Annotated in this window: 119 protein-coding genes and 2 tRNA genes (2 of these 121 running past the window's edge); 62 read left to right on the top strand and 59 right to left on the bottom strand. The window is 59.7% G+C overall.

Annotation, left to right across the window (positions count from 1 at the left end; genetic code table 11):
* The 4 genes in view from ACO079_RS12175 to ACO079_RS12190 are tightly spaced (at most 18 nt apart) and all read left to right on the top strand, a layout consistent with a single transcriptional unit that may run on beyond the window.
* Nucleotides 1-102, top strand: the end of a protein-coding gene (locus ACO079_RS12175; RefSeq protein ID WP_421792959.1) for a DJ-1/PfpI family protein. It extends 567 nt beyond the left edge of the window; only the last 102 of its 669 coding nucleotides appear in the window; its start codon lies beyond the left edge, outside the window; its stop codon occupies nt 100-102.
* Complete coding sequence (locus ACO079_RS12180) at nt 99-551, top strand: hypothetical protein (RefSeq protein WP_421790421.1); 453 nt, start codon at nt 99-101, stop codon at nt 549-551. The genes ACO079_RS12175 and ACO079_RS12180 overlap by 4 nt, the downstream gene beginning before the upstream one ends.
* 18 nt (nt 552-569) lie before the next feature.
* Entirely contained in the window at nt 570-2,444 is a 1,875-nt protein-coding gene (thiC, locus tag ACO079_RS12185; protein WP_421790423.1) for a phosphomethylpyrimidine synthase ThiC, read from the top strand.
* Nucleotides 2,444-2,869: a hypothetical protein gene (locus ACO079_RS12190; protein WP_421790425.1), complete on the top strand. Its 426-nt coding sequence runs from the start codon at nt 2,444-2,446 to the stop codon at nt 2,867-2,869. The genes thiC and ACO079_RS12190 overlap by 1 nt, the downstream gene beginning before the upstream one ends.
* An 868-nt stretch (nt 2,870-3,737) precedes the next feature.
* Here ACO079_RS12190 and ACO079_RS12195 read toward each other — a convergent pair.
* Nucleotides 3,738-4,520: a cupin domain-containing protein gene (locus ACO079_RS12195; RefSeq protein WP_421790426.1), complete on the bottom strand. Its 783-nt coding sequence runs from the start codon at nt 4,518-4,520 to the stop codon at nt 3,738-3,740.
* A gap of 160 nt (nt 4,521-4,680) precedes the next feature.
* Nucleotides 4,681-5,313: a TetR/AcrR family transcriptional regulator gene (locus ACO079_RS12200; protein ID WP_421790428.1), complete on the bottom strand. Its 633-nt coding sequence runs from the start codon at nt 5,311-5,313 to the stop codon at nt 4,681-4,683.
* Between the two features lie 156 nt (nt 5,314-5,469).
* Here ACO079_RS12200 and rpoH point away from each other — a divergent pair, with 156 nt between their 5' ends.
* Together rpoH and ACO079_RS12210 are read left to right on the top strand one after the other, a co-directional pair.
* Nucleotides 5,470-6,366 (top strand): RNA polymerase sigma factor RpoH, encoded by an 897-nt coding sequence (rpoH, locus tag ACO079_RS12205; RefSeq protein WP_421790430.1) that lies wholly within the window; start codon nt 5,470-5,472, stop codon nt 6,364-6,366.
* 61 nt (nt 6,367-6,427) lie between these two features.
* Nucleotides 6,428-7,432, top strand: coding sequence for a DUF481 domain-containing protein (locus tag ACO079_RS12210; protein ID WP_421790432.1), 1,005 nt, complete (start codon nt 6,428-6,430; stop codon nt 7,430-7,432).
* A gap of 6 nt (nt 7,433-7,438) precedes the next feature.
* On the opposite strand, the gene ACO079_RS12215 is transcribed toward ACO079_RS12210, so the two are convergent.
* Both ACO079_RS12215 and ACO079_RS12220 read right to left on the bottom strand, forming a co-directional pair.
* The gene (locus tag ACO079_RS12215; protein ID WP_421790434.1) at nt 7,439-8,086 is read right to left on the bottom strand and encodes a lysoplasmalogenase; all 648 of its coding nucleotides are present in this window, start codon (nt 8,084-8,086) and stop codon (nt 7,439-7,441) included.
* Between the two features lie 3 nt (nt 8,087-8,089).
* Nucleotides 8,090-9,442, bottom strand: a complete 1,353-nt coding sequence (locus ACO079_RS12220) for a trypsin-like serine peptidase (RefSeq protein WP_421790436.1) — start codon at nt 9,440-9,442, stop codon at nt 8,090-8,092.
* 189 nt (nt 9,443-9,631) lie between these two features.
* Here ACO079_RS12220 and ACO079_RS12225 point away from each other — a divergent pair, with 189 nt between their 5' ends.
* On the top strand, nt 9,632-10,090 hold the full coding sequence (locus tag ACO079_RS12225) for a hypothetical protein (protein WP_421790437.1): 459 nt from the start codon (nt 9,632-9,634) through the stop codon (nt 10,088-10,090).
* On the opposite strand, the gene ACO079_RS12230 is transcribed toward ACO079_RS12225, so the two are convergent.
* The 6 genes from ACO079_RS12230 to ACO079_RS12255 form a co-directional block, all read right to left on the bottom strand.
* The gene (locus ACO079_RS12230; RefSeq protein ID WP_421790439.1) at nt 10,087-10,899 is read right to left on the bottom strand and encodes a PhzF family phenazine biosynthesis protein; all 813 of its coding nucleotides are present in this window, start codon (nt 10,897-10,899) and stop codon (nt 10,087-10,089) included. The genes ACO079_RS12225 and ACO079_RS12230 overlap by 4 nt on opposite strands.
* Nucleotides 10,900-10,907: 8 nt before the next feature.
* A complete protein-coding gene (locus ACO079_RS12235) occupies nt 10,908-11,255 on the bottom strand; it encodes a gamma-glutamylcyclotransferase family protein (RefSeq protein WP_421790441.1) in 348 nt (115 codons plus the stop codon).
* 2 nt (nt 11,256-11,257) lie between these two features.
* A complete protein-coding gene (locus ACO079_RS12240) occupies nt 11,258-11,743 on the bottom strand; it encodes a DUF1254 domain-containing protein (protein ID WP_421790443.1) in 486 nt (161 codons plus the stop codon).
* A complete protein-coding gene (locus ACO079_RS12245; protein ID WP_421790445.1) occupies nt 11,740-12,342 on the bottom strand; it encodes a DUF1214 domain-containing protein in 603 nt (200 codons plus the stop codon). Before ACO079_RS12245 ends, ACO079_RS12240 begins: the two co-directional genes overlap by 4 nt.
* The gene (locus ACO079_RS12250) at nt 12,339-13,217 is read right to left on the bottom strand and encodes a thioredoxin family protein (RefSeq protein WP_421790447.1); all 879 of its coding nucleotides are present in this window, start codon (nt 13,215-13,217) and stop codon (nt 12,339-12,341) included. The genes ACO079_RS12245 and ACO079_RS12250 overlap by 4 nt, the downstream gene beginning before the upstream one ends.
* Before the next feature lie 73 nt (nt 13,218-13,290).
* The gene (locus tag ACO079_RS12255; protein ID WP_421790449.1) at nt 13,291-14,538 is read right to left on the bottom strand and encodes an MFS transporter; all 1,248 of its coding nucleotides are present in this window, start codon (nt 14,536-14,538) and stop codon (nt 13,291-13,293) included.
* A gap of 101 nt (nt 14,539-14,639) precedes the next feature.
* On the opposite strand from ACO079_RS12255, the gene ACO079_RS12260 reads away from it, so the two are divergent.
* Nucleotides 14,640-15,455, top strand: coding sequence for a class I SAM-dependent methyltransferase (locus ACO079_RS12260; RefSeq protein ID WP_421790451.1), 816 nt, complete (start codon nt 14,640-14,642; stop codon nt 15,453-15,455).
* Nucleotides 15,456-15,493: 38 nt separating this feature from the next.
* On the opposite strand, the gene ACO079_RS12265 is transcribed toward ACO079_RS12260, so the two are convergent.
* Complete coding sequence (locus tag ACO079_RS12265) at nt 15,494-16,486, bottom strand: RluA family pseudouridine synthase (protein WP_421790453.1); 993 nt, start codon at nt 16,484-16,486, stop codon at nt 15,494-15,496.
* Between the two features lie 303 nt (nt 16,487-16,789).
* Here ACO079_RS12265 and ACO079_RS12270 point away from each other — a divergent pair, with 303 nt between their 5' ends.
* Nucleotides 16,790-17,254, top strand: coding sequence for a GNAT family N-acetyltransferase (locus ACO079_RS12270; protein ID WP_421790455.1), 465 nt, complete (start codon nt 16,790-16,792; stop codon nt 17,252-17,254).
* Between the two features lie 66 nt (nt 17,255-17,320).
* Here ACO079_RS12270 and folE read toward each other — a convergent pair whose 3' ends face one another.
* Nucleotides 17,321-17,941, bottom strand: a complete 621-nt coding sequence (folE, locus tag ACO079_RS12275) for a GTP cyclohydrolase I FolE (protein ID WP_421790457.1) — start codon at nt 17,939-17,941, stop codon at nt 17,321-17,323.
* A gap of 222 nt (nt 17,942-18,163) precedes the next feature.
* Between folE and cysS the strand changes: the two genes are divergently transcribed.
* The 6 genes from cysS (at nt 18,164) to ACO079_RS12305 (ending at nt 24,493) form a co-directional block, all read left to right on the top strand.
* Nucleotides 18,164-19,537, top strand: a complete 1,374-nt coding sequence (gene cysS / locus ACO079_RS12280) for a cysteine--tRNA ligase (RefSeq protein ID WP_421790459.1) — start codon at nt 18,164-18,166, stop codon at nt 19,535-19,537.
* Nucleotides 19,538-19,581: 44 nt separating this feature from the next.
* Nucleotides 19,582-20,031 carry an iron-sulfur cluster assembly scaffold protein gene (locus tag ACO079_RS12285; RefSeq protein ID WP_421790461.1) on the top strand — a complete coding sequence of 150 codons (450 nt, stop codon included), beginning with the start codon at nt 19,582-19,584 and terminating at the stop codon, nt 20,029-20,031.
* A gap of 116 nt (nt 20,032-20,147) precedes the next feature.
* Nucleotides 20,148-20,498: a membrane protein insertion efficiency factor YidD gene (gene yidD / locus ACO079_RS12290; protein WP_421790463.1), complete on the top strand. Its 351-nt coding sequence runs from the start codon at nt 20,148-20,150 to the stop codon at nt 20,496-20,498.
* Nucleotides 20,495-22,426, top strand: coding sequence for a threonine--tRNA ligase (thrS, locus tag ACO079_RS12295; protein WP_421790465.1), 1,932 nt, complete (start codon nt 20,495-20,497; stop codon nt 22,424-22,426). The genes yidD and thrS overlap by 4 nt, the downstream gene beginning before the upstream one ends.
* 7 nt (nt 22,427-22,433) lie before the next feature.
* A complete protein-coding gene (locus ACO079_RS12300) occupies nt 22,434-23,657 on the top strand; it encodes an O-antigen ligase family protein (protein ID WP_421790467.1) in 1,224 nt (407 codons plus the stop codon).
* Nucleotides 23,654-24,493: a glycosyltransferase gene (locus tag ACO079_RS12305; protein WP_421790469.1), complete on the top strand. Its 840-nt coding sequence runs from the start codon at nt 23,654-23,656 to the stop codon at nt 24,491-24,493. Before ACO079_RS12300 ends, ACO079_RS12305 begins: the two co-directional genes overlap by 4 nt.
* Here ACO079_RS12305 and ACO079_RS12310 read toward each other — a convergent pair.
* Nucleotides 24,490-25,389: a hydroxymethylglutaryl-CoA lyase gene (locus ACO079_RS12310; protein WP_421790471.1), complete on the bottom strand. Its 900-nt coding sequence runs from the start codon at nt 25,387-25,389 to the stop codon at nt 24,490-24,492. The two genes, ACO079_RS12305 and ACO079_RS12310, sit on opposite strands and share 4 nt — an antisense overlap.
* A 3-nt stretch (nt 25,390-25,392) precedes the next feature.
* Nucleotides 25,393-27,045, bottom strand: coding sequence for an ArnT family glycosyltransferase (locus ACO079_RS12315; protein WP_421790472.1), 1,653 nt, complete (start codon nt 27,043-27,045; stop codon nt 25,393-25,395).
* A 111-nt stretch (nt 27,046-27,156) separates the two neighbouring features.
* On the opposite strand from ACO079_RS12315, the gene ACO079_RS12320 reads away from it, so the two are divergent.
* Both ACO079_RS12320 and ACO079_RS12325 read left to right on the top strand, forming a co-directional pair.
* A complete protein-coding gene (locus ACO079_RS12320; RefSeq protein WP_421790474.1) occupies nt 27,157-27,891 on the top strand; it encodes a glycosyltransferase family 2 protein in 735 nt (244 codons plus the stop codon).
* Between the two features lie 13 nt (nt 27,892-27,904).
* Complete coding sequence (locus ACO079_RS12325) at nt 27,905-28,408, top strand: hypothetical protein (RefSeq protein ID WP_421790476.1); 504 nt, start codon at nt 27,905-27,907, stop codon at nt 28,406-28,408.
* A 125-nt stretch (nt 28,409-28,533) separates the two neighbouring features.
* On the opposite strand, the gene ACO079_RS12330 is transcribed toward ACO079_RS12325, so the two are convergent.
* Together ACO079_RS12330 and phaR are read right to left on the bottom strand one after the other, a co-directional pair.
* Nucleotides 28,534-28,845, bottom strand: a complete 312-nt coding sequence (locus ACO079_RS12330; protein ID WP_421790478.1) for a hypothetical protein — start codon at nt 28,843-28,845, stop codon at nt 28,534-28,536.
* Between the two features lie 126 nt (nt 28,846-28,971).
* Nucleotides 28,972-29,565, bottom strand: coding sequence for a polyhydroxyalkanoate synthesis repressor PhaR (gene phaR / locus ACO079_RS12335; protein ID WP_421790480.1), 594 nt, complete (start codon nt 29,563-29,565; stop codon nt 28,972-28,974).
* 165 nt (nt 29,566-29,730) lie between these two features.
* Here phaR and phbB point away from each other — a divergent pair, with 165 nt between their 5' ends.
* Nucleotides 29,731-30,459, top strand: a complete 729-nt coding sequence (phbB, locus tag ACO079_RS12340) for an acetoacetyl-CoA reductase (RefSeq protein ID WP_421790481.1) — start codon at nt 29,731-29,733, stop codon at nt 30,457-30,459.
* A gap of 46 nt (nt 30,460-30,505) precedes the next feature.
* Nucleotides 30,506-31,246, top strand: coding sequence for a DUF4908 domain-containing protein (locus ACO079_RS12345; RefSeq protein ID WP_421790483.1), 741 nt, complete (start codon nt 30,506-30,508; stop codon nt 31,244-31,246).
* On the opposite strand, the gene ACO079_RS12350 is transcribed toward ACO079_RS12345, so the two are convergent.
* Both ACO079_RS12350 and gloB read right to left on the bottom strand, forming a co-directional pair.
* On the bottom strand, nt 31,232-31,657 hold the full coding sequence (locus ACO079_RS12350) for a cupin domain-containing protein (RefSeq protein WP_421790485.1): 426 nt from the start codon (nt 31,655-31,657) through the stop codon (nt 31,232-31,234). The genes ACO079_RS12345 and ACO079_RS12350 overlap by 15 nt on opposite strands.
* Nucleotides 31,654-32,424, bottom strand: coding sequence for a hydroxyacylglutathione hydrolase (gene gloB, locus ACO079_RS12355; protein ID WP_421790486.1), 771 nt, complete (start codon nt 32,422-32,424; stop codon nt 31,654-31,656). Before gloB ends, ACO079_RS12350 begins: the two co-directional genes overlap by 4 nt.
* Before the next feature lie 81 nt (nt 32,425-32,505).
* Here gloB and ACO079_RS12360 point away from each other — a divergent pair, with 81 nt between their 5' ends.
* Together ACO079_RS12360 and hisC are read left to right on the top strand one after the other, a co-directional pair.
* Nucleotides 32,506-33,264: a class I SAM-dependent methyltransferase gene (locus ACO079_RS12360; RefSeq protein ID WP_421790487.1), complete on the top strand. Its 759-nt coding sequence runs from the start codon at nt 32,506-32,508 to the stop codon at nt 33,262-33,264.
* A 1-nt stretch (nt 33,265) separates the two neighbouring features.
* Nucleotides 33,266-34,354 carry a histidinol-phosphate transaminase gene (hisC, locus tag ACO079_RS12365; RefSeq protein WP_421790489.1) on the top strand — a complete coding sequence of 363 codons (1,089 nt, stop codon included), beginning with the start codon at nt 33,266-33,268 and terminating at the stop codon, nt 34,352-34,354.
* Here the strand turns inward: hisC and ACO079_RS12370 are convergent.
* From ACO079_RS12370 to ftsE, 5 genes are read right to left on the bottom strand one after another with little or no spacing between them, the layout of a single operon-like run.
* The gene (locus ACO079_RS12370; RefSeq protein ID WP_421790491.1) at nt 34,351-35,352 is read right to left on the bottom strand and encodes a DUF2125 domain-containing protein; all 1,002 of its coding nucleotides are present in this window, start codon (nt 35,350-35,352) and stop codon (nt 34,351-34,353) included. The two genes, hisC and ACO079_RS12370, sit on opposite strands and share 4 nt — an antisense overlap.
* A 21-nt stretch (nt 35,353-35,373) precedes the next feature.
* Nucleotides 35,374-36,108: a lysophospholipid acyltransferase family protein gene (locus tag ACO079_RS12375; RefSeq protein ID WP_421790493.1), complete on the bottom strand. Its 735-nt coding sequence runs from the start codon at nt 36,106-36,108 to the stop codon at nt 35,374-35,376.
* A complete protein-coding gene (locus tag ACO079_RS12380; RefSeq protein WP_421790495.1) occupies nt 36,105-36,716 on the bottom strand; it encodes a YdcF family protein in 612 nt (203 codons plus the stop codon). Before ACO079_RS12380 ends, ACO079_RS12375 begins: the two co-directional genes overlap by 4 nt.
* 4 nt (nt 36,717-36,720) lie before the next feature.
* The gene (locus ACO079_RS12385) at nt 36,721-37,644 is read right to left on the bottom strand and encodes a cell division protein FtsX (RefSeq protein WP_421790497.1); all 924 of its coding nucleotides are present in this window, start codon (nt 37,642-37,644) and stop codon (nt 36,721-36,723) included.
* A complete protein-coding gene (ftsE, locus tag ACO079_RS12390) occupies nt 37,641-38,285 on the bottom strand; it encodes a cell division ATP-binding protein FtsE (RefSeq protein ID WP_421792961.1) in 645 nt (214 codons plus the stop codon). Before ftsE ends, ACO079_RS12385 begins: the two co-directional genes overlap by 4 nt.
* Nucleotides 38,286-38,404: 119 nt before the next feature.
* Between ftsE and ACO079_RS12395 the strand changes: the two genes are divergently transcribed.
* On the top strand, nt 38,405-39,142 hold the full coding sequence (locus ACO079_RS12395) for an MJ0042-type zinc finger domain-containing protein (protein ID WP_421790499.1): 738 nt from the start codon (nt 38,405-38,407) through the stop codon (nt 39,140-39,142).
* Nucleotides 39,143-39,145: 3 nt separating this feature from the next.
* On the opposite strand, the gene ACO079_RS12400 is transcribed toward ACO079_RS12395, so the two are convergent.
* From ACO079_RS12400 to argH, 3 genes are all read right to left on the bottom strand, one after another.
* Nucleotides 39,146-41,719 (bottom strand): DUF4175 domain-containing protein, encoded by a 2,574-nt coding sequence (locus ACO079_RS12400; RefSeq protein ID WP_421790501.1) that lies wholly within the window; start codon nt 41,717-41,719, stop codon nt 39,146-39,148.
* 62 nt (nt 41,720-41,781) lie between these two features.
* Nucleotides 41,782-41,910, bottom strand: a complete 129-nt coding sequence (gene lptM / locus ACO079_RS12405; RefSeq protein ID WP_421790503.1) for an LPS translocon maturation chaperone LptM — start codon at nt 41,908-41,910, stop codon at nt 41,782-41,784.
* Nucleotides 41,907-43,319, bottom strand: coding sequence for an argininosuccinate lyase (argH, locus tag ACO079_RS12410; RefSeq protein WP_421790505.1), 1,413 nt, complete (start codon nt 43,317-43,319; stop codon nt 41,907-41,909). The genes lptM and argH overlap by 4 nt, the downstream gene beginning before the upstream one ends.
* A gap of 30 nt (nt 43,320-43,349) precedes the next feature.
* Here argH and ACO079_RS12415 point away from each other — a divergent pair, with 30 nt between their 5' ends.
* Both ACO079_RS12415 and ACO079_RS12420 read left to right on the top strand, forming a co-directional pair.
* Nucleotides 43,350-43,943: a TlpA family protein disulfide reductase gene (locus tag ACO079_RS12415; RefSeq protein WP_421790507.1), complete on the top strand. Its 594-nt coding sequence runs from the start codon at nt 43,350-43,352 to the stop codon at nt 43,941-43,943.
* A gap of 66 nt (nt 43,944-44,009) precedes the next feature.
* The gene (locus tag ACO079_RS12420) at nt 44,010-44,582 is read left to right on the top strand and encodes a hypothetical protein (RefSeq protein ID WP_421790509.1); all 573 of its coding nucleotides are present in this window, start codon (nt 44,010-44,012) and stop codon (nt 44,580-44,582) included.
* Between the two features lie 51 nt (nt 44,583-44,633).
* Here ACO079_RS12420 and ACO079_RS12425 read toward each other — a convergent pair whose 3' ends face one another.
* The 4 genes from ACO079_RS12425 to ACO079_RS12440 all read right to left on the bottom strand — a co-directional run bounded on the left by ACO079_RS12425 (nt 44,634) and on the right by ACO079_RS12440 (nt 47,786).
* Nucleotides 44,634-45,575: an electron transfer flavoprotein subunit alpha/FixB family protein gene (locus ACO079_RS12425; RefSeq protein ID WP_421790511.1), complete on the bottom strand. Its 942-nt coding sequence runs from the start codon at nt 45,573-45,575 to the stop codon at nt 44,634-44,636.
* The gene (locus tag ACO079_RS12430) at nt 45,575-46,324 is read right to left on the bottom strand and encodes an electron transfer flavoprotein subunit beta/FixA family protein (RefSeq protein WP_421790513.1); all 750 of its coding nucleotides are present in this window, start codon (nt 46,322-46,324) and stop codon (nt 45,575-45,577) included. The genes ACO079_RS12425 and ACO079_RS12430 overlap by 1 nt, the downstream gene beginning before the upstream one ends.
* 180 nt (nt 46,325-46,504) lie before the next feature.
* Nucleotides 46,505-47,086, bottom strand: a complete 582-nt coding sequence (locus tag ACO079_RS12435) for a YceI family protein (protein WP_421790515.1) — start codon at nt 47,084-47,086, stop codon at nt 46,505-46,507.
* A gap of 127 nt (nt 47,087-47,213) precedes the next feature.
* Nucleotides 47,214-47,786 carry a cob(I)yrinic acid a,c-diamide adenosyltransferase gene (locus ACO079_RS12440; protein ID WP_421790517.1) on the bottom strand — a complete coding sequence of 191 codons (573 nt, stop codon included), beginning with the start codon at nt 47,784-47,786 and terminating at the stop codon, nt 47,214-47,216.
* Between the two features lie 82 nt (nt 47,787-47,868).
* On the opposite strand from ACO079_RS12440, the gene ACO079_RS12445 reads away from it, so the two are divergent.
* A complete protein-coding gene (locus ACO079_RS12445; protein WP_421790519.1) occupies nt 47,869-48,936 on the top strand; it encodes a serine hydrolase domain-containing protein in 1,068 nt (355 codons plus the stop codon).
* Here the strand turns inward: ACO079_RS12445 and ACO079_RS12450 are convergent.
* From ACO079_RS12450 to ACO079_RS12470, 5 genes are read right to left on the bottom strand one after another with little or no spacing between them, the layout of a single operon-like run.
* Nucleotides 48,933-49,139, bottom strand: coding sequence for a twin transmembrane helix small protein (locus ACO079_RS12450; RefSeq protein ID WP_421790520.1), 207 nt, complete (start codon nt 49,137-49,139; stop codon nt 48,933-48,935). The genes ACO079_RS12445 and ACO079_RS12450 overlap by 4 nt on opposite strands.
* Before the next feature lie 53 nt (nt 49,140-49,192).
* A complete protein-coding gene (locus ACO079_RS12455) occupies nt 49,193-50,269 on the bottom strand; it encodes a Rieske 2Fe-2S domain-containing protein (RefSeq protein WP_421790522.1) in 1,077 nt (358 codons plus the stop codon).
* Between the two features lie 10 nt (nt 50,270-50,279).
* Nucleotides 50,280-51,212, bottom strand: a complete 933-nt coding sequence (locus ACO079_RS12460) for a DMT family transporter (RefSeq protein ID WP_421790524.1) — start codon at nt 51,210-51,212, stop codon at nt 50,280-50,282.
* A 47-nt stretch (nt 51,213-51,259) separates the two neighbouring features.
* On the bottom strand, nt 51,260-52,144 hold the full coding sequence (gene gluQRS / locus ACO079_RS12465) for a tRNA glutamyl-Q(34) synthetase GluQRS (RefSeq protein WP_421790526.1): 885 nt from the start codon (nt 52,142-52,144) through the stop codon (nt 51,260-51,262).
* Nucleotides 52,134-52,541, bottom strand: a complete 408-nt coding sequence (locus tag ACO079_RS12470; RefSeq protein ID WP_421790528.1) for a hypothetical protein — start codon at nt 52,539-52,541, stop codon at nt 52,134-52,136. Before ACO079_RS12470 ends, gluQRS begins: the two co-directional genes overlap by 11 nt.
* 104 nt (nt 52,542-52,645) lie before the next feature.
* On the opposite strand from ACO079_RS12470, the gene ACO079_RS12475 reads away from it, so the two are divergent.
* Nucleotides 52,646-53,326, top strand: coding sequence for an alpha/beta hydrolase (locus ACO079_RS12475; RefSeq protein WP_421790530.1), 681 nt, complete (start codon nt 52,646-52,648; stop codon nt 53,324-53,326).
* A 169-nt stretch (nt 53,327-53,495) separates the two neighbouring features.
* Nucleotides 53,496-54,059 (top strand): HNH endonuclease, encoded by a 564-nt coding sequence (locus ACO079_RS12480; protein ID WP_421790532.1) that lies wholly within the window; start codon nt 53,496-53,498, stop codon nt 54,057-54,059.
* 15 nt (nt 54,060-54,074) lie between these two features.
* Here ACO079_RS12480 and ACO079_RS12485 read toward each other — a convergent pair whose 3' ends face one another.
* From ACO079_RS12485 to ACO079_RS12495, 3 genes are read right to left on the bottom strand one after another with little or no spacing between them, the layout of a single operon-like run.
* Nucleotides 54,075-54,641, bottom strand: coding sequence for a demethoxyubiquinone hydroxylase family protein (locus tag ACO079_RS12485; protein WP_421790533.1), 567 nt, complete (start codon nt 54,639-54,641; stop codon nt 54,075-54,077).
* On the bottom strand, nt 54,638-55,222 hold the full coding sequence (locus ACO079_RS12490) for a disulfide bond formation protein B (protein ID WP_421790535.1): 585 nt from the start codon (nt 55,220-55,222) through the stop codon (nt 54,638-54,640). The genes ACO079_RS12485 and ACO079_RS12490 overlap by 4 nt, the downstream gene beginning before the upstream one ends.
* Entirely contained in the window at nt 55,222-55,860 is a 639-nt protein-coding gene (locus ACO079_RS12495; RefSeq protein WP_421790537.1) for an exopolysaccharide biosynthesis protein, read from the bottom strand. The genes ACO079_RS12490 and ACO079_RS12495 overlap by 1 nt, the downstream gene beginning before the upstream one ends.
* A 100-nt stretch (nt 55,861-55,960) precedes the next feature.
* On the opposite strand from ACO079_RS12495, the gene ACO079_RS12500 reads away from it, so the two are divergent.
* From ACO079_RS12500 to pgeF, 6 genes are all read left to right on the top strand, one after another.
* Nucleotides 55,961-56,045, top strand: a tRNA-Leu gene (locus tag ACO079_RS12500).
* Nucleotides 56,046-56,325: 280 nt separating this feature from the next.
* Nucleotides 56,326-56,910 carry a DUF924 family protein gene (locus tag ACO079_RS12505; RefSeq protein ID WP_421790539.1) on the top strand — a complete coding sequence of 195 codons (585 nt, stop codon included), beginning with the start codon at nt 56,326-56,328 and terminating at the stop codon, nt 56,908-56,910.
* A gap of 138 nt (nt 56,911-57,048) precedes the next feature.
* Complete coding sequence (locus ACO079_RS12510; RefSeq protein ID WP_421790540.1) at nt 57,049-57,273, top strand: hypothetical protein; 225 nt, start codon at nt 57,049-57,051, stop codon at nt 57,271-57,273.
* A gap of 139 nt (nt 57,274-57,412) precedes the next feature.
* Nucleotides 57,413-58,330: an alpha/beta hydrolase gene (locus tag ACO079_RS12515; RefSeq protein ID WP_421790542.1), complete on the top strand. Its 918-nt coding sequence runs from the start codon at nt 57,413-57,415 to the stop codon at nt 58,328-58,330.
* A complete protein-coding gene (locus tag ACO079_RS12520; protein ID WP_421790544.1) occupies nt 58,327-59,739 on the top strand; it encodes a protein adenylyltransferase SelO family protein in 1,413 nt (470 codons plus the stop codon). The genes ACO079_RS12515 and ACO079_RS12520 overlap by 4 nt, the downstream gene beginning before the upstream one ends.
* A complete protein-coding gene (gene pgeF / locus ACO079_RS12525; RefSeq protein ID WP_421790546.1) occupies nt 59,736-60,500 on the top strand; it encodes a peptidoglycan editing factor PgeF in 765 nt (254 codons plus the stop codon). The genes ACO079_RS12520 and pgeF overlap by 4 nt, the downstream gene beginning before the upstream one ends.
* Here pgeF and ACO079_RS12530 read toward each other — a convergent pair.
* A complete protein-coding gene (locus ACO079_RS12530; RefSeq protein WP_421790548.1) occupies nt 60,497-61,294 on the bottom strand; it encodes an SDR family NAD(P)-dependent oxidoreductase in 798 nt (265 codons plus the stop codon). The genes pgeF and ACO079_RS12530 overlap by 4 nt on opposite strands.
* 156 nt (nt 61,295-61,450) lie before the next feature.
* Here ACO079_RS12530 and ACO079_RS12535 point away from each other — a divergent pair, with 156 nt between their 5' ends.
* The 5 genes from ACO079_RS12535 to ACO079_RS12555 all read left to right on the top strand — a co-directional run bounded on the left by ACO079_RS12535 (nt 61,451) and on the right by ACO079_RS12555 (nt 65,998).
* A complete protein-coding gene (locus ACO079_RS12535; protein ID WP_421790550.1) occupies nt 61,451-63,601 on the top strand; it encodes a reprolysin-like metallopeptidase in 2,151 nt (716 codons plus the stop codon).
* Nucleotides 63,602-63,787: 186 nt separating this feature from the next.
* Nucleotides 63,788-64,807, top strand: coding sequence for an RHS repeat-associated core domain-containing protein (locus ACO079_RS12540; protein WP_421790552.1), 1,020 nt, complete (start codon nt 63,788-63,790; stop codon nt 64,805-64,807).
* Between the two features lies 1 nt (nt 64,808).
* On the top strand, nt 64,809-65,237 hold the full coding sequence (locus ACO079_RS12545; RefSeq protein ID WP_421790554.1) for a hypothetical protein: 429 nt from the start codon (nt 64,809-64,811) through the stop codon (nt 65,235-65,237).
* Nucleotides 65,238-65,327: 90 nt separating this feature from the next.
* The gene (locus tag ACO079_RS12550; RefSeq protein ID WP_421790556.1) at nt 65,328-65,528 is read left to right on the top strand and encodes a hypothetical protein; all 201 of its coding nucleotides are present in this window, start codon (nt 65,328-65,330) and stop codon (nt 65,526-65,528) included.
* Nucleotides 65,529-65,638: 110 nt separating this feature from the next.
* Nucleotides 65,639-65,998, top strand: coding sequence for a hypothetical protein (locus ACO079_RS12555; RefSeq protein WP_421790558.1), 360 nt, complete (start codon nt 65,639-65,641; stop codon nt 65,996-65,998).
* A 40-nt stretch (nt 65,999-66,038) separates the two neighbouring features.
* On the opposite strand, the gene ACO079_RS12560 is transcribed toward ACO079_RS12555, so the two are convergent.
* A tRNA-Arg gene (locus ACO079_RS12560) sits at nt 66,039-66,115 on the bottom strand.
* Between the two features lie 302 nt (nt 66,116-66,417).
* Between ACO079_RS12560 and ACO079_RS12565 the strand changes: the two genes are divergently transcribed.
* Together ACO079_RS12565 and ACO079_RS12570 are read left to right on the top strand one after the other, a co-directional pair.
* Nucleotides 66,418-68,775, top strand: a complete 2,358-nt coding sequence (locus ACO079_RS12565; protein ID WP_421790559.1) for a DUF1800 domain-containing protein — start codon at nt 66,418-66,420, stop codon at nt 68,773-68,775.
* Nucleotides 68,776-68,784: 9 nt separating this feature from the next.
* Nucleotides 68,785-70,140, top strand: coding sequence for a DUF1501 domain-containing protein (locus ACO079_RS12570; RefSeq protein ID WP_421790561.1), 1,356 nt, complete (start codon nt 68,785-68,787; stop codon nt 70,138-70,140).
* Here the strand turns inward: ACO079_RS12570 and ACO079_RS12575 are convergent.
* Nucleotides 70,137-71,357 (bottom strand): FAD-dependent oxidoreductase, encoded by a 1,221-nt coding sequence (locus ACO079_RS12575; protein WP_421790563.1) that lies wholly within the window; start codon nt 71,355-71,357, stop codon nt 70,137-70,139. The genes ACO079_RS12570 and ACO079_RS12575 overlap by 4 nt on opposite strands.
* 89 nt (nt 71,358-71,446) lie before the next feature.
* On the opposite strand from ACO079_RS12575, the gene ACO079_RS12580 reads away from it, so the two are divergent.
* A complete protein-coding gene (locus ACO079_RS12580) occupies nt 71,447-72,196 on the top strand; it encodes a thermonuclease family protein (protein ID WP_421790565.1) in 750 nt (249 codons plus the stop codon).
* On the opposite strand, the gene ACO079_RS12585 is transcribed toward ACO079_RS12580, so the two are convergent.
* From ACO079_RS12585 to ACO079_RS12615, 7 genes are all read right to left on the bottom strand, one after another.
* Nucleotides 72,193-73,086 (bottom strand): RNA polymerase factor sigma-32, encoded by an 894-nt coding sequence (locus ACO079_RS12585; protein WP_421792963.1) that lies wholly within the window; start codon nt 73,084-73,086, stop codon nt 72,193-72,195. The genes ACO079_RS12580 and ACO079_RS12585 overlap by 4 nt on opposite strands.
* Before the next feature lie 108 nt (nt 73,087-73,194).
* A complete protein-coding gene (locus ACO079_RS12590) occupies nt 73,195-73,713 on the bottom strand; it encodes a CarD family transcriptional regulator (RefSeq protein ID WP_421790566.1) in 519 nt (172 codons plus the stop codon).
* 195 nt (nt 73,714-73,908) lie between these two features.
* Nucleotides 73,909-74,250: a ferredoxin FdxA gene (gene fdxA / locus ACO079_RS12595; protein ID WP_421790568.1), complete on the bottom strand. Its 342-nt coding sequence runs from the start codon at nt 74,248-74,250 to the stop codon at nt 73,909-73,911.
* 66 nt (nt 74,251-74,316) lie between these two features.
* On the bottom strand, nt 74,317-74,769 hold the full coding sequence (locus ACO079_RS12600; RefSeq protein WP_421790570.1) for a TerB family tellurite resistance protein: 453 nt from the start codon (nt 74,767-74,769) through the stop codon (nt 74,317-74,319).
* Nucleotides 74,762-75,058 carry an RNA-binding S4 domain-containing protein gene (locus ACO079_RS12605; protein ID WP_421790572.1) on the bottom strand — a complete coding sequence of 99 codons (297 nt, stop codon included), beginning with the start codon at nt 75,056-75,058 and terminating at the stop codon, nt 74,762-74,764. The genes ACO079_RS12600 and ACO079_RS12605 overlap by 8 nt, the downstream gene beginning before the upstream one ends.
* Complete coding sequence (locus tag ACO079_RS12610) at nt 75,055-77,625, bottom strand: helicase-related protein (protein WP_421790574.1); 2,571 nt, start codon at nt 77,623-77,625, stop codon at nt 75,055-75,057. Before ACO079_RS12610 ends, ACO079_RS12605 begins: the two co-directional genes overlap by 4 nt.
* A gap of 15 nt (nt 77,626-77,640) precedes the next feature.
* Nucleotides 77,641-78,450 (bottom strand): DUF3108 domain-containing protein, encoded by an 810-nt coding sequence (locus ACO079_RS12615; RefSeq protein WP_421790576.1) that lies wholly within the window; start codon nt 78,448-78,450, stop codon nt 77,641-77,643.
* A gap of 196 nt (nt 78,451-78,646) precedes the next feature.
* On the opposite strand from ACO079_RS12615, the gene rpmB reads away from it, so the two are divergent.
* From rpmB to ACO079_RS12630, 3 genes are all read left to right on the top strand, one after another.
* Nucleotides 78,647-78,934, top strand: coding sequence for a 50S ribosomal protein L28 (gene rpmB, locus ACO079_RS12620; RefSeq protein ID WP_421790578.1), 288 nt, complete (start codon nt 78,647-78,649; stop codon nt 78,932-78,934).
* Between the two features lie 73 nt (nt 78,935-79,007).
* Nucleotides 79,008-79,568, top strand: coding sequence for a cysteine hydrolase family protein (locus ACO079_RS12625; RefSeq protein ID WP_421790579.1), 561 nt, complete (start codon nt 79,008-79,010; stop codon nt 79,566-79,568).
* 26 nt (nt 79,569-79,594) lie between these two features.
* A complete protein-coding gene (locus ACO079_RS12630; RefSeq protein ID WP_421790581.1) occupies nt 79,595-81,337 on the top strand; it encodes an amidohydrolase in 1,743 nt (580 codons plus the stop codon).
* 128 nt (nt 81,338-81,465) lie between these two features.
* On the opposite strand, the gene ACO079_RS12635 is transcribed toward ACO079_RS12630, so the two are convergent.
* The 4 genes from ACO079_RS12635 to ACO079_RS12650 form a co-directional block, all read right to left on the bottom strand.
* Nucleotides 81,466-82,434, bottom strand: a complete 969-nt coding sequence (locus ACO079_RS12635; protein WP_421790583.1) for an esterase-like activity of phytase family protein — start codon at nt 82,432-82,434, stop codon at nt 81,466-81,468.
* On the bottom strand, nt 82,431-84,338 hold the full coding sequence (cobT, locus tag ACO079_RS12640; RefSeq protein ID WP_421790585.1) for a cobaltochelatase subunit CobT: 1,908 nt from the start codon (nt 84,336-84,338) through the stop codon (nt 82,431-82,433). The genes ACO079_RS12635 and cobT overlap by 4 nt, the downstream gene beginning before the upstream one ends.
* Before the next feature lie 6 nt (nt 84,339-84,344).
* Nucleotides 84,345-85,346: a cobaltochelatase subunit CobS gene (gene cobS / locus ACO079_RS12645; RefSeq protein WP_421790587.1), complete on the bottom strand. Its 1,002-nt coding sequence runs from the start codon at nt 85,344-85,346 to the stop codon at nt 84,345-84,347.
* A 105-nt stretch (nt 85,347-85,451) separates the two neighbouring features.
* Nucleotides 85,452-86,069 (bottom strand): J domain-containing protein, encoded by a 618-nt coding sequence (locus ACO079_RS12650; protein WP_421790589.1) that lies wholly within the window; start codon nt 86,067-86,069, stop codon nt 85,452-85,454.
* 52 nt (nt 86,070-86,121) lie between these two features.
* On the opposite strand from ACO079_RS12650, the gene ACO079_RS12655 reads away from it, so the two are divergent.
* Both ACO079_RS12655 and ACO079_RS12660 read left to right on the top strand, forming a co-directional pair.
* Complete coding sequence (locus ACO079_RS12655) at nt 86,122-86,382, top strand: BolA family protein (RefSeq protein ID WP_421790591.1); 261 nt, start codon at nt 86,122-86,124, stop codon at nt 86,380-86,382.
* Between the two features lie 121 nt (nt 86,383-86,503).
* Nucleotides 86,504-86,950 carry a YaiI/YqxD family protein gene (locus tag ACO079_RS12660; RefSeq protein ID WP_421790593.1) on the top strand — a complete coding sequence of 149 codons (447 nt, stop codon included), beginning with the start codon at nt 86,504-86,506 and terminating at the stop codon, nt 86,948-86,950.
* Here the strand turns inward: ACO079_RS12660 and ACO079_RS12665 are convergent.
* The 3 genes from ACO079_RS12665 to ACO079_RS12675 are packed head-to-tail and all read right to left on the bottom strand — an operon-like array spanning nt 86,947 to nt 89,866.
* Nucleotides 86,947-88,218, bottom strand: coding sequence for an HlyC/CorC family transporter (locus ACO079_RS12665; protein ID WP_421790595.1), 1,272 nt, complete (start codon nt 88,216-88,218; stop codon nt 86,947-86,949). The genes ACO079_RS12660 and ACO079_RS12665 overlap by 4 nt on opposite strands.
* Nucleotides 88,215-89,306 (bottom strand): 3-dehydroquinate synthase, encoded by a 1,092-nt coding sequence (gene aroB / locus ACO079_RS12670; RefSeq protein WP_421790596.1) that lies wholly within the window; start codon nt 89,304-89,306, stop codon nt 88,215-88,217. The genes ACO079_RS12665 and aroB overlap by 4 nt, the downstream gene beginning before the upstream one ends.
* Complete coding sequence (locus ACO079_RS12675) at nt 89,303-89,866, bottom strand: shikimate kinase (protein ID WP_421790597.1); 564 nt, start codon at nt 89,864-89,866, stop codon at nt 89,303-89,305. The genes aroB and ACO079_RS12675 overlap by 4 nt, the downstream gene beginning before the upstream one ends.
* Here ACO079_RS12675 and ACO079_RS12680 point away from each other — a divergent pair.
* The 4 genes from ACO079_RS12680 (at nt 89,865) to ACO079_RS12695 (ending at nt 93,666) form a co-directional block, all read left to right on the top strand.
* On the top strand, nt 89,865-90,089 hold the full coding sequence (locus tag ACO079_RS12680; RefSeq protein ID WP_421790598.1) for a hypothetical protein: 225 nt from the start codon (nt 89,865-89,867) through the stop codon (nt 90,087-90,089). The two genes, ACO079_RS12675 and ACO079_RS12680, sit on opposite strands and share 2 nt — an antisense overlap.
* Nucleotides 90,064-91,668: a hypothetical protein gene (locus tag ACO079_RS12685; protein WP_421790599.1), complete on the top strand. Its 1,605-nt coding sequence runs from the start codon at nt 90,064-90,066 to the stop codon at nt 91,666-91,668. Before ACO079_RS12680 ends, ACO079_RS12685 begins: the two co-directional genes overlap by 26 nt.
* Entirely contained in the window at nt 91,665-92,591 is a 927-nt protein-coding gene (gene xerD / locus ACO079_RS12690; RefSeq protein WP_421790600.1) for a site-specific tyrosine recombinase XerD, read from the top strand. The genes ACO079_RS12685 and xerD overlap by 4 nt, the downstream gene beginning before the upstream one ends.
* Before the next feature lie 91 nt (nt 92,592-92,682).
* Nucleotides 92,683-93,666 (top strand): acetyl-CoA carboxylase carboxyltransferase subunit alpha, encoded by a 984-nt coding sequence (locus tag ACO079_RS12695; protein WP_421790601.1) that lies wholly within the window; start codon nt 92,683-92,685, stop codon nt 93,664-93,666.
* Here the strand turns inward: ACO079_RS12695 and ACO079_RS12700 are convergent.
* Entirely contained in the window at nt 93,663-94,025 is a 363-nt protein-coding gene (locus ACO079_RS12700) for a GNAT family N-acetyltransferase (protein WP_421790602.1), read from the bottom strand. The genes ACO079_RS12695 and ACO079_RS12700 overlap by 4 nt on opposite strands.
* Nucleotides 94,026-94,122: 97 nt before the next feature.
* Nucleotides 94,123-96,876 (bottom strand): preprotein translocase subunit SecA, encoded by a 2,754-nt coding sequence (gene secA / locus ACO079_RS12705; protein WP_421790603.1) that lies wholly within the window; start codon nt 96,874-96,876, stop codon nt 94,123-94,125.
* A gap of 123 nt (nt 96,877-96,999) precedes the next feature.
* Between secA and ACO079_RS12710 the strand changes: the two genes are divergently transcribed.
* Both ACO079_RS12710 and mutT read left to right on the top strand, forming a co-directional pair.
* Nucleotides 97,000-97,947 carry a foldase protein PrsA gene (locus tag ACO079_RS12710; protein WP_421790604.1) on the top strand — a complete coding sequence of 316 codons (948 nt, stop codon included), beginning with the start codon at nt 97,000-97,002 and terminating at the stop codon, nt 97,945-97,947.
* Between the two features lie 39 nt (nt 97,948-97,986).
* On the top strand, nt 97,987-98,397 hold the full coding sequence (mutT, locus tag ACO079_RS12715; RefSeq protein ID WP_421790605.1) for an 8-oxo-dGTP diphosphatase MutT: 411 nt from the start codon (nt 97,987-97,989) through the stop codon (nt 98,395-98,397).
* Nucleotides 98,398-98,539: 142 nt separating this feature from the next.
* On the opposite strand, the gene ACO079_RS12720 is transcribed toward mutT, so the two are convergent.
* Nucleotides 98,540-99,442 (bottom strand): methyltransferase domain-containing protein, encoded by a 903-nt coding sequence (locus ACO079_RS12720; RefSeq protein WP_421790606.1) that lies wholly within the window; start codon nt 99,440-99,442, stop codon nt 98,540-98,542.
* Here ACO079_RS12720 and ACO079_RS12725 point away from each other — a divergent pair.
* The 5 genes from ACO079_RS12725 to ACO079_RS12745 are packed head-to-tail and all read left to right on the top strand — an operon-like array spanning nt 99,433 to nt 102,789.
* Nucleotides 99,433-100,206: a ComF family protein gene (locus ACO079_RS12725; protein ID WP_421790607.1), complete on the top strand. Its 774-nt coding sequence runs from the start codon at nt 99,433-99,435 to the stop codon at nt 100,204-100,206. The genes ACO079_RS12720 and ACO079_RS12725 overlap by 10 nt on opposite strands.
* A gap of 28 nt (nt 100,207-100,234) precedes the next feature.
* Nucleotides 100,235-100,492 (top strand): glutaredoxin 3, encoded by a 258-nt coding sequence (grxC, locus tag ACO079_RS12730; RefSeq protein WP_421790608.1) that lies wholly within the window; start codon nt 100,235-100,237, stop codon nt 100,490-100,492.
* Nucleotides 100,493-100,495: 3 nt separating this feature from the next.
* Entirely contained in the window at nt 100,496-101,314 is an 819-nt protein-coding gene (locus ACO079_RS12735) for a carbon-nitrogen hydrolase family protein (protein WP_421790609.1), read from the top strand.
* A 44-nt stretch (nt 101,315-101,358) separates the two neighbouring features.
* The gene (locus ACO079_RS12740; RefSeq protein WP_421790610.1) at nt 101,359-101,790 is read left to right on the top strand and encodes a DUF1178 family protein; all 432 of its coding nucleotides are present in this window, start codon (nt 101,359-101,361) and stop codon (nt 101,788-101,790) included.
* Nucleotides 101,791-101,832: 42 nt separating this feature from the next.
* The gene (locus ACO079_RS12745; protein WP_421790611.1) at nt 101,833-102,789 is read left to right on the top strand and encodes a CPBP family intramembrane glutamic endopeptidase; all 957 of its coding nucleotides are present in this window, start codon (nt 101,833-101,835) and stop codon (nt 102,787-102,789) included.
* Here ACO079_RS12745 and ubiG read toward each other — a convergent pair.
* On the bottom strand, nt 102,758-103,519 hold the full coding sequence (ubiG, locus tag ACO079_RS12750) for a bifunctional 2-polyprenyl-6-hydroxyphenol methylase/3-demethylubiquinol 3-O-methyltransferase UbiG (RefSeq protein WP_421790612.1): 762 nt from the start codon (nt 103,517-103,519) through the stop codon (nt 102,758-102,760). The genes ACO079_RS12745 and ubiG overlap by 32 nt on opposite strands.
* Before the next feature lie 145 nt (nt 103,520-103,664).
* Here ubiG and ACO079_RS12755 point away from each other — a divergent pair, with 145 nt between their 5' ends.
* The 5 genes from ACO079_RS12755 to ACO079_RS12775 all read left to right on the top strand — a co-directional run.
* Nucleotides 103,665-104,864, top strand: a complete 1,200-nt coding sequence (locus ACO079_RS12755; RefSeq protein WP_421792965.1) for an aspartate kinase — start codon at nt 103,665-103,667, stop codon at nt 104,862-104,864.
* The gene (ptsP, locus tag ACO079_RS12760; protein WP_421790613.1) at nt 104,864-107,179 is read left to right on the top strand and encodes a phosphoenolpyruvate--protein phosphotransferase; all 2,316 of its coding nucleotides are present in this window, start codon (nt 104,864-104,866) and stop codon (nt 107,177-107,179) included. The genes ACO079_RS12755 and ptsP overlap by 1 nt, the downstream gene beginning before the upstream one ends.
* Nucleotides 107,180-107,263: 84 nt before the next feature.
* Nucleotides 107,264-108,115, top strand: a complete 852-nt coding sequence (locus ACO079_RS12765) for a helix-turn-helix domain-containing protein (RefSeq protein WP_421790614.1) — start codon at nt 107,264-107,266, stop codon at nt 108,113-108,115.
* A gap of 69 nt (nt 108,116-108,184) precedes the next feature.
* The gene (gene ispG, locus ACO079_RS12770) at nt 108,185-109,312 is read left to right on the top strand and encodes a flavodoxin-dependent (E)-4-hydroxy-3-methylbut-2-enyl-diphosphate synthase (protein ID WP_421790615.1); all 1,128 of its coding nucleotides are present in this window, start codon (nt 108,185-108,187) and stop codon (nt 109,310-109,312) included.
* An 81-nt stretch (nt 109,313-109,393) separates the two neighbouring features.
* A protein-coding gene (locus tag ACO079_RS12775) for a hypothetical protein (RefSeq protein ID WP_421790616.1) crosses the window boundary here: on the top strand, nt 109,394-109,442 show its 5' end (the start). The gene runs 686 nt beyond the window's last position; only the first 49 of its 735 coding nucleotides appear in the window; its start codon is at nt 109,394-109,396; the stop codon falls past the right edge of the window.

Below are 109,442 nucleotides of genomic sequence, written 5' to 3' on the forward strand. Positions count from 1 at the left end.
GCCGCAAACAGACGTTATGCGCCCGCGCTTGCAGAAACCCGTGCCGCCTTTGAAAACTGGTCAGACCCTCGAAACTCCGGGACGAAGTGGGATCGGAAATGACAGCATCCAAACCTTTCTTTGGCATTGTTTTGGGTGCGGCGCTGGTTGGCCTTGCCGCCTGCACTGCGCCAGACGAAACCAACGCTCCACCACCAGCCGAGCCCGTCTCGCTCGATCCGGACGGTCTCCACGCGGTGCTTATCGAAGAAGCGGACACTATCGTGCCTTCGATCTGGCAGACCGGAGAGCCCGCCCCGGAAACCGCGCTGGCCTTCTGGCATGTGCCGCCCACGCTGGATGACATCATCGCCACATCGGACTGTACCGCGCTGGACGAGGTGAACACCTATGACTGCACGCTGACTTTGCGGGCCCCCAATTATGATGCCGACGAGGATGAGCGCCGCGATGTCGAAGCGCTGTTCCGGTTTAATGTCCGCGACAATGAAGACGGCACCTTCACCCTGCTCGACCCGGCCGTGCGCTGGGCGGTGCGGGATGCGGAATAACTCAAAGAAAGAAAATCAATGAACAAGCCCACCCACCAGAACGCTTTTGAAACACCGGAAGTCACCACCGGGCCGCTGCCGGGATCGCGCCGGGTGTATACAAACCCGCAAGCTGCGCCGCACCTGTCTGTCCCGCATCGCGAGATTGATTTGCACCCCACGGCGATGGAGCCGCCGGTGCGGGTCTACGACACGTCCGGGCCGTACTCCGATCCAGAGGCCAGCATTGACGTGGAACAAGGCCTGCCGCGCTGGCGCACAGCGCTGATCGAAGCGCGCGGCAGGGTGGAGGCTTATGAAAGCCGCGAGCCGACCGCGCTGGATAATGGCGGCGCGACGGGCAAATATCTGGCGCGCGAATTTCCCGTCCGCCATCGCCCGCTGAAAGCCAATGGTTCGGCCCCTGTCACCCAGATTGAATTTGCCCGTGCCGGCATTGTTACCGACGAAATGGTCTACGCTGCCGAGCGCGAGAATGTCGGCCGCCGGCAGGCATCGGAAAACGCTGCGGAAACCATCGCCGAGGCCGAAAGCTTTGGCGCGTCCATCCCGGAATTTGTGACGCCGGAATTTGTGCGTGACGAGATTGCGCGCGGCCGGGCGATCATTCCCGCCAATATCAACCATCCGGAGCTGGAGCCGATGGTGATCGGCCGGAATTTCCTGGTGAAGATCAACGCCAATATCGGTAATTCCGCTGTTGCCTCTTCGGTGGAGGAAGAGGTGGACAAGATGGTCTGGGCCATCCGCTGGGGCGGCGATACGGTGATGGACCTGTCCACGGGTAAGAACATTCACAACACGCGCGAATGGATTTTGCGCAATTCGCCCGTACCCATCGGCACCGTGCCAATCTATCAGGCGCTGGAAAAAGTTGGTGGCATTGCCGAAGACCTCACCTTCGAGATTTTCGCCGACACGCTGATCGAACAGGCCGAACAGGGCGTCGATTATTTCACTATCCATGCCGGCGTGCGCCTGCCTTACGTGCCGCTGACGGCGGATCGTGTGACGGGCATCGTCTCGCGCGGCGGGTCCATCATGGCGAAATGGTGCCTCGCGCATCACAAGGAGAGCTTCCTTTACGAGCGCTTTGACGAGATCTGCGAGATCATGCGCGCCTATGATGTTTCCTTCTCGCTGGGCGATGGCTTGCGCCCCGGCTCTATCGCCGATGCCAATGATCGCGCGCAATTTGCAGAATTGGAAACCCTGGGCGAACTCACCAAGGTGGCCTGGGACAAGGGCTGTCAGGTGATGATTGAAGGCCCCGGCCATGTCGCCATGCACAAGATCAAGGCGAATATGGATAAACAGCTCGAAACCTGTGGCGAAGCGCCCTTCTACACGCTCGGGCCGCTCACCACGGATATCGCGCCGGGCTATGACCACATAACCTCCGGCATTGGCGCGGCCATGATCGGCTGGTTCGGCACGGCCATGCTTTGCTATGTCACGCCTAAGGAACATCTCGGCCTTCCCGATCGGGATGACGTAAAAGTCGGCGTGGTGACGTACAAAATCGCTGCCCATGCCGCTGACCTCGCCAAGGGTCATCCGGCGGCCAAGCTACGCGATGATGCGCTCAGCCGCGCCCGCTTTGAGTTCCGCTGGGAAGATCAGTTCAATCTGGGGCTCGACCCGGAAACCGCCCGCGATTTCCATGACCAGACCCTGCCGAAAGAGGCGCACAAGGTCGCGCATTTCTGCTCCATGTGCGGGCCAAAGTTTTGCTCGATGAAAATCACACAGGAAATCCGGGACGAATTTGGCTCAGCGCGGGCGCCGAACCTGACCGAGGACGCAGAGATCGAGCTGGGCCTGAAAGCCAAGGCGGAAGAGTTTAACGAAAAAGGTGGGCAGATTTATCTGAGTGAAAAGGATCAAAACTGATGGATCATAACGCCGCTTTCGCCGAGCTAAAAAATCTCGTTGGTTCCTGGAAAGGAACCAACGAGGAAGGGGATCCCGTAGAGGTCGCCTTCTCTGTGACCGCCAACGGGAGCGCTGTTGTTGAAGACTGGACATTTCATAATGGGATGACGGCGCTGACCGTTTACAGCCTTGATGAAGATACGCTTCAGGCTCGGCATTATTGCCCTATCGGCAACCAGCCTCTGCTGGAGCTGAAAGGCCGGGACAATCAAGGGGCGCTTGTCTTCGAGTTTGTATCTGCACGAAACCTTCCAGATCCGAAAACCGATCATAACCGGGCATTTGATATCAGGATGACCGGAAAGGACGAAATGATCCGCAACGAGACCTATCGTGAGAATTTTGTTTCTGAGTCCAATGGCACGCGATTTAGCCGCGTTTGAGCCCGATCGAGCAGAACATATGTAACCTTCCCCTTCTTCTTAGCGAAGAGGGTTGGGAAACTCGGATAACTCAAACTTATCCCCACGCTCTAATTCCCACCTACAATGCCTCCACCTCACACCTTCATGGAGCAGCAGGCTGCAGGCCGTCTGGAGACTTGGGTGAGAGGGGGATGCCTCGAGTGGGGGGCGGTGTAACGGAACTTCTTTCTTGTTGCTCCGGGCCATCCGGCCCGTCACTCCTCGCTTAGGCGGGGCAAGCCCGCCACGCTGCGGGCGCCCAAATCTTGTTAGTATTCTGGCGCGCTTTTGGGGAGGCAATCCTGCGGAGCCTCGGGGCAAGATGGCAAAGAAAACAACTGCCCCGAGTGCTTTCAGCAAAAGTGGGCACCGGTTTTGCAGTTCGAAAGCACGATACCTAAAGTCAGATAGATGGATCCCCGGATCCCCCGATCGGCGTCGAGGACAGGCAAGTCCGGGGACCTCCGGAACCGGCCATTATGTGGAGCGCAAGTTCCAGACGGTTCGGCGGGCTGGCGGCAGTCGACTGTGCCATAAGCGGAGCCCGGACAGGCGATAAGACATCCCGCGCGGGAGGCCTCATAAGCCACCCACATACAAAGTTTTCGGCTTGCGAGATCCCTCCCGCGCGCTGCTTCTTCTGTTTCAAACCTCGCGGTGAAAACCGGCGGGGGTAATTGGCCTGGTTCGTAACAAATCTACTCGTCACCCTCCGGCTTGACCGGAGGGTCTCAACGACGAGATCGTCCGGTCAAGCCGGACGATGACGAAAGGGGGAACGGGTTCACCTTTTCAAATTGAATGGACCCTCGGGTCGAGCCCGAGGGACCCAGAAGATCAAAGGACTCTAAGCCCCATCTCCGAACATGAAGAGGAAGCCGTTGACTTCGTGTTCCACATCTTCCGGCAGCCAGAACTGGTGGTCCTGTCCGGCGGGTACGAAATAGGCATTGCCGGCCTCAATCCGGACATCGCGGCCATTGATGCGGCCATAGGCCCATCCTTCGGTCACGATAAAGAGCGACGGAAAAGGATTGGTCTGGGAATCCGGGTTTTCATTCACATGCTGGCCCGGCCGGATGTTGAAAAAGCCGCTGCGAAAGCCCGGTTGATAGTAAAACACGCCGGCATTGGCGCCATGCGTCATCCGGGTGTGATCACGTCCGAAGGGAATGATTTCCGGCTGACCGCGATTCCAGAAATGAAAGGCGGTGCCCAACAGATCATTGAGGAAGGTTTCGGTCGGTTGAAAGCCTTCCATTACATCCATATCCAGCGGTGCCGGATCAGTAGAAAACTCCTTGACCATCGAGGTCAGGCCCGACCATTGCCCGGAGTGAACGGCTTCGACGGCAGCCGCATCGCCGAAGAAATAATAGGTCGGCGTTTCTGGCATACCGTCGCGCAGGGCCGCCTGGCCCGGTTCTGCGGTGACGGTAAACCAACGGTCATCAATGCGGATACCAAAGGACTGCGCCTCGGCGACGTAAGGGTCCATCGCATAATCGGCGACGAAATCCTGAAGCAGGTCACGAACGGGATCACTCTGCGCCAACGCGCTGGTGGATATCAGGCCGGCGAAGACGGCGGCGGCCAGACATGGGCCCGAGAAAAGGTTTGAGGAATTCATGAGATCCTCCTTTTTGGTTTCAAGCGCCCCCAAGCGCTAACTAACCGATTGTTTAATTAAAAACAGGTGGGAATGGCAAGTCTTTATTTTATAACATAAAATTGATGAACGAAATTGCATCCAAAACCGAGTGCACGCGCATCAAACAGGGTTTACCCGATCAATCGGGCTTGAGGCCCCGCGACAGGATTTCACCCATGAATTCAGCAAATTCCTCTGGATCCGGGTTGGAATAAGGCAACCGTCCATCGGCCTGCAATCCATCCCGGAAGGGTTTGGTGATCCGGAAGAACACCAGCGATCCGATCAGGGCCAGATGCACTTGATGCGGGTCGGCCTCGCGAAAAACACCCGCCAGCTGGCCGCGTTCCAGGATCATCCGCGTGGTCTGAAAGGTACGCGACAGGCTGGCCGCCGCTTCCGGCCGCATCTGTTGCTCACCGGACAGATAATCCTGCACCAACAGGCCGGGCAGATAGGGGGCCGCTTCAAATCCGCGTGCCAGCGCCCGGGCAAAGGCCGGCAGGCGGCGCTCAGGCGGGCGCGCTTCGATGGCCTCGACATCCACCCGCGCCAAAAGGCGGGTCACGCCTTCATCGAGGATGGATTGATAAAGCCCGGTCTTGGAGCCGAAATAATAGGAGACCATTGCCTTGTTCAGACCGGTCGCCTCGGCGATCATATCCAGAGAGGTGGCGGCAAAGCCCCTCTCGGCAAACAATCGCGCCCCGGCCTCCATCAAAGCAGATCGGGAGGCGGCAGCATTCCGGGACTGGCGGGCTTTACGCGGCATGGCAAAACCTTGCCGCAAGACCCCTCCCAAAACAATCATCGGAACAAGGGGGATGTGCGCGGCGTATATTCCCCTAGCATCACAACGCCGTGAAACCCTAGTATTTCCCAAACCCGCTCACTAACTAGGGCCAAGGTTAGATTTAAGGGGACGGATATGGCGAACGCCATGACATTGTCGCTTTCTCCCGAAGACGGGCTGAACCGGTATCTCTCGGAGATCCGGAAATTTCCCATGCTTGAAAAGGAAGAGGAGTTCATGCTCGCCCGGCGCTGGCAGGAGCATGACGATACCGGCGCGGCTGAAAAGCTGGTCACCTCGCACCTGCGTCTCGTGGCGAAGATCGCCATGGGCTATCGCGGCTATGGCCTGCCGATCGCGGAAGTGATTTCCGAAGGTAATGTCGGCCTGATGCAGGCGGTCAAGAAATTCGACCCGGACAAGGGCTTCCGCCTGGCGACCTATGCCATGTGGTGGATCCGCGCCTCGATCCAGGAATATGTGTTGCGATCCTGGTCGCTGGTGAAAATGGGCACCACCGCTGCTCAGAAAAAGCTGTTCTTCAACCTTCGCCGCATGAAGTCGAAAATGCAGGCGCTGGATGATGGCGATCTGACCCCGGATCAGGTGGAAGACATCGCAACCAAGCTGGGCGTAACGGATGATGATGTCATCTCGATGAACCGCCGCCTGTCCGGCCCGGATGCGTCGCTGAACGCGCCTCTGAAGGCGGCTGAAGGTGATGCCGAATGGCAGGATTGGCTGGAAGATGATGACGCCGTCAATCAGGAAGCCGAGCTGGCGGAAACCGATGAGTTCGATCAGCGCATGACGCTGCTGCAGGATGCGATGTCTGATCTCAATGATCGCGAGCGTCACATCATTCAGGAGCGCAAGCTTACCGATGAGCCCAAAACGCTCGAAGAACTGGCGGAGGTTTACGGCGTCAGCCGCGAACGTATCCGTCAGATCGAAGTGCGCGCCTTTGAAAAGCTGCAGATCGCCATGAAAAAGGCGGCCGCCGAGCAAGGCCTGATGGCCGAAGAGGCGTAAGCCTCCCTCGACAACTCAAGACGTTCAAACTAGGTCTCGCCCCAGATATGGAGCGGGACCTATGTTTTTGCGCGTAATTCTTGTTGGACTGGCCTTTGCCATCACCAGCCCGGCCTTCGGTCAGGCGTTGTCTGAGGATTATCGCCGCTTGCTCGCGGCTGCGGCGGAAAGCCAGAGCGATGAAGCGTTTGCCGAAACTGTTGATCTGATGGCACGCGTTGCCCCGGGTGGTGCGGCCTCGGTGCTGGACGCTCTGGCAGAAATCAACCCACAGCGACTGGTACTGGCAGAAAATCGTTTCATCGCGGCGGATATCGGCGTGCAACAGATGGTCGATCTGGAATTACCGCCTGCGCCGGCCAGCGAGGACGACGTCCCTATTATGCCCGAGGCGGAGGCAGACAATGGCTTTGCCTTCCTGCCACCCATTTCCGGTTGGTCAGGCCGGGTGTCTGCGGGCTTGCGGGTGGACTCCGGCAATTCCGATCAACAGGATTATTCGCTGGGGCTCGATGTTGAGCGCGATCTCGCCGAATGGGGTTTCACCGGCAGCATTGATTATGCCTATTCCGAATCCGGTGGCGCCACCTCCCGCGATCAGCTGGGAATTGATGCGCGCGGCGAACGCTCTCTGGGCGATCGCTGGAGTCTTTTCCTCGGCGGAGAGTTTGATCAGGATCAGCTTTCCAGCTTTGACTATACCGCTTTCCTGAGCGCTGGCGCGGCCTACCGGCCGGCCTTGCCGGAAGACAAGGAATGGGTCCTCCGCGCCGGTCCGGGTATCCGCTATCTGGTGCCGGTGGTGGGTCAATCGGAAAGCCAGTTTGCGCTGGATCTGGGATCAGAATTCGGTTGGCAGATCACCGAAACCAGCCGTTTTACGTCAGATACAACCGTGTTGATTGCGGAATCGGCTCGCGCTGAACAGACCTTCGCCTTCATCACGGCGCTCAGCGAAGCCTGGGCAGTGGAAGCCTCTTGGCGCTACATCCACGAATTTGAACCGCTCCCCGGTTTTGAGGAGGGCGATTCGCGCTTTGATATTTCGATTGTCCGGGAGTTCTAGCTACGCCTATTCCGGCTTTTCGTGGATCAGCCCGAACAAAAGGCAGAACTGTGCGGCGACATAGCTGATCCAGACGGCTGGCCCGCGCCAGGCGGGATCGTAATTCTGGAACAGATTAAGCGCGATCAGCGTATCAGAACCGACAAACAGCAAGGCACCGATCACCGCCAACCAACGCGCTTTTGAGAGCGCAGCCAGCACGGCCATGACGACGATGATGCCGTTATAGGCGGTGGCCGGGATAGCCAGGTCGCCCATGCCGGGCTGCATCCATAACAGGATGACCACCCCGGCAATGGCAATGATTGCGGCAAGGACATAGCCGGTCAGGCCACGAAGGCCCCGCATCCGGATCACCCGCAGGAAAATCCAGCCATAAAGGATGTGCGCCGCCCCAAAGGCGAGAATACCCAGCGTCATTCGGGCAGGTTCTAGTGCGAGCATGGCATCGCCGACCGCTGAGGCTGCCAGCGCCAGCGCCAGCAGAAAGGCTTGCCGACGGGCCGCATAGATGGCCAGAAAGACAATCCCGGAGGCTTTTAGAGCCACCCGCGGATAGCCCTCAACCGGCAATCCGAACTGCGTCAGCAAATAGCCGAGGGCCAACACTGCGGCCCCGCCCAGAAATAGATATCCCCGCCCGTCAGCCTGCATGCATTATTCCGCCTTGGGTCCGGCCGGAGCAAAGGGGTTGGTGCCGCCACCGGCAAGGCCACTGCCTGGATCGCCACCTATACCCGGCTTGACCGGACCGGGTCCACCGGAGGGCCGCCTCGTCTGGCCCAAACGGCCAGACAGGAAGTCCTCATAATAGGGAACCCATTCGTCCGAGCGGGCGGCAATGTATATGTAGGGGCCGTTCGGGTTGCGCCGGAAATTGGAGTCGGTGGCAACGATGAAATACTCATTGCCCTCGCGGATCATAAAGGGCGAACCGCTATCCCCGCGTGTTGTATCGCATTCATGTGCCATCGTATTATCGGGATAGATCGTGATCATACGGCAGCGTTCATTGCCAGACAGATGCTCACCCGTATCGTGGCTATAGCCGGCCTGGTAGATGTCGGCATTCAGCGCAGCACGATTGCCTGCTTCATTGACCAGCGCGCGTATTCCGACAAAGCCCAGCTCGTCTCCTAGCCGGCGATCGATGCGGAGCAGCGCCCAGTCCGTTCCATCAATTTCATCCGTCGAAGCATAGCGTTCCGCATTCCAGCCCGGCGACATGAAATGGTCCGTGATCCGCGCCGTTCGGGGCCCGCCGGGCAAACCATAGCCGGTTTCAAATCGGCCGGAATGGTTCACGCCGTTGCTCCCGGCTATGCAGTGGCCCGCGGTGACCAGCACGTCCGGTCCAATCAGGGTTGCGGTACAGGCTCCACCGCTGTCGAGGTGGATTTGGCCCACCACGACCCAGGGAAAGATCGACGTGTCCATGAAAACGCGATCGTCGAACCCGAAATAATGGTCGAATATCGTCAGCGGGCGTTCGCGGCCCAGGCAATCCGCCCGGTCCGTGCGCCGGGCACAGCTGCCATTGCCACCATGCGCGCGCTCCTGGCAAACACCATCGAAGGCCGTCTCACAGCTATCCGTCTGGAAGCGGAGCGCAACAATATCGCCGCAATCTGTCGAGTCGGTGCCTTGCACACATGCGCCTGTGCCCAGGCCGGGTTCATCGCATTCATTGTCGTTCGCCCAACGGCAGCTATCGTCCTCTGCGCCCGTCAGAATGCGCCAGCAGTCGGAATAATCGGTGTTCTCGCGGCAGGCTCCGGTGCCATAGCGCGGATCATCGCATTCATTGTCATTGGCCCACCGGCAGCTGTCATCGCCCCGGAATTCTGCGGGAACGGGCTGGGTGGTTTGACCGCCCATACCGGGCTTTACCTGAACAATCCGGAGCCAGCGGCTAATTTCATCGGACGACAGGTGTGGGTCCGCCTCATCCGCCAACCCCGTTGCGCTGAACGGAATGAAAAGAAAGGCTATCATCGCAAAGATGCGCATCGAATATCCCCTGATCTTGCCTGTCCCTGCACGGCTTGAGCCTAACGGCCCAATCGACACCGGTCTATGACCCAAAAACGGCGAGCGTATGTCTTTGCAGGTTTCCTGAACCGGCCGTTCAACTTCGATACAGCTTAACTCCGCTAAGCCCCGACCTGCGAATGGGACGTCGCATCTGGAGATTCGAAGATGAACAACATTGCGAAAATTCTGTCCGCTGCGGGGTTCCTGTCGCTCGCTGCTTTTGCTGCACCCGAAGCCAGTGCAGGGACCTGGCATCTGAATGCCGCCTCCTGCCCGGATCTGCGGGAAGACCGGCGCGATTCCCGGTACAATGAAGGCCGGTGGGACCGCCGCGAAGACCGCCGTGACCGCCGCGTCATCGAATGTCCACCGCGTTCCTGGACCTATGTTCCTGACCGTTGGGAACGTCATCGCGGCTTTGAGCGGGGTTCCGGCGCGCGCCGCGGAACACCCGGTATTGTCTACACCAATCGTTATGGCGACTTTTTCCGCGTGAACCGCCGCGGCCGGCAGATCCCGATTGATGTAGTTGTTCACTACGGTCGCGGACATGGCTGGTATGACCGTCCGCATCGGGGACGCGGATACCGCTACGGGTCGCGCCCGCGCCACTACCGCTACTAGAGGCGAATTTCGCCTTGAAGATAAAGGGCAGCCCGTCCGCTTAACTGGACGCGGCTGTCCCTTGATTCAACCGTGAGGGCCCCGGGGCGCGGCCCGATCTGGCGGGCTGTCAGCCGTTTCCGCCCGAACTTATCCGCCCAATACGGCGTAAGTGTACAATGGGCTGAGCCGGTGACAGGGTCTTCCGCAACGCCTGACGCGGGGGCAAAAAACCGCGAGACGAAATCTGCGGTCTCGCCGCGCGCCGTAGCAATCACATTGATATTGGCTCTGGCAATCAGACCGAAATCCGGTGTCATGCCGGCAATGGCGTTTTCGTCTTCAAACACCAGCATCTGATACCCGGCGCCGTGAACGCGCTCGACATTCAGAGCTTCCACGGGCGATCCCGCGCCGAGGGCGTCGACCACCGCAGGATTCGCGATTGCCGGCTCAAAACCGACTTTCGGTAGGTCCATTTTGAATTGGTCACTGCCAGAGTGTGAGACTCGCAATTCGCCGGAGCGAGTTGAAAAACGGGCGGTTTCGCCCTGAACCAATTCTTGCGCGAACACCCAGGCCCCGGAGGCAAAAGTGGCATGCCCGCACAGATCGACTTCCACAGCGGGGGTGAACCAGCGCAGCTGCCAGTGATCGTGGCCATCGGCAACCAAAAACGCTGTCTCCGAGAGATTGTTCGAAGCAGCGACCCCTAGAAGCTGATCATCAGGCAGAAATTTATCGAGCATACAAACGCCTGCCGGATTGCCGGTAAAAGGTGTTTCTCCATCGGAAAAGGCGTGAACTTCAGCGTAGGGAAGGGTAGTCATCGGTCTAATTATTCCGGTTTGATATAAATAATGGCGGTTTGGCCCGAAGCTAATTCGACCTCGCTCCGATCGGGGTCGACTTCATAGGCGTCGGCTGTCTCGAACTCGGCCCGGGTCAAGAAATAAACATGGCCGTCAATCGTATCAGTTGGATCGTCCGACCTAACGGCAATGGTGTGAACCGCCTTGCCGCTGGTGGCGATTACATCCGGATCGGTAATCTGAAAAGGCTCCAGACGATAACCCGCCAATTTGTCGGCATGGCCGTCGAGAAGACGCCCGAAGAGCTCGGTCTGAACGCGTTCCAACTGAAGTGTACCATAGGCAAAGACCGCAATATCGGCCGGATCCGCCACGATCAGACCTCGTCGCAGAGGTCGCGGGACCGGCGAACGGCATCCGCTTCGGCAATCGTGTCCTCATCCGGGGCCAGCCGGCGGATCAGCGCAATCCCCGTGGCACTGCCCAGATCGACATCACCGCCGTCCCCGATGGTGATTTCGATATCACCGTCGATCTCGGTGTCATTGCGGGTGAATACATTATCAGTGTTGCCGCTGAAGACTGCGAGCGACATGTAGCCGCCCCAATCGGCAGCCCGGACGCGCACCGGACCATTGGAAACGTCTAACAGGCAAATGGAATATAATAGGTCTGGCGAAGGCCTTACGACACGCCGGCTGTTTTCATCGGTTGGGGGCACGTGCGCGATCTGGTTGGTCGCAGCCCCGATACTCGCAAGCCGATCCATGGCGGTGTTCATGGCAAGCCGTGGCAGATACCAGACGGTGGCGGCGTGAACCGCTGCGGCAGCAACAAGGAAGGCAAGGAGATACCGGATCATGCGCCGCCCTCCTGGCATCCCAGCCGGACAATATTCGGCGCTACCAGAATATCTTCTGGGGTGTTCAGCACGTCTTCGCTGGCATTGTAGAGACGGAAGAGGAGATCAAACTCACCGGCATAGCGGCTGGAAATCCAGAAAGAACCATCCCCCGGATTCTCCGCCTGAATGGTCGCGCGCCACAGGCCGTCCTCGTCGACGGGCAGGCGGGAGGCATCAGCAGAATGGGCGTCATCGGTGTTCTGGGCGAGAAAATAATCGCTGGCATAAAGCGTCACCGACCACCAGCGAGCCGCCGGGGCTTCGCCTTCGATGACATAGGCGCAGTTTTCACTCAGCTGCGCGCCGTCATCATCAACATTCCGCAGATAATAGGTCGCTTCTTCGCGCCGCAGTCCCAGCAATCCCCGCCGGGCAACATAGGCGCGGGTGTAAGGATCAGCAGCGTCTGAACCGATTGCCGCATCGCTGCGCCAATCGTCAACTTCGATGGCCTGAAAAAGACCGGGTGGGTCCAGCGGCGTCCAGCCGGACAGCCAGAGTGCGGAGGTCAAACCGGTGACCGCACCGAGGAGAAGGGTGACAATCCAGCGGATCAAAACGCCCAGCCTTCTTCTTCCCAGGGCCAGGTCCGGGCACTGTAATCGGGATAATCCAGTTCGATTTCCGGAGCGCTGGCGTCCAGCTGTTCGGCCAGTTCCGGTGTCAGGTTCGAGCCGAGTTCGAACAAGGCATCGCGGACAGTTTCGCGCGCTTGCGTATACAGATTTGACCGGTCCTGGCGCATGCGGTTTCGCTGGGCATCAATAGCGGCCTCGACGGTCTGGAATTCGGTCACAAGACGCGTTGACTCGTCGTCCTGACCGGCGCGGTCATAGTGCTCATCCATTGCTTCGCGCCAATTCTGCATTTCGAGATAGGCGAGAGACAAACGCGCCCCCTCGCGCGCCTCCCACTCATTGATCTGATCGACCAGGCGGGCATAGGTCCTGGAGTTTTCAACCACGCCGCCGGCGGGCCGCGTAAAGGCCATGCGCTGGAAGTAGCGGACAACATCAGCATGATCGCGTGAATAGGCGGTGTGCCATGTGTGCATGGTATCGCGGTTCACCAGGCCAATGTCCGGATCAATGATCAAGACAGTGGGCGTGCCATAAATGGTGTAAGCGCCCATATCCCGCAAAAGCGGCAGATGCCGGTGCCGCCAGCCGACATCAACCCAGACCAGCTCATAGTTCTCTGTGAGGAGGGTCTGCATGTCTTCCTGAGCGAAATGGTTCGCCAGCCCGCGGCTGTCATGACACCAGTTGGCACCGAAAACGATCAAGGTGCGGATGTTGTTCACGGCTGCGCGCGCGAGCGCCGCGTTGACCTCAGCGCGCGCGTCAGCCTCATCGGAGAACGGGCGTGGATGATTGTCATCGGCATGTGCGGAAAAAACGAGCAGGAAGAAAGGAAGAAAAAGACGCAACATGGACATCTCGACTGGTTTTACCTCGCAGTATGAAAGCGCCCCCGTCCGGCTTTGTCGAGTTGGATTGACCGCCTCAAGACTTTTCGATCTGTCGCCGCGATAAAAACAAGACAAGCCCGGTCAGGCTGAACACAGCTGCCATCACAAAAGGCGCACCCGCAAAACGCACGCCCAACTCACCGCTTTCGAACACGGAAAACAGCTGAGTGTAGATGAGCGGGCTGATCACCAGGATCGTGCCGTTCAAGGCCGCCAGCCCGCCCTGCAGCTCGCCCTGCGCGTTAGAGGCCACCCGCTCGGTCATGATTTTCTGCATCGCAGGTCCGAAAATGCTGCTGATAAGGGCCAGGTTGAGAATGAGATAGATCTGCCAGCCCGCCGTTGCGGTGGCAACGACGGTCAGCGTGGTGATCTGGCACGCGATGGACACCCAGATGGCGCGTCGTTCGCCGAGGTGTTTTAGCAGGAAAGGCACCATCACGATCTGACTGACCGCGAAGATGACACCGTAATAGGCGAGGGATATCCCCACCTGGCTTTCGGTCCAGCCAAATTTTGCCATCAGCGCATAGGTCCAGATCGCCGGATACACAAAGCCCGCCAGATTGACGAAGAAGAAGATAACAACCGTGGTGCCCAACCCCTCGATCCGGAACAGGCGCAAGAGGGTTCCAAACGGGTTGGCACGCCGCCAGGAAAAAGCCCGCCGGTTTTCATCGGTCAGGGATTCCCGCATGGCAAAATAGCCGAACACCGCATTGATGCCGGCAAAAGCGGCAGCGGCGAAAAACGGCGCCCGCGGGCTCAGCTCTCCCAGCAAGCCGCCGATGGCCGGGCCAATGACGAAGCCAACCCCCATCGCCGCACCAATCCAGCCAAAGCGCTGGGCGCGGTTCTCGGAGGGGGTGATGTCAGTGACATAAGCGGTCGCCGTGGCGTAAGTCGCCGCAAAAATGCCCGACAGCAGACGCGCGCCGAAAAACACCCAAAGGGCATGGGCCAGCCCCATCAGCAGGAAATCCGCCGCAAGCGCGGCCAGTGACATCAGCAGAACGGGGCGCCGGCCAAACCGGTCTGACAATCCGCCCAGCACGGGTGAGCAGAAGAACTGAGCCATCGCGAAAATAAAGGTCGCCAACCCACCCCAGGCGGCGGCCGGGCCGAGGCCTTGTCCGGTCAGCTCCATCAAAAGGGCGGGCAGCACCGGAATGATCAGGGCGAAGGCCAGAGCATCAATCAGCACCGTGGCGATTATGAAAGCCATGGCGGCGGTGCCGCCCGGCTTCTTGACGGCCCCGGTCGGCCGTTCGGCAATATCCATGCTTTACCCTGCCCCTTCCGCCGGGCGGTGCCGCTTGACACCCGCAGACCGACCCCCTAGCGACAGGCTGACACTACGCGGCGGAGGCATTGAGGCCAAGCATGGATGCGGAACTGACCCCGATTGCGCGCAATTGCCCGAATTGCGGAGCGGATCAGCCGAAAGATCTCGGCCTTGGACGGGATCCCTGGGTGATCGGCGAGTGTGGCCAGTGCGGTTTTGCCTATCTGACGGCAGCGGCGTCCTACGAAGACCTCTCGGAGCTGTATTCCTGGGAAAAAGCCATCGTCGCCGAAGCCAAGCGCCGCAAGCAAAAACAGCCCATCGTGCAATGGCTGGATCAGAAAACGCGATGGCGTCTGCACATGTTTCCGCGTCCGGAGACCAAGACCTTCCTGGAAAAACTCGTTCCAGGGGGCAATATCGTCGATATCGGATGCGGCAATGGCAAGGTCGGGCTGGCGCTGCCGGACCGGTACACGCCCTATGGCGTTGAAATTTCTAAGTCTCTGGCCGCTGAAGCTGACGCGGAATTTAGAAAGCGCGGCGGGTTTTGCGTCCACGCGCCGTCGGCAGAAGGCTTGGGTCAGTTCGAGCCCAACCTGTTCGATGGCGCGATGTTGAACTCCTACCTCGAGCATGAGGCCAAGCCTCTGCCGGTCCTGGAAGCGCTGGCCCGTGTCATGAAGCCATCCGGTGTTGCGATTATCAAAGTGCCCAATTTCGGCTCCTGGAATGCGGCGGTCATGAAGTCTGGCTGGTGCGGCATCCGTCTGCCTGATCATGTGAATTATTTTACACCGCAATCGCTGGCCAACATGGCGGCAAAGGCGGGTTTTGCGTCTGATTTTCCGGGGTCTGCCAACCTGCCAACGAATGATAATTTCTGGGCATTTCTCCGGCGCGAGGCAGCCTAGGTTTTTGGAAAGTGAGGGGACAGAAAACCTCTCACGCGTTAGAGCGTCTCCAGAAACTTCTCCAGACGCTGCATGTCCGTGGGCAAGTCCGAGGTAAAATGCAGGGCCTCGCCGGTGATCGGGTGTTTGAAGCCCAGCTCATAGGCATGAAGCGCCTGACGCCGGAAGTCCTTGAAGGCGCGGCCATCATCCAGCTCTTTGAGCTTCTGCGCCCGCCCGCGCCCATAGGTGGGGTCACCCAGCAGCGGAGCTGCGATATGCGCCATATGCACGCGGATCTGGTGGGTGCGGCCGGTTTCCAGACGGCATTCCACCTTGGAGGCCAGCGACCGGCCGAGCATCGCCCCGCCCTCACGGCCATAGGTCGCCAGCGTCTTGTAATTGGTGATCGCCAGCTTGCCGGCCAGGCTGTGCGGATCGTTCACCACCGCCATTTTCTTGCGGTCCTGATCCGACCGGGCAATGCGGGTCTTGATCCGGCCTTCGCGCGGTTCCGGAGACGAGCGGGTAAAGGCGATATAGGCGCGTTCAACGGAGTGCTCGGCAAACTGTTCGGCGAGGCCATTATGCGTCTGATCATCCTTGGCGGCGACCAGCAGCCCGGACGTATCCTTGTCCAGCCGGTGGACAATACCGGGGCGCTCCACCCCGCCAATACCCGACAGCGAGCCCGCGCAATGATGCAGCAGGGCATGCACCAGTGTGCCGGTCCAGTTGCCGGCGGCCGGGTGCACCGCCATGGCGTGCGGCTTGTTGACGATGATCAGATGATCATCCTCGAACACCACATCCAGAGGAATGTCTTCAGGGGTTGGGTCAGCCGCAACGGGCGCCGGAACGGTCAGTACATATTCTGCACCGAGAATGGTCTTGTGCGCCGGATTGGACATTACCTCACCATTGCAGGTGAGGTTTTCACCCTCGATCAACGCCTTCAGGCGCGAGCGCGAATACTCGTCAATCTCGTCTGCCAGCCAGCGGTCCAGCCGCAGGCCTTTTTGTTCGGCAATGAGGGTGATCGGGGCGGTCATGTCAGCGGGTTAGCTGAACTTGTCCGCCCCGTCACGCTCTCAGGGTAGGAGGACGTCGACTGATACAGCGACTAGGTGCCCGTATTGCGTACATCAAGCATCCAGCTTAATCATCCCATGCCCGCTATTCCGGCGGGTGTGGAGATTTTATGTTCACCATTGCGGGAAACCGCTGACCCCATAGCATGGGTCTTTGAAAAGGTTCGCAGCGATTGAAATTTCGTTCGCTGCGTTTTTTGGCTGCCTGCAGCTTTCGCACTCCGTCAGCCTCTCCGCCCTTCGGGGCCAAAAAGGTATAGAACATTGAATATCAGACCTACCAGCGCTGGAGATATTCCAGCGCTGCAAACCGTACTGGATGAAACGGAATTGTTTCCAGGCGAATTTCTGGCCGGCATGTTGTCCGGATTTCTTTCGGATACGCATGTCCAGGAACATTGGCTAAGCGTGGAACTAGATCATGAGATCGTTGGGTTTTGCTTCGCTGAACCCGAGCCCCATACAGACCGGGTTTGGAATATGCGAGCAATCGCCATTAGCCCGAAATTGCAAGGCCAAGGCATCGGCAGCCATCTAGTGGCTATGCTTGAGAGACATCTCTCCGAATCCGGTCAACGGCTCTTGATCGTGGACACGTCGGGCATGGAAACCTTCGCGCCAACACGCGAATTCTACAAAAAGAACGGCTACAAAGAAGAGGCCCGGATTAGTGACTTTTGGTTAGAAGGCGACGACAAAGTCGTCTTCTGGAAACGATTGTTGATCTAGCCGGAACAAAAAAACGGAGCGGTCCAGTGGACCGCTCCGCATTTTCGTAGATCAAAGATCCGGAGCTTAAGACGCGCGCTCGACCATCTTCATAAAGCGGCCGCGCAGATCATCGTCGGATTTGAACTCACCGGCGAAAGTGGTCGTCACCGTCGAGACGTTCGGGTGATGCACGCCGCGCGTGGTCATGCACTGGTGCTTGGCATCGATCAGCACGGCCACACCGCGCGCATCCATCGCTTCCATCAGCGTGTCAGCGATTTGCGCCGTCATGGTTTCCTGGGTCTGCATCCGCTTGGAGTAGATCTCCACTACGCGGGCAATCTTGGAGATGCCGACCACGGCCTTGCGCGGCAGATAGGCCACATGCGCGACGCCCATGATGGGGGCGAGGTGGTGTTCGCAATGGCTCTCCACATCGATATTGGTGAGCATCACCATATCGTCATAGCCCTGCACGTCTTCAAAGGTGCGGGCGAGTTCCTTGGCCGGATCGGCCTTATAGCCCGAGAACCATTCTTCATAGGCTTTGACCACGCGCTTGGGCGTATCGATCAGGCCTTCGCGATTGGGGTTATCGCCGGCCCAGGCCAGCAGTGTGCGGACAGCGGCTTCGGCTTCCTCGCGGCTGGGGCGGACAGGCGTTTGCGTTTCAGGGCGCAATTCGGCTGGGGTTTTGGCGTCCATGTTATCCATGATCCTTCCGTTTTCGGGTTACGGCTGTATACGCAGCCGGTCTAGTTCCGGTTTCCGGACCGAAGTACTGGACGCATGGGTTTAAGCAGCCGCCCGTTGTTCTTCCGGTTTCGCAATCATTGCGAGACCGCTATGTAGGGCGTGAAATCGCGCCGTCCATAGGGCTGGCTCCAGTTTATACGCTTTTTGATCAAAACGATAGGACGGGCTGTTATGGCCGAATTACATCTTCACGATACGCTGACCGGCACCAAAAGGGTGTTCGAACCGGGCAATCCGGAGCGGGTGACGATGTATGTCTGTGGCCCGACGGTTTATTCCTACGCCCATATCGGCAATGCCCGCCCGGCAGTGGTTTTCGATGTATTGTTCCGCGCACTCCAGCGCCGTTTTGGCGCGGATCGGGTCGTCTATGCGCGCAATATCACCGATGTTGAGGACAAGATCATCGAGACGATGAAGGCGACCGGGGCCTCCATGAAAGAGATCACGGACAAATACGCCGATATCTACCGCGCGGATATGGACGCGCTGGGCGTCTCGCTGCCTTCGATCGAGCCCCATGCCACGGACCATATTGGCGAGATGATCGCCATGATCGCCAGGCTGATCGAGGGCGGCCATGCCTATGTGGCGGAAGGCCATGTTCTCTTCTCGGTGAAAAGCTTTGACGATTATGGCGCGCTCTCCAAACGCGATCTGGACGATATGATGGCCGGGGCGCGCGTTGAAGTCGCGCCATACAAGAAAGACCCGACCGACTTTGTCTTGTGGAAACCCGCCAAGGATGATGAACCCGGCTGGGACAGCCCGTGGGGCCGTGGCCGTCCGGGCTGGCATATCGAATGCTCGGCCATGGCAGAAAAGCATCTGGGCGAAACCATCGACATTCATGGCGGCGGGATCGATCTCACCTTCCCGCATCATGAAAACGAGATCGCGCAATCGGTTTGCTCCCATGGCGGCAGGCCGATGGCGCGCTATTGGCTGCACAATGGCTTTTTATCGATGGACTCCACCAAAATGTCCAAATCGCTGGGCAATGTGAAACTGGTGCATGAGTTGATCGAGCACTGGCCCGGCGAGGTGCTCCGCTATGCGCTACTGACAGGGCATTACCGCGCGCCGCTCGACTGGACGGATGCGTTGCTGGAACGCTCGCAAAAATCGCTTGACCGGCTTTATGGCGTCTTGCGCCGCATCAAAGCTGAGCCCGGCAACGTGCCGGAAACGGTCGAGGCAGCTCTGGATGATGATCTCAACACGCCCAAAGCGCTAGCGGCTTTGTTTGCTCTGGCGGGAGACGCCAACCGCGCTGAAGGTGAGGCGGATCGGGCCAAAGCCGCGGGGGCTCTGCTTGCTGGCGGTCAGGCTCTGGGGCTGTTGAATGAGTCTCCGGATGCGTGGTTTGGAATTGATAGCCTGTCGGAAGCTGAACGCGCCGAAATCGATCAGCTGATTGCCGATCGCGCCGAGGCTCGCAAGGCCAAAGACTTCGCCAAGGCCGATGCCCTGCGCGATGAGCTGGTCGCCCGCAAAATCCAGGTCGAGGATGCGCCGGAAGGGTCTACCTGGCGGTTGGGGTAAGAAGCTAGCACTTCCGCCACAATTGGCTTATATCCTGCCCCGCGATGAAAGACGCGCTCTATTCCAGCGAGATTTTGAGGCTCGCCGCGGAGATTCCGCATATCGGACGGCTCGACCGGCCCGACGGTTCCGCGCGCCGTGTGTCCCGCCTTTGCGGGTCCGCGGTGGAAGTCAGCCTGCGTCTGGAAAACGACCGGATTGCTGAAATCGGCCTCGAGGTCAAAGCCTGCGCCTTGGGGCAGGCTTCCGCGTCCCTGCTGGGCGCGAATGCCATCGGCGCATCCGTCGACGATATTCGCGACGCCCGCGAGGCGCTGGCCGCCATGCTGAAAGGCGCCCCCGCCCCGGAAGGCCGGTTTGCCGGCTTGTCGGCTCTGGAAAGCGCGCGTGATTATCCCGCGCGCCATGCGTCCATCCGGCTGGCCTTTGAGGCCGCCGAAGAGGCGTTTAAACAAGCGCTTGATACCACAACCCTGACCACCGCAACCGGCTAGGGCCGGTGGCGTCTGCCAAGCCAGCAGACACCAGCCCGCCGGTCCGGAAATTCCCAAACCGAACAAAGTTTTATACACAGCCGGTCGAAAACCCGGTGATCAGGATCAACAAACCCATGAGCGAAGCCTCGTTCAGACCCTTCAGCGCGATATTGATCGCGGCGGTGCGTGTTTATCAATGGACGCTCTCGCCGGTATTTTATGCGCTGGGCGTGCGCTGCCGTCATGAGCCGACCTGTTCGGCCTATGGTGCAGATTGCGTGCGCAAGCAGGGGGCCTGGCGGGGTATCTGGTTAACGCTGGGACGCATTGCAAGATGCCGCCCGGGGGGCACGCATGGCTTTGATCCAGCACCGGAAAAACTGAATGACGTGCCCTGGTGGGCACTTAACCGCTTTCGCCTGCCGCGCGAAGCGGCTAGGAAGCCTTCAAACGGCCGGTCCGAACAACAGGACGAAGAAATATGATCAATGTAACGCTGCCCGATGGCGCGGTCCGGGAACTCCCCGAAGGCGCAAGCCCGATGGACCTCGCAGAGGGCATTTCGAAATCGCTCGCCAAAAAGGCGATCATTGCCAAAGTCGATGGCGAGGAATGGGACTTAACACGCCCGCTGGAAGGCGACGCAAAGGTCGAGCTGATCACCCGCGACATGGACGAAGCGCTTGAAGTGATCCGGCATGATGCCGCCCATGTACTGGCGCAAGCCGTGCAGGAGCTCTTCCCCGGCACGCAGGTCACAATCGGCCCGGCCATTGAAGATGGCTTCTATTATGACTTTGCCCGCGAAGAGCCCTTCTCGACGGAGGATTTCGAAGCGATCGAAAAGCGCATGGCCGAGATCGTCGATCGCGATCTGCCCTTCGTGCGCGAAGTCTGGGATCGCGATGACGCGATTGCCCACTTTAAGAGCATTGGCGAGGACTACAAAGCCGAGCTGATCAGCGATCTGCCGGAAGATGAGGTCATCACGATCTATCGCCAGGGCGAGTGGATTGACTTGTGCCGCGGACCGCACCTGCCCTCAACGGGCAAGATCGGCAAAGCCTTTAAGCTGATGAAGGTGGCCGGTGCCTATTGGCGCGGCGATCATCGCAACGCCATGCTGCAACGCATTTACGGGACGGCCTGGGCGGATGACAAACAGCTGAAAGCCCATCTGCATCGCCTGGAAGAGGCTGCCAAGCGCGACCACCGTAATCTTGGTCGCGATATGGACCTGTTCCATATGCAGGAAGAGGGGCCCGGTGCCGTCTTTTGGCATGACAAGGGCTGGCGGCTCTTCCAGTCACTGATCAACTATATGCGGCGTCGTCAGGAAGCCGCTGGCTATACGGAAATCAATACGCCGGACATGCTCGATTACGGCTTGTGGGAAACCTCGGGCCACGCCGCCAAATTCGGCGAGAACATGTATTCGCTGCTGGCGGCTGACGAGCGCAAATATGCGCTTAAACCTATGAATTGCCCGGGCGGCATTCAGGTGTTCGCGCATGGCCAGAAATCCTATCGCGACTTGCCGATGCGGGTGGCCGAGTTTGGCAAGGTGCATCGCTATGAGCCATCAGGGGCTCTGCATGGCCTGATGCGTGTTCGCCACTTCACGCAAGATGATGCGCATATCTACTGCACGCCGGAGCAGCTGCAGGAAGAGTGCATCCGTGTGGTGGATCTTATTCTCGATATTTATCGGGATTTCGGCTTTGATGACGTCGCCATCAAATTCTCGGATCGTCCTGAACAGCGGGTCGGCGATGATGCGGCCTGGGACAAGTCCGAAGCGGCCTTGAAAGCCGCTTTGGAAGCGACGGGCTTGCCGTTTTCCTATAATCCGGGTGAGGGCGCGTTTTATGGTCCGAAGCTGGAATTTGTGCTGCGCGATGCGATTGGCCGCGACTGGCAGTGCGGTACGTTGCAGGTGGATTATAACCTGCCCGCCCGCTTTGATATTGCCTATACAGGTGAAGACGGATCCAAGCATCAGCCGGTCATGTTACACCGGGCCTTGTTTGGCTCGCTGGAGCGTTTCACGGGCATTCTGATCGAGCATTATGCGGGCAAATTCCCGCTCTGGCTGGCCCCGCTTCAGGTCGTGGTCGCGACGATCACATCCGAGGCCGATGAATATGCCGAAGAGGTTGCCGCGGTGTTCAAGAAGGCGGGACTTCGCGTCGAAGCGGATACGCGCAATGAGAAGATCAATTACAAAGTCCGCGAACATTCGGTCGGCAAAGTGCCGGTGATTGCCGTTGTCGGCGCCCGCGAAGCCGAGAACCGCAAGGTGGCCCTCCGCTTCCTGGGCGAGGGTAACAAGCAACAGGAAATCCTCGATCTGGATGTGGCCGCTGCCCAGCTGGCCGATGAGGCCACGCCGCCAGATCTCAAACGGGGCTGATGAGGACATGGTAACTGCCGCATCCGATAAGGGCCAGGCCCGGGCCGGAATTGCGGCGGTTATCTTCCTTTTCCTGTGTGGGCTGGGCGCGGGGTCCGGCGGCCTGCCCATACCGCCGATCGTCGCGCTCGCCGGGATCATCGCCATGCCCTGGCGGCAGATTTTGGCATTGAAGAAAGATCCACCCTGGGAAGTTCTGCTGGGTGTGCTTTTCCTGCTCTGGGCGGCCTTGAGCTGGACCTGGTCGCCTTATGAACGCCCCGATCAGGCGATAAAACTCCTGGTCGGAGTCCCGATCTATGCCGCTTTTGCGTTTGCCCTGTCGAACCTGACAGGGAAGTGGAAGTCGCGCGCCGAAGCGGCCTTCCTGTTTATGACCTTCACTGCGGCGCTCTACCTGTTTTCGGAGTTCGTCAACAATATGGATTCCACAATTGCCTATAAAACCGGCGCGGAAAACAAGGACCCGACCACACCGGAAGTCCAGTTTGAGGCCATGCGCACACTAGGCCATGGCGTCTTGCCACTGGTCTTGTTTGCCGGACCCGCGGCTGCGCTCGCCTGGCGGGAAGGCGGCCCACTAATTGGTCTGCTTTTACTGGCAATCGTTGGAATGACGACCCTTGGTTTCGGCTTTTATGTAAACACGCTGGCCTTTGCATTGGCGGCTGGCATTGCGGCGCTGGCTTATTTCTGGCCGCGCGGCGTTTTGTCAGCCGTCTTTGGCTGCATTGCGGGCGCCTTTGTAGTGACACCCCTTATCCTGCCCTCGCTGGCGCAAATCCTGCCCCAGGGCGTGATGGATGCTCTCCCCTTTTCCTGGGAGGCGCGTTTGAACGTCTGGCAGTTTGCGGGTGACCGGCTTGCAGAGCGGCCCTGGCTGGGTTGGGGGCTGGATGCCTCACGTGTCCTGGACGGGGTCGAAATTATGCGCGGGCTGGAACACCAGCTCTTGCCGTTGCATCCGCATAATGCGCCGATCCATGTCTGGCTTGAGACCGGCGCTTTCGGGTCCATTCTTCTGGCTTTTGCCCTTGTGATGGTGGGCGGGCGGATCGCCGGAGCCCGCTATCTGTCCCGGGTTCAAGCCGCCGCGATCGCCTGGGTCGCTGTTGCCTATTTCAGCTTCGTCTTCTTCAGCTATGGCATCTGGCAGGAATGGCACAATGCCGCGCTCGCCGTGGCGATTGCCGGCACGACCTTCCTTTCCGCCAGACCGGACAAGGCATGACCGCGGCCTCTGTCAGCGCCATCATGGTCAGCTGGCAGACCGGGCCGGTCTTGCTGGACGGTCTCAATTCATTGATCGCCGACCCCGATATCGCCGAAATCATTCTGGTCGATCACGAAAACCCGGAGGGCTTGCGGGCAAAGATAGATCAGCTGGCCGGGACTCATGACAAGCTGACCGTAATCCGGACAAATGAAAATCTCGGTTTCGCCAAAGGCTGTAATCTGGGAGCGGTGCAAGCAAGCAGCGCGCATTTGTTCTTCATCAATCCTGATGCCCGGCCCGAATCCGGTGCCGTCAATGCGTTGTTAGCGGCGCTCAAGGACCAGCCGCAAACGGCCATTGCGGGCGCACGTATTCTCGATGCCAATGGCAAAGAACAAAGCGGTTCGCGCCGCCGCGAGCTGACCCTCTGGCGTGCAATTGCGACCTTCACCGGGTTGGCTGCGCTGGGTCTTGCCAAGCCTTTCGGCCGCGAAAAGGATTCGGTGCCCGCTGCTCCTGTACAGGTCGACGCCATTTCTGGTGCCGGGTTTGCGATCCAGAAAGCCGGTTTCGATGCGCTGGGCGGCTTTGATGAAGCCTATTTCCTTCATGTCGAGGATATTGATCTGTGTCGCCGGGCGGAACGCGTCTGGTTTGTGCCCGAAGCGATTGTGCATCATGTCGGGGCCACCAGCGCAGCTAGCCCCATGGCGGTTGAATGGGCGAAAGCACAAAGCTTCGTGCGCTATTTCTGGAAGTTCGATGAAACCCTGTTGGGCCGGGCGGCAACCATAATCGTCGCGCCATTCCTTACGCTGGCCATTCTCGCCCGAGCGGTTTTGAAAAATTAGCCTGGAAATCCGCCCGCTTTCGACAGCATGCTTTCAACCGGGTGTTTGAGCCCTTCGGTTTCCAGCCATTTTGCGGTTTCGATCAACTTGCCCAGATCCAGCCCGGTCTCGAACCCGCCGCGTTCGAACATGTAGACAATGTCCTCCGTGGCCACATTGCCGGTCGCCGCCGGCGCAAAGGGGCAGCCGCCTATTCCGCCGACGGAGGCATCAATCACGTCCACACCCGACTCGACCGCAGCGTAGGCATTCGCCAGCGCGGTATTGCGCGTATTGTGAAAATGCATGCGCAGGCGGATGTCCGGCACCACCGCGCGAACGGCATCGATACGTTCGCGGACATCCCACGGCGTGGCTACACCAATCGTATCGCCCAGCGCCAATTCCATCGCCCCGGCTTTCGCGGCGCGTTCCGCCAGCATCGCGATGGTGTCCACCGGAACCTCGCCATCGAAGGGATCTCCAAACGCCACCGAGATCGTCACCGAGACCGGCACGCCATCGTCTTGCGCCAGCACAGCGATTTTGTCGAACAGGTCTGCGGTTTCTTCCGGCGTCGCATTTTGATTGCGTTTGCCGAATCCTTCCGAGGCGACCATGACGAAGTTGACCTCGTCGCATCCCGCATCGAGAGCCCGGCGCATGCCACGCTCATTGAGCGCGAGGCCAATATATTTAACTCCGTCCCGGCGCGGTACGCGCTGCATGACCTCGTCGGAATCCGCCATCGCCGGCACCAGTTTCGGGTGCACAAAGCTTGCGGCTTCCATCCGCGTTACGCCCGCCGCGATCAACCGCTCGACAAACTCGATCTTGACCTCCGTGGGCATCAGCACCGGGTCATTCTGGAGCCCGTCACGCGGGCCGACTTCAACGATTTCGATGCGCCGTGGCATGGCTCAACGCGCCTCTTCGCAATTGTGCAGCCGAACGATCAGGACGGTCTCCAGGCCGCGGGAATAATTAAATCCCGGCACTTCTGCTCGCGCACAAACGCCGGTTTCGATCTGCTCTAGCACATCCAGATCGCTACCCGAACGGGCCGTATCCTCGACAGAGGCGAACGGGCCGGACATGGCAGAAATGGCTTCACCCATCTCTTCGAAGGCCACGAGCCGTGTGCCCGTTGCGGTGAGAAACACGAAACTTGGCTCGGTATAGCTGGAAATGACGGGCAGGGCATCGAGGTCGTTCGCCTCGCTCAACTGGTCAACCGCGTTGGCGGCCTGACGAGAGAGGTCGAGATCGCGCGCGGTGGGAATGCTGACCCCCTTGAGTAAAAAATGCCCGCCCAAAGCCGCGATCAGCGCCAGCATGAGAGCCGGTGCGGGACGATTGCGAACAAGCGTCACCGCGACACCAAAAACGAGAACCACGAATATCCCCGCGCCCACATATCCGGGCAGGTCCGAGGCTCCGTATTCCAGCGGCCCGGCGATCAAAAGCACGCAGAAAGCCAGCGCGCCGAACAGGCCGAGAAAAACCGACATCAGGCGCGTCCAGGCGGGGCTGGTCCGCCATATGGACCAACCCGATCCGGCGATCAGCGCAAGGGCGGGATATACCGGCAGCGGGTAATGCGGCAGCTTGGTGGGCATCAATTCGAAGACCAGCCAGCTTGGGAGGATCCAGGCAATGAGGAAGCGCGCGGCCGAGGCAGTCTGATCGTCCTCGGCTTGCGCGTCCTTGACCGTTTTCCATAAGCCCGGCACCAGAAAAAAGATCACTGGAAGGCTTAAAAGAGAAAGCGCCAGTAGATGATAGCCCGGCAATCCGCCATGCGACTCTATCCCGGACGCCAGGCGGGGGGCGAGATCAACCCCGATCGCTTCGCGCAGGAATTCGCCGTCTGTGGCAATCTGCACAGCGATCAACCAAGGCAGCACGATCAGCGCCCCCGACACAGGGCCAGGCCAGAAAAATAGCGGTTTGATCCAGCTCCATTTGCGTTCCCAGATCAAAAGCGCCAGTCCGGTGAGGCCCGCCACCATGGGTGTGACCGGGCCTTTGATCAGGATGCCCAGGCCGAGCATTGCCCAGAAGATCAAGGCCTCGCGGCGCCCGCCGCCGGTCCGCAACGCGACCAGCGCTGCCATCGCCAGCGTCGTCACGCCCGCAAGCATGGCATCGGTTTTGGCGATACTGCCTTCTGATCCCAACAGAACGGAGACGGCAAACAGGCTTGCGCCTGCAAAGGCGGCTTCGCGGGGCATTAATCGCACCCCAGCCCAGAAACACCCCATCGCGGCCAGGATCGCACCGAGTACGGAAGGCAGCCGATAGGCCCAGATCTGGCGAGACTCGGCGTCTGAAACGATGGCGACGCTCAAGGCTTGTAGCCAGTAAATGCCGACCGGCTTTTTGTTGCGGTCATCATCCTGATAGCGGATTTCCACGAAATCACCGGTTTCCAGCATTTGCGTGGTTGCTTGCGCGTAGCGGGACTCATCGCGGTCCAGCGGTTGCACGGTGAAGATGCCCGACAGCGCGGCAATTGCTGCCAGCGCGCCGATAATCCACCAGGCTTTGTGTCCGCCGATCCAGTCCGCCATCATCACGATCTGAGCTTGGGGGTGGAGAAACGCCTCGCACCCTCTGTGTTTTCAGGTATGAAACGCCAAGGACAGGTCCGCAAGTTAGACAGGGCAGGACAGACAGCGGAAATGAATAATTCGGTTCCCGACATCTCGGTGGTGGTTCCCGCCCATAATGAAGCGGGCAATGTGACCAATCTGGCGCGCGAAATCGCCACCGCGCTGGAGGGCCGCAATTACGAGATGATCTTCGTCGATGACTGTTCGACGGACGACACGAAAGCCGAGCTCATCGCGGCAAAGGCCGAGTTTCCAACGCTGCGGGTGCTCTCACATCGCCAAAATGCGGGACAATCGCGATCCTTGCGGACCGGCATAATGGCGGCCCGGGGCCGGATTATCGGCACAATGGATGGTGACGGGCAAAACCCGCCGGCTGATCTGCCAATCCTGATCGACACCTTGATCCGCGAGGATGCACCGGAAACCCTGGCGGTTGTGGGCGGGCGCCGGGCGAAACGGCAGGACTCGGCCTGGAAAAAATTCGCATCGCGTCTGGGCAATGGCGTGCGCAAGGCTCTCTTGCGCGATGACGCTGATGACACCGGATGCGGGTTGAAAGCCTTTTATCACGACGCGTATCTGCGCCTGCCCTATTTCGATCATCAGCACCGATTTCTCTATGCGCTGTTCAAGCGAGAGGGCTTTTCGGCGGAGTTTCAGGATGTGGGACACCGGCCACGCGGCGCGGGAAAATCGAAATATACGAACTTTGGTCGGCTTTTCGCCTCATTGTCAGACATGCTAGGGATAATGTGGCTGAACTCGCGGGCGCGAAATCCCGGCGGTTCGGACGAAGTGTAAAGGGAGTAGAGTCATGGCCAATGGCGGCGATCAGGGGTTTTTCCTCGGAATGATGGCCAGCCGCCGCGCGCGCGAACGCCGTGCGGCTGGTGACGAAGGCCAATCCAGAGGGGGTGGTAACATGTTCAATATTTTTCCGCTGATGATCATTCCGGTCATCATCTATTCGGCTGTGGCGCTCATCGGAGGACCCGAAGCGATCACATCGGTTCTGTTCACGGTGACTATGGTCTCGGGCCAGGAATGGGCGCTCAGCCTGGGCGATCTGCTGTTGGTCTTCAGCCTGATCTTCCTGTTCATTGAAACTGTGAAGGCGGCCGGCTCCGGCACGGCGACCATTATGAACCATGGCTTGTCCATGCTGGTCTTTGTTGTCTGCCTGGCGCTGTTCTTGTTGGTTGGCGCATTTGCGACGTCGGTTTTCTTCATCCTGATGATGATGACGCTGATTGATACGCTGGCCGGCTTTATCATCACCGTGGTGGCAGCGCGCCGCGACCTCGCGGTCGGTGAATAATCGCTGAAAGTCTTGTGGGCCTGGTCCGGCGTGGTGTCCGGATCAGGCCAACAGGAAAAGCAGGCCGCCGGCGATTATAGCATCCAGCGTAATGGCCAGGCGGTGTTTCAGGAAATCAAGACGGATCATGCGCAACGCTCCATGACGGGCGTTGCGTCATTTGCGTGTGCGGGTTGCGCATAGGCGCGGTGAAAGCGCTGGCGCTCGCTCATATCGGCGCGCAGGCCCCGGCGGCGAGGTGCGCTGGCAAGATCAACCGCGACCGCCGCGGCAACCAGCATCCCGGATGTGTGACGTGTCTCTGACGGGAAGGCAGAGCGGGATGGGAGGTCGCGCCGTGGCGGGCGGTCGTTAAAATCCGTCACATCGCTGACCGGCGCAACGCGGGACACGTTGCGGGTCGGGACGTAGGTCAGGAGGCCACGGATCGTTGTCATGGGGATTACTTCCGCAAGGCTGATGCCAGGTCTTAAGCGGAAATTAACCCTGATTTAGGCCGGAAACAGGTCATTTGGCGGGCGAAACGCCCGGCTCGTTAAGATTTTCGTTACGAATTGAGACAGCTACTTTTTCGACAACCGGTCGATCTTGGCCTGCATGGCATCCAATTCGGCGCGCATGGCTTTCAGCTCTTCGCTGTCGTTGGAAACGGCCGCTTCGGCGGGGGTTTCCGGCTCGTCTTGCGGGCTGCCTGCCGTATAGGGGCTGAACATCTGCATCGCCTGGCCGAACATTTCCATATTGCGGCGGGTTTGCTCCTGGAAAGCCTCCATCATCGCCTGCGGTGAGGTCATGGAATTTGCCATCTGCTCACGCATCTCTTCCTGCTGCTGGGTAAAGGCGGTCATGGTCGCCTCCAGATAGCTGGGTACGACCGAGCGCAGGCTATCGTCATAATACTGGATCAGCTGGCGCAGGAAGGGTAGCGGTAAAAGGTTTGCGCCGCGCGCTTCCTCCTCGAAAATGATCTGGCTCAAAACGCTATGGGTCAGGTCTTCTCCGGATTTTGCGTCAACCACGGTGAAATCGCGGCCTTCCTTCACCAGCTCGCGCACATAATCCAACGTGACATACTGGCTGGAGGTCGTGTCATAGAGGCGCCGGTTCGCATATTTCTTGATGACAACGGCGTCGCCAGAATCCTGTTTATCGGCCATGGTCTGCGAATTCCTTTTCCAAGCGCGTTTGCGCTGCTATACGCCCGTTACGCGAAAAGGCGCGAGGCTGTTTTCGCAACAATCATCGCTTTCCTTGCTGCATGCTGCAAGCGCGTTTCGCAACTGCAGCCAAAAGGCAAGGTCGGCACAACACTGGGTGAGATCATGGGACGCAGAGCACTGGTCACGGGTGGAACACGCGGCATCGGCGCCGCCATCGCGGTGAAGCTGAAAGACGCTGGATACGATGTAGCTGCCAATTACGGGGGCAATGACGAAGCCGCAAAGGCTTTCAGCGACGAAACCGGCATTCCGGCCTTCAAATGGGATGTCGGCGACTATGACGCCTGTGTCACGGGTCTGGCGCAAGTCGCAGACGCCCAGGGCGGTCCGCTGGAAGTGCTGGTGAATAATGCCGGGATTACGCGGGATGGCATGTTCCACAAAATGACGCCTGAGCAGTGGAATGATGTGATCCGCGTGGATCTGACCTCACTGTTCAACATGACCCGCCCGGTCATTGATGGCATGCGCGAAGGCGGGTTTGGCCGCGTTGTGAATATCTCCTCGATCAATGGCCAGAAAGGTCAGATGGGTCAGGTCAACTATTCGGCGGCCAAGGCCGGCGTGATCGGTTTCACCAAAGCACTGGCGCAGGAAACCGCGCGCAAGGGCATTACCGTCAACTGCGTCGCGCCGGGTTATATCGATACGGACATGGTTGCGGCCGTGCCGGAAAATGTGCTGCAGAGCATTATCGGCGGCATTCCGGTTAATCGCCTCGGTAAGGCAGACGAGATTGGCGCGGCGGTCGTTTATCTCTGCGGCGATGAGGCCGGTTTCGTCACGGGTGCCACACTGGCAGCAAATGGCGGACAATACGTCTCCGGTTAATCTGAGCGCCCTAATTTTGCCCATCTAGGAGGGCAGTGAGGGGCTGATGATTACGCGCAGACTTTTCCTTGCCGCAACGCTTCCCGCTGTGGTGATGGGGGTGCCTGTCCTTGCGGCAGGCGCTGACAGCCCTTTGCGCAACCGCCGGAACCGGCGTGAAGAAGTCGAGCCGGTCGCGGAATTCCATCGCCAGGATGGCCGCGCCGGTTTCGTTCTCGACCGCTCCGGCGATGTCTGGCTTCTACAGCCGTTGAACGGTGGAGAAGTCCTCGCGCTTGCGCCGCAGAGAGCTCCCGGCGGTGATACGAGCTTCCAGACAGATTGGGGGCAGGAGATCATCCGGGTGTCGTCTATCGGAGCGGTGACGTATTACCCGGAAGATCAGCCAAATGGGGTGATCGCCGAGGAATGGGAGCCCGCGCGCCCGATCGAGATCCCCGATGCCGGTGTTGACGCTCTGCGCAATCGGGTCACAGAAGCCGCGCTTGAACTGGCAGATCTGTTTGGCCGCCCGATACAGGTCGAATATGGCGCGGCCCCGCGCGACGGTTTGGGCATGATGGTGGAAACATTTGACCGCCTGGTCGAAGCCATGGAGTTGGCTTTGGACGAGGGGGCCAATCTGCAAGCACTGAACCGCGTGAAAGTTGCGACAGCGGACGCACCCTCGATGGAATTTGCCGCAGATCAGTTTCTGGTCCGCATCAATCCGCTGACCGGTTATGCAGGGCGTCCGTCTTCCATTCGCATGGCGCGGGCCCTGGCCGCGGGCTCAATCCCCGCCTGACGGTTTCCAGCCGGGCGGAGCCAGCTCAAATCCGCTGAAATCAAAGCCGGGCGCGACCGTACAACCCACCAGCGTCCAATCGCCAAGACTTGTTGCACTTTGCCAGGCATGTGCCGGAACAACGGCTTGTGGCCTGTGTCCCGCTGACAGATCGGAAGACAGTGTGAGTGTGTCTATATCGTCTTTGTCGGCGGCGATTTTCAGCGAAAGCGGCGCGCCCGCGTACCAATGCCAGACTTCCGCGGCATCAACCCGGTGCCAGTGCGAAATCTCGCCCTTGGTCAGCAAGAAATAGATCGCGGTGGAATGAGCGCGGCCTGAAGTCGCCTCATCTCGGAAAACCTCCTTGAACCAGCCGCCTTCTGGATGCCGTTCAAGGCCAAGTTCGGCGATAATTTCGTCGGCCGTCAAAACCGGTCCTTCCGCGCCCGCACTTCGGCAAACACCTCAACCGGGCCGGCATCAGACAATCCCACCGACTTCGCCAGCTCTGACGTATCCGGTCGCAAAAAGGGATTTGCAGCTTTTTCGCGTTCCAGCGTTGTGGGCACGGTCGCCAGCCCCTTCGCGCGTCTCTGATCAATGTCTATTGCATAGGACCGCAATTCGGGATTGTCCGGATCGACACTCAGGGCAAAGGCGGCATTGGCCTGCGTGTATTCATGGGCGCAATAAAGCACCGTCTCGTCTGGCCAGGCTCTCAGCTTAGAGAGGCTGTCCCACATGTTCTGCGGCGTGCCTTCAAATAACCGCCCGCAGCCGAGGGCAAACAGCGTGTCGCCGACAAAGGCAATTTTCTGGCCTGCAAAATGATAGACGATATGCCCCATCGTATGGCCGGGTGTGTAGATCACGTCGGCGATATGGTCGCCCAGACGCACTTGATCGCCATCGCCGATCCAATGATCAGCGGGCTCGATCCGGTGCTGATCATATTTCGGGGCATAAATTACGGCCCCGGTCGCGGCTTTCAGCGCTGCATTGCCGCCAGCATGATCGAAATGGTGATGCGTGTTCCAGATCTGCGTAATCGTCCAACCGGCTTCATTCGCCGCGGCCAGATAGGCGTCGGCATCGGGCGTGTCGATAGCGGCGGTTTCACCGCTGGCCGGATCGCGGACCAGAAAGCCGTAATTGTCAGACAGGCAGGAAAATTGCCGTATTTCCAGCTTTGACATTCATTTCACTCTTTTTCGCCAAGGCATTGTTAGCCTAAGACAGGAAGACTGGCACACACCGCCAGTTCAAGGAAAGCCGCAATGCGTTCGGACGCCGTCGAAATCGACCGCTTTTATACCACCGATCAGGGCATGGCCGCACAGGCCATGATCCTGCGGCGGATAGCGGCGCTTTGGCCGAATCTGAAAGACTATGACCTTCTGGCGATGGGATATGGTCCGCCGCTTCTGTCAAATCTCGGGGAAGGCGCCCGGCGAAAAGTGGCGTTCATGCCGGCCGAGCAGGGCGCGATCCGCTGGCCCGGCGACCATCCCTCCCTGACCGTTCTTGGCGAGGAAGCCCATCTGCCTTTCCCGGATTCCATGTTCGACCGGATCATTCTGATTCACGCGCTGGAGGAGAGCGCCTCTCCGGCCCATCTCCTGCGCGAACTCTGGAGGGTTACGGCGCCGCAAGGCCGGATCGCGCTTATAGCGCCAAACCGGACCGGTCTCTGGGCGCGGGTAGAGGCCACGCCTTTTGGTCATGGACGTCCCTTTTCCAAGGGCCAGCTCTCACGCCTGCTTGTCGATGCAGCGTTCACCCCAACAGCCTGGTCGCGCGCGCTCTACGCCCCGCCCTGGAAATGGGCGTGCAAGGATGACCGAGCTTTGGGGTGGGAGCGGGCCGGCGAGAAATTCTGGTCCCGGCTTGGCGGATTGATCATGGCCGAAGCCATCAAGCAGACAGGCGCTCTGACCCCCCGGCGGGCCAGGCCTGTACGTGTGCGGCTTCCTGCCCTTGAAGGACGACCGGCCCCCGCGCTATCTCCTCGCCGGGAACCGATTGAGGATAAATGAGATGAGCTTGCAGCCGCGCCCCGGAATTCTGGACATCAAACCCTACAAGCCCGGCGCAGCCGATGCCCCCGGCATTGCCAACCCGGTCAAGCTGTCCTCGAATGAAAACCCGCTCGGCTGCTCGCCCAAAGCGGCTGAGGCTTTCAAGTCAGCGTCGGCCAAGCTGAATCTTTATCCCGATGGCGGTGCCACAAAGTTGCGCGAAGCCATTGCCAAGGCCAATGATCTGGACGCCAGCCGGATCGTCTGCGGCACCGGATCGGACGAATTGCTGCAGCTTCTGGGCCGGGCCTATCTCGCGCCAGGCGACAAGGTCGTGCAATCCCAGTACGGCTTCCTCGTTTACCGGCTTGTGGCTATGCAATCAGGGGCGGAATTCATCAGCGCCCCGGAAACCGATTACACCGCCAATGTGGATGCCATTCTCGAAGCGGCCGGCGACGATGCCCGGATTGTCTTCCTGGCCAATCCGAACAACCCCACCGGCACCTATATCTCGCACGATGAAATCCGGCGGCTGCGCGAAGGCCTGCACGCAACCACCATGCTGGTCGTGGATGAAGCCTATGCCGAATATGTCGACGAACCGGATTATCAGACGGCGTTTGATCTGGCGGATGAATACGACAATCTGGTCGTGACCCGCACTTTCTCGAAAATTCATGGTCTGGCCGCCGTCCGGCTGGGCTGGGCCTATGCTGATGCCGCCATTATCGACGTGCTCAACCGCGTTCGTGGACCCTTCAACGTCAATCTGCCAGCTATTGAGGCGGGAATCGCGGCGATTAATGATGTCGGGTTCCAGCAGCGCTCGGCGGATGAGAACCGTCAAGGCCTCGCCTATTTGCGTCAGCAACTTGCGGGGATGGGTCTGGAGGTCACGCCGAGCGTGGGGAATTTTGTGCTGGTTCACTTCTCACAAACGCCCGGAAAGACCGCTGTTGACGCCGATGCCTTCCTGACCAAGCGTGGGCTGATCGTGCGCCCTGTTGCCGCCTATGGCTTGCCGGATGCGTTGCGGATCACCATCGGTCTTGAGGACCAGAATCGGCAGATTGCCGACGCGCTCCGCGAGTTTCTGGCCGCCTAGTCGATCACCGGGCCTACAGCGCCGAGCCGGACCGGCCCGAAATAGACCCCGCCATTGCGGAAAGCGAGCGGCACGGCAGTGCCGTTCTCGCCCCGCGGGGCGGATTGGGCCACCAGCCGCATGGCTCCGGCATTTTCCTGCGAGATAGACCCGGTTTCAATCAAGGCATCTACAACTGCTTCCGGATCCAGAAGATTCAGGCTGATCCGGCCCTGCGGGCGCAAGGCCTCGTCCAGCGTCATCTGGCCTTCGGCATCCATGTCGAGCCGGCCCCAGTCGATATGGAACTCGCGAAGCGTGTACTGCCCGTCGGCTTGCGACCAGGCTGCCAGATCTGCTGACCGAGCCAGTTCATTCCATTGCGAAATCACGAAATCCGCCTGCAAACGCGTGATTTCGTCTCCAAAGGCGGCAAACAGGACGGGATCGATCCCCTCTTCTGCCAGACCCACTTCATCAAGCTGTACGCGCACTGCCATTTCACCGGTTTCGCTGGTGGCGGCGCTCAGGCGTAAATCCGACACGCCGGTAACGACACTGGAAGCCGGCCCGTCGGCCTGAATCGTCATTGCGCTGACTTCGGCTCCAATGCGCTGGGTGACGCCGCCATTACCGGACACGCTGAAACGGGCATCCCCGAACATGAAATCCAGCGCCTGTCCGCCCTGTTCGAGGCGCGCCGTGTTTCCGAGGGAAATGATCCAGTGCGAAAAATCATAGGGCAGCGCGTTGGCGCGAAAGGATTCCAGCTCGATCGTCCATCCGCCTTCGCGCGCGGGGGCCTGGATCACAACCGCATCGGTGGCCACCGAAAAACGATAGGGAAAGCCGCCGATTTCGACCGGCGAATGGCTGATTTCGTACCCGGCCGCAACCTGCACAGCTTCCCACTCAGCAACAGACTGCGCAATCTGACCGCGCGCATAGAACCAATAGCCGGTATAGGCCAGCAGCACGATGAGGATCGCAAAAACGGGAAACGCAAAACGCTTGGGCATGGAAGGTGTCTTTCGTAGAGATCAGCAGTCGGGCTGGTGGTGCAAAGCCCGCGTTCCGGTTTCAATACGCGATTGCAGTGCCGTCATGAAGTCATCACGTGACATTCCCGGTGCAATGGGTTCGAGAAACTCGATCACAGCCGTGCCCGGCTTGCGGATAATGCCCCGCCCGGCCCAGTAGGACCCGCTATTCAAGGCCACAGGCACACAAGGTACCTTCATGGCCGCATACAATCCGGCAACACCTGGCTTCAGCTCGGTAAATTCGCCGGGTTTCATCCGGGTCCCTTCCGGGAAAATCAGGATCTGGCGGCCTTCCTCGGCGCGATCGCGCGCATCCCGCAGCATTTTTCGCAAGGCTTTTGCCGCTGCGCCCCGGTCCACCACAATATTTTCCAGTTTCACGGCAAACCAGCCAAAGAAGGGCAGGTAGGACAGCTCCTTTTTCAGGATGATCGCTGGATCGTCCAGAATTTGCCAGAAGGCCTGGGTTTCCAGCATGCTTTCATGGCGCGAAGCGATAAGCGCGCCCCCTTCGGGCAAATTCTCCCGACCGCGCACTTCATAGCGCTGGCCACAGATGATCCACAGGCCGCCAAAAACAAGCTTCAGCCAGAAGCGGAAGGCGGCACGGGCGAAGCTTCGTGGGAACAGCAGCATCCAGATCAGGGTCAGGCCGAGAATGACCATCGAGCCATACATCCAGATCACAAAAATCACGGACCGGATGACGGTGAGCGGTCCGGCAGGCGTCATCCTTCGTCTCCATTGAAGCTGCCGCGGGCCATCTCCCGCAGGAAAACGGCCGAGTATTTCAGATATTCTGTGGCCCACCGGCGCGCGGCGGTCGCGCTTTCCCAGGGCCGTGGAGAACGCACCGGCCAGGCGACCAGTTCCTTGTCCGGCATCAGGGCTTTTAATTCCAGAATGGCACGCGGCATATGAAAATCAGATGTCACAATGATCAGCCGGTCAAATGCGTTGGCCTCGGCCCAGGTCACAGCCTCGCGTGCATTTCCGATCGTATCGGCCGCCTCTCGGCCCAGTTCAACACAACACTCAAACAGGGCCGGATCAATGTTGGCCGATGACCGGATAGCGGCTTCACTGACATCCGGGTTTACACCGGAAATCAACAGGCGGTCTGCGACACCCTCTTCCAGCAGGCTGACAGCCATCGAGAGACGGCCTTCGCCGCCGGTCAGAACGATAATGCCATCGGCTGAGGTTTCTTCCGGCGGGTCCATCGCCGAGACATGACCGGAATAGGCCGCAAAGCCCGCCAGCAGGGCCGCCACGATCAAAAAGGCAAGCCCACGTAGCGTCATGGCGCTCGTCGAGGAATTTCGGCGTGAACGGCTCATAGCGCTACCATCTATTCCGCAATTCTTCTTCGACCGCCAGCCTGGCCGAGAGCGCAGCAATCACACCGGCAATTACGGGCGCAGCCAGCAGCGCGGCGATCTCGTAAGGGGCAAACAATATGGCAGGCAGGAAAGTCAATGCATCTTCATTTCTGCCGCCTACCGCAACCAGAATTGCGATCGCTGCCGCAAACACGGCGCCAGTGGCGCCCGCCTTCAGGCCGAGACTGAAAAATCGCCGTTCAAACAGGCCAGCGATATAGCGGTCGGTCGCGCCGACCACGTGCAAGGCATCGGCGACATCCCGCCGCGCAGCGAGCGAAGCCCGGGCGGCAAAGGCGATGACCGCGGCAGCCGCACCGACGATCAGCGCCAAAAGTCCAAGTGCCAGCAATCTGGCCAGCTGACTGGCTCTGGCGATGGCATCGCTCCAGCGTCCATGATCGTCAATTTCGGCCTGAATGCCTGCTGCACGAAGCTCTGCTGCAAGACCGTCCAGATCAATGCGGTCCGGATCGGACACCTCGACATCAATCAGCAAGGGGACGGGAAGGTCTCGCGGCAAGCCACCGGGCCCGAACCAGGGCTCCAGCAAAGCTTCCGAAGCTGCCCGGTCCCGCGCCGTCGCCGCTTCTATGCCCGGCAGGCCGGCAATAAGTGTAGCGGCCGTTTGTGCATCGGCGTTGGCATCGCGATTTTCTACCGGGCGGATCTGAACCGTCAGACTTTGATCCAGATCTGCCATCCAGCGCTCACTCGAAGTCCAGGCTCCCCGCGCGCCCAACGCAGCCAGACACGCCAGAAACACCAGAATGGCGGCCACAGCGAACAAGGGCCGGTCGCGGCCTTCATCCGGCGGCAACAGCTTCGCATTCCCGCCCGGTGGCGGTTTGGGTAAGGCCGGCTTTGTTGCTTCGATCTCGGTCATGCGGCGCGGTCCCGATAGGTAAGGCGGCCATCGGCCAGCGACATGACCGGCGCATCCAGTGCCCGTACCAGCGCGATATCGTGGGTGGCGATCAGCACGGTCGTGCCCAGCCGGTTCAGTTCGGCAAACAGGCGCAATAAACGCCGCGCCATGTCCGGATCCACATTGCCGGTCGGTTCATCTGCGATCAGCAATTCGGGTTGGTTCACAACAGCCCGGGCAATCGCCACGCGCTGTTGTTCCCCGCCAGACAGGGTGGCGGGCCGCGATTCCATATGGTGGGCGAGACCCACCCAGTTGATCAGTTCGGCGACATCTTCGGCATAGTCCGCGCGCTTCTGACCCGCCACGCGCAAAGGCAGGGCAACATTTTCAAACACGCTGAGATGATCGAGCATCCGGAATTCCTGAAACACCACGCCGATCCGGCGGCGCAAATCCGGCAATTCTTTGCGGCGCAAGGCGGCGGTATCATGGCCAAAATGCTCGATGACGCCGCGCGAGGCTTTGTGCGCCATGTAGATGAGCCGCAAAAGCGAGGTTTTGCCTGCCCCGGACGGCCCTGTCAGGAAAGTAAAACTCCCCCGGGAGAGCTGAAAACTGACATCCTTGAGAATTTCCGGACCCCGGCCATACCGCATGCCGACCGTCTCGAAGCGGACAATCGCTTCGGATTCACTTTGTGGAAAGGGGTTCACGGCAATTTCGGTCAACGGAATTCCAACCCGCCCTCGCGGCGATACAGGTGAATCGGGCACTCATGATACTCAGCTGTCCCAGTTGTGAAACGCGATATCGTGCAAATCCCACGGCTATTGGTGTCAATGGCCGCCGGGTGAAATGCGCGGCGTGCGGCCATATCTGGACAGCCCGCAATGAGGACGAGCCGGTTCTGGAGCCGCTTGACCCGATCGACGACATTATCAAACCGGCGGCCAAAACCGAGCCGGAAACACCAAAAGCGCCGCATCGCGCCTTCCGTGAGCGCGCGGAGCAACGCCGTCAGTCGCAGCTGAAAAAAGCCGCCGCGGGAGCGTGGAGCGGGCTCGCCGTGGCGACTGCCGGTGTGATCGTCGTGGGTGTGTTGTTCCGGATGGATGTGGTCAGCGTCTGGCCGCAAGCGTCCAGCGCCTATGCCGCGGTCGGCCTGGAAGCCAATATCCATGGTATGACCATCGAAACGCTGGAGGTGGCGCGCGGGGAAGAACATAGCATTCCCACGGTGACGCTGACCGGCGAAGTGCGCAATATCGACCGGCAGGTCCGCGCCGCACCGGCCCTTCAGGCCCGCCTGATCGGTGCTAATGACGAGGCGGTGCTGGAATGGACGGTTCTCGTCGAAGGCGGCGAGTTGGCGCCGGGCGAACGCCGCAGCTTTTCCACGATTGTGACTGACCCGCCGGAAAACGCCGTCGATGTGGAAATCACGCTGGCTGATTTTTCTGCACCTGTTGAAGATGTTTACGCATCGGCGCCGGAAAACACTAACCCGCACTAGCGATCAAGACCCGAACCGGTCGAGCAGCCGCTCGATATAATCCAACTCATCCTGATCCAACCCGCGCTCTGCCGCGCGCTCACGCAATTCCTCCAGAATTTCACGTGCCCGCAAGCGTTCAGCCTCGTCGGGAATGTCCACACCCCCGCCATCGGCGGCACCGCCGCCGCTTTCCTCGGGGCGTCCCAGCGGATCATTCTGGCCATCCTGACCGGCTTGCTGTGCGGCTTGAGTGCGTTCTAACAGGCCCTGTGCCAGCTCTTCTGCGCCCTCGCGGAGCGCTTGCAGCGCCGCATCCTGATCCTGCAATGCACCCTCGGCATCGCCACCCTCCAGCGCTTCTTGCGCGCGGCGCATGGCCTCGGCGGCATCGCCAAAACTTTCACCGGATTCACCCGGCAGGGCTTGAGCCAAACCACTGAGGCGATCTGCCAGCTGGCCTTGCTGTTCGGCCAGCGCGTCAGTACCGCCCGATTGCGATCCAGGTTGGCCCGCCTGCCCGTCACTCTGACCGGATTGCCAGCCTTGCTGTTCGCCAGGTTGACCCGCCTGCGGCTGGCCTTGTTGGGCGCCTTGATTCTGGCCCTGGTTTTCGCCGGACTGGCCGCCCTCGGCTTGGTCAAACGTATCTTCCTGCAACTGGCGTTGTTCACCGATGACGTCGCCCAACTCCTCCAGCGCTTCGCGCATGGCTTCGCTGATCTCGTCATTGCCTTCGCCTTGTCCTTGACCGGCCTGGAGCGTCATTTCCATATTGCGCAGGATTTCGCCAAGCGTTTGCAGGGCTTCGCGGGCATCCGCCGTATCGCCCAGCTCGGCGGCATCCCGCAGCGCGTCCAGAAGCGCCTGCAATTCATCGGTCATCATTTGCTGACCGCCGCCGCCCTGGCCTTCGGCGACGCGGCCTTCTTCCGCCGCTTCACGGGCCAGCGCTGCCAGATAGTTTTCCATGGCCTGTTCATAGGCCTCGAACAGGGGTGCGAGCTCGGTTTCATCGGCCCCGCGCGCCAGAGCCTCCATCAGCGCCCGTTCGGCAGCACGCAAAGCGCGTTCCGCATCTGCCAGCGAGCCCAGCTCTGCCCGGAGCGCAATTTGCCAGAGATTGGCCTCGAGCGGCCCGATTTCTTCGAATTCCCGCGCCCGGCGTAGACGATGGAGTTCATGGCGGAGGCCAAGATAGACAATTGGATCTTCAAAATAGAATTCCGGCGCATCCGTTATCGCATCCAGCGCGGTCGCGACGAATTGCAAATCTTCCGGCGCGCGCTCAATGCGGCGCTCAGGCTCTTCACCCTGGAAAGGCGGCAAGGCCGCAACATCCTCTTGAAGAAGGGGCTCGCGCTGCGGCAGCGGGGCATAATCGCGCGGCGAGGCCAGGACGATACGGCGCTGTTCGGAGACGGCTCGGGCCAGCGGGTCCAGGAAGACGCGTTCCGGCAGGGTCAAAGAGATTTCCGGTGACGTGCCAGTATTCCCACCGCCATCGGTTGCAGCGACACGCAGATCCACTCGCGATCCGGCAAGCGCATTCTGGGCCGTTGAAACGCTGGCGCGATAGCCGTCTTCACCCTGGCTGAGATCCGCGCCGTCGATCTCGATAACCGACCAATCAGCTTCACCGTCATCTTCCGGCCGGAATTCGACGCGGAATTCGTCGGCGCCATAATCGTCTTCAACTTCGAAGATCAGGATCAGCTCACCCTCAACCGTTGCTTCCGGGGCGGCGGTAATTCGAACATCCGGCGGGGTATCTGCCACGGCTTCAATGCGATAGGCGGCGCGTTCGCGTCCAGCCCGTAAGGTCACCACCGCATCGCTCTCGATCACAAGATGGCTCTGCCAGACGCCATCACCGATAGACCGGTTCTCGGCCCGCTCGCGGCCATTGCGGACATTGGGCGCCCTCCGCACCCCGGCGGTACGGATCACAAGTTCCGAACCGGCGGGAACCGACGCGCTTGTCTGTCCGTCCTGGAAGAAGACCGGGGCCATGCGGGTGTATTCGGGCGGATTCAGCCAGACATCGACCTGGGCGGTTTCAACGCCGCTATAGACCGGGGCAAAACCGAAACTGTCCGACAGGCGTTGCCAGGCGAGATCCCCGGCCAGGACCCAGCCCGACACCAGAAGGACGCCAATCAACCCCCGCAGACCCCAGCCATCGATCCGGGCCCAGGCGGCAAAAGGACGCCGTGCGCGCGCGCCTTTCAGGCGTTCTGCCATGCGGTGCTGGTGAGCGGCCCAGACCTCGGCGGCCTCACCGGATGTGTCCGCCGGTTTGTCGATCAGCGCTTCATGGGGTCGCGCCGGGATGCCAGAATCTTCTTCAACACGGCGCGCGGCTTCTTCGTCATCCGGCCATTGGGTCTGACGCCATTGCCGCCAGCCGAGCCAGCCCGCCAGGCCGACCACGCCGGCATAGACCAGCGCCCGCCAAGGGTCGCCGATCTGATCCCATAATCCAAAGACGGAAACGACGGAAAAGGCACCGATCAGCAATGCCGCCGGCCACAACACCGGTGCAAGGCGTTCCCATAACAGCGCAAGACGCGCCTGGATCAGAGGCCAAAATCTCATTGCACTCAAACTAGCATGTCAGAGAAGCGCGCCTAGGCGCGCCTGCATTACGATTTGTTGATCTACTCGGACGGCTCTGCACGATCCGGGCCGCCCCAGGCCGGCGGAGGCCGTTCCAGATCGCCGCGCAGGCCACAGCCTGCTACTGCCAGACCACCGATAATCACCACCAGAGCGACCAGCTTTCTCATCCGCTTTGCCTTTCTGCAAGGCGTGCCTGCCACGCCTGAACCTGTTCTCTTACGCGGATTGGTGCGGTTCCGCCATAGCTGGTCCGGCTTTCCATGGAGGCGCGTGCCGACAGGACCTTAAAGACGTCCTGTCTGAGCGCTGCTTCCACGCTTTGCATGTCAGCCAAAGACAGGCCGGATAGGGGCACGCCCTTGATTTCTGCCAGTTTTACAATCGACCCGGCGATGTGATGCGCGTCCCGGAAGGGCTTGCCAAGTTCGCGCACAACGTAGTCGGCAAGGTCCGTGGCATCGGAATAGGCTTCGCCAGCGGCCACTTCCATCGCCTCGGAATTGAACGTCAGATCCCCGGCCATGCCGGTCATCGCCATCAAAGCGAGTTCCAGATCATCCATGGCCTGAAACACAGGGGGCTTGTCTTCCTGCAAATCTTTGGAATAGGCGAGCGGTAGCCCTTTGACGACGATGATCAGGGTTTGTAACGCGCCGGCAATCCGGCCCGGCTTGGCGCGGACCAGCTCGGCGGCATCCGGGTTTCGCTTTTGCGGCATTATGGAGGAACCGGTCGACCATTCATCCGACAGGCTGGCAAAATCAAAGCGCTTGGACGTCCACAAGACGATCTCTTCGGCAAACCGCGAAAGGTTTACTGCGCAGATGGACGCGGCTGCCAGGACTTCCAGCGCAAAATCGCGGCTGGACACACCGTCCAGCGAATTTGCCATGGGCCGGGAAAACCCGAGCGTCGTAGCTGTCTTGTCGCGATCAATCGGGAAGGCAGTGCCGGCAAGGGCGGCGCAGCCCAGCGGGGACTCGTTCAGCCTTGCTCGCGCATCGGCAAACCGGCCTCTATCGCGCTCGGCGGCTTCGACCCAGCATAGTAAATGATGACCGAGGCTGACCGGCTGGGCGGTCTGGAGATGCGTAAAACCGGGCATCACCGTGCCCGCGTGTTCCTCAGCCCGTTTGACCAGTGCGGCCTGATAGCCGGACAGCAGGTTTTCCATGCGCTCACACGCAGCCCGCAGCCAGAGCCGGAAATCGGTCGCGACCTGATCATTGCGCGATCGGGCTGTATGCAAACGACCGGCTGCTTCACCAACAATCTCCTTGAGGCGTGCTTCGATGTTCATGTGAACATCTTCCAGCGCCGCCGACCATTTCATCTCACCGGCCAGAACCTCAGCGCGGATCTGTTCCAGCCCGCGCGCAATTTCCGCTGCATCCTGGCTTGAAATAATGTCCGTGGCGGCCAACATTTCCGCATGAGCGAGGGAACCCGCAATGTCCTCCAGCGCCATTCGCTGGTCGATTTCAATCGAGGCATTGATGGTTTCCATGACTTCCGACGGGGAGCCGGAAAAGCGGCCACCCCAGAGCGCATTGGTTTGTTTTTTTCCGTCCGTCATGGCCGGGTCCCAGTTCGAAAGGTTGCAGCGATGCAAGTCTCGCCTTTGAAAGCCGGTATCATCACTTGCACGGTCCTCTTGTTTGCCGCAATCGCCTATGTGTTGTTTTCCGGCATGCAGGGACCCGCTCCAAGCGGACTTGCCAGCTATGCGCGCGGTGAGATGGCCCTTTTTGAAACGCTGGAAGATGCACCGCCGCGCCCGCCTTATGGCTTTATAGATCCTGACGGCGTTGAGCGGACTTTGGCCGATTATGAAGGCCGGGTCATTCTGGTGAATTACTGGGCCACCTGGTGCGCCCCCTGTATCGTGGAAATGCCCGCGCTGGATGAGTTGCAGGTGCTGTATGGTGGAGATGATTTCGCTGTTGTGACGATCAGTGCCGACCGCCGCATTGAAGATGCGCAGCGCTTCTTTGAGGAAAACGACCTTCCGAACCTGCCGATTTATCACGACAATTCCTTCGCCGGGCCGACTGCGGTTGGTGCGCGTGGCCTGCCCATGTCGATCATCTATTCCGCGCGCGGCGTGGAAATGGGCCGCATGCCGCGGGAGGCTGATTGGCATTCCGAGGATGCCCATGCGCTGATCGAGGCGGCGATCCGTATCGGCGGCGCGGGATAACGCCGCGAAGAATCCCTATGGCGAATACGGGAATTGACTTATGTCTCTTTTGCCAAGGAGAGACACATGTCGATTTCCCGCCAAAGCCTGCTTTTGCTCACTGTTGAGTCCGTTGCCATTTTCCTGTCGGTGCTGCTCGCCTTCTTCGTCGAGGAATGGCGCGATGACCGGCGGGAGATCCGTCAGATGCAGGAGGCTCTGGCGGTGATAAGTCACGAACTTCAATCAAACGCAGCCGAAATAGAACAAACGCTTCCTTTTCACCGCGAAAGCCTGCCGATCGTGGTGGAACAGGTGGAAGCGCTGGCCAACGGTGGAGATTTCCCTGGTCCCGGCGAGATCCGGTTTGCAAACGCGCCGGTCTTGTCCACAGCTGCTTATTCCATGGCGGTCAACACAGGCGCTCTCGAACGCGCGCCGACTGACGCGCTGATCGCCATTTCCCTGGCCTATCAGCGTATCGGCCAGGTCGATCGGGTCAGCATTTCGCTGGCCGAGCGCAATGCCCAGGTGCGCTATAATGATGGCGTTCGATACTTGTCCGGTTTTGTCTATTTCTACGGCTCGATCATCAGCACGGAAGAAGCTGCCCTGTCGACGATCGCACAGGCCCGCGCGGCCATCGAGCAGGCCCAATAAAAAAGCCCCGGCGTGATGACCGGGGCTTTAAATCAGAGCTGAAAACCGGGTCTAGAGACCGGCCTTGGTCAGCTCTTCTTCCAGTTCCGGCAGCGCCTTGAACAGGTCAGCCACCAGACCATAATCGGCAACCGAGAAAATCGGCGCTTCTTCATCCTTGTTGATGGCGACGATGATCTTTGAGTCTTTCATGCCGGCCAGGTGCTGGATGGCACCGGAAATGCCCACGGCGACATAAAGTTCCGGGGCAACGACCTTGCCGGTCTGACCGACCTGATAATCATTCGGCACATAGCCCGCATCAACAGCGGCGCGCGAAGCGCCCACAGCCGCATTGAGCTTGTCGGCAATCTTGTCCAACAGGACAAAATTATCGCCCGATTGCATGCCGCGGCCACCGGAGATGACGATCTTGGCGGCGCCCAGCTCCGGACGATCCGACTTGGAGAGCTCTTCGGAAACGAATTCGGATTTGAACGGACCGCCTGGCGCGTCGATGGTCTCAACGCTCGCAGAGCCGCCATCACCGATTTTCTCGAATGTCGTTGGACGCACCGTGATGACCTTTTTCGCGTCAGCAGATTTAACCGTCATCATCGCATTGCCCGCATAGATCGGACGCACGAAGGTGTCCGGGGCTTCAACCGAGACGATCTCGGAGATCTGCATCACATCCAGCTTGGCGGCAATGCGCGGGGCAAAGTTCTTGCCCGTCGTGGACGCGACGGCCATCATCACATCATAACCGTCCATCAAAGGCAGGATGAGCGCTTCCAGCGCTTCCGCTGTCGGTTTGGCAAAAACGTCTGCATCGGCGTGCAGCACTTTTGCAACGCCGTCGAGGCCGGCAGCGGCAGACGCAACATCGCCCGCGCCCGATCCAGCGACGAGCACATGGATGTCTCCACCAATGGCCTTGGCCGCGGTGACCGCCGCTCGCGTGGCGTCATTCAGGGCCGCATTGTCATGTTCAGCAACGAGAAGGATGCTCATCAGATTACTCCTTCCTGGTTTTTCAGCTTGTCGACCAGCTCGGCCACGCTCTCGACCTTGATACCGGCTTCGCGCTTGGGCGGTTCGGTGACTTTCAGAACGGAAAGACGCGGCGCGATATCAACGCCATAATCACCGGGCGATTTGGCGTCGATCGGCTTGCGCTTGGCCTTCATAATGTTTGGCAGGGACGCATAGCGCGGTTCGTTCAGGCGGAGGTCGGTAGTGATGATCGCCGGGGTTTGGACCGAAATGGTCTGCAGGCCGCCATCAATCTCGCGGGTGACTTGCGCCTTGCCCTCAGACAGCTCGACTTCCGATGCAAAAGTGGCTTGCGGCCAGTCCAGCAGCGCGGCCAGCATCTGGCCGGTCTGGTTGCTGTCATCATCAATGGCCTGCTTGCCGAGGATCACCAGATCCGGGCTTTCCTCACCGACGACTTTTTCCAGAAGTTTGGCAACGCCCAGCGGTTCAACGGTGTCGTCCGTCTGGATCAGAATGCCGCGATCGGCGCCCATGGCGAGCGCGGTGCGGATGGTTTCCTGGGCCTGTTGCGGTCCGATGGACACCACAACGATTTCATCGACGCCGCCCTTTTCCTTCATGCGTACTGCTTCTTCGACAGCGATTTCGCAGAAAGGGTTCATCGACATTTTCACATTGGCCAGATCCACGCCGGTCTGATCGGGTTTGACCCGGACCTTGACGTTATAATCGACCACCCGTTTCACGGGCACGAGTATCTTCATGGAAATTCCCCGGTCTGTGCGGGCATAGGTCAGCCCGCCTCAATCCTCTGGATGAAAATCAGGGCGCGAAATTGCAATCCAGCCGACCGGAAGTCAACGCATGCACCGCATGCGAATTGCCGCATAGAAAAAGGCCGGACGCAGGGCATCCGGCCTTGTTCAAAGTGACGTCTACGTCAGTTATTCGGCGTCACCGGTGATCAATTCCAGCTCGGTATTGATCGTGATGATGATTTCGTCGGAAATTGCCGGGACTGCATATCCCAAACCCCATTCAGACCGCAGGATCGTGGTCGTTGCAGTAAAGCCGGCGAGGCCGCGCTCTTCGTTGACGCCATTCAACGTCACATCCAGCGTTACCGGGCCGGTATTGCCCAACAGTGTCAGATCACCGGTCATCGTGCCGGTCTGGCCATCTTCGGTTTCAAAGCTGGTCGCAACAAAATGGGCCGTTGGAAATTCAGCCGTGTTGAACAGGTCTTCGGAATTGAGGTGGGCGATAAAGCGCTCATGATGGGCGCCGACCCAGAATCCGTCGATCAGGTTGAAGGTGACATCCACTGTGGAGTTGGATGGGGTTCCCATGTCCAGCAACAGCGTACCTTCATAATCGGTGAATTGGATAGACTGGCGCGACAGGCCCAGATGGATCCAGCTAGCGTTGATCTCGGTGTGCGTGCGGTCGAACTCATATGCGATCGGATCAGCCAGGGCAGCGGTGGCGGTCAGCGCGGCAAACGCTGAAGCAGTGAGAAATTTCATAGGGAAGGACTCCCGTTTCAGGGGTTGAACAGCCTGCGGCAGCTCGCCGCAGTTCCGGATATAGGTCACGCACCTTGTGGAGCAAAAGGGCGTCGTGATCACATTATCGTTTCCGGTCTGGAATTAATCAGCGGTCCTTCCCCGGCACCCATTTTACATCAGCTTGCCCGTTTTCATTGGCAATGCGGGCCAGCACAAAAAGAAGATCGGAGAGCCGGTTGAGATAACGGACCGTTTCTGCATTCAGGCGCTCATCCAGCCGGGATAGATTGACCGTACGCCGCTCGGCGCGCCGGCAGACGGTGCGGGCGACATGAAGCCTTGAGGCAGCTTCGCTACCTGCCGGCAACACAAAGCTGTCCAGCGGCTCCAGCAGGGCATTCCACTTGTCAATGGCAGTCTCCAGGGCCGTGACTTGGCCTTCGGTGACCCGTAGGGGTTCGTAACCCGGGTCTTCACCCGTATCCGGCACACACAGATCGGCACCCAGATCGAACAGATCATTCTGTACCCGTTCCAGAAGCGTGCTCATTTCAGCATCTTCAACCGCGCAGCGCGCTAGACCGATGGCGGCATTGGTCTCGTCTACCGCTCCATAGGCCTCGACGCGGATATCCGTCTTGTCGACCTCCGACATATCGCCGAGCCGCGTCCGGCCTCTATCGCCGGTCTTGGTGTAGATTTTTGTCAGGCGAACCATGGGATTCCCGTTTCATCTGTTCCGCTAGACGCGAGACCTAATCGCGGCACACTGCGCTGGCAAGATGAGCAGGGGAATGATCATGCTTCGCATCGCGGTATTACTCGCCGTCATCACGTCATCGGCTGTGGCAGCCCGTCAAGACGTTCAGGCCCTGGCGGACGGTCTGATTGAAAACGGCTCACCGGGGGCGGTGGTCATGCTGATCGATGGCGATACGCAGCTCATTTCCGTCGCCGGAGACCGGCGATCGTCTTTGCCTTCGCCTATCGAGTTGGAAGATCAATGGCATCTAGGGTCCAACACCAAAGCAATGACCGCCATGCTGGCCGCACGCCTGGTCGAGCAGGGGGCTATGGGTTGGGATACTACGCTGGGCGAAAGCTTGGGCGAGCGGTTCAACCGGATCGATCCCGTTCTGGCGGACGCCACACTTGCCGAGCTTTTGCAACATCGCTCGGGGATGGTCCCGAATGCGGGCCGCCTGACCTCGATTGCGATCTCCGGCCTGTTTGGCGAGCGGGATGCCGCGCGTGACCGCATCCCCTATCTTCGTGAATTACTGCGCGACCCGGCCGGACAGCGCGGCACATATCTATATTCCAATGCGGGTTATGTTGCCGCAGCTCTGATGATGGAGCAGGCGACCGGCGAGACCTGGGAGGCGTTGATCCAGCGTGAGCTGTTTGACCCGCTGGGACTCGAGAGCGCGGGCTTTGGCCCGCCTCAGGGCGAACAACCGCAAGGTCATAATGAGCGCGGCGAGCGCCTGATCCCGGCGGGGACCGGGGCCGGTGCTGATAACCCGCCAGCGGTTAATCCGGCCGGCCGGGTGCACATGTCCATGCCCGATTATGCTGTTTTCCTGCGTTTGGTGATCGCAGGCGCACGCGGTGAGGAGACCGAATACCTCTCCGCTGAAAGCTGGCAGGCCCTTCTAACGCCGCCCGCAGGCGCAGATTACGCCATGGGGTGGGGCGTGGGAGAAGATGGCTCGCTTCGCCATGCCGGGTCGAATACGATGTGGTTTGTGCAAGCGGTCATCTGGCCGGAGGCCAATCGCATGGCTGTGGCGGGCGTCAATGAAGGGCGGATATCTGTAGTCGTGCCTGAAATCCGCGACGTGGTTTCCGAACTCTCGCCGGATTAGCCGGCAATGTTCTGCCGTACCATGACCGCAATCAGCATCAGTACGACGGCGACAAACTGAATGCCGACGCGATAACGCATCAGAATATTAGACCGCGCGGCCGAGCCTTCGCCGCCGCGCACCATATTCACAAAGCCGAAGATCAGCGTGCCGAGCACGGCCAGCATCGAAACGACGATCAGGATATTCAAAAAGATCAACATGAGCGCTTAACTAGTCCGGACAGTCCTTGCCGTCCAATCACGCTTTGTCGCACCTAGCTGCGCCAGCGCAGCGTTTTCGGTTCTTTCAGCGGGTTTTTAAATTCCACGCCGTCGCGGCGATGCTTTTCCCATCCCCGGCGCAAGGCCAGATACCATTTCGCGGGTATATCGCTGTCATGGATGAACATTTGCGGCGGATCATAAGACAGGCCAATCGCCTGGGAATCGACAGCCGCTGAATCCTGCCCCATAAAGATGCGGATTGCGCGCCGGATAAGAAATTTCGGCACGAAATTCACCGCAAAATGATTCCAGTAGATGATGATCGAGATAATCGTTTTGTCGGCGGTCACCGGCGTCACAATCGTCACCGTGGTGACGTGTTTATCGCCCGCCTTCATATATTCCGGGCGCAATCCGGGCAGTTCCAGCTGGATCTCGGTCGTAATGTCATTGCCAAACAGCTTGTAGATGAAGGAATTTGACGACGGCTTGTGCGGCAGCATGGAAAAGCCGCGCTCGATAGGTCCGAACGTCTTTTGCTTCTCATGCATGGTCTTGGGGGTGCGCCACCAGGACTGGTTATGGATGTAGGGGATGTGCGCCGGATCCATCAAGCTGATCACCGCTGCATCCATATCGCAATGAAAATCGCACTCATCGAAGATGCGGACTTTTGAGTCCTCGGGAATATCCAGCGTCGGCGGTGGCAGGCAGGGCTCGGCGTCGTGATCGTAACCAAACCAGATCCAGACAATCCCGTAGCTCTCATGCACCCGGTATGTCTTGGCCCTGATCTTGTCGATCTCCATCGCCTTGGTCTGATCTTCCGTCAGCGAGGGGATGAAGGCGCACTGGCCATCCGGTTTGAAGCGCCAGCCATGATAGGGGCATTGCACTTCGGTGCCGGTTTCCCCGCGCACCATCTCACCGCCGGATAGCAGAATGGCGCGATGCGGGCAGATATCCGTCATCGCAAAGGCTTCACCCTCATGCGTGCGGCCAAACAGGATCAGCTCGCCCAGACGCTCTTGCTGGATCATCTGGCCGGGTTTGATCTCATCCCCGACGATCCCGAAATACCAGAGATCGCGCAGGAAAACGTCGTCTTGGGCGGTGTCTTTAGCCATGGCCCCGTCTCTAACCTTTCGCGGGCGGCTTCGCCAAGTCTCGAGATGCCGAAGTGCGCGACTTGCGTTGCACCCAGTAGACCCCGGCCAGCACCAACGCCGCCCCGCCAAACTGCAGCGTGGTAAAGGCTTCGTTGAACATCAGCCAACCTGCCATCGAGGCGACAACGGGCTGGATCAGGATGATGATGGAGGCCACCGGCGCCGGTACCCGGCCGAGCCCGAAGGCGACGCCGCCCTGTCCGATGATTTGCACACCCACCGCCAACCCGATCAGGACGAGCCAATCGGTTTGGGTGTTCGGCCAAATTTCTTCGCCAAATCCCAGCGCGGCCAGACACAGGATGGGCGACGACACCAGCACCGTCCAGAAAATTACCGTGCCGGTGGAGGCAAATCTCCGCGCCTGGCGCACAGCGAGAATATAGGCGGCATACCAGACCGCGGTTCCCATGGAGAGCAGGTCTCCCGGCCAGCGTTCCGGCGCGACGGTCAGATTACTGACCGATAGAAGCGCCGCTCCGAATACAGCGAGGGCCGCGGCCATCAGGAATTGCCGCGTTATGTTTTCCTTGAAAATCAGCCAGGCAGCGAGCACAACAAAGACCGGCTGCAGATTGGCAAGGAAGGTCGCATTGGCGACCGTCGTGATCTTGATGCCGGCATGCCAGAAGGCGAGGTCCCCGGCGAACAGCATGCCGGGCAAAGCAAGATAAATCCATTTCCTGACCCCGGAGGGCGTGTCCTCCCGGACCGGCGGGTTTTTATCGAACAGCATCCACAGAAAGGCGAGCGGGATGGCCAAAGCCATGCGCCAGAAGCCGACGGTTTGCGGGCCAAGCTCGGATAGTTTCACCAGCGGCGCGGCCATGCCAATGGCCACCGCGCCGGCAATCAGCATGATCAGACCGATCAGAACGGATTTATCCGACGTCTGGCTCATTCATCCCCCTTATCTGCCCGCATATACCCCTTGAGCGGAAAGGGAAATCACCAATTGAAACCAAGTTGCATCCGAAGGGTTTTTGCCGAGACACCGCTTTGGCGAATGGCCTGCAAAGTTTGCGATTTATTTCGCTTGGCAAAGCGCTTTCCATCCTTACCGGTCAGCAATTTGTGATGCCGGTAAAGGGGTGCCGGCAGGTTCAATAGCGCTTGTAAAATCCGATGCACCGAAGTGGCAAAAAATAGATCCTGTCCGCGGATGACATGGGTAATGCCCTGCAGCGAATCATCCAGCGTGACGGCAAGGTGATAGCTGGTGCCCACATCCTTCCGGCCCAGAATAACATCACCGATCAAGTCCGGTTGAATCGCCAGAGTGCCGCTTTCGCCCCCGGGGCCTTCGCCTTCCTCAACAAAAGAAAGCCGCGAAATATCGCCCAGCTCAGCTTTCACCGCGCTGATCGATAACCGCCAGGCAAACGCGTCTCCTCGGTCTAATCGGGAAGCTTCGTCGTCCGGGCTCATCGGTTTGGCTGGGCCGGGATAGATCACGCCATCCGGGCCTTCGCCCGGATGGTGCGGGGCGCGGGCGATATCCTCCATGATTTCCTTGCGGGTTTTAAAACAGCGATAGATATGGCCTCGCTCGGCCAGCTGATTGAGTGCGGCATGATAGTCTGGAAAGTGCTCGGATTGCCGCCTGACCGGCTCTTCCCACTCCAGGCCGAGCCAGTGCAAATCTTCATAGATCGCGTCGACGAACTCCGGCTTGCAGCGGGTGATATCGATATCTTCTATCCGCAGCAGAAATCGTCCGCCCGCCTGCCGCGCCGCCTCGAACGCCTTCAGCGCCGAGAACGCATGCCCTTTATGGAGCAGGCCGGTGGGCGAGGGCGCAAAGCGGGTTGTAAATGGTGTTCTAGGACTCATGCTGAGGCAACAGCATGGACTTGTTTCTTTTTAATACTTCATATGCCCAGCCGTCATCATACCAGTCCTCGAAATGAGGATTGCCGCGGAGTTTCTGTATGGTGTGATGGATCAGAATTACGCAGTCCTCTGCAGAAACCATCACGCCTTCTGCTAGGTTTGAATAACGCCTCATCACTTTCCCCCCGCGCGCCATGTTGACCACATGATCTGCAAACTCGTCCAAAGCCGCTTCACCGAGCCCCTCAGACGTGTAGCCATAGGCCTTGAGGAAATGAATTATCGCAGAAGCAGCGCGCAGCTTGAGCGGAGCGAATGCGCCTATGACAGTTTTTAACAATTGATATGCAACAAATACGGCAATCAATGAGCCAATGACGATTAATACTGTTTCCAAGGCTTCCTCCCAGCAATACAACCACTAGATTAATCAAAAAGCAGAAGGTCCGCCAATTGCGGTTTGGAGTGGACGCGCTTTGGCTTGTTGGTTAGTCCCGCCTCATGATGATTGATGGACCCCGACAGCCGCCGGCCAATGGCCAGAAACCCCGCAAGCTGGTCATTCTGGTGCATGGCTATGGGGCTAATGGCGAAGACCTGATCGGCCTGGCCGGTCAGTGGACGCGGGATCTGCCGGATGTGCAGTTTGTCGCCCCGAATGCGCCTCAGCCCGTGCCGGGCGCGCCCAACGGGTATCAATGGTTTCCGATCACACGGCTGGACCCGGAAGAGGGTAATCGCGGCGTGATATCCGCCGCCCCGACGCTGAACGCTTTCATCGACCAGGAACTCACCCGCTACGGCCTCACCGATCAGGACCTGGCGCTGGTCGGCTTTTCTCAAGGCACGATGATGTCCTTACATGTCGGCTTGCGCCGCTCACCCGGCCCGGTGGCGATCCTTGGGTTTTCCGGGGCGATGCCCAGCCGTGTGACCCTGAAAGATGAAATCACGAGCAAGCCGGCCATTCAGCTGATCCATGGTGACCGCGATGATGTTCTGCCGCTGGGCATGATGTTTGATGCGGCTGAAGGTCTGGCGGAGGCCGGGGCGTCGTGCCAGTGGCATATTTCGCCGGGCATTCCGCACGGCATTGGCCCCGATGGACTGGAGATCGGCGGGCGGTTTTTGAAGAAAGCCTTCTCCGGCGCATACGCCGCGCCAATTCCTTCCAACTCGTAAACGACATCGTCATAGCCGCGTTATGGGTTTAAGGTTATAAATTCGCCAAGACGGAGACCGGCGTGATTCGCTGTGAATCCCGCCGTCCTCCAATCAGGGAGGTGCGTGTTCAGGACGCGTGTTGAGCATAACGGAATGGCCGGACCCGACCGGATAGGGGGAGGGTGCCATGCAAGTGCTTGATAAAGCCCCCTCCGGGTGGCCCTGCCTCGTTTTGAACGCCGATTACCAGCCCTTGTCATACTGGCCGCTTTCAGTGTGGAGCTGGCAGGAAGCCATCAAGAATGTCTTCCTGGAGCGCGTGACGGTTGTCTCGAGCTATGAAGACAAGATCCGCTCGCCGTCTACGGAGTTTCCGGCCCCGTCGGTTGTGGCGCTGCATGAATACGTCCAGCAGAACCGGGCTCCGGCCTTTACGCGGTATAATGTCTGGCTGCGCGACGGGTTCAAATGTGCGTATTGCGGCTGGGACAAGGTGGAAGATCTGACGTTCGATCACATTCTTCCGCGCTCTCACGGCGGTGAAACCTCGTGGAACAATATCGTCGCGGCCTGTTCGCCCTGTAATCTCAAAAAAGGCGGACGCACGCCCAAACAGGCTGGCATGAATGACCCTCGCGCATACCGGCCCAGCATGCATCAATTACAGGCACAGGGCCGCCGCTTTCCGCCGAAATACCTGCATGCTAGCTGGATGGATTATCTCTACTGGGATGCCGAGCTGGAGCGTTAAGCGCCCCCGCTTTGCCTAGACCTTCGTCGTCACTGCAATAGCGGCACGGCAGCCTGCCTCGATGACGCGGGAAAGAATAGGATAGCCAAACGCCTCTTTCGCGCCCTCTTCGACGGCGAGGTGTTTGTGCGCGACCTCTTCATCGCGGAACTGCGTGAAGCGCGTGCGAAGCTCGTCTTCGCCTGCGGCTTCCAGCTCGGCGATCTGGTCATTGTAATGACCTTCAATCACGGTCTCCACTGCTTCGGTGCAGGCATGGGCGGCTTTCTCGCCCATCAGGGCTGTGGCCACGCCAAGTGTGCGGCCAGCGACTTTCCAGATTGGCATCAACGCCGTGGGGCGTACGCCGCGGGTGCGGATGAAATCATCAAAGGCATCCAGATGCGATTGCTCGTCTTCGGCCATATGGCGCAACTGATTGGCGATGCGGGTCTTGGACGGAATATTCCCGAACACGGCCAACTGGCCTTCATAGATCGCGACCGCACCATATTCACCGGCATGGTCTACGCGGATCATCTCTTCGGTGCGGCGTTTATCAGCCACATTGCCGGGCATTTTCGGGCGAGGGGCACGGCTCATTTGCGGAACACTCCCAAATAGAAAGAGATCATCGCCAGTCCAAACGACATCAGCGCATTATAGCCCGCCATGGAAATGCCGAACAGCGTCCAGGCGGCCACGCCACACGGCACGACGCCTGTGGCGGTCCCATCCATGACGGCAAACAGATCATCGGCTGAGATGGATAACGGACCGGCGGTGGAACAGCTCGCCGGGCCTTCCCACCAGCCATATTCGATGCCGGCATGCCAACCGGCAAATCCGGCAGAGTAAAGAAAGATCGCCCCGATGATCAGGCAGACCCACATGGCAAACGGCTTCACTGCCTCCAGACGCAAGGCCAGAAAGCCGATCAGGCCCGCCGCTATTGCCGCCATATGGATATAGCGCTGATCCAAGCAGAGCGGGCACGGCGCATAGCCAAACCCGTATTCGAAGACATAGGCCCCGCCGAGGATCAGAGCGGACAGGACTGCTGCCAGAAGCGGCCAGCGTTGAGCGGTCAGGTAAGGGGCAATAAAACTCATAAGCTGAAGATTAGGGCGGAGCCGGGACCAGGAAAAGCGCGCATTCAGCCGCAGGCCCGATTGGCGTCCCATCAGCGTCCCATTGCGCCCCGCACCCACTCAATCATCGCATAGATGAGGGCCGGACCACCAATTACCAGAATGCCGATCCAGATCAGGCCGAGCACGAGACCGGCGAGGATCAGCAAACCATCCCGCGTGATCAGCCCGAGCGAGCCAATTGCGATAGCGACACCTGGCGTGGAATTCGTTAGCGGTAAGGGCGTCAGGATGGACAGGCAGAAAACGCAGAAAATGCCGCCCACCACGCGCTCGCCGGTTGGGCCGGACAGGAAAAGCAGGCGCGGGCGGGCAATAGCTTCGATCCAGCCAAACCAGCGCTTGGCTTGCTGGCCCATTTTCTCCAGGCCCTGCTTGGAGAGGTTTCGGCTCGCGAACTTCTCCGGCATCCACGGTTCCGGCCGGCCCATCGCCATCTGAAACGCCAAAGCTGCCATGGGCAGGGAGATGACCTGCGGAATGCCATAGAGAAAGGGGATGCACACCGGGATCGCCAGCGCAAACAGCAAAACTCCGAAAGCGCGCTCGCCCAAAGCCTCCATGAACGCGCCGAGCTTTAGGCCTTCCTCCGGTGCGCTCTCGCCAATATGGACGAGGCGCGCCACAAGGCCTTCGGGCACGTCAGATCGGGAGGCGCTGGCATCAGACATGGGCCGCTTCATAAAGCGATTGGTGCGCACTGAATAGCGGGCCGCCAACCCTATTGCATTGCAAAGCCTTTGAAGGCAGTTTCCGCCGTCCGCAATCAGGGCCCCTGTGGCGGAATTGGTAGACGCGCCGGATTCAAAATCCGGTTCCTTCGGGAGTGCCCGTTCGATTCGGGCCAGGGGCACCATTCTTCGCTGACGAAGTCTGCGAAGAATGCCGCGCCGAAGCCCATAGGGCGAAGGCGGGCAGCCAGCCTCCGTCAGCTTGAATGGTATTGGTTTTGCCTCGCGCCAGTTCGCTTCGCTCACGGCTCCGGCGGGGCGGGCGAAAGCCCGGGCCGCAGTCGCGGCCTTGGACACTTTATCTAGGTTTCCGTTGCGCGCGGCCGAGGGGGCCTTCACAAGGTCAATTGTTTAAAGGCGAACCTGACCCTTGGGTCTGTTTGGTTTTGCCGTTAGCCTTAAAGCATGAGCGCTGTGACCTCCTCCGATATCTGCCATTTCTGGTTCGTGGAATGCACACCGAAGCAGCATTTTGTTTCCACGCCGGCGTTTGATGCCAAGGTGCGCCGGCGCTTTGCCAAAGCCATCGAGACGCAAGCCCGGCAGGTCAAAGACGGTGACCATCCCTGGCTGGAAACCGCCGAGGGCGGTCTGGCGCTGATCCTGTTGTTCGATCAATTCACCCGGAATGTCTGGCGCGGCTCTGGCAAGGCTTTTGCCTTCGATCAAACGGCCCGGCAGATCGCACGCGCGATGATCGAGCGTGGTCTGGACATGGAATTGCCGCCCAAAAGGCGCAGCTTTGTCTACATGCCCTTCATGCATTCCGAAGACTTGGCCGATCAGGATTTCAGCCTGGAGGTGTTTGCCTCCCGCCTGCCGGAAGAGAACAATAATCTCTCTCATGCCCACAAGCATCGCGATGTAATCAAACAGTTCGGCCGTTTTCCCTATCGCAATGATGCGCTGGGCCGGAAATCGACGCCGGAAGAGCGCGCCTACCTGTCTGGTGGTGGCTATGCACCCGGCTCAAAACGCCGGGCAAAATAACCCCGGCGGCAAAGCTGGCCTAAAACCGGTCAGCCCCCATTCATCCAAGTCATTGAAAATACGTGGTTGAAACGCCGCCCGCTTTGGCGCGCGCCTTGCGAGGACAGAAACAAACCGTTTCACCATTGGATGGATGATATGAACATAGCCCCGCACATCACGCCTTCTGACATGCTCTCTCTGGCCTTCCTTCTGGTCGACCGACATGGCGCCAAAGCGCTGGGTTATGCCGACCTGGCCGTCGGCGAGATGGAAGACGCCGGGGATGATGTTCGGGCCGATGCCTGGCGGGCGCTCAAAAGCGTCGTTGAAGATGCACTCGCCGGTCGGCTGGAGCGCGATCAGGACGTCACCGTTCACTAATCCAAATCTTTCGTCATCATCCGGCTCGCCCGGATGATCTCGTCATCGAAGCTGAGATCCTCCGATTAAATCGGAGGATGACGGGCCTTAAGGCATTCGCCGCATTGCCTTACCACACTTGCGCGCTTAACTGCGGGGCATGACAGACGCATTTAACTGGTCCGATTTGATGGCCCGCGCCGGGCTGTCCGATCCCTTTGCGCCCGGCACCTCCCGCAAGAATGGCCGGGCCGCTCTGCGCAAGCTGGTGCCGCTGATGGAATTACCGGCGCCAAACGTGGCGGAAATCCATGATCTGACGATCAAGGGCGCGGACGGGAATTTGGCCGCGAGGCTTTACGAACCCGTCGATCCGACGAATGCGCTCACCGTTTTCTACCATGGTGGCGGCTATGCGTTTGGCGATCTGGATAGCCATCACCGCGTTGCCCAGCGCCTGGCCGCCATCTCACAAAGCCGCGTCCTGTCGGTCGATTACCGCTTGGCCCCGGAACATCCCTTTCCCGCCGCCTATGACGATGCGGTGGCAGCCTTTGATTGGGCGCTCAATGAGGGCAGCGAGCATATCGGGACCGATCCTGAAAAGATGGCTGTCGCGGGCGATAGCGCGGGCGGTGGTCTGGCGGCTGCCGTCGCCCAAGCGCGTCGTGAGCACATTCATTTCCAGCTTCTGATTTATCCGCTCTTGCAACTGGCAGAGACTCGAAAAGTGAAGCCGAAAATGCTGGAAGGGCATATGCTGTCCACCCAGGCGCTCGACTGGATCCGCGACACCTATTGCGGCGACACGAGCCCGATGGACCCCCGCATCTCCCCGCTCTTTGCCGAAGACGTCAGCCATTTGCCGCCCGCGCACATTATCGCGGCCGAGCTGGATCCTTTGCTGGATGAAGGCGTGGCGTACCGCGACCGCCTGCAGGCGGCGGGCATCCCGGTCACGCATGAACTCGCTAAAGGCCTGCCGCATGGCTTTTTCAACATGACGCGCGTCTGGCCGGGCGCGGATAAACACGCCAACACGGCGTTTGAACGTCTGCGCGACGGGTTGACGTCATGAGTTTCAAACCGGAATCGGCCTTTGCCCTTCTAGGCCCCGACTTTGCCGATGCGGTCGAACCGGCGGACTTCCCGGACCTGACCCTGCGCTGGTGGAATAAACGCTGGGCAGACGAGATCGGTCTGGGTGATCTGGATGACGCTGCAAAGGCCGACCATTTCGCCCGCTTTGCGCCGCTGGAAGGCTATCCGCATACGCCACTTTCCATGCGCTATCACGGCCATCAATTCCGGCATTATAATCCACAAATCGGCGATGGCCGCGGCTTTCTGTTCGCGCAATTCCGGGATCAACATGACCGATTGCTGGATTTTGGCACCAAGGGCTCGGGCCAGACGCCCTGGTCGCGCTCGGGCGATGGACGGCTGACGCTGAAAGGGGCGGTGCGGGAAATTCTGGCCGCTGAAATGCTCGAAGCGCTGGGCGTTTATACCTCCAAAGCCTTTGCGGTGTTTGAAACCGGCGAACAGCTGCACCGCAATGATGAACCCTCGCCAGCGAGGGGCGCGGTGCTCACGCGGCTGCAGCACTCGCATGTTCGTTTTGGCACCTTCCAGCGTCATGCGTTTGAAGATGCGCCGGAGCGGATCTCCGCCCTGATCGATCACGCGATTACGGTCTATTATCGGCATCTGACCGAGTTTGATGGCGCAGACCGGGCGACCGAGTTGTTGCGCGCGGTTGTCAAATCCAGCGCCCGCCTGGCGGCGCAATGGATGGCGGCGGGCTTTGTCCATGGCGTGCTTAATACCGATAATCTCAACGTCACGGGCGAGAGCTTCGACTATGGCCCCTGGCGCTTCCTGCCGACTTATCAGACCGGCTTTACCGCCGCCTATTTTGATGAGACCGGGCTGTACGCCTATGCCCGCCAACCCGAAGCGGTGTTCTGGGCGCTTCAACAATTTGCCGCGGCGCTCCTGAAGGTCGGTGAGACGGATCCGCTGGTGGCGGTGCTGAACACCTTCCCGGACACTTATACCGCCGAGATGACGACCGCTTTCTGCCGACGGCTGGGTGTGAAGGAGCAGGACGACTCAGAGGCCATGGTAAGGGCCCTGCTGGATTTCCTCCACAAGAGCCAGCTGCCCTTTGAGGCCGTGTTCTTCGATCATTTCTGCGCCGATGAGGTCCGCATCAAAGCGGCCTCGCGCAATTATTCCGGGCCGGAATACACGACATTCGCTGAAAGTTTCCACGCCCATGAACCCGACCGGCCGGAGCGCTTGTCGCACAGCTATTTCCAACGGCCGGACCCGGTGCATATAACGATTGAGGTCATGGAAGGTGCCTGGGAGCCGGTGCATGAGAAGGATGACTGGTCGGAACTGCGCACCCTGTTCCGCGATATAGCTGAAGCGCGAGAGGGCTATGATCTGGGAGTAGGGCGAATAGGCTTCTTGCCATGAGCCTGCCCCTCATCACCGCCCCGGTCTTGAAGAGCCGGGGAGTGGTTCACGGCTTCACAACACGTGAAGGCGGGGTGTCGTCCAGCGCGTTTGAAAGCCTGAATCTCTCCCGCCGTGAGGCCGATAGCGATAAAAATGTCGACGAAAACCGACGCCGCGTGGCCAAGGCGCTCGGCGTCCAGCATCTTGCCTTTGCCCGGCAGGTGCATGGCAATCAGGTGTTGATGATCGACCGGCCACGCAAGGATGGCGTCGCAGGCAAGGGCGATGCCCTGATCACCAATCAGCGCGGCATTGGCCTCGTCGCACAGACAGCCGATTGTGTGCCGCTCCTCATTCATGATCCGGTTCAGAATACAATTGCCGCGGTGCATTCCGGTTGGCGCGGCACGGTGAAGGAAATCGCCCGCCAAGCGATTGATGCCTTGTTGGTGGCCTATGGCTCCCGGCCGTCAGATCTCCGTGCCGCCATTGGCCCGGCCATCAGTCAGGAGAATTATCGCGTCGGCCCGGAAGTGCTGGAACAATTCATCGAGGTTTTTGGTTCGCTGGACGGGCTGGCCGGACCGATTGATGCAGAGGGAGGGGCGAGGTTGAACAATACCGCCGCTGTCCACCGCCAGCTTCTGGAGGCAGGACTATCGCTTGACAATATCTGGGTGTCAGACGCCTGCACCTTTGCCGATGACCGATTCTTCTCATGCCGCCGCGCCAAGGGAGGCCCGTTTGGCGGGCAGGCAGGCGTGATTGCACTGGTCTAGATCACGCGGCCGCCATTCATTTCCAGAAGCATCCGGCGCAGCTTGCGCATGCCACCCAGCCAGCGGTCCCGATCCCCGGCTTTCTTGGCAAAGTGATCTGCCACCACCGGATGGGTCAGGATCAGGAAACGGTTTTCGGCCACGCCATCGACAATGGTTTTCGCCGCGTCTTCCGCCGTGATCATGCCATCGACGGCGGTCATCACCTCGGGCAGGTCCTTGGTCATTTTGGTCTTCACATATTGCGGGCAGATGGCGTGCGATTGGACGCCCCGATCACCGTGCGAGATGGAGATGGATTCCGCTACCGAGATCGCTGCGGCTTTCGTGGCGGAATAGGCGGCATCACCAATCTGGGCAAGCAACCCGGCGGCTGAGGCGGTGATCATGAACGCCCCGCTGCCGCGCGCCGCCATGCCGGGTAGAACATGGCGCGCGGCATAAACCGCGTGCATGACGTTTATTTGCCAGGCTTTCTCCCAGTTGGCATTGGGCGCGCCAGCGGCTCCGCCCACCGGGCCGTCTCCAAAGCCAACCCCGGCATTGGCAAAGAAGATATCCACCGGGCCGAGATCGCGCTCCACCTCGCCAATGAACACCACCATCTCGCCTTCATCGGCGACATTCACGCGTTTTCCAAAGCCGCCGCACTCCTTGGCGACGGCATCCGCCGCCTCGCCATTCAGATCACAACAGGCCACCTTCGCGCCGCGCGCGTGAAACTCCCGCGCCACTGCAGCGCCAATACCGCCGGCTCCGCCGGTGATGATGACGGTCTTGTTCTCAAAATCCATACTGCCGCTCCCCGAACCTTTGATGCGCACCATGGCCCCCGCAACGGCGAAATGTCGAGCCCTCGCAGCGGCGGGTCCGGCCGCAATCTCACACAGAAGTGAAAATGGGCGGGCTGCCCGCATGCTAGCCTACCGCGAGAGCAGCGGGAGGCATGGATGCGGACGGTCTGGATTGGCATTTGGGCGGTATGGATGAGCGTCGCGCCAGCTTTGGCGCAAGATCTCCTCGTGCAAAGCGGCCCTGTTGAAGAGGCCGCTTTCGCCGGTATCCATGACGACGCCTTCAGGCTCGCTCCTGGTGAACGCTTGCAGCTAAACCTACCTGAGGGCGGCGACCAGGCCGTCATTCATGACCGTAGCGAAACCACATCCTTGGGCGAGCGCCTCTGGATTGGTCATCTGGCGGAGGCCGGCCTAGCCTACCGGGTGATACTGACGCAAGGGCCATCGGCTTTATTTGGTTATATCGCAACGCCAGACGGAGCCTGGACGCTGGCACCGGCCTATCCCGGAGGACCGGCAGAATGGTCTCGCGCGTCCCACCCTCCGGCAGAGCCCGGCGCGGATGTTCTGGTCCCGGCAGCGCCTTCTCTAACGCGCGCGCTTGATGTCCTGCGCCTGCAGCAAGAGACCGCCGCAGACGTTCCGATCGGGTCCAATGGCACGGTGGATATTGCCATCGTCTACACCCAGGGCATGCGTAACTATTATGGCCTGGGCCTGACGACCCGCGCCCAGCACCTGGTCAATGTGCTCGATCAGTCGCTGATCGACAGCGATGCCGGTTTGCGGGTTCGGCTGGTGGGGCTCCGTCAGGTGCCCGGTCCATGGGATGAATTCACCTCCACGATCGAGACCATTGATGATCTTCTGGCCGGGGCCAGCTATGGCCATGCCGGGACTGAACGTGATGTCACCGGCAATTGCTCGAATGGTCCGGCGGGCTGCATCAATAATGGCGATCTCTCGCCCTTGCTGGCCTGGCGAAACGCGGTCGGCGCAGACATTGTGGTCATGCTGCGCCGCTACTGGCGGGCCCAGCAGACTTTTTGCGGCGTTGCCTACCTTCCGGGGTTCGGCGCTGAACAGGACATTGATCCGGCCGAAGACTGGGTGCTGGGCGTGGCCGTCAGCGGCGATGGACCGGACGGCAATAATACGGGCATCAGTTGTGGTGATCTGACGTTCGCGCACGAAGTCGGCCATAATCTGGGGTCCACGCACAATGTTGAAAACACCAGCGGATTTGGCGTGTTCCAGTTTTCCTACGGACACCGGATAGACTGTAATTTCCGGACCATCATGGCCTATGATTCCACGCGGTCTGGCGTGAATTGTAACCGGCCAACCCAGAACGAAACCTGGTTGCCGCGCTTTTCAAATCCGGCCCAGTCCGACTGCCTGGGAACGGCCTGCGGCGTGGCACCGGGCCAGCCCCATGTCCGCGGTTCGGCGGCCGATGATACCACCACGCATTCGGATAATGCGCGCTCCATGCGCGAGCTGGGCTGGCGGGTGCGCGATTACCGGCCCGAAGGTCAAACCGTGCGTGCCGCCATCCTGCCCTATAGCCGGACGGTGGCAGTCAACACACCGGCAACGGCCTTTGTCTCGATCATCAATCCAGCCTCGACGGGCGGGTCTGCGACGGGGTGCGGTTTGCAGCTGCATGGCGCTGCACCGAATGAATTCAGCTTCCAGCAAACCGACCCGGCCACCAATCAGCCGATCGGAAATCCCGGTGATCTGGCCACCATCCCCGCAGGCGGCGTACAAAGCTTTGTTGTGTCGGTGACGCGGCCCTTTGCCGAGATCCATTCCGACCTTCGCATTGAAGCCTCCTGTGCTGATCGCGGACCGGCCCCGGCCATCAACGGCGTCAATACATTCCGCCTGACCACGTCCAATAATCTGTTGCCGGATCTGGTCGCGCTGGCGGCAACCACCAGCAATAACGGGTTTGTGGAATTGCCAGCCGGCGGCGGAGCCGGCGCGTTTTCGGTCGCGGCGGTCAACCTGTCGGCCAATGGCCAGTTGACGGTCACACCGGAACCCGGCCCCGGTGCGGCACCATTATCCGTTCTGGAAATCTGCCGGACCCATGCCACGACCGGCCAGTGCGAAACACCGCGCGCCGCCTCGGTCACGCTCAATGTCGCCAATGGCGCAACACCGACTTTTGCGGTCTTTGCCCGCTCTGCCGGGCCGGTTCCGTCCGCCCCGGCGAGCAACCGGATTTTTGTCAATTTCCGGACCCAGAGTGTCCAGCTCGTCGGCTCGACCAGCGTCGCCTTCCGCACGCAATAACAGACCGGATGGCGATACGCTGGACTATGGCGCGGATGGCCAGCTGGCCGTGCTCGATGGCACCAGCCACTTTTAATATGATGGCCTGAACATTGCCGCTGACTGGACGCATGACGGGTTCATCAAGCGGCGCGGAGCCTGCCCCGGACTTGATCCGGGGTCTATGACGGTGGCGAGGCCCCGCTGATGGATTATGACGGCGTGGGCACGTCGCTTCGCGTCTGGTATCTCACCGATGAGCGCGGCTCTGTCATGGCGCGCACCAATGACAGCGGCAATGTGTTCGGCGTCAATCGCTATGATGAATACGGTAATGAGCCCGCGCTGGCGAACTCCGGCACCTTTGGCTATGCGGGCATGGTGCGGCTCGACTTCGGCACGCTGACGCACAACCGCAACCGGGCCTATCATCCCGGCTTTGGCCGCTTCCTGCAGATGGACCCGATCGGCCAGGCGGGCGGCTTGAACGTCTATGCCTATGTCGGCGGCGATCCCGTCAACTATGTCGACCCGCTGGGGCTGAGTGCTGAAGAGGGGCCCAGAGATCGTATTCTCGTTACCACTACTCCGCCAGACCCCTGCACCCTGCACGGAGCCATTTGTGGCGATGACTATTTGCAGCAATTCAGAGATACATTCGCGGAAGATCTCAGGAATTGGGCGTTGCGGGGTTTGGCAATCGCGTCAGCCAAAATTGGATCATTCGTTCGCGCTTCCGCGCTTGAAGCTATTTGCAGGCCGCAATCAGGTGTAGGGTCGCCTTTCAGAAGAAGTCATGGCGGTCGAAATCGGAACTACTATACCCCAGAAGGAGCAATAAGCGATGCGGCGCACGGCGCCGCTTCGCGAAGAGGGTTAGGTACTGCTCGCGGAGGTATTTCCACTAGTGGTGATGACCGCGAGAATAGATTAGCGTCGGGCTACATGAATATTGCGCAAGCGGCTTTTGTACGTGAACGAGTCGGGCCTGCCTTCACCACTTACCATGCGGGCCCCGCCACCGATTACGGCGGCAACAGTTCTTTAAACGATGGTGGGTTCGGGAATCGTTATGCGATTGTTGTTGCAGCTGGTCCAAACTCGAACCGATTTTGGCGACTTGCCGCACAAAATGCCGGTGTGGATCGTGCCTATCAAGCGCTCGGTGGGAGGGTTTTTCAGCTCCGTTTTTGGCGCACAGAGGATGGTAGAAGGTATTATTGCTGACATGAAACGCGAATTTGCTTTTGCTATTGCGGTCATTGCTTCAATCTGTGGCAGTTCTTGTCACGCTCAGATAGAGAGCGAGAACGAACAGTTTTTCGGTTTCCCAAGACACCTGCAGGCAGCAATAGTCGATGGCGAAGTTTTGCCGGGCACCGAAGCCTGGATTGTCGGCGATTTTGTTTTCGAGAGTAAATATTACATCGTCGATCCGGGGGACAATTCTGTTCGATTGCTGGTGACGCCGAACGGCGATCAACAAGAAGAATGTCTGGAAAGGTCGCTGGACCAGCCCATACGCCTGGTCGGCTTCCTCGGCGAGCAGTTTGAAATTGTCGAGGTGATCTCGGTAACTCCGATCACTGAGCCTCCGACCGACGAATTCATTTGCTACTTCGTCGACGGCGTCGATTTGTGGATGAATGATGACTAGCGCTGCAAAAGCGGCAAGCGCAGCTTGTCACCTAGGAGAGCCGAAACAGCGCCTTAGCAATTCGCAGTCAGAATAATCAGGAGTGAAATTGTGCAACTGATTGTAATTGCTTGGGGAATATCGATAATTAGTCTCTATGTTTATCACTATTTTTTATCTGCGCATGTTACCAATGAGACGACCAGAGTGTTGATCTATGCCGTATTGATTGGAGCGTTCTCGCTGGTCATACTTATGGTTGCGGCCATGTTTTTCCGCGTGATTGTGATGGGCCTGCCGCCTTTGCCTTGAACATCGCCGCCGAGTGGACGGATGACGGGTTCATCAAGCGCGGAGCCTGCCCCGCACCTGATCCAGGGTCTATGATGGCGGGGAAGTGCTCTTAAATTGGGAGGCGAATTGTGGAGCTTTTGGGTCTGATTGTTTCAATGGCGTTGAATGGTTCCAGCCTCGCCTATGTGAAAGCAGATATTCCAGTTGATTTTAGGAGTAGCGACCAAGCGATATTGCGTGTGGCACTTGTCAGTGATTTGGCGGAGTCTACAGGCGAGTGCGTGACGCCTCATTCCATAGCCGGAAATACCGAAATACTGATCTTCGAGAGCCGTTGTGAAGGCTGGCAAGGGCTCTTGGCTGAATATGACATGTCTTGGCGCTATGTCTCGGTTGAAGAGTATTGTTCGCATTTGCGGGACGATCTCGGAAGGCGGTATCCGGAAGGATATGCTCAAGGATACGAATTGCCTTGCGACCCCGACTAGGGGACGTCGAGCTAGACCAGCGAATATCTTCCACACACCCTGGTGACCCCGGCAGGATTCGAACCTGCGACCCTCAGATTAGGAATCTGATGCTCTATCCTGCTGAGCTACGGGGCCAGTCCGTGGCGCGCCTTTATGGCTCTTAGCCGGTCCGGCGCAGCCAGAAAAGCGGCAATCGAGCGCCGCGCCCGGCTTCCGGCTTCAAACGGCCAGACCGGTACCATCCGATACATCCTGTTTGCCGCTTGGAAACCCTGTCATCGTCAATTCATTGGGCAAGAGCGACGGAAGTGTTTACCGTATCACGTTGAAGACTTGAATCAGCTTGCCGATTGAGGGGAGGTGGAGAGCCGATGCACCTGCGATTGTCCGCGATATTCAGTGCGCTGTGCTTGCTAATAGTGGTCAGCAGTGCCGCCTTGGCGGGAGATCTGGGCGCGGCGGTTTCGCCTGCAGCCCGCTCTGTCGCCTTGCCCCCCGGCGGCACGGTAACGGCCACCACTTTTGCCACCGTCATCAACCGGACAGATGGCGCGCTGGGCGGGTGCGAGGTCGAACTGCCCGGCCGCTTCCGCCAGTTTGATCTGGATTTCGCCTGGACCGACCCGGGCACCAATGCGCTGATCCCGGGCAGTGAGAACACGCCGTTCTCGCTGGGGCCGCGCGCCTCGCAATCGCTGGTGCTGGCGATTACCGGTGATGAAGCCTTTGATGGCGTCATCCCGCCGGTCTTTGAATGCGCAACCGGGACGCCCGCAGATTCGCTCTATGGCATCAACACGTTTGAACTGCAGATATCTGATACCGCCCCGCCGGATATTCTGGCCATTGGCCTTGCCCTGCCGAACAATGATGGCGTCATCCGCATTGCCTCGGAAGGCGGGCGGCAGGCCATGGCGGTGGCCGCGATCAATATTGGCGCCGCAGCCAGTGTGACCGTCGGCCCGGTCGGGATTTATGGTCAGAATGCCGATTTGCCCGCCACGCTGTCCATCTGCCAGTCTGATGATCAGGGCCGCTGCATGGCAGCCCCGGTTCCACAACTCACCGTCCCCTTCGCCTCCAATGAAGTGCGCACTTTCTCTGTCTTTGCCCAGGCCTGGGATGGATCGGCCATTCCCCTGTCCCCGGCCAATAACCGTGTGGAAGTTCAATTTGTCGCCGACGGCCAGCTGGCGGCAGCGGCAAGTGCGGCTATCACCGCGCCCGGCCCGGATTTTCAGGTGCCCGCCCGCGATGCGCTGCGTCTGGCTCAACAGGCCACATTCGGTGCCAATCAGACGCTGGTGGACCGCATCCGCCGCACAGGGATCGAAGCCTGGATTGACGAACAGCTGGATCTGCGCACCTCGACCTATCAGGACCTCGCCAATCAGGCGATCCTGACGAATTTCTGCGATGGCGTGCCCCAGCCTTGCCGCCGGGATCATTTCTCGGCCTTCCGCCTTCAAATGCGGTTCTTCGACAATGCCATGAACAATGACGACCAGCTGCGCCAGCGGGTGGCCTTTGCCCTGTCGCAAATTCTGGTCGTCTCAGAAAACGGGATTCCGCTGAACTATGCCCTCTCGCGTTATCAGCAGGCGCTTCTGGATAATGCGTTCGGGAATTATCGCGACATTCTGGAGGAAGTCTCCCGCTCTCCCACCATGGGCGTGTATCTGGACACGGTTAATTCCCGCGCTGTCGCGCCGAACGAAAACTTCCCGCGCGAACTGTTGCAGTTGTTTGCCCTCGGTGAGGTCCGGCTGAACCGCGATGGCACGCCGGTTCTGGATGGGGAAGGCCGGGCCATGCCCGCCTATACCGAGGCCGACGTGCTGGAATTGTCGCGCGCCCTGACGGGCTGGGTCTATCCCACGCCGCCGGGCTTTTTGCCGTCCTTGCGCAATCCGGCCCTGTTCCATGCCGATATGGATGTCTTCAATGACGAGCATGATTTCGGGCCGAAAACCCTGTTTGGTCAGGGCCTGCCGGCGGGACAAGGCGCAGATGCCGATCTGGAACAGGCGCTCGACATCATCTTCAATCATCCCAACGTGCCGCCCTTTATTTCGCGGCAACTGATCCAGCATCTGGTGACGTCCAACCCGTCCCCGCAATATGTCGAACGGATCGCGGCCGTGTTTGAAAACAATGGTCAGGGCGTGCGCGGAGATCTGCGGGCTGTGGTCCGGGCCATTCTGCTGGATCCGGAAGCGCGGACCTATAATCCTGACGCCTCGCGCTCCGGCAAGCTGCGCGAACCGGTTTTGCTGATGACGTCTGTAATGCGCCTGATCGGCGCGAACACAGATGGTTATGCCTTCCTGCGCCGCCTGGGTGGAACCGGACAGGTGCCGTTTGAAAGCCCGTCGGTATTTAATTTCTACCCGCCCGATTTCGCCCTGCCGGGCTCGGACGGTCTGGTCAGCCCGTCTCAGGGTCTTATCAATATGAGCTCGGTGTTTGAACGCCATAATGTGATCTACGACTGGACCTATCAGGGAAAAACCAATCGTTGGGACTGGCGACCGCTGACCAGCTTTGCTGGCTCATATGGCACGCAGGTCGACTGGTCGGCCTGGGGCCGGCTGGCGTATAATCCGGATCGCTTGCTGGATGTGCTCGATGAATATGCGCTGGAAGAGGACCTGACCCCCACGCAGCGCAGCGCCATCATTGCCGCCATGAATGCCGATAATTACTGGGGTGACCCGCTGATCGCCTCGCAACAGCGCGCGCGGCTGGCGGTCTATCTGATCACCACCTCCCCGCAATTCCAGCTGGATCATTAGGAGGGCGATATGCCGATCAATCGACGCGAAGTTCTCCAACTGGTCACAGGCGCAAGCCTGACAGCCTTCATGCCCTCAATGGTCCGGGCGCAAACCGTCGGCTCCGGCGGCTATCGGGCCATTGTCACGCTTTTCCTCTATGGCGGGAACGACTCCAATAACGCCATCATCCCGATGGATGGCCGCTATACGGATTATGCGTCCGCGCGCGGCGGAGCTATCGCCATCCCCCAGAATGACGTTGTGCCGCTTAACGGCACAGCCTTTGGCGTCCATCCCTCGCTGGCGCCGCTAGCCCCGATCTGGGATGAGGGCGCGCTGAACTGGGTATTCAATACCGGTCCGCTGCTCCAACCTTTGACGCGTGAGCTTTATGAAAGCCGCCCGGATTTGCGGCCAGCCAATCTCTTCTCGCATGATGCGCAGCAAAACCTCTGGCAGACCGCCGGCACAACCTCGGAATTGCCGACCGGCTGGCTTGGCCGCGTCGGCGACCAGCTGGCGGATGCCGGCGTTCAGGCCGGTTCGGTGTCACTGTCGGGGGCGCAACGCGCCATGATCGGCCAGCGCAATAATCCGCTTCTGATTTCCGGGTCGAATCTTCGCTTGAGTGGTCAGGACCCGACCAGCACGGATGCGGATGACATCGCCCGGCGGGCGGCCTATCAGGCCATGCTCAACGCGACGCAAGCGTCTACCCTGGGTGAATTATCAGCCGCTATTATGCGCCGCGATATTGATGCGGGCGCGCAGCTGGACATCATCCTCAATAGCGATGGCTCTGCGGTGGATGCAGCATTTGTCGATCCGCAAGGTAATCAGGTGACAGGCTCACTCGCCGATCAGCTGCGCCGGGTTGCGCGGCTGATCGAGGGCCGCACCCAGCTTAATGCCACGACACAGTCCTTCATTGTTGCAACTGGCGGGTTCGATAATCACCGCAACCAGGCCGGCACGCATGCCGGCTTGCTGGCCAATGTCGGGCGCTGTGTCTATGCCTTCTACAACACGCTGAAAGTCCTGGGCGTCCAGAATGATGTTGCCCTCTTTTCCATGTCGGACTTCAACCGGCCACTGGGCGGCAATGGCTCGGCGGGGTCCGACCATGCCTGGGGCGGCCACCATTTCGTGGTCGGGGGTGGTCTGAAGCCCAACCAGTTGCTTGGCAGTTTCCCGAATCTTGCCATGGGCGGACCCGATGATGCCCGCACCAATGGCCGCTGGATCCCGTCCACCTCGATTGAGGAATATGGCGGCGCGCTGGCGCGGTGGCTGGGGGTTGCGGATGCGGACATGCCCTATGTCTTCCCGAACTGGTCGACCTGGAATGGCGGTGGCCGCGGCCCGGTAGACCTGTTTGCTTAAGGGTACATAGCTGTCAGCGCGGCCATCGCTTCGGCTATTATCGCCTCGTCGTTCAGTTCAGAGATCTCCTCAGCCTCGCTTGCCGCATTGAAGGCCAGCAAAATCGGTTCTCCGGTCACCGGCAGCATATTGATCCAGCTTGTAAAGCGGCCCAGCCGAGGCCCGAAATAAAGCAGAGAATGCGCTCGCTCATCCCAGAAGGGGCGATCAAATTGTAGGTACACCTTGTTCAGGAGACCCATGCCCAGATCATTGATCGCGGCTAGTTTCGTTGCGGGCAAGCCCGGCGAGAACCGCAGACGCCTTGCCTTCAACACGCCCAGCGGCAGCGTGACGACAACGGCATCAAATAAATCGGTCCCGCGCGTATGGGTCAGCCGCACCTGGTCGCCTTCGAAGGCCACACTATCGACCGATCGGCCCAGTTGTATCTCAAAATTGCTGACCAGCGATTGCGGCACCTGATCATAGCCGCCCGGAAACAACATGTCGGGTCCAGAGAATGCTTCACCTTCCTCCCAGGCCTCGTCGGACAGGTATTCGAGGTCAGCGCCCAGATTGGTCTCGATGGAAACCCGCCGGTTATAGTCGGCCGGCCAACGCCAGATACGGCGCCGCGCGCCTTGTGCATCGCGAGCAACGACATTCTCATACTCTGTCTCAAAGCGCGCAATGCCGGCAGCGTCCGAAAGGTCTGTGATCGGGTTGCCACTACGACCGTGAATCCAGGACGCTCCCAGATCCAGTGGCACACCGAGCGAGCGGTCGGTCCAGATGCGCCCGCCGATGCGGTCGCGTGCCTCAAGAACCGTCACGCTCCGGCCTGCAGCTGACAAAGCGTTTGCGGCGGACAAACCTGCCATACCTGCGCCGACAATACCGATGGATTGAGCCTGTGTTTCCAACACCTCTTGCGCGGCCCGTTGACCCGACAGGTAGGCCCCATGCACGGTGGATGAATACTCGCGAGAGGTCGCCTCTCCAGCAAAAAACAAACGGTTTTCAACTGGCGCTGCCAGGTCATCGCGTTGTTCCGTTCTCGCATCGCGTGCCAGGAAGGAATAGCTGCCGAGCGCGAATGGGTCATGCCGCCAGTCGGTAATCAGGGCCCCGGTGGGCTGGGGGAGCGGAGTCCCCGCTCGACCCTGAGCTGGCCCGGCAAACACGCCCATCGCCGCAGTGCCGCCAAGTCCGCTTAGAATATCGCGTCGGTTCATAACAGCGCCCTCCAGGTTCGAGACTAGCAGGCCAGACTTGGATTTCTATTGGCTCGACAAACTCGCGGGCACACGCTTTGCTACCCGGCATGCGGGTGCTGGGATTCTTGATCGGATTGTGGATGGCCTTTTGCGCGGCCGCCGATGCCCAAGCGGGTACGGCAGAGCGGGCGGATAATCGCGGCCTGATTTCCTTTGAAACCGAAGCGGGAGAAACGCTGACCATTCGGTTGGCCGGGATTGAGTTTCCAAGGCCGGGCGCTCCGGGCCATGGTTTAGCGATGCGCGTTCTGGACGAAACGCTCAGAAACCACCCGTCAGTGGAGTTAATCGGTTTGAATGACCGGCAAGACCGATATGGAAATCTGATCGCAGATTTTGAGCTGGGCAATATGACCCTAGCCAATGTGATGGTCGGTAGCGGTTTTGCAATGGCTTATTCCTGGTCGGATATGCGGCAAGGGGCCGAATACCTCCTCTCTATTGAAGGGGAGGCGAGAGCAGCCCGGCGCGGCCTCTGGGAGGCGGGGATATTTGCCATCCGCACGCCTGATCCGAACACGCTCGCGCTCTACCTGGAGACGGTTCAGATCGTGGAAGGCCGGGTGATTTCCGTGTCAGAGACGCGCGAGCGGACCTATCTTAATTTCGGCTTTGATTACCGGACGGATTTCACCGTCTCGATTGCCGCGAGGGATGTCAGCACTTTTACCGAAGCCGGCCTCGACCTTGCCTCCCTGGAGGGCCGGATCATCCGCGTGCGCGGCTGGGTCGGAGCTATCAATGGCCCGTCCATGACGATTGATCATCCCGAACGGATCGAAGTTCTCACGCCCTAGATGAGGCCCGCCGTTTCGGGGTCTCCGAACCGGGTAACGAGCGATCTCTTGATCTTGTTGAGCGCTTGATGCTCGATCTGGCGCACACGCTCCTTGGAAATGCCCAGCTGATTGCCCAGCGTTTCCAACGTCACGACATCTTCCCCGAGTTTGCGTTCGCGGATGATCAGCTGTTCGCGCTCGGTGAGCGATTCCATCGCTTCGCGCAGCCACTGGCCACGCTTTTCCGCATCATGCGATTGCATGACAGCGGCTTCCGGTGCCGGACGCTCGTCTTCGAGCAGGTCCTGCCATTCGCCATCACCGTCTTCGGTGAAGGGCGCGTTCAAGGAGCGGTCAGAGGCCGCCAGACGCGAGGACATTTTCTCCACATCGTTTTCTGACACCCGAAGCGCCTTGGCTGTTTTCGCCCGGTTTTCCGGGCTCATCTCGCCGCCATTGATGTCATTGATCATCGCCCTTACGCGGCGCAGATTGAAGAAAAGCGTTTTCTGGGCCGAGGTCGTACCGGTGCGGACAATTGACCAGTTGCGCAAGACATAGTCCTGGATGGATGATCGGATCCACCAGGCGGCGTAAGTTGAAAAACGCACTTCCCGTTCCGGCTCGAAACGCGCGGCTGCCTGCATCAGGCCGACATTGCCTTCCTGCACAAGATCCGAGAATGGCAGTCCGTATTTCCGAAATTTCGCGGCAATCGCGATGACCAGGCGCATATAGGCCTGGGTCAGCGCATGCAGGGCTTGCTCATCCCCGTCATCCCGCCAGCGGATGGCGAGATCCTGCTCTTCTTCGCGTTCCAGCAGGGGCGCATCCATCGCATTGCGGAGGAAGGCCCGATCTGGGTCGGCGGACCGGGTGCGGGCGGGGGAAGGTGTGTTCTGAGCCATGACCGGGTTTACGATTGTGGCCAGAATGCGGATCACACAAAGTGCAGAAAAAAACACCCGGCACATAGGCCGGGTGTCTCTCAAGTCAAATTGTCGCAGAAAAAAGCGTCAGGCGGCTTTCTTCAACAACGTTTTCGACAGCATGTCGCGCGCAACGTCATGCTCGATATTTTCAACTGCTGCGACTTCGCGGACCATACGGTCAATCGCGGATTCATACAGCTGGCGTTCCGAATAGGACTGCTCGGGTTGATCTTCGCCACGGTGCAGATCCCGGACGACTTCTGCGATCGAGACCAGATCTCCGGAATTGATTTTCGATTCATATTCCTGGGCCCGGCGGCTCCACATGGTCCGCTTGACCTTGGCCTTGCCTTTCAGGGTTTTCATGGCGTCCTTGATAATCTTGTCAGACGACAAGGGACGCATGCCCGAAGCATCCGCTTTCGCGGTCGGAACGCGCAGGACCATTTTGTCCTGCTCGAATGTCACCACATAGACTTCGATATCGAAGCCGGCGACAGAGTCTTTCTCAACACCCATTACGCGGCCGACGCCATGCGCCGGGTAAACAATGTAATCGCCCTTTTTGTAGGACCGGTTATCATTTGCCGAAGTTTTGCTCATGGACACTCTCATCTGGACAAGGAAAAGACACACAGAATCTCCTCCTTTGATGGCCGCTTTTGATCAACAAAAATGGCCCTCAAAAGGGTCTGTATGCTTCTCCCCCGGAAAAAGGGCGCACGGTCACCGTCGCCCAACACGCCCAGTGTATATCATAATTTTTGGTTAAAAACAATTCGTTGGCGGACGAATGGTTTAGGAACCCTCGCCGGGCTTCTCGGAGAAATACTTTTCGTATTTGCCTTTTTCGGTTTCGTATTTCTCGGCATCCGGCAGGGGATCGGCCTTGATGGTGATATTCGGCCAGATTTCCGCAAACTTGGAATTAATCGCCAACCATTTACCGTCTGGATCATCCTCGGTATCGGGCACGATCGCCTCGACGGGGCATTCCGGCTCGCAAACGCCGCAATCAATGCACTCATCCGGATGAATGACGAGGAAGTTTTCGCCTTCGTAAAAACAGTCGACCGGGCACACCTCGACACAGTCGGTGAATTTGCACTTCACGCACGCGTCGGTGACAATATAGGTCATCGCAAAAAAGCCCTGAGAAATCCGGCGGTCAAACGAAAGCCGACATGAGACAGGCGGTCATCCTTGTCAACTTTTCCGGGCTGCGGCTTCTGCGCGCGACCTCGCCAATACACGCTCGCGGTCATCCACCGCCAGCAAAGGCGCGATGCGGCGGATAAAGGAATCCTCAAATGGCGATTTTTCGCCATCTGCCATTGCGACGCTCCAGAGATGCTCGATGAGCGCCACGCGCTCCCCTGCCGGCAGGCAGGCTTTGACGACTTTGGTAAACTGATGATGATCTGCGGCATTCTCGGCCAGTTCCTCGGCCGTCGCTTGAACCGACTCGGCGGTATTTGCGTCCATGTTGAACGCCGCCATCAACACCTTGCGGATCTGCTCGGCCTCTACATCGGCATAGATGCCATCGGCCAATGCCGTTTCGACCAGCAAGGCCGCAGCTGCGACATGCGGGTCCAGCTCTGAGCTGGCCTCGGCTTTCTCACCGCCGGTGATCATTTTTTTGATGGCATCAAACATGTCTGTCGTCCTCTTCGCCCGTGAGCGTATAGAGCTCTCGCGCTTCTGCTGCCGGGCCGCGTCTTTCACCGAGGCTTTCAATCTTCAGCGACACAATCCGGCTTCGCAGCCGGAAGGTCAATACATCGCCGGGCCGCACCTGAGAGGCCGGTTTTTCGATACGGCGAACAAGGTCGCCGGTGCCGATCCGGATGCGGCCTTTCGCGGCATAATCCGTGGCAATCGCGCGGGTTTTGAAGAATCGCGCCCGCCACAGCCAGATATCTATCCGGAGGGCTTCTTCACTCATCGGGTCTGACGCTTTTTCCCGGGGTTTCGTGGGCGCTGTTGTGGCAGAGCGTTTTTAAGTTCGGCCAGCGCGGCAAACGGCGTCTCCACGACGGGTGCCGGCCTGGGTCTGGACGGCCGCGATTTCATCCGCCGCCGCGCCCAGCGTTCGCCTTTGGCCTTCTCCGGGTCCGGACCCTTCTTGATCCGCCTATAGCCCAGCGCGCTCAAGACACCGCGCAAATCTTCAACCGAACACCCCAGGACCGACGTCATGTCCGGGGTCAGTTCAAAATCCTTACCCTGGTTTGCTTCCCGCGCCTCACGTATGGCATTCGCCAACCGTTCCAGCATATCGATCCGCACGGCCAGTGGGCCACAGCGCTGAAACCCCGCTGCGCCAAAATCTCCCGCCGGCCGATTGGGTTCCGCCGCGACACTCATCAACCCGGCTGCAGGCAGGAAGGCCTTTTCCGGTGTTCCTGCCGCAACGGCTCTCAAAAGTGAGGCCAGCCTGGCCTGTTTCGGCTTGATCAGGGCCGGCAGGAAAATCGAATATTCCCCAAACCGGACTCCCATCTGGCGCAAAGCCCGCCTTTCCTTGGGGGACAAGGCGCGAACGTCTGCCTCGACCTCGCGACGGGCAATCGTGCCACCGTTTTCCGCCAGTCGGAAGGCAAGTCCGCGCGCCAGCCCGCTGAGCTGGGACGTTGCGTCATTATCCTGCAGGACCAAAAGGGGCGTCAGCACAGAGGCGATATATTCCCGGACCCGTTTTTCGAGACCCTCCTGCGCTCTGGACCGGGCTTCGGATGCACCAAGCTCACCGCCGATCAAGGCCACAGCCGGCTTCATTGGATCGCTGCCCGGCATCAGGCGCGCAATCCGGTTGTCGTGCCAATAGAGCTCTGCGGCCGGCTTGAGCTCGATCTCGTCCATTGTGCAGTGGGCGAGCGCGCCCAGACGCCGGTTAACCTCCGGCCGCAAAGCTTTTTCCGCAGCTTGCCGCAAGGCACGGGCTTCGAGCGCACTGCCTTCGACATCCGCTTTGAAGGTCAAGCCTTCAAGATGACCGACGGTATGGCCCTCCACTTCAACTGCGCCGCTCTGATCCAGCGCGGTTGCCAGCGCCTTGTCGGCCCGTAGCCCCTTCACCAAGGCCGCTGTGCGCCGGTCCACAAAACGCTGTGTAAGATGATCATGCAGCGCATCAGACAGGCGATCCTCGACCTCCCGCGCGCGCTCGCGCCAGACATCGGCTTCCTGCGCCCAGTCCCCGCGATGCGCCACATAGGCCCAGGTCCGGACCTGCGACAGGCGCTGGGAAAGCACATGCACATCGCCGCCCAGCTTATCCAACCGGTCGAACTGCGCCGCCATGAAATCGGTAGGCAGGTGGCCATGCGGACCGCGCAAATGGCCGAGAATCTGGCCAATCAGCCGGACATGCGCGTCCAGTGAGACTTTGCGGAAATCCGGGATCCGGCAGACATCCCAGATGAGTGCGGTCCCTGCCCGTGTCCGCCCGAGATCAGTGATAGCCTCGTCCCTGGCAAGAAGCTCGAGCGATTGCTCATCAATCGCTGCGCGCGTCCGGCGCAGCATCTTCTCGCCGGAGTTTTTCGACAGGCTGGTCAGCAACCCGTCCAATGATCGCATATCCAGCGCGCTGTTTCGCCATTGCACCTGATCCAGATAGGCAAAGGCATGGTTCTCGATCGCTGTGATCAGCTCGCTCTCAAAGGGTCTGGTCTGGCCGGTTTCCCCGAACGTCCCGTCCTGCCGGAAGCGCCCGGCGCGCCCGGCAATCTGACCCAACTCATGCGGAAAGAGCCGCCGCCGCTTGCGTCCATCAAATTTTTCACGTTCGGCAAAGGCGACATGGTCGACATCCATGTTTAGCCCCATACCGATCGCATCGGTCGCAATGAGGTAGTCCACCTCGCCGGACTGATAGAGCCCGACCTGGGCGTTACGCGTGCGCGGGCTCAGCGCCCCCATCACCACCGCCGCTCCGCCACGTTGACGGCGGATTAGCTCGGCGATCGCATACACGCTCTCCGAGGAGAACGCGACAATCGCGGACCGGCGCGGCAGGCGGGCCAGCTTGGCCGGTCCGGAATAGCTCAGCGTAGAGAAGCGCTCTCGGCTAATGATCTGCGCATCCGGCACAAGGTGTTGAAGAATGGGCCGCATGCTTTCAGCGCCCAGCAGCATGGTTTCTTCCGTGCCGCGGGCATGAAGCAGGCGGTCGGTAAAGACATGGCCGCGTTCCGGGTCTGCGGCGAGCTGGATCTCGTCAATCGCAACAAAGGCGGCTTCGAAGTCCAGAGGCATGGCCTCGACCGTGCAGACAAAATAGCGCGCGCCGGGCGGAACGATTTTTTCCTCGCCGGTGACCAGCGCAGTGGCGCGAAAGCCCTTCTCCTTGGCAATACGGTCATAGACCTCCCGCGCCAGAAGGCGCAGCGGCAGGCCGATCATACCCGATCGGCGTGCCAGCATACGCTCTACCGCGAGATGGGTCTTGCCGGTATTGGTGGGCCCGAGGACCGCTGTTAGGGGGCCATAAACATCCATAGCCGCCATATAGCGGTGTTTGGACTATTCGGCGACCGGCTCGACCGAAATTGCGCGGGCTTCCACTGTGATCGCGCCAAAACCGGAATTTGTGCGGATGCGGACCGGCAGGTGAATGTCGCCTTCCGCAAACGGGGCCAGCCACAGCACGACCGGTTCAGCGATGTCTGATTCGCTGGGTTGGTCTTCCGGATCATAACCCGCGATCGGTTCATAAAAGGCATGGCACCGTACCGCTTCGCCGCGATACGCGCCGGTGCGGATTGTGTTGGAGCCAACAACATTCAGCCGCAGATCATAACGCGCCTTGCCATCGAAAACCGGAATTCGTCCGGAACACAATTCGCCCGGATCGCTCGACTGGCGCAGGCCCAGCCGCAAAAGTGCGGAAATCGGGTCGACCGCGCCGACACGCTGTTCCTCGCTGGCGGGAGGTTCTCCCATCGACCCGAAGGGCGGATTGACGTCCGCTGTTGCGACGCCGTCGGGAAAATCAATCCCGACGACCCGGCCCGATCCGCTGGAATGGTTGAAGTGCTCATAGCGCCAGGGCTGTAACTGGTCGTCGGCATAGCCGCTGATGCTGGCTTCGATATCGGCATCGGAAAACAAGGCGGCCAGTCCGGCGGTGGTAAAGCGGGCATTCGCCCCATAGCTGCCATCGCCGATCCGGCCGCTGACCTGCACATTGGCGACCCGGAAAATCAGCACGGAACCGGAATAGGTGACATTCATGGAATAGGCTGCCGCCGGGGTTTCAGCGGAATCTGTGGCCATGGCAGGCGACAGGCTGGCCAAGCCGAGCACTGAGGCAGCAAGTAGGGATAAACGCATTAAAATACTCCTGAACACACATCCCGCCCGCTGATCGGATCACACCCCTATCGCCGATCCAACATGGCTGCAAGATGAATGAGTCTCACGCCTGTCTGTGCTTGACGAATGAGGCCTGCTTGGGTAAGTCCCGCCGCTCGCTTGCAGATGGAATGCGTCTGCGGGCTCAGGAATTCATGAACTGAAGGTATTTGCCATGTCTCGGCGCTGCGAACTCTCAGGTGTGGGCCCGGCCGTTGGAAACAACGTCTCTCACGCCAACAACAAGACCAAACGCCGGTTTCTGCCGAATCTGTGCGATGTGACGCTGGCGTCTGAAACGCTGGGTCAGTCCTACAAATTCCGTATCGCCGCCAAAACGCTGCGCAGCGTGGACCATGTCGGCGGTCTGGACGCTTATCTGTTGAAAGCCAAGGACGGTGATCTCTCGACGCAAGCCCTGAAGGTGAAGCGCGCGCTGAAAAAGAAAGCCGCTGCGGCCTAAGCGTTATCGTCTGAACGACAGTTTCCAAAGCCCGTAGCGCCAGCTGCGGGCTTTTTCATTTTGGAGTTGTAGCATGATCGTTGTCTTGCCCGTTGATATTCAAAAAGGCCTCGATGACTGGCCCTATTGGGGCGGCGATCGGTCCGCGCCAGAGTTCGAGGCGAATGTCTCGCGCCTCCTCGCCGCGGCTCGCGGTAACGGCCATCCGGTCGTTAATGTCAAACACAACTCCATAAATCCGGAAAGCCCGCTGCGCCCGGGCCAGCCGGGAAATGACTTCAAGCCAGAAGCCGTACCTGCGGCCGGTGAGCCCGTCGTCGAAAAAATCGTCAATTCCGGCTTTATTGGCACCGGGTTGGAAGATCGCCTGCATGCGATGGGCGCAGGGCATCTGATCATTTTTGGTCTGACGACCGAGCATTGCGTGTCCACCACCACCCGAATGGCGGGCAATCTCGGCTTCAAGGTGTCGCTGGTCGGTGACGCCACGGCAGCTTTCCCGACCGTCGCGCCGGATGGCTCGAAGATTGATGCCGAAACCCATCACCGGGTTCATCTGGCAGCGCTTCATCGTGAATTTGCCACCGTCATCACTACCGATGAAGCGGTTTCGCTTTTGTCCGGCGCGGCCTAGACTGTTACGCAGGGAAGGGGAATTTCATGCGTCTTATCAGCCTGTTTGCCATTCTGGCGCTTGCCGCCTGCTCCCAGCAGGAGCAATCCAGCACCGTTCCGGCCACTCAAGATGCCGAAGTGGCCGCTCTCGAGGCCGCAGACCGGGTGTTTTTCGGGGGTCCGATCTACACGGCCGGAGACATCCCTGATCCCGTCGAAACTGGATCGATGGAGGCGGATGAAACCGTGGAGATGGTCGGGGTGCGCGACGGCAGGATCGTGTTTGCCGGCTATATCGAGGACGCCCCCGAAGGCCTGATTGACGAGGACACGGATGTCATCGATCTGGATGGCGCGGCCATGTATCCCGGCTTCACGGATAGCCATGTGCATGTCATCGGGCTGGGCATGCGCGAGCGCCTGCTCAATCTGGAGGGTACAGAATCAATCCTGGACCTTCAGGCGCGCGTGGCCGCCGCTATTGCTGAGCTGGAGCCCGGCTATGTGCTGGAAGGGCGCGGATGGATTGAAACCCATTGGCCCGAAGAACGCTTTCCCACTCGTCAGGATCTGGATGAAGTTTCTCCCGATAATCCGGTCTTTCTGACCCGCGCCGATGGCCATGCGCTGGTCGCCAATTCCATGGCACTGGCGCAGGCGGGCATTACCGCGATGAGCGAAAACCCGGAGGGCGGAGACATTCTCCGCGATGACGAAGGCGAGCCCACCGGCATGCTGATCGATACCGCCATGTACCCGGTTGAGGCCCTCGGCGGCTCGTTTGAGGGCGAGGAACGCGCGCAGGTCTATCTGGAAGGGGCCTGGTCGGCGGCGCGCTATGGCTGGACGGGCGGGCATGACATGACCGTGCCCTGGGGTGATGTGGCCATGATCGAAGCCATGGCAGACGAGCTTCCCCTGCGCGTTTACGTGTCGGTCGATGCCGGCGGGCTTCAGCCGCTTCTGGAGAGTGGCCCGGTGGTGAGTGACAATCGCCGCGTCATCGTTCGCGCCGTCAAACTCTACATGGACGGCGCGCTCGGCTCACGCGGGGCCTCGCTGCTGCAGCCCTACAGCGATGATCCGCTGAATTCCGGCCTCCTGCTCAGCAATGAGGATGAGACCATTTCCGCCATGATCTCTGCGCTGGACGCGGGCATTCAGCTTAACATCCACGCCATTGGTGATCGCGGGAACCGCATGATGCTGGACTGGGTCGAGGCCGCACAGGCCGCGGCACCGGGCGGGCCGGAGTCTGCGGTGGATTCGCGTTGGCGCAATGAGCATGCCCAGATCGTCAATCCGGTGGATATCCCACGCTTTGCAGAGCTCGGCGTTATCCCCTCCATGCAGCCCAGCCATGCCATTGGCGATCTCTTCTTCGCGCCCGCGCGCCTGGGCCCGCAACGCATGGACGGGGCCTATGCTTGGCGGACCTTCATCGATTCCGGCGTAATGATTGCGGGCGGATCAGACGCGCCGGTCGAACGCGGCGATCCGCGCATCGAGTTTTATGCCGCCGTCGCGCGCCGGGGACTGGATGGCACACAGACCGAGGACTGGCGGCCCGATCAGGCGGTCACGCGTGCCGAAGCCTTGCGGATGTTTACGGCCTGGCCGGCCTATGCCTCTTTCCGGGAGGATGAGGTGGGCCGCATTACCGAAGGCCTGCGCGCAGATTTCACTGTGTTTTCGCAAGACATCATGATGATCCCGGAACGCGATATTCTCTCCGTCGAACCGGTGATGACCGTCATTGATGGCGAGATTGTCTGGCGCGCGGAGTAGGGTTTAGTTTTTCGTCATTCCGGGGCGAGCCGAAGGCGAGCGCCCGGAACCCATTCTGTGATTCAGACGTTCCGGCATGGGTCCCGGACAAGGCTACGCCTTTCCGGGATGACGAACTTAGGAGATACCTACTCCGCGAACGCAAAACTCAACAATAATGTCCGCTGGGTGTTTGAGAAATTATCGTCCGAGAGAATGAAAAGGCGCATCTCGCCATTCACCCTCCCGATGGCGATGCCTTCGAAATTATCGACCGTCATGCCGGGTTCCAGCGCGCCAATGGGCAGGGCAACCGGTGAGACATTGTCCTGATCAAATTGCGAGGCTCCGGCCATGAAAATCGCGATCCGGTTGCCCACATCGCGCGAATAAAAACGCTCCAGTATGAACAGCGTATCGCCCTCGCGGGCAAGGCCGGTAAGGCCGAACCCGGCCTCGGTGGGATAGTCGGCAACCAGCGGCTCCTGACCGTCTGAAATCCGCCAGAGCGAGTGTGGGCGGCCATCCAAAATTGGAAATTCCACCGCCACCCAATAGCCATTTTCGGCGGGTGCGAGCGCTTCCATCCCGCCATTATTGCGCAGGCGGTCGGCATTCGGCACGGCTTCCAGCGGGTCGGGAGTCGCAATGGCGACGCCGGACCAGTCAGGGGAGATATCATAGCGCGAGATGCGGTGTTCACGCTCAAAACTAACGGCGTAGGCACCATTGCCTAAAGGAGCGAGACCTTCGGAATCGGCGGCGGTGCCGGTCAAATGCTGGCCATCCTCGCCCAGCATCGGCGCATAGAAGGTGTTGGAGACGCCGGTCAGCCAGCCCGCGTCATCGAATTCGAGTGAGGCCGTAAACCAGTAAGCCGAATCGGAAATCGCGAGCATCCGGCTGCCCTCGACCTCCAAGGCCGAGAGCCCGCCAAACCGGCCATCGGGGGACGACAGCACAATCCCGCCGCGATATTCCAGCTGGCCGACATCCAGCCGTTCAGGTTGGTCAGGATAAAGCGGAACGCTTTCGGTTTCGATACGGATCGGACCGGGTCCTGGATCGCCGGAACAAGCGGCAAGCCCCAACGCCATCAACCCGATCAACACCCTCATATCTTCGCTCCCAGCTCCGCCCAGTCGGCGCGTTTCAGACCGCGTGTAGAGGGAGAAGATGACGCCGTGATGGCAGGTCCGCCGAATTTTGCATCCTTGTCGAACAGGGCGGCGAGCTGTTCCGTCATCGCCCCGCCCAGTTGTTCGACATCGGTAATCGTCACGGCGCGCTTGTAATAGCGCGTCACATCATGGCCGATGCCGATGGCGAGGAGTTCCACATCCGAGCGGTTCTCGATCTGCGCGATCATCTCGCGCAAATGCCGTTCCAGATAGGCGCCCGGATTGGCCGATTGTGTGCCATCATCCACCGGCGCGCCATCGGAGATGACCATCAGAATACGGCGCTGTTCCGGCCGCATGGCCAGACGCTTCCACGCCCATTGCAGCGCTTCGCCGTCGATATTTTCCTTGAGCAGGCCTTCGCGCATCATCAGGCCGAGATGCACGCGCGCGCGCCGCCAGGGTTCATCGGCGTTTTTATAAACGATATGACGGATATCATTCAGGCGGCCGGGATTATTTGGCTTACCCGCTTCAATCCAGGCTTCCTTGGCGCGTCCGCCCTTCCAGGAACGCGTGGTAAAGCCGAGGACTTCGGTCTTCACCCCACAACGCTCCAGCGTGCGCGCCAGAATGTCGGCACAAGAGGCCGCCGTCATGATCGGGCGGCCCCGCATGGAACCGGAATTATCAATCAGCAGGGTCACGATCGTGTCGCGGAAATCGGTTTCCTGCTCCTGCTTGAAGGAGAGCGGCGACATCGGATCGGTGACCACGCGGGTGAGGCGCGCCGGGTCGAGCACGCCTTCTTCCAGGTCAAACGCCCAGGAGCGGGTCTGTTGCGCCATCAGGCGGCGTTGCAGGCGGTTGGCGAGACGCCCAACCGCGCCTTCCACGCCTTTCATATGCTGGTCGAGATAACGCCTTAACCGCGACAGCTCTTCTTCATCGCAGAGGTCTTCAGCCCGTATGATCTCGTCATATTTGTTGGTGAAGATGCGATAGGCTTGGGCTGGCCGGTCCTCATAGCGGACATAGTTGGGCTGTTCGGCGCGCGCGGCCTCACCCATCTCGTCCTGACTGTCCAGCTCGCCGAGGGTTTCATCGGACTGGAAGTCGATCTCGTCATCATCGGCGGACTGGCCTTCCGCATCGACGTCTTCGCCATCATCGCTGTCGGGCTCGCTATCGCCATCCTCCTCGCCGGTCTGCTGTTCCCGGTCCATGCCGGCATCATCATCGCTGTCCTTGTCGGATTCTTCCGGATCACCGCCCAGCTCATCGGCCAGATCCAGATCGCGGATCACCTCTTCCAGCGCCGTGGCAAATTCGCGTTGATTTCCGGCGCTCTCGGCCAGCGCATCCAGCGCGTCTCCGGCAGCGTCTTCAATGTCGCTGCGCCAGACCCGCATCAGCCCATCCGCCAGATCGGTGACGGGTTCACCGGTAATGCGCTCGCGCACCAACAGGCCAATCGCTTCATGCAAAGGCGCTTGCTGGCGGTCCTCAACCCGGTTCCAGCCCTTCTGGACGGCTTTGGCTTCCAGCGCGGCATTCAGATTGGCTGCCACCCCGCGCATCGCTTTTGCGCCCAGGCTTTCTACGCGCGCTTGCTCGGCGGCTTCGAATATGGCGCGGCCTTGAGAGCCGGGCGGCAGGGTTTCCGCGAAGGTCTGTTTGTCATGATGTAAGAGTTTCAGCGCCATGGCATCGGCGCGCCCGCGCGCGGCCTTGGCCTCGCCGGGACCGACCTCGCCGGGATTGGGCAGGGTCATCTTGCCCTTGGCATAATTGGCGATCTCGCCGCCAAAGCGCACTTCCAGCTCCTTGTCCTGAGCAATCGCCCGGGCGGAAATGGCAAGCGCGCGCTTGAACGCATCGGCGAGAGGATTTTCGGTCATTGCTCCTTACGCCGCGCTCGCGGGCTTGGCGGGCGTTGGTTTCAGCGGCGCTTCGGGCAGATCTTCGCCAAAGACGCGCTGATAGAACTCCGCAATCGTCGGGCGTTCCAGCTCGTCACACTTGTTCAGGAAGGTCAGGCGGAAGGCCTCGCCGACATCACCGAAAATATCGGCATTCTCCGCCCAGGTCAGAACCGTGCGCGGGCTCATCACCGTGGAAATATCACCATTCATGAAAGCATCGCGGCTCATATCGGCCACCTTCACCATGTCGGCGATGGTTTTCTTGCCGGTATCCGTAGCGGCAAAATCCACCAAACGGGAACCAATGATGGCTTCCTCGGTTTCCGCCGGCAGATAATTCAGTGTCGCCACAATCGACCAGCGATCCATCTGGCCCTGATTGATTTGCTGTGTGCCATGATAGAGCCCCGTCGTATCGCCCAGGCCCACCGTATTGGTCGTCGCAAACAAGCGGAAATAGGGGTGCGGGCGAATGACTTTGGTTTGATCCAGCAGTGTCAGCGAGCCGGAGGCTTCCAGAACGCGCTGGATGACGAACATCACATCCGGGCGCCCGGCATCATATTCATCAAACAACAGCGCGACCGGGCGCTGCAGCGCCCAGGGCAGGATGCCTTCCTGAAACTCGGTCACCTGCTTGCCATCGCGCAGGACGATGGCGTCCTTGCCGACCATGTCGATGCGCGAGACATGGCTGTCCAGATTGATCCGGATCATCGGCCAGTTCAGGCGCGCAGCGACCTGTTCTACATGGGTGGATTTACCGGTGCCGTGATAGCCCTGGATCATCACGCGGCGATTGCGCGCAAACCCGGCCAGGATGGCCCGCGTGGTCGCCGGATCGAAGACATAGGCGTCATCGACCGGTGGCACGTGCTCATCGGCCTCGGAAAAGGCCATCACTTCAAAACCGGGATCAAAACCGAACAGGGCCTGGCAATCAGCTACGACATCAGGCTCGGCAAGGGGAAAAGTATCGCTCATGGCACTCATATATCGGGCAGGGCGCGCCAGTATCCAGCGCGCATGTCAGATGCTCCCTAACATGGGGTTTGCGCTCGCGAAAAGACCGTGTGCGGTCACGAGCTGTTACGCCATTCCCGCATTTTTCAGGATTTGATAGGCGTGAATGACGCGGCCCAGCTGTTCTTCGCTGGAACGGTCACCGCCATTCGCATCCGGATGAAAGCGTTTCACCATCTCGGCATAGCGCTTTTTGACCTGGCCCTTGCTCTCGGTTCCGTCCAGTTGAAGTGTTTCCAGCGCGGCCGCTTGCAGCTTGCCGAACTGGCGACGGCGGGGTTCCGGGTTCGGATCGCCGTCAGGGCGCTTGCCGAACAATCCGAACGGATCGGCAAAGCCTTCGCGGAAATCCTTGGAGGCTTTCTGCGCCCTCGATTGCCGCCCGGTATTGCCGCGGAAATTCCAGGTCGGGCGATGGCCATGCTGGGCCGAGGCATTGAACGCCGCGACCGCCTCTTCATCCATATCCTCGAAGAAATTCCACGACTTGTTGTATTGCGCTGCATGGCTCTTGCAAAACCAATGGACATCATTCAGATCCGCCGTGCCCTTGGGCGCTTTGCAATCGCCGTGCGCGCGGCAACCCGGCCATTCGCACACGCGTTCTTCCGGCGCGGCCTTGTCGGTCGGCGGCTTGATGCGAATGTCTTTAAATCGCGGCTTGTATGTAAACTCGCCATCCATGACGCTAAGTATGGGGTCCAAGAGTTAAGGCGGCAACAAAGCGGAGGTGTAATTGACCGGCAAAGTTCAGACAATCATCGAGGACAAGCTGCGTGCCGCCTTTGATCCGGAGGTTTTAACCGTCACGGATGAAAGCGCTCTGCATGCTGGCCATGCCGGTGCTCCGGAAGGCGGCCAGAGCCATTTTCACGTCGAGATCAGCGCCGCTGCGCTCAACGGCTTGTCCCGTGTTGAGCGTCAGCGGGCGATCAACAAGGTGTTGGCTGAAGAGCTGGCCGGGCCGGTCCATGCGCTGCGGATGACGGTGAAATAGTGCATGCTTCGAGGCTTTCCTTGAAAACTACTGGGTCCCTCGGGCTCGACCCGAGGGTCCATCTTTTCATAATTGATGGATCCCCGGATCAAGTCCGGGGACCCCAGAATTAGGAGGCACCATGACCCTCTACATTGATGCCGACGCCTGCCCGGTGAAAGACGAAGCGATTCGCGTCGCTGAACGCCATCAGACCGAAGTGAAGCTGGTTTGTGATGGAGGGCTGCGCCGCCCACAGAGCCCGTGGGCCGAGCTCGTCATTGTTCCGGAAGGCGCCGACGCCGCTGATAACTGGATCGCCGAGCGCATCGGGCCCGGTGATATTTGCGTGACGGCTGATATCCCGTTGGCCGACCGCTGCCTGAAAGCCGGTGGGGCAGCAATTGATCCGCGTGGTAAGCTGTTTGACGCCGACAATATCGGCTCGGTCCTGGCCACGCGGAATTTGATGGCGGACTTGCGCTCAGCCGGAAATATCGAGGGCGGCGGCGGAAAGCCCTTTTCTCAATGCGACAGGTCAGACTTCCTGAACGCGCTGGAAAACCTGTTTCAGAAATTGAAGCGCTAGTCTTCTTCAGGCAGCGCCGAAACGCGGATCAGCACGATCTGATTGCGCACGCGCTCGACGATTTCAAATCGCGCGCCGTGAAAGCTGAACACCTGGCCCACATCCGGGATGGTCTGGCTTTCATGGATCACCAGACCCGCCATCGTCACAGCATCATCATCGGGCAATTCCCAATCCAGCGCACGGTTTACATCGCGGATCGGCGCGTCGCCATCGATCAGCCAGATACCGTCTGATTCCATGCGCACGCCTTCAACCGCGATGTCGTGCTCGTCCTCGATCTGGCCGACAATCTCTTCGAGAATGTCTTCCAGCGTCACCAGACCCATCAGCGCGCCATACTCGTCGACGACCAGCGCAAAATGCTCGCGCTTTTCGCGGAACACATCCAGCTGGTCCTGAAGCTCGGTGGTTTCCGGCACAAACCACGGCTCGCGCATGACAGATTTGAGATCGATATCCTCCGGCTTGCCTTCCACATTCAGGAGGGCACGGGCCAAATCGCGCGCGTGCAATATGCCGATGATGTTTTCATTATCACCCTGAAACAGCGGCAGCCGCGTATGCGGGCTGTTCAGCGCAGCCGAGACAATTTCCGCCACCGGCAGATCGGCATCGATCATGGTGATATTCTTGCGGTGGATCATCACGTCATCGACGGTCAGCTCCCGTAAATCGAGCACGCCGCCCAGCATGTCGCGGTCATCCTTGACCACGCCGCCTTCCTGGTGATGCAGATCGATGTGGCCACGCAGCTCTTCATGACTGGACAGCACCGGACCTTCCACATTCGCCCCGAAAATCCGCAAGGTTCCGCGCACAATCGCCTGAACAGCGGCCACGATCGGCGCGAAAATTCGGACAAATTGCAGGATCGGCCAGGATACGGCCTGGGCGAAGCGGTCCGGATTGGACAAGGCATAGGTCTTGGGAAGCACTTCCGCGAAGATCAGTACAAGGAAGGTCATCACCAGCGTGGCATAACCAATGCCCGCCTCCCCAAACAGGGCAAGAAAGACGGCGGCGGCGATCGTCGAGGCCAGAATATTGACGAGATTATTGCCGAGCAGGATCGCGCCGATCAGCCGCTCGCGATTGTCAATCAGACGATTAACGCGGCCGGCAGCGATATGTCCTTCCTTTTCCAGCTGAACCATCCGCGCTTTGGAAACGGCGGTCAGCGAGGTTTCCGAGCCCGAGAAAAAGCCGGAAAACAGGAGCAGGAGCGCAATTCCGCCAAGCGAAATCAGGATCCAGGTCTCGATCATTGTATTTGGTCTTTCAGGAAGTTGAGAAGATCGGCCTCATCAGCCGTATCGTGTATAAAGGCGTTTCCGATGCCATGCGCAAGGATCAGACGGATATTTCCGCCGGTATTCTTCTTATCATGTTGCATCCGCGCCAGCATGGAAGAAGCGGAAAAAGGCGTGCCAGGCAGGGCACTCAGCTTTGTTTCCAACCCAACAAGATTGAAGTAATTGCGCACCCGGTCGGCCTCGGCCCGCGGGCAAAGTCCGAGCCGGGCGGAATAGTCAAACGCCAGAACACATCCCGCCGCAACGGCTTCGCCATGCAGCAGTGCACCTCCCGCCTCGGCCTCCAGCGCATGGCCAAAGGTGTGACCCAGATTGAGGAGGGCGCGTGTCCCGGCCTCTTTTTCATCTTCGGCGACGACACGGGCCTTGAATTCGACAGCCGTTTTCAGATGCGCCTGCAAATGCAGCGCGGTCAGGCTGTCGCGGCTGGAATGAACAAGCCGGTCGAAAAAGTCCTTATCGCCAATCAGACCGGCCTTGATAATTTCGGCAAAACCAGCGCGCATCTGGCGTTCCGGCAGGGTGTCCAGAAAACGGAAATCGGCAATCACCAGGCTGGGTTGGTGGAAAGCGCCCACCAGATTCTTGCCTTGCGGCATGTTGATCGCAGTTTTCCCGCCCACCGAAGAATCCGCCATCGATAACAGCGTTGTCGGCACTTGGATGACCTCGATCCCGCGCTTGTAAATCGCGGCCGCAAATCCTGCGAGGTCGCCGGTAACGCCACCACCCACGGCGATAACCGCATCACCGCGCTCTAGCCCCATATCAAGTAAACGGCCGAGCACAGTTTCAAGAAAACTGAAGGATTTCGCGTTTTCGCCCTCCGGGACCTGAATGGGTTCTCCGGCGAGATTCAACGCATGCGTGGCGCCGGCAATCCAGTCATTATGCAAGGCCAGCACATTTGCATCGGCCAGCAGCGCATAGCGCCGGGACGTGCGCAGGGCGGCCTGGCCAACTGCAGCTTCCCAGGCGTTCTGCCCCAGAATGACGTCATAGCTGGCGGGGCCCAGCTCTATCCGGACTGTTTCGGTCATTCCGCCGCTTTGGCCGTGAAACCATAATTTTTCAAGGCCTCCAACACCCGATCCACGGTGGCGGCATGCGGGCCGGTATCTCCCTCGATCTGGATATCGGCCTCGGCATAGGCGGCTTCCCGCCTGGCCATCAGATCTGCCATCACGGCACGCGGATTTTCAGTCTGCAGGAGCGGCCGCGTATCGCGGCGAGAAACGCGCTCCATAAGCGTATCGAGATCGGCCTTCAACCAGATCGAAATAGCCTTGTCCTTGACCATGCGCCGTGTGTCGTCATTGACGAATGCCCCGCCGCCCAGCGCGATAACAGCCTGAGGTTCCTCCAGCAGCCGCGAAATGACGCGGCGCTCGCCATCCCGGAAAGCGGCTTCACCAAAGTCGGAAAAAATGTCCGCCACCGGGCGGCCTGCCGCCTTTTCAATTTCTTCGTCCGCATCCGCAAAAGGCAGATTCAGCGCCGCTGCCAACCGCCGTCCCACGGTGGTTTTACCAACCCCCATCAAGCCAACCATCACGATGGATCGCTGGCTGGGCGGGAGGGAAAGAGTGTCGTCATTCATGACGCCAGCATATAGCCTTCCCTTGCTGTCTGGAAATTGCCGCAATCACTCTTATGCTGACCGCTCCAATGCGGAGGTGTTGATGCGTGGCAGTTTGATAGCCCTGGTTATCGGAGCCGTGGTTCTGATTGGCGGGTTTTTTGCGCTGGTGATGATCGGAAGCGGGATGGAACCGCAAACCGAAGAGGTAAGAGTGGATGTTACCGAAGATTTGTCTCGCTAGCCTCGCGAGCTTGGCGCTTGCGGCCGCGGCTGTCGCTCAGCAGTCGGGAATCGAAGTTCGGCAGCTGGGTGCGCTCGACCCCATGGAGGTTGGCGTGGCCGAAAACGGTCTCGGCGACGCGCTATGGGCCGGTTCGACCGTGCAAACCGCAATTAATGCCCTGGAAGGCTTGCCCGGTTCTGAAGGTGAGGCTTACCGGTCCCCCGCGCGCGCCAACCTGGTTGCGCTTGCACTTTTGTCGGGGGGTGCGCCGCCCCAAGGCGGACGGGGCAATGCAGCACTGGCGGCATTGCGCGCCGACCGGCTGCTGGCGGCATCCGGGGCCGAGGCCGTTTTCAGCCTGCTGGAGCGTACGCCTGGACTTGACCGGTCACCGGATCTGGCGCGGCTGCATGCCGAAACGGGTTTTGCGATTGCCGCCGGTGACGCCGCGTGCCGCACCGCCAATGGTCTCGTCATTGGCCGCGATCAGCCTTACTGGTTGCGCGCGCGGGCATTCTGCCATGCATTAAACGGAGAGGACGCCGCAGCCGAGCTGACAGCGGATCTCGCGCGCACAGCCCAACCGGACAATGATTTTGATGGCCTGCTATATGCCGTCACGATCGGCAGCTGGACCGTTGATCGCGTGGCCGCGGATACCGGTCTGGACTGGGCCCTGGCAGCCGTGTCGCCGCCGGAAGGCCGCCCCGTTGTGAACCTGACAAGCGCACCTGATTGGCTGATCAAAATTGCCGAGGCCAGTGCAGCGCAAACCGAACTGACCGCAGACCCTGCCCTGGCGCTGGAAGGCCTGTCCATGCAGGAAGGCGCCGTGCGGGATGATTTGCTCGATCAGCTCATCCGACAGGAATTCGACCGTATGATTGCCGCTCAGGCTTTGGGCATTGCGCTTCGCGAGGCCGACGCCCGCAATGACTTCATGCGTGTGGCGAGGCGCTATGGCCGTCAGATCGCGACCCTTCCGGTTTCCTTGGACACCATTGATGCGGGGGGGCATTTCGCACTCGCGGCGCTAGCGGTCGGTGATCTTTCCTCCGCACAACGCTGGCGCCGCGCGCTTGAAGATGGTCCGCCAGCACGGCGCGCATCAGCGGCTTTCGATCCGAGCAAGCCGAACGAACCGGCAGGACTGACCGACCGGACGCAGCCGGTCTTCGAGCCCGCATCACCGGCCTTTCTGGTTGGGCTCGACCTCGCTTTCCGGGTTGCACGCAATGATATCCGGTCGTCGTCTACCGGCGCGCTGATCGCGGCACGTTTTGAAAACAATGCGGCGGGCCTGGGTGATGCCGCTGGCCTGGCAGGACTGGGTGCGCCCGTACCCGCCGATTTCCGCTTGGCCGTATTGAACGGGCAGCCACAATCTGTGTCTCCGGCCCTTATCGCCATGGATGCAGCGGCCCTGTCCGGTGCGCGGGCGGAAACAGCTCTTCTGGCAGCGCAAGTCATGGAAGAAGGCCCCGCCGGAGCATCCGCGCTCGAACTGATGCGGATTACATCCGCTTTGGATCGTGTGGGTCTTCGTGAGATAGCGTTGTCGGTCTTGCTGGAACGATTGATCGTGGAGCTGGCGTGAACGATCAGCGCCTGATCGAATTGTTTCTGGACATGATGTCTGCCGAACGCGGCGCGGCCAAAAACACGTTGGAAGCCTATCGCCGCGATCTCGATGATATGTCGTTGCGTCTGTCCGCTCGCGGCAAAACCTTTGACCGGACGCAAACCCGTGACCTGGAGGCCTGTCTCGCGGAAATGGCGAAAGAAGGTCTGGCCCCATCCACCTCGGCGCGGCGCCTGTCAGCGACCAAACGGTTTTTCAAATTTCTGCTGGCTGACGGGTATCGGACTGATGACCCCGCGCGGCCGCTATCGGGACCAAAACAGGGACGGTCCTTACCAAAAGTCCTGTCGGAAGCGGATGTCGATGCCCTCTTTGATGCCGCAGGCGAACTGGAGGGCAACAAGGGCGTCCGCTGCCGGGTTTTGCTGGAAGTCCTGTATGCAGGCGGCTTGCGGGTCAGCGAGCTGGTGAGCCTGCCCTTGAATGCCATCTCAAAACAAGAGGGCGCGATTTTCGTGACAGGCAAGGGTAATAAAGAGCGGTTGGTTCCGCTCACGCCGCCTGCGCTGGAGGCGATTGCAGCCTGGCTGGATGTCCGCGAGGACACCTTGCCCAAGGCAAAGCCCGGCCTCCTCGCCAAGGCACAGCGCTATCTTTTCCCGTCGACCAGCGCCAGGGAAGGACATCTGACGCGCGAGCAATTCGCCCGAATTCTGAAAGACCTGGCTGTTGCGGCGGGTCTGGATCCCAAGAAAGTTTCGCCGCACGTGTTGCGCCATGCCTTTGCCACACACCTATTGGCGAACGGGGCGGATTTACGCAGCGTGCAGGCGCTGCTGGGTCATGCCGATATTTCAACCACGCAAATCTACACCCACGTGCTGGAAGAGCGTTTGAAGACTTTGGTGGAAACCGCGCACCCGCTCGCAAGAAGCTGAATTCCAACCGCCAACACGGCTTGTTCCTTGCAAGGCGGATGGCTAGGTTGCGCGGCGCGTCCGCAACCGGAGGCAAAACCAGACAGGCAACATGTCAGACCCGACCCGGACCTATCTCGATTTCGAACGCCCAGTCGCCGAGCTCGACGCCAAGATCGAAGAGCTGGAGACGCTGGCTGCGTCCAATTCTTCTGATGTGCCGGATGTTGCGGATGAGATTGCCAAGCTGCGTCAGAAATCAGCCGATCAGCTCGCCAGCCTTTATGAAAAGCTGGACCCCTGGCGCAAAACGCAAGTGGCCCGCCATCCCGAGCGTCCGCATTTTCGCGATTACCGCCGCTTGCTGATCGAGGACTTCGAGGAATTGTGCGGAGACCGCCGCTTTTCAGAAGACCCGGCCATTGTGGGCGGTATTGGCCGCTTTAATGGCCGCTCGGTTGTCGTGATGGGTCATGAGAAAGGCCGCGATACGCAATCGCGCCTCAAGCACAATTTCGGCATGGCCCGTCCGGAAGGATACCGGAAAGCCATCCGCCTGATGGACATGGCCGAAAAGTTCAAGATGCCGGTGCTAACCTTCGTCGACACGGCCGGAGCTTATCCCGGTGTCGGCGCAGAAGAACGCGGTCAGGCCGAAGCCATCGCCCGCTCCACCGAGCGCTGCCTGACGCTGGGCGTACCGCTGGTTTCGGTGATTGCCGGTGAGGGTGGCTCTGGCGGCGCCGTGGCGCTGGCCAGTGGAAATTCTGTGATCATGCTTCAGCATTCGGTCTATTCGGTGATTTCACCGGAGGGCTGTGCCTCCATCCTCTGGAAGGATTCGGCCCGCGCCCGTGATGCCGCGATCGCCATGAAAATTACGGCACAGGACCTTCAGGGTCTGAAAATCGTCGACCACATCGTCAAGGAACCGGTCGGCGGCGCTCACCGCGCAGCGGATGATACCGTTCGCCGCGTCGGTGAAAAAATCGATTCGGTCCTGTCAGGTCTGGAAGGCCTGCGTCCGAATGATCTGCGCGCGCGCCGCCGCGAACGCTTCCTTGCTATTGGCCGCCTGGAGGCGGGTGAGAGCTAGAGCCGCATCTCCAGCCAGGGCAGTTTGCGGCCTTTAAAGACGTCTGACGGCCGATCCTCGATGAAAGCCGCGCCCATGCGTTCATAGAACCCGCGGGCGCCCGGATCGGACAGGATGGTCATGACGGTATCCCCGGCGTCGCGCAGGCGCTGCGCTGCTTCCAGATAAAGAACGCGCCCCGCGCCCTTCCCCATCTGATCAGGATCAACGAAAAGGAGGTCCAGATTGCCGTGCTTGGCATCACCGGGGTGAATTTGAGCGACACCTAGAATGCGATGCTCAGCGTCCGTCGCAACGAAGCTGTGCCCTGCTGCGACGCAATCCGGCGTTACCTGCAGATAAGGCGCGACAGCTTTCATAAATGCGGTGTCATAGCCCCAATGGGCTTTGGATCTGAGGCAAAGGTCCGACAACGCCCCACACTCTTCTGCGCGGGCGTTGCGGATGCGCAAAGGGTCAGGTCGAGACCGTCGGTCCGCTGATCGCGCCATGACAATGCTTGTATTTCTTTCCGGATCCGCACGGGCACATCGCATTGCGCGGCACCTTGCCCCAGGTCGCCGGGTCCGTCGGGTTCGCCGCGACGGAGGTCCGGCGCTGGGTCGGAGCCACACGCGGGGCAACCGGACCGTCCGCCGGATCACCAGCCGTGTTTCGGCCGGTGCGCGGATCAATCCGCTTGGGCTGCATATCCGGCATTGGAGCCGGCTCTGGCGGGGCCGCCTGAACGCGGATTTTCATCATCACCTTGGTGACGTCTTCGCGCAGGCTGGTGAGCAGGTGCTCAAACAGCGAGAACGCTTCGGTTTTGTATTCATTCAGCGGATCGCGCTGGCCATAGCCGCGCAGACCAATCATCGACCGCAGGGAATCCAGGCGCTGCAGGTGCTCCCGCCAGCCACGGTCAATGGTTTCCAGAAGGATCTGCTTTTCCACCCGGCGCATCAGTTCCGAGCCTGTTTCCGAAGCTTTCGCCGCATAGGCCTTGTCGGCTTCGTCTTTTAAACGCTCGATAATCTCTTCATCAGCAATGCCTTCTTCCGCAGCCCAGTCCTTGACCGGTAGATCGAGGTTGAAGGTTTCTTTCAGGGCTTCGTCCAGACCGTCGATATCCCATTGATCCGGAAGGGCTTTGGGCGGAATGAATTTGGCGACAATGTCTTCTGCCGTTTCATGGCGCATGTCCTGGATAACGTCGGATACGTCTTCATCGGTCATGAATTCGATGCGTTGTTCGAAGATCGCCTTGCGCTGATCATTCATCACGTCATCGTATTTCAAAAGGTTCTTCCGGATGTCGAAATTGCGCTGTTCAACCTTCTTCTGGGAGGTTTCCAGAGCCTTGGACATCCAGGGGTGCTGGATCGCCTCGCCTTCTTGCAGGCCGAGTGTGCGCATGATCCCGTCGAGGCGCTCCGGTGCGAAAATGCGCAACAGATCATCTTCGACCGAAATATAGAATTTCGACTTGCCCGGATCGCCCTGACGGCCCGACCGGCCGCGCAGCTGGTTATCAATCCGGCGGCTTTCATGGCGCTCGGTCGAGAGCACGTAAAGCCCGCCCTCATCGAGCGCTTTCTTCTTGAGTTCGGCGACCTTGCCGGAGATTTCCTCGCGCTTTTTGGCAATCGCGGCTTCGTCCGGTTCCTGGCCTTTTTCCCGCTGGGTATCGATCCAGTCCGCCAGCTGAAACTCGACATTTCCGCCCAGCTGAATATCCGTGCCGCGGCCCGCCATATTGGTGGCGATGGTCACCGCGCCCGGCACGCCGGCCTGCGCCACAATGCGCGCTTCCTGCTCGTGATAGCGGGCGTTGAGAACCTGGTGTTTGATCTTTTTCTTTTTCAGGAATTCCGACAGCAGTTCGGACTTTTCGATCGAGACCGTTCCAACGAGGACCGGCTGACCGCGTTCCACGCAATCTTTGATGTCGGTGACGATGGCGTCGTTCTTTTCTTTTGCGGTGCGGTAAACCTCATCATCATCGTCGACGCGCGCAACCGGCTTGTTGGTCGGGATCTCGGCCAGACCCAGCCCGTAGATGGAATGAAATTCATCCGCTTCCGTCGATGCTGTACCGGTCATCCCCGCCAGCTTGTCGTAAAGGCGGAAATAGTTCTGGAAGGTGATTGACGCGAGCGTCTGGTTTTCCGGCTGGATGTCTGCGCCTTCTTTGGCTTCGATCGCCTGGTGCAAGCCATCGGACAGGCGGCGGCCCGGCATCATGCGGCCGGTGAACTCGTCAATCAGAACCACTTTGCGGTCCTTGACGATGTAGTCCTTGTCTTTCTGGTAGATTTTGTGTGCGCGCAGCGCCTGATTCAGATGGTGCACCACCATGACGTTTTCCGCGTCATAGAGATCACCTTCTTCCAGCAATTCGCGCTCGCGCAGGAGCTGTTCGATTTTCTCATTGCCGTCTTCGGTGATCAACAGCGAGCGGGACTTTTCGTCAATTTCATAATCATTCTCATCCAGGAGCGGGATGAGGGTATCCATGGTTTTGTAGAATTCGGTCTTGTCTTCGGTGCGGCCAGAGATGATCAGCGGCGTCCGCGCTTCGTCGATCAGGATGGAGTCCACCTCGTCGACAATGGCGTAGTGATGGCCGCGCTGAACCATGTCTTTCAGCGCGTACTTCATATTATCGCGCAGATAATCGAAGCCGAGTTCATTATTGGTGGCATAGGTAATATCGCGCGAATAGGCTTCGCGGCGGGATTCGTCCGTCATGGCGTTCAGGATCACGCCCGTGGTCATGCCGAGCTTTTCGTAAACCTGACCCATCCACTCCGCATCACGCTGGGCGAGGTAGTCATTCACCGTCACGACGTGCACGCCCTTGCCGGTCAGGGCGTTGAGATAGACCGGAGCTGTGGCCACCAGCGTCTTGCCTTCGCCGGTTTTCATCTCGGAAATATCGCCTTCGTGCAGAATGATCCCGCCGATCATCTGCACGTCATAATGCCGCTGCCCCAGGGAGCGTTTGGCCGCCTCGCGCACGGCGGCAAATGCTTCGTTTAAAAGCGAATCCAGCGTTTCGCCATTTTCATGCCGCTCCTTGAATTCCTGCGTCTTGGCTTTTAGCTGGTCGTCGGTCAGCGCCTCGAATTCCGGTTCCAGCGCGTTGATCGCCTCTACGCGGGGTTGAAGCTTTTTCACACGGCGATCATTTGACGGGCCGAACAGTTTGCGGGCAAGAGAGAGCATTGAAGAACCTGTACATCCGGGCGGGATGAAGCCGGTCTAAGGGACAAACGCGAAAACGCTTTCCCTGTGCCAGCATCACTTGAAAAACCGGGTTTGACTTAAGGACGCATAGAATAGGTGTCAATGAAACGCGGCTGCTACAAATGGACCCCGATTTCGCGCTTTGCCGGACTGATCCTCGCGGCAGGTCTCGCCGCGTGCGGCTCCCCCGCGCCGGAACCGGTCGAGACAGATGAACTCGCCCTGCCGGATAACGCGGCGGCCCGTGTCGGTGAGACGATCATTTATAATTCGTCGGTTCAACGTGAAGCACTGGCGCAGGGCGTGATCGCGGAAGGCGAACGCCTTGGAGAAGGCGATGCAGATTATGAGCGCATTGTTGACGAGTTGATCGATCAGCGATTGCTGGCCATCGAGGCGCGGCGGCGGGGCTTGCAGCAAAGTCCGGAAGCGCGCCGGCGCCTGGCAGCCGCCGAAGAGCGCATTCTGGGCAATATTCTGCTGGAAACTGAAATCGCCGCGAATGTTACCGATGAATCCGCGCGCCGGATTTACAGTGAACAGACCGAGCTGGCCCGGCCGGGCGAGCAGATAAGGGCGCGTCATATTCTCGTTGCAACCGAAGACGCAGCAGAAGCGATCATCGGCCTCGCAGAAGATGGCCGCGACTTTGCCGAACTGGCGATCCAGTATTCAGAAGACATTGCCACCCGCGTACAGGGCGGAGATCTGGGCTATTTCACCCGCGATGGCGTGCTCGCCGAAATCAGCGATGTGGCGTTTTCAACAGCGGAAGGCGAAATGGCGGGTCCGATCCAGACCGAGGCTGGCTGGCATGTTCTGTTGATCATCGATCGGCGGGCTCCCGAAGGCCCCAGTTTCGACGAGGTTCGCCCGAGCATTGTGCGCTTCCTGACCTATGAAACCATCTCGACGCTCGTCGAAAACCTGCGCGAAGAGACAAGGATCGAGGTCATCGCGGCCGATCTTCCAGAGCCCGCTGGCGAACCGGCTGAACCCGAAACAGACGCGGACGGTTTGGCGGACACCGACGGCGAGATAGAAAATTAACCCTGTTTTCTCACGTGATTTTAAGGACGGCTTGCAAGGATGACTGACGTTCGGCCCGTACTTCTGGTAGCTGCGTGCGCCCTTCAGGATGCTGATGGACGTGTGTTGATTGCCAAACGGCCAGCGGGAAAAGCCATGGCCGGTCTCTGGGAGTTTCCCGGCGGCAAGGTTGAGCCCAATGAAACGCCCGAGCAAGCCATTGTCCGGGAGCTACGCGAGGAACTCGGAATCGAACCATGCGAATCCTGTCTTCAGCCCTTCGCTTTTGCCTCACATCCGTACGCGGATTTTCATCTCGTGATGCCACTCTTCATCTGTCGTCGCTGGGATGGGTTTATGGCCCCGCAGGAGGGGCAAGAGATTGCCTGGGTGAAACCCAACAAGCTGAAGAATTACGAGCTCGCGCCAGCCGACGAGCCGCTCGCAGCCGAACTCCGCGATCGTTTGTAGGCCGGTTTGCTCGCGCGCAGGCGGGGGGCACCGCCATCGAATATTCCCTAATTGCCGTCATCATCACCATTGCGGCAGTTGCCGGTCTGGCGTTGATCGGGCCGCAGGTTCTGCAGATGTTCACCGATGCTGGCGATGCATTTTAGCCGCCTGCTTTCTCGCCGGCTGACTGTTCTTTTACGCCCAGAGCATCGGCCAGCCGGGTAGTAGCTGAACCCGGACGTTTAGGCCGCGGCTGATCAGGGTGCGGCGCCCATCCACCGGCATGGATGATCTCGAAACTCGCGCGGACTTTCCCGTCTTCATCGGCAAAGCGTTCAGAATAAATCTGCGCGGTCCGCACAAAGAAGGGCTTCGTCACCGGTTTACGCGGTCGATCGGCCAGCACGCTGGTTTCGCCCATGGCGCGTAAGTCCCGCATCAGCACAAAGGAATTGCCATAGCGCACCGTCACCCGGTCCACATCCGTCACCGGCATGGCAAAGCCCGCACGTGACAACAGCCCGGCCATATCCACCGTATCGGCAAAGGGCGAGACCCGCGCGGAAGCTCCACCATAAAGCTCGGCCTCAGCCGCCATCATGGACTGACGCAGCTCTTTTAGACTGGCGCCTCCAAAAATTGCCGCGGCAAAGAAACCATCGCTTTTCATGGCGCGGTTAATCTGGATGAGCGCGCCGGGAAGATCATTCACCCAGTGAAGCGCCAGTGGCGAAATCACAAGATCAAAGCTCTCATCGGCAAAAGGGAGGGCTTCCTCATCGACACAAAGATCCGGGGCAAGCCGGTCTGAAAAATCAGTCTCGATCAGATGTCCAATTTTGGCGGCCGCTTCTGGCCGTTCGGCGAGCGCGCGACCGACAGTCCCGGCTCCACCGAGCACAAGCGCGCGCTCAAAATCGCGAGTGACGCTTTCCACCCGGTCGAGCAAATCATCGACGGCCCGTTGCAACAGGAAGTCATATTCGGGCAATGTGCGCGCGGCACGGTTGCGGCGCTGGCGAAGCAGGGCGCGGTCAAACAGGGCAGGCGGGGATGAACTCATGGCACCGATATGGCGCGCGCAACGCGCTGAGAAAAGCCGGGAGTGCGGTAGCCGACCTCATCTGGCCGCCGGTCTCGCCGCTTACAGGCGTGCCCGTAACGGCCAAAGGCCAGTTGGAAGCCGCCAGTTGGGGTGAGATTCATTTCCTGGACGCGCCCTGGTGCGACACCTGCGGTCTGCCGTTTTCCTACTGGGTGGGCGAGGGGGCAGAATGCGCCGCCTGTATTGCGCGTACGCCTGTTGTTCACAAGGCCCGGGCAGCGCTGGCCTATGGCGATACCTCGCGCCGTCTTGTCCTGGATTTCAAACATGGCGGGCGTCTGGACGCGCTGGATCAGCTGGCCCGCTGGATGGTGCGGGCGGGGCCGGATGTGTTGGCCGGGGCCGTTGCGTTGATCCCGGTGCCCTTGCATCCCTCCCGCCTGTTTGCGCGGCGCTACAACCAGTCGCTTTTATTGGCGGACGCAGTCGCGCGGCAAAGTGGCCTTCCCGTTGAGACGAACTGGCTGCTGCGTCATCGCCGTACGCCCACGCAAGCAGGACAATCTGGCCGGGCGCGCCGACGCAATGTGTCCGGTGCCTTCGCAGTGACGGAAGCAGCGCGGTTGAACTTGCCAGGCCAGACGGTCGTGCTGATTGATGATGTGATGACGACAGGTGCCACTTTCGAAGCTTGCGCGAAACCCTTGTTGAAAGCGGGGGCCAGTTTTGTGAATGCGCTGGCGCTGGCACGTGTTGTGAAACCCACCGATCCGACTACATAAGTCGCAACATAGTTTCAGGGACACTCCCATGGCCAAGGTCATCATCTACACGCGCCCCATGTGCGGATACTGCTATCGCGCCGTCAGCCTGCTCAAGGAAAAGGGCGTTGATTTCGAAGAAATCGATGCGGGCTTCGACATCACCAAGAAGCAGGAAATGATCCAGAAAGCCCATGGCGCGCGCACCTTCCCGCAGATCTTCATCGATGGCGATCATATTGGCGGTTGCGATGAAATGATGCGGCTGGAACGCGCGGGCAAGCTCGACGCCTTGCTGGCGGCCTAAGTCGTGCGGGTCGGTCTCATCCAGATGCGCTCGGGCACCGACCCGGCGGTCAATCTGGAGGAGTCCACAGCGCTGATCCGGCAAGCCGCGGCAGACGGCACGGCCTTCCTTGCCACGCCGGAAACCACTCATCTGGTTCAGAAAGATGCGGAGGAACTGTTTGAGGTCATCCGCACGCCGGAAGACGATCCGGCCATTCCCGCCTATGCCGCATTGGCTAAAGAGCTGGGCATTACGCTGCTGATCGGGTCGCTGGCGCTGAAAATCGGGGATCATAAGGCCGTCAACCGCTCGCACCTGTTTTCTCCGGCAGGCGAGCTGCTCGCCACCTATGACAAGATCCACATGTTCGATGTGGGCCTTGGCGCGGGCGAAACCTATTCGGAATCCACGAATTATCAGGCGGGCGATAGGGCCGTTCTGGCGGACATCCAAGGCGCAAAACTGGGCCTGACGATCTGCTATGATGTGCGCTTCCCGCACCTCTATCGCCGGTTGGCGCAAGCCGGTGCGCAGATCATTACCGTACCCTCCGCCTTCACCCGGCCGACGGGCAAGGCACATTGGGACATCCTGCTAAAAGCGCGCGCCATTGAAACCGGCAGCTACGTTCTCGCTCCGGCGCAGGGCGGGCTGCACGAAGATGGCCGCAAGACCTGGGGGCATTCGCTTGTCATCGGCCCGTGGGGAGACACCATTGCAGAACTGGACCATGACGAACCCGGCGTTCTGATCGCGGATCTGGATCTGAAGAAGGTCGAAACCGCCCGCACGCGTATCCCCGCCCTAACGCATGATCGCACCATTTCCGGGCCAATCTGACCCACTCACTTGGCGTTCAACGCCTTTATGCCCATATAAGTGCCATGATCCGCTATGCGCTCATATGTGACCACGAGCATGAGTTCGAGGCCTGGTTCCGTAATTCCGGGGACTTTGATGTCCAGGCAGGGGCGGGGCTTGTGGAATGCCCGCATTGTGGCTCCACACATGTCAGGAAAGCCATCATGGCCCCGGCGGTCTCCACCAGCCGGAAATCAGACGCCGCCAAGGCCGATCCGCAAAAAGCCATGCAGGAAATCGCCGGCAAAATCCGTAGCCATATCTCGAAGAATTTCGATTATGTCGGCGAGAATTTCGCCAGCGAAGCCCGCGCCATGCATTCCGGCGAAAAACCGGAAAAGCCCATCTACGGCGAAACCACGGCAGAGGAATCCAAATCCCTCGCCGATGACGGCGTGCCCTGCGCGCCGCTGCCCGATCCCTTCGTGCCGCCGCAGGCGAAAAAGCTGAACTAGGCTGTACTTGACGCGCCGCGCGTTGACGCTCCCAATAGCGGCATGACGCATTGGCATCGCTTTAGCCTGTTTTTCTTGCTGTCCATATTGTTGCTGGCGCTTGTGCCCTTGATTGATCTGGCTGCGGGTGGCGGATTGATGGACTTTGGGGGACAAGCGGCTCGCGCCACTGAAGTGACAGGGGTGGCCTGGACGTCAAATCTTGTGAGCGTCATTCGGCTGGCATTTGTAGAGCCAGGGCTATGGCTCCTGGTGCTGGGCAGCTCTGTACCAATGCTGGCCGGACTTATTGTTCTGATCTTCGCGACGTCCCCGGACTTCAAGCGCCGCTTTGTCGCGCGCCTTCACCCGCTGGGTAGCAGCCCCGCGCCGATAGGCCGTGCTTTGGTTAGCTATGCCGCAATGATCGTGGTGATCGTGATTGCGCTGGCGGTGGCCGGTTGGATCCGCCGCATGACCGGCGAAGCTTACAGTTTCGACGCCAACTGGCTCAGCTTTGCGATTCTACCGGCGATCCTGTCAGCGGCCTTTCTCGACCAAGGAGCGGTTCTTGAGGAGGCGGGATGGCGCGGCGTGGGTCAGCCCGTCCTGACCGATGGCGGCGTGCCGGCTCTGATGGCCGCGATTATTGTCGGGCTGGCCTGGGGGCTTTGGCATGTGCCGCGGGATATCTTCGCCGACCTGCCCGGCAGTCTGGGCTTGGCGACTTATCTCGGCCTTTACTTGCCGGCTTTTTTGCTTGGTACGGTGACGACCTCCATCATCGCGATTTATTTCATGAACCGGCTCAATGGCGCGCTTTTGCCCGCCATTATGGTGCATGGGCTGGTCAATGATTCCATGGGGCTCGCGGGCTCGGCGTCAATAGAGATCGCGCTCACGCCCACCCATCAGATCACCAAGGCTCTGCCCCTACTGGCTTTGGCGATTATTCTGGTCGTGATGACAAGAGGCAGGTTAGGCGCGTCTAAGCCTTCCGCGCGACCATCAGATAATTGACGCTGGCATCGCGGCTGATTTCAAAACTGTCCTGCAACGGATTATACGTGACACCGGCCGGGTCCTCCACGTTGAGGCCTTCTTCCGAAAGCGCAAATTTGATCTCAGAAGGTTTAACCAGCTTGTCGAAACGGTGCGTGCCGCGCGGCAACCAGCGCATCACATATTCCGCGCCAAAAATCGCAAAGACGAAGGCTTTCGGCGTACGGTTGATCGTGCCCAGCACCATGATCCCGCCGGGTTTAAGCAATTTCGCGCAATCTTTGAGGAACTGATCCGGTTCGGCGACGTGCTCGACCACTTCCAGGTTCAGGACAACATCGAACTGGGCTTCGTCTTCTTCCAGCAGCTGTTCTGCCGTCCCGTGGCGATAATCGATCTCAAGGCCCTGTTCTTCGGCATGAACTTTGGCGGTTTTGATATTGGCTTCAGCGGCATCCACTGCGGTCACATCCGCGCCTAGCCGGGCCATGGGTTCAGAGATCAGCCCGCCGCCACAGCCAATATCCAATAGCTTCAAACCGGCCAAAGGTGTCTCACCGCCCTCGCGTCCGAAATGCGCCAGGATTTCATCCCGGATAAATCGCAGGCGCGCCGGATTGAATTTATGGAGGGGTTTGAATTTGGACTCCGGATCCCACCATTCCGCCGCAATTCGGGAGAATTTCTCGATCTCTTCCGGGTCGATGGACGGGCTGGAAAGTTTTTCCGGGGCTTGAGCCTGGGCCATGTCGGGTGCTCTTTTCCGCTATCAATTTGACATTCGCCATAATATGGCCTCGCAAGGACGCAGTTTCGAGGATGATGTGAAGCGGCGTGGTGCCGCAGCGCAGTAGAATGCAGGACAAGAGGGACAAATCTTGGCCATCCGCGTGATGAAATTCGGCGGCACATCGGTCGGCTCGCTCGAGCGGGTACGCGGCTGCGCGGAGATCGTCGCTGCTGAATGCGCCAGGGGCGATCAAGTCGCCGTCGTCGTCTCGGCCATGGCCGGAGAAACCGATCGCTTGCTCACGCTGGCCGATAATCTCGGTTTTGGCCTCGGCGATGAAGAAACCGATGTCATCCTGACCGCCGGCGAACAGATCAGCGCCGCCCTGATGGCCATGGCCCTGACCGAGCAGGATTTATCCTCGCGCTCTTTCCTGGGCTGGCAGGCGCGCATCCGTACCGAAGGCCCGCCCGGCGCGGCGCGGATCAGCGGGCTGGATGCCTCGCCGATCAAACACGCCATGTCAGACGGTTGGGTGCCGGTCATGGCCGGGTTTCAGGGCGCCTCGGGCGATGAGCGCCTGCGCACGTTGGGCCGCGGCGGCACGGATTTATCCGCGGTAGCGCTTGCAGCGGCACTGAAAGGTGCGTGTGACATCTACACCGATGTCGATGGCGTTTTCACCACCGACCCCCGAATTGAACCCAAAGCCCGCCGTATCGAAAAAATCAGCTATGATGAAATGCTGGAACTCGCCGCGCAGGGCGCAAAAGTGCTACAGACGCGCTCGGCAGAGTTTGCCAAGGCACGAGGCGTGCCTTTGCGGGTGTTATCCAGCTTTGCCGAACCCGGCCAGTCAGAGGGCACAAAGATCATGCAGGCCGAAGAAATTGCCGAACGCCGCATTGTTTCCGGGATCGCCTATGCCCGCGATCAGGCGCGCATCGCCCTGCGCGGTTTGAATGATAATCCCGGTGCTGCGGCGACCGTCTTTGCCGGGCTGGCCGAGGCCGATATCGGCATTGATATGATCGTGCAATCGCCCTCGCGCGAAGCGGGCCTCAGCAATCTGGAATTTACCATCGACCGCCGCGATCTCGACAAGGCACTTGTCCGCATCGGCGAAAGTGAAGCCCGCGATGTGTCCAGTGAAACCGGTCTCGCGAAAGTATCTGTGGTCGGGCTGGGGCTTAATCGTCGCGCAGATGTCGCTCGCATCCTTTATGGGGCTCTGCATGAAAAGAAGATCGGCATCCGCACCGTCTCGACCTCGGAAATCAAGATCAGCGTGCTGATCGACAATGACGAAGTGGAAAACGCGGTGCGCGCGCTTCACGCTGCCTATGGGCTGGATAACGCCTGATGGATGATGTTTTGAACACCAAAAACGCCAAGGGCCTCGCGCGCGGGCCGGGTCGCCTTCTAAAGCGGTTGCGGGCACTGATGGCGGCGCGCGAAAATGCGCAGGAAAGACTTGATAACCTCACCCGGATGATTGCCGAAGAAACCGGATCGGATGTGTCCTCTATCTATCTGGCCCGGCGTTCAGGCGCGCTCGAGCTTTGCGCCACGCATGGCCTCAGCCAGGACGCGGTGCACAAAACCCGGCTGCAACCGGGAGAAGGCCTGGTGGGTCAGGTCGCAGTCCGCGCCAAACCGCTGGCCGTCGCCAATGCGCCGGAACACCCCTCCTTCTCCTACAGGCCAGAAACCGGTGAGGAGCCGTTCAAGAGCTTCCTCGGCGTTCCGATCCTGCGTGGCGGGCGTCTGGTCGGGGTTCTGACCAGTCAGACCGCAGAGGACCGGGAACTCGTCGATGGCGAGATCGAAACCCTGCAGACTGTCGCCATGATCCTCGCCGAGATCATCGCCTCCGGGCAGATTATCGCACCCGAAGAATTGGCCGGGCTGGATGTACGCCCGTCCAAGTCCGAGCGATTTCAAGGCGGCGCGTTTTCGCCGGGCCTGGCGATTGGCGTGGCCGTTGTGCACGAACCGCATGTCTCGCCGGTCCGGCTGATTGCCGATGATCTGGAAGATGAAGAGGCCCGGCTGGATATCGCCATTAATGAGCTGCGACGCTCCATTGATGACATGCTGGACGGCAATCGCTTGCCCTTTGGCGGGCCAACCCGTGATGTGCTGGAAGCCTATCGCATGTTTGCCCATGACCGGGGCTGGCTGCGCCAGCTGCGTGATGCGGTCAAACAGGGTCTGACCGCTGAAGCGGCGGTTGAGCGGGTCCGCAATGAACACCGCGCGCGCCTGATGCAGGCCAAGGACATGAATTTCCGCGAGCGGCTGCATGATCTCGAAGACCTCGCCAACCGCCTTCTCCGCCACCTGGATGAAAACACCGGCGATGCCGGCGCGCCCCTGCCAGAGGACGCCATCCTGATTGCCCGTTCTATCGGCCCGGCGGAACTATTGGACTATGACCGCAGGAAGCTGAAAGGCCTGGCGCTGGAAGAAGGCTCGGCCTCCAGCCATGCGGTCATCGTCGCCAAGGCGCTGGGCATTCCCCTTGTCGGCCGGGTTGAAGGCGCGCTCGATCGGGTGGAAACCGGCGATCCTGTTATTCTGGATGGTGAGTTCGGCCTCCTCCATATCCGCCCGAATGAGGAAGTGCGGGACGCTTATAAAGACCGGCAAGAGGCCATCACCCGCCGCGAAGCCCGTTATGCCAAGTTGAAAGATGCGCCGTCGGTCACAAAGGATGGCCAGCCTTTTGAACTTCATTTGAATGCCGGCCTGTTGGTTGAACTCAAAAAGCTCGAAGACGCCGGCGCTGCCGGGATCGGGCTTTTTCGCACCGAGTTCCAGTTCATGGTTGCTAACACGCTGCCAAGCGTGACCGAACAGGCCGTGCTTTATAGTTCGGTCGTGAAGGCCTGCGACGGCAAGCCGGCCGTCTTCCGTACGCTGGATCTGGGCGGTGATAAGGTGACTGCCGCCGCTCCCGCCTTACGCGAGCCGAACCCGGCTCTGGGCTGGCGCGCCATCCGCATGGGGCTCGACCGGCCAGGACTCTTGAGGCTTCAGCTCCGCGCCTTGATCGCCGCCACGGCAGACCAGGAACTGGATGTTCTGTTCCCGATGATTGCCGCGCCTTGGGAATTTTTTGCCGCACGCGAGATGCTGGAAAAGGAAATCGCCCGAGCCGAAAAATTCGGTCAGCCGACACCGAAAGCCTGGCGCGCCGGGCTGATGCTGGAAACACCGGGCATGGCCTATGCGTTGGAAGAAGCCTTGCCAAAGATCGATTTTGTTGCGGTTGGCGCGAATGATCTGATGCAATATTTCTTTGCGGCGGACCGGCTGAATGCGCGCGTCACTGAGCGCTATGACATCTTGTCCCCGGCGGCTTTGCGTCTGCTGAAACAGATCCAGGAAAGCTGTGCGGCGCATAAGGTACCGATCTCGATCTGCGGGGAAACCGCCAGCCGGCCGCTGGAAGCCGCCGTCATGTGCGCGCTGGGCTATACCAAGCTTTCCATGGCCGCCTCCAGCATCGCCCCTGTCCGGGCCGTATTGAATGGCCTGGAAGCGGAAAAACTCGGCATATGGCTTGCAAAGCATATGGGAGAGCCGGGCCGCAGCCTGCGCCCGGCCTTGCTGGAAGCGGGTGCCGATGCAGGAATTACGCGCGAAACTGTTGATAACTCGCCTGTCATCTGAAATTATCAGGCCATACGCGTGGGAGAAGGGTGCTCGCGTGGTCTCAAAATCAAGCTTTCAGGGCTTTGAAAGGCAAGGTTAGTGATGTCCGAGCGGACGTCAGAAACGGGGTTCGTGCCAGTCGATGCGGTCTATGCAGGGACTGACAACGCCTATACGCGATTGAGCGCAGGCGAACGATTGCGCGAAGCGCGTACGGCGAAAGGCCTGACTCTTGAAAGCGCCTCCGCACGCACCCGTATTCGCCGGGATTATCTCGAAGCGCTGGAGACCATGGATCCGCGCGGGCTTCCCGCCCAGGCCTATGCCATCGGATATTTGCGCACCTATGCGCGCTTTTTAGAGCTGGACGAGGCCGCTCTGGTCGAACAGTTCAAGGCCGAGGCCGACACCCAGACCGGCCGCGCTACCCCCACTGCGCCGCAACAAACGCGTGAGATCAAACTGCCGCGGGGCCTGATCGGCGTTGTGGCCATTCTAACCTTTGTGGCGCTCGCAGCCTGGTGGTATTCCAGCGCGATTTCCGGCGACAGCGTATTTGATGATATTCCGCGGCCGCCTGACGCCCAGCTGGCCGAAGGCCAATCCGATGGCGTGTTTACAACCGAGCTGTCACAGCTGGCCGCGACCGATATCTGGTCCAACCTGCCGTCTTTGAACCCGTCGGATGATGCTATTCCGGATCTCACCCTCCGGGCCAGCGCGCCGGTTTTCCTGGAAGTCCGGGATGCGGATGGCCGTATTCTGTTTTCGCGGGAATTGCGGGTCGATGAGACCTATCGCCCGCTGCGCGAAGCGGGTCTGACCATCACAGCAGAAGATGGCGGCCGGGTTATGGTCGAAAATGCCGACGGGGATATCCGCCCGCTCGGAGAGCCCGGCCAGCCGGTCACGGACGCCCCGCTTTATCGTCAGGATAATACTGATCCCACCTAGGGATTGGTCCTCGCCAATCGGCTGGTTTCTGCCTATATCTGAAGCCAGAGACGCAGACATTTTGGCCTGATGCACGAAGAATATCGCGAAGTCCGACCCTGGCGCATGATCGAGCGCCGCAATAGCCGCAAAATCCATGTCGGATCGGTTCCGGTCGGCGGCGATGCGCCGATTTCCGTTCAGTCGATGACCAATACACCAACACCGGATGTCGATGCGACCATCCGTCAGGTCAAAGCGCTCGAAGAAGCCGGCGCGGATATCGTTCGCATTTCCTGCCCGGACGAGGACTCAACCGCGGCGTTCAAGACGATTGCCAAATCGGTCTCCGTGCCTTTGGTGGCGGATATCCATTTTCACTACAAGCGCGGCATCGAAGCGGCTGAAGCCGGTGCTGCCTGCCTGCGGATCAATCCGGGCAATATCGGCTCGATGGACCGCGTGAAGGAGGTGGTGCAAGCCGCCAAGGACCATGGCTGTGCCATCCGCATTGGCGTGAATGCCGGATCGCTGGAACGGCATTTGCTTGAAAAATATGGCGAACCTTGCCCGGACGCCATGGTGGAAAGCGCGCTGGATCATGCGCGCATCCTCGAGGACCTGGATTTCTGCGAATACAAGATTTCGGTCAAAGCCTCGGACGTTTTCTTGACGGTTGCCGCCTATCAGGCGCTGGCGGAAGCCACAGATGCGCCTCTGCATCTCGGCGTCACCGAAGCGGGCGGGGCGCGCATTGGTTCGGTCAAATCCGCGATTGGCCTGGGCAATCTGCTCTGGGCCGGCATTGGCGATACTATTCGCGTCTCGCTGTCAGCGGACCCAGTGGAAGAGATCAAGGTCGGGTTTGATATCCTCAAATCGCTGGGCCTGCGCTCACGCGGGGTCAATATCATTTCCTGCCCGTCTTGCGCGCGGCAGGGCTTTGACGTCATCAAGACTGTGGAAACGCTGGAACAGCGCCTGTCTCACATTCACGAACCGATTTCGCTGTCGATTATCGGCTGTGTGGTCAATGGTCCCGGCGAAGCCATGTTCACCGATCTCGGTTTTACCGGCGGCGGAAAGGGTTCGGGCAAGATGTATGTCTCCGGCAAGCCGGACCATAATGTCTCGAACGAAGAAATGGTCGACCACATCGTCGAATTGGTCGAAGCCCATGCCGAGCAAATGCGCGCCGCGAAAGACGCGGCGGAGTAAGTCAAGCCGCAAACAGAATATAAAATTAAAAGTTGCAAATCTACGCTATTTTGCTATTATCGGGCGAAATTGGGTGGGGTAATGATGCGGCCAATACAAAAGATATCGTACATTGTTGCTTTATTATGTT

The sequence above is a fragment of the Hyphobacterium sp. genome, assembly GCF_965228115.1.
Classification (GTDB): Bacteria; Pseudomonadota; Alphaproteobacteria; order Caulobacterales; family Maricaulaceae; genus Hyphobacterium.

What these genes read in the sequence shown, in the direction of transcription:
- ACO079_RS12605 (WP_421790572.1), bottom strand. Translation starts at nt 75,058, where the DNA reads ATGAGTGAAGAAGCCCTCCGGATAGATATCTGGCTGTGGCGGGCGCGA.
- ACO079_RS12300 (WP_421790467.1), top strand. Translation starts at nt 22,434, where the DNA reads ATGGTAACTGCCGCATCCGATAAGGGCCAGGCCCGGGCCGGAATTGCG.
- ACO079_RS12545 (WP_421790554.1), top strand. Translation starts at nt 64,809, where the DNA reads ATGAAACGCGAATTTGCTTTTGCTATTGCGGTCATTGCTTCAATCTGT.
- gluQRS (WP_421790526.1), bottom strand. Translation starts at nt 52,144, where the DNA reads ATGAGTCCTAGAACACCATTTACAACCCGCTTTGCGCCCTCGCCCACC.
- ACO079_RS12630 (WP_421790581.1), top strand. Translation starts at nt 79,595, where the DNA reads ATGCGTCTTATCAGCCTGTTTGCCATTCTGGCGCTTGCCGCCTGCTCC.
- ACO079_RS12225 (WP_421790437.1), top strand. Translation starts at nt 9,632, where the DNA reads ATGAACAACATTGCGAAAATTCTGTCCGCTGCGGGGTTCCTGTCGCTC.
- hisC (WP_421790489.1), top strand. Translation starts at nt 33,266, where the DNA reads ATGAGCTTGCAGCCGCGCCCCGGAATTCTGGACATCAAACCCTACAAG.
- yidD (WP_421790463.1), top strand. Translation starts at nt 20,148, where the DNA reads ATGAGCGAAGCCTCGTTCAGACCCTTCAGCGCGATATTGATCGCGGCG.
- ACO079_RS12310 (WP_421790471.1), bottom strand. Translation starts at nt 25,389, where the DNA reads ATGCCACGGCGCATCGAAATCGTTGAAGTCGGCCCGCGTGACGGGCTC.
- ACO079_RS12600 (WP_421790570.1), bottom strand. Translation starts at nt 74,769, where the DNA reads ATGTTTGATGCCATCAAAAAAATGATCACCGGCGGTGAGAAAGCCGAG.
- ACO079_RS12455 (WP_421790522.1), bottom strand. Translation starts at nt 50,269, where the DNA reads ATGGCTAAAGACACCGCCCAAGACGACGTTTTCCTGCGCGATCTCTGG.
- ACO079_RS12650 (WP_421790589.1), bottom strand. Translation starts at nt 86,069, where the DNA reads ATGGATGGCGAGTTTACATACAAGCCGCGATTTAAAGACATTCGCATC.
- grxC (WP_421790608.1), top strand. Translation starts at nt 100,235, where the DNA reads ATGGCCAAGGTCATCATCTACACGCGCCCCATGTGCGGATACTGCTAT.
- ACO079_RS12210 (WP_421790432.1), top strand. Translation starts at nt 6,428, where the DNA reads ATGTTTTTGCGCGTAATTCTTGTTGGACTGGCCTTTGCCATCACCAGC.
- rpoH (WP_421790430.1), top strand. Translation starts at nt 5,470, where the DNA reads ATGGCGAACGCCATGACATTGTCGCTTTCTCCCGAAGACGGGCTGAAC.
- ACO079_RS12195 (WP_421790426.1), bottom strand. Translation starts at nt 4,520, where the DNA reads ATGAATTCCTCAAACCTTTTCTCGGGCCCATGTCTGGCCGCCGCCGTC.
- ACO079_RS12505 (WP_421790539.1), top strand. Translation starts at nt 56,326, where the DNA reads ATGAGCGCTGTGACCTCCTCCGATATCTGCCATTTCTGGTTCGTGGAA.
- ACO079_RS12180 (WP_421790421.1), top strand. Translation starts at nt 99, where the DNA reads ATGACAGCATCCAAACCTTTCTTTGGCATTGTTTTGGGTGCGGCGCTG.
- ACO079_RS12305 (WP_421790469.1), top strand. Translation starts at nt 23,654, where the DNA reads ATGACCGCGGCCTCTGTCAGCGCCATCATGGTCAGCTGGCAGACCGGG.
- ACO079_RS12725 (WP_421790607.1), top strand. Translation starts at nt 99,433, where the DNA reads ATGAACTCATGGCACCGATATGGCGCGCGCAACGCGCTGAGAAAAGCC.
- ACO079_RS12230 (WP_421790439.1), bottom strand. Translation starts at nt 10,899, where the DNA reads ATGACTACCCTTCCCTACGCTGAAGTTCACGCCTTTTCCGATGGAGAA.
- ACO079_RS12380 (WP_421790495.1), bottom strand. Translation starts at nt 36,716, where the DNA reads ATGAGCCGTTCACGCCGAAATTCCTCGACGAGCGCCATGACGCTACGT.
- cysS (WP_421790459.1), top strand. Translation starts at nt 18,164, where the DNA reads ATGGCCGAATTACATCTTCACGATACGCTGACCGGCACCAAAAGGGTG.
- aroB (WP_421790596.1), bottom strand. Translation starts at nt 89,306, where the DNA reads ATGACCGAAACAGTCCGGATAGAGCTGGGCCCCGCCAGCTATGACGTC.
- phaR (WP_421790480.1), bottom strand. Translation starts at nt 29,565, where the DNA reads ATGGCCGATAAACAGGATTCTGGCGACGCCGTTGTCATCAAGAAATAT.
- ACO079_RS12220 (WP_421790436.1), bottom strand. Translation starts at nt 9,442, where the DNA reads ATGCGCATCTTTGCGATGATAGCCTTTCTTTTCATTCCGTTCAGCGCA.
- ACO079_RS12700 (WP_421790602.1), bottom strand. Translation starts at nt 94,025, where the DNA reads ATGAAAGCTGTCGCGCCTTATCTGCAGGTAACGCCGGATTGCGTCGCA.
- phbB (WP_421790481.1), top strand. Translation starts at nt 29,731, where the DNA reads ATGGGACGCAGAGCACTGGTCACGGGTGGAACACGCGGCATCGGCGCC.
- ACO079_RS12250 (WP_421790447.1), bottom strand. Translation starts at nt 13,217, where the DNA reads ATGTTGCGTCTTTTTCTTCCTTTCTTCCTGCTCGTTTTTTCCGCACAT.
- ACO079_RS12370 (WP_421790491.1), bottom strand. Translation starts at nt 35,352, where the DNA reads ATGCCCAAGCGTTTTGCGTTTCCCGTTTTTGCGATCCTCATCGTGCTG.
- ACO079_RS12680 (WP_421790598.1), top strand. Translation starts at nt 89,865, where the DNA reads ATGACGCCAGCATATAGCCTTCCCTTGCTGTCTGGAAATTGCCGCAAT.
- ACO079_RS12695 (WP_421790601.1), top strand. Translation starts at nt 92,683, where the DNA reads ATGTCAGACCCGACCCGGACCTATCTCGATTTCGAACGCCCAGTCGCC.
- ACO079_RS12510 (WP_421790540.1), top strand. Translation starts at nt 57,049, where the DNA reads ATGAACATAGCCCCGCACATCACGCCTTCTGACATGCTCTCTCTGGCC.
- ACO079_RS12215 (WP_421790434.1), bottom strand. Translation starts at nt 8,086, where the DNA reads ATGCAGGCTGACGGGCGGGGATATCTATTTCTGGGCGGGGCCGCAGTG.
- ACO079_RS12330 (WP_421790478.1), bottom strand. Translation starts at nt 28,845, where the DNA reads ATGACAACGATCCGTGGCCTCCTGACCTACGTCCCGACCCGCAACGTG.
- ACO079_RS12635 (WP_421790583.1), bottom strand. Translation starts at nt 82,434, where the DNA reads ATGAGGGTGTTGATCGGGTTGATGGCGTTGGGGCTTGCCGCTTGTTCC.
- ACO079_RS12285 (WP_421790461.1), top strand. Translation starts at nt 19,582, where the DNA reads ATGAAAGACGCGCTCTATTCCAGCGAGATTTTGAGGCTCGCCGCGGAG.
- ACO079_RS12255 (WP_421790449.1), bottom strand. Translation starts at nt 14,538, where the DNA reads ATGGATATTGCCGAACGGCCGACCGGGGCCGTCAAGAAGCCGGGCGGC.
- fdxA (WP_421790568.1), bottom strand. Translation starts at nt 74,250, where the DNA reads ATGACCTATATTGTCACCGACGCGTGCGTGAAGTGCAAATTCACCGAC.
- ACO079_RS12450 (WP_421790520.1), bottom strand. Translation starts at nt 49,139, where the DNA reads ATGTTGATCTTTTTGAATATCCTGATCGTCGTTTCGATGCTGGCCGTG.
- ACO079_RS12515 (WP_421790542.1), top strand. Translation starts at nt 57,413, where the DNA reads ATGACAGACGCATTTAACTGGTCCGATTTGATGGCCCGCGCCGGGCTG.
- ACO079_RS12765 (WP_421790614.1), top strand. Translation starts at nt 107,264, where the DNA reads ATGTCCGAGCGGACGTCAGAAACGGGGTTCGTGCCAGTCGATGCGGTC.
- argH (WP_421790505.1), bottom strand. Translation starts at nt 43,319, where the DNA reads ATGACGGACGGAAAAAAACAAACCAATGCGCTCTGGGGTGGCCGCTTT.
- ACO079_RS12570 (WP_421790561.1), top strand. Translation starts at nt 68,785, where the DNA reads ATGCCGATCAATCGACGCGAAGTTCTCCAACTGGTCACAGGCGCAAGC.
- ACO079_RS12240 (WP_421790443.1), bottom strand. Translation starts at nt 11,743, where the DNA reads ATGATCCGGTATCTCCTTGCCTTCCTTGTTGCTGCCGCAGCGGTTCAC.
- ACO079_RS12535 (WP_421790550.1), top strand. Translation starts at nt 61,451, where the DNA reads ATGCGGACGGTCTGGATTGGCATTTGGGCGGTATGGATGAGCGTCGCG.
- ACO079_RS12400 (WP_421790501.1), bottom strand. Translation starts at nt 41,719, where the DNA reads ATGAGATTTTGGCCTCTGATCCAGGCGCGTCTTGCGCTGTTATGGGAA.
- ACO079_RS12580 (WP_421790565.1), top strand. Translation starts at nt 71,447, where the DNA reads ATGCGGGTGCTGGGATTCTTGATCGGATTGTGGATGGCCTTTTGCGCG.
- secA (WP_421790603.1), bottom strand. Translation starts at nt 96,876, where the DNA reads ATGCTCTCTCTTGCCCGCAAACTGTTCGGCCCGTCAAATGATCGCCGT.
- ACO079_RS12360 (WP_421790487.1), top strand. Translation starts at nt 32,506, where the DNA reads ATGCGTTCGGACGCCGTCGAAATCGACCGCTTTTATACCACCGATCAG.
- ACO079_RS12385 (WP_421790497.1), bottom strand. Translation starts at nt 37,644, where the DNA reads ATGACCGAGATCGAAGCAACAAAGCCGGCCTTACCCAAACCGCCACCG.
- ACO079_RS12755 (WP_421792965.1), top strand. Translation starts at nt 103,665, where the DNA reads ATGAAATTCGGCGGCACATCGGTCGGCTCGCTCGAGCGGGTACGCGGC.
- ACO079_RS12540 (WP_421790552.1), top strand. Translation starts at nt 63,788, where the DNA reads ATGGATTATGACGGCGTGGGCACGTCGCTTCGCGTCTGGTATCTCACC.
- ACO079_RS12460 (WP_421790524.1), bottom strand. Translation starts at nt 51,212, where the DNA reads ATGAGCCAGACGTCGGATAAATCCGTTCTGATCGGTCTGATCATGCTG.
- cobS (WP_421790587.1), bottom strand. Translation starts at nt 85,346, where the DNA reads ATGAGCGATACTTTTCCCCTTGCCGAGCCTGATGTCGTAGCTGATTGC.
- ACO079_RS12685 (WP_421790599.1), top strand. Translation starts at nt 90,064, where the DNA reads ATGTTACCGAAGATTTGTCTCGCTAGCCTCGCGAGCTTGGCGCTTGCG.
- ACO079_RS12665 (WP_421790595.1), bottom strand. Translation starts at nt 88,218, where the DNA reads ATGATCGAGACCTGGATCCTGATTTCGCTTGGCGGAATTGCGCTCCTG.
- ACO079_RS12440 (WP_421790517.1), bottom strand. Translation starts at nt 47,786, where the DNA reads ATGGTTCGCCTGACAAAAATCTACACCAAGACCGGCGATAGAGGCCGG.
- ACO079_RS12395 (WP_421790499.1), top strand. Translation starts at nt 38,405, where the DNA reads ATGATACTCAGCTGTCCCAGTTGTGAAACGCGATATCGTGCAAATCCC.
- ACO079_RS12660 (WP_421790593.1), top strand. Translation starts at nt 86,504, where the DNA reads ATGACCCTCTACATTGATGCCGACGCCTGCCCGGTGAAAGACGAAGCG.
- thrS (WP_421790465.1), top strand. Translation starts at nt 20,495, where the DNA reads ATGATCAATGTAACGCTGCCCGATGGCGCGGTCCGGGAACTCCCCGAA.
- rpmB (WP_421790578.1), top strand. Translation starts at nt 78,647, where the DNA reads ATGTCTCGGCGCTGCGAACTCTCAGGTGTGGGCCCGGCCGTTGGAAAC.
- ubiG (WP_421790612.1), bottom strand. Translation starts at nt 103,519, where the DNA reads ATGGCCCAGGCTCAAGCCCCGGAAAAACTTTCCAGCCCGTCCATCGAC.
- ftsE (WP_421792961.1), bottom strand. Translation starts at nt 38,285, where the DNA reads ATGCGGTATGGCCGGGGTCCGGAAATTCTCAAGGATGTCAGTTTTCAG.
- ACO079_RS12615 (WP_421790576.1), bottom strand. Translation starts at nt 78,450, where the DNA reads ATGCGTTTATCCCTACTTGCTGCCTCAGTGCTCGGCTTGGCCAGCCTG.
- ptsP (WP_421790613.1), top strand. Translation starts at nt 104,864, where the DNA reads ATGGATGATGTTTTGAACACCAAAAACGCCAAGGGCCTCGCGCGCGGG.
- ACO079_RS12490 (WP_421790535.1), bottom strand. Translation starts at nt 55,222, where the DNA reads ATGGGACGCCAATCGGGCCTGCGGCTGAATGCGCGCTTTTCCTGGTCC.
- ACO079_RS12200 (WP_421790428.1), bottom strand. Translation starts at nt 5,313, where the DNA reads ATGCCGCGTAAAGCCCGCCAGTCCCGGAATGCTGCCGCCTCCCGATCT.
- folE (WP_421790457.1), bottom strand. Translation starts at nt 17,941, where the DNA reads ATGGACGCCAAAACCCCAGCCGAATTGCGCCCTGAAACGCAAACGCCT.
- ACO079_RS12430 (WP_421790513.1), bottom strand. Translation starts at nt 46,324, where the DNA reads ATGAAGATACTCGTGCCCGTGAAACGGGTGGTCGATTATAACGTCAAG.
- ACO079_RS12675 (WP_421790597.1), bottom strand. Translation starts at nt 89,866, where the DNA reads ATGAATGACGACACTCTTTCCCTCCCGCCCAGCCAGCGATCCATCGTG.
- ACO079_RS12610 (WP_421790574.1), bottom strand. Translation starts at nt 77,625, where the DNA reads ATGGCGGCTATGGATGTTTATGGCCCCCTAACAGCGGTCCTCGGGCCC.
- lptM (WP_421790503.1), bottom strand. Translation starts at nt 41,910, where the DNA reads ATGAGAAAGCTGGTCGCTCTGGTGGTGATTATCGGTGGTCTGGCAGTA.
- ACO079_RS12495 (WP_421790537.1), bottom strand. Translation starts at nt 55,860, where the DNA reads ATGTCTGATGCCAGCGCCTCCCGATCTGACGTGCCCGAAGGCCTTGTG.
- ACO079_RS12740 (WP_421790610.1), top strand. Translation starts at nt 101,359, where the DNA reads ATGATCCGCTATGCGCTCATATGTGACCACGAGCATGAGTTCGAGGCC.
- ACO079_RS12520 (WP_421790544.1), top strand. Translation starts at nt 58,327, where the DNA reads ATGAGTTTCAAACCGGAATCGGCCTTTGCCCTTCTAGGCCCCGACTTT.
- ACO079_RS12415 (WP_421790507.1), top strand. Translation starts at nt 43,350, where the DNA reads ATGCAAGTCTCGCCTTTGAAAGCCGGTATCATCACTTGCACGGTCCTC.
- ACO079_RS12445 (WP_421790519.1), top strand. Translation starts at nt 47,869, where the DNA reads ATGCTTCGCATCGCGGTATTACTCGCCGTCATCACGTCATCGGCTGTG.
- mutT (WP_421790605.1), top strand. Translation starts at nt 97,987, where the DNA reads ATGACTGACGTTCGGCCCGTACTTCTGGTAGCTGCGTGCGCCCTTCAG.
- ACO079_RS12585 (WP_421792963.1), bottom strand. Translation starts at nt 73,086, where the DNA reads ATGGCTCAGAACACACCTTCCCCCGCCCGCACCCGGTCCGCCGACCCA.
- ACO079_RS12265 (WP_421790453.1), bottom strand. Translation starts at nt 16,486, where the DNA reads ATGACCGCCCCGATCACCCTCATTGCCGAACAAAAAGGCCTGCGGCTG.
- pgeF (WP_421790546.1), top strand. Translation starts at nt 59,736, where the DNA reads ATGAGCCTGCCCCTCATCACCGCCCCGGTCTTGAAGAGCCGGGGAGTG.
- ACO079_RS12575 (WP_421790563.1), bottom strand. Translation starts at nt 71,357, where the DNA reads ATGAACCGACGCGATATTCTAAGCGGACTTGGCGGCACTGCGGCGATG.
- ispG (WP_421790615.1), top strand. Translation starts at nt 108,185, where the DNA reads ATGCACGAAGAATATCGCGAAGTCCGACCCTGGCGCATGATCGAGCGC.
- ACO079_RS12745 (WP_421790611.1), top strand. Translation starts at nt 101,833, where the DNA reads ATGACGCATTGGCATCGCTTTAGCCTGTTTTTCTTGCTGTCCATATTG.
- ACO079_RS12710 (WP_421790604.1), top strand. Translation starts at nt 97,000, where the DNA reads ATGAAACGCGGCTGCTACAAATGGACCCCGATTTCGCGCTTTGCCGGA.
- ACO079_RS12435 (WP_421790515.1), bottom strand. Translation starts at nt 47,086, where the DNA reads ATGAAATTTCTCACTGCTTCAGCGTTTGCCGCGCTGACCGCCACCGCT.
- ACO079_RS12315 (WP_421790472.1), bottom strand. Translation starts at nt 27,045, where the DNA reads ATGGCGGACTGGATCGGCGGACACAAAGCCTGGTGGATTATCGGCGCG.
- ACO079_RS12530 (WP_421790548.1), bottom strand. Translation starts at nt 61,294, where the DNA reads ATGGATTTTGAGAACAAGACCGTCATCATCACCGGCGGAGCCGGCGGT.
- ACO079_RS12590 (WP_421790566.1), bottom strand. Translation starts at nt 73,713, where the DNA reads ATGAGCAAAACTTCGGCAAATGATAACCGGTCCTACAAAAAGGGCGAT.
- ACO079_RS12425 (WP_421790511.1), bottom strand. Translation starts at nt 45,575, where the DNA reads ATGAGCATCCTTCTCGTTGCTGAACATGACAATGCGGCCCTGAATGAC.
- ACO079_RS12375 (WP_421790493.1), bottom strand. Translation starts at nt 36,108, where the DNA reads ATGACGCCTGCCGGACCGCTCACCGTCATCCGGTCCGTGATTTTTGTG.
- ACO079_RS12625 (WP_421790579.1), top strand. Translation starts at nt 79,008, where the DNA reads ATGATCGTTGTCTTGCCCGTTGATATTCAAAAAGGCCTCGATGACTGG.
- gloB (WP_421790486.1), bottom strand. Translation starts at nt 32,424, where the DNA reads ATGTCAAAGCTGGAAATACGGCAATTTTCCTGCCTGTCTGACAATTAC.
- ACO079_RS12480 (WP_421790532.1), top strand. Translation starts at nt 53,496, where the DNA reads ATGCAAGTGCTTGATAAAGCCCCCTCCGGGTGGCCCTGCCTCGTTTTG.
- ACO079_RS12325 (WP_421790476.1), top strand. Translation starts at nt 27,905, where the DNA reads ATGGCCAATGGCGGCGATCAGGGGTTTTTCCTCGGAATGATGGCCAGC.
- cobT (WP_421790585.1), bottom strand. Translation starts at nt 84,338, where the DNA reads ATGACCGAAAATCCTCTCGCCGATGCGTTCAAGCGCGCGCTTGCCATT.
- ACO079_RS12485 (WP_421790533.1), bottom strand. Translation starts at nt 54,641, where the DNA reads ATGAGCCGTGCCCCTCGCCCGAAAATGCCCGGCAATGTGGCTGATAAA.
- ACO079_RS12190 (WP_421790425.1), top strand. Translation starts at nt 2,444, where the DNA reads ATGGATCATAACGCCGCTTTCGCCGAGCTAAAAAATCTCGTTGGTTCC.
- ACO079_RS12320 (WP_421790474.1), top strand. Translation starts at nt 27,157, where the DNA reads ATGAATAATTCGGTTCCCGACATCTCGGTGGTGGTTCCCGCCCATAAT.
- ACO079_RS12345 (WP_421790483.1), top strand. Translation starts at nt 30,506, where the DNA reads ATGATTACGCGCAGACTTTTCCTTGCCGCAACGCTTCCCGCTGTGGTG.
- thiC (WP_421790423.1), top strand. Translation starts at nt 570, where the DNA reads ATGAACAAGCCCACCCACCAGAACGCTTTTGAAACACCGGAAGTCACC.
- ACO079_RS12475 (WP_421790530.1), top strand. Translation starts at nt 52,646, where the DNA reads ATGATGATTGATGGACCCCGACAGCCGCCGGCCAATGGCCAGAAACCC.
- ACO079_RS12420 (WP_421790509.1), top strand. Translation starts at nt 44,010, where the DNA reads ATGTCGATTTCCCGCCAAAGCCTGCTTTTGCTCACTGTTGAGTCCGTT.
- ACO079_RS12260 (WP_421790451.1), top strand. Translation starts at nt 14,640, where the DNA reads ATGGATGCGGAACTGACCCCGATTGCGCGCAATTGCCCGAATTGCGGA.
- ACO079_RS12720 (WP_421790606.1), bottom strand. Translation starts at nt 99,442, where the DNA reads ATGAGTTCATCCCCGCCTGCCCTGTTTGACCGCGCCCTGCTTCGCCAG.